General features: G+C 57.5%; 106 protein-coding genes and 3 tRNA genes (2 of these 109 cut by a window edge). 73 read left to right on the top strand and 36 right to left on the bottom strand.

Going from position 1 to position 114,394, the window contains the following annotated elements:
- Positions 1-685, top strand: the 3' portion of a protein-coding gene (locus AC6I8I_RS11910; protein ID WP_312760183.1) for a Gfo/Idh/MocA family protein. 437 nt of this gene lie to the left of the window's left edge; 685 of the gene's 1,122 nt are visible here — the last part of the coding sequence; its start codon lies off the left edge, out of view; it ends in the stop codon at positions 683-685.
- Positions 686-741: 56 nt separating this feature from the next.
- On the opposite strand, the gene AC6I8I_RS11905 is transcribed toward AC6I8I_RS11910, so the two are convergent.
- From AC6I8I_RS11905 to AC6I8I_RS11895, 3 genes are all read right to left on the bottom strand, one after another.
- Positions 742-1,572, bottom strand: a complete 831-nt coding sequence (locus tag AC6I8I_RS11905) for a glycosyltransferase family 8 protein (protein ID WP_312056095.1) — start codon at positions 1,570-1,572, stop codon at positions 742-744.
- A gap of 16 nt (positions 1,573-1,588) precedes the next feature.
- Positions 1,589-2,971 (bottom strand): D-arabinono-1,4-lactone oxidase, encoded by a 1,383-nt coding sequence (locus AC6I8I_RS11900; protein ID WP_497827881.1) that lies wholly within the window; start codon positions 2,969-2,971, stop codon positions 1,589-1,591.
- A gap of 83 nt (positions 2,972-3,054) precedes the next feature.
- Positions 3,055-3,687, bottom strand: coding sequence for a TetR/AcrR family transcriptional regulator (locus AC6I8I_RS11895; protein ID WP_312760177.1), 633 nt, complete (start codon positions 3,685-3,687; stop codon positions 3,055-3,057).
- 186 nt (positions 3,688-3,873) lie between these two features.
- Between AC6I8I_RS11895 and AC6I8I_RS11890 the strand changes: the two genes are divergently transcribed.
- On the top strand, positions 3,874-4,413 hold the full coding sequence (locus AC6I8I_RS11890; protein WP_312760175.1) for a DUF2058 domain-containing protein: 540 nt from the start codon (positions 3,874-3,876) through the stop codon (positions 4,411-4,413).
- 68 nt (positions 4,414-4,481) lie between these two features.
- Here the strand turns inward: AC6I8I_RS11890 and AC6I8I_RS11885 are convergent, their stop codons facing one another.
- Positions 4,482-5,180 carry an RluA family pseudouridine synthase gene (locus tag AC6I8I_RS11885; protein WP_312056099.1) on the bottom strand — a complete coding sequence of 233 codons (699 nt, stop codon included), beginning with the start codon at positions 5,178-5,180 and terminating at the stop codon, positions 4,482-4,484.
- 331 nt (positions 5,181-5,511) lie between these two features.
- On the opposite strand from AC6I8I_RS11885, the gene AC6I8I_RS11880 reads away from it, so the two are divergent.
- The 5 genes from AC6I8I_RS11880 (at position 5,512) to AC6I8I_RS11860 (ending at position 12,083) form a co-directional block, all read left to right on the top strand.
- Positions 5,512-6,522 carry a LacI family DNA-binding transcriptional regulator gene (locus tag AC6I8I_RS11880; protein ID WP_046288232.1) on the top strand — a complete coding sequence of 337 codons (1,011 nt, stop codon included), beginning with the start codon at positions 5,512-5,514 and terminating at the stop codon, positions 6,520-6,522.
- A 124-nt stretch (positions 6,523-6,646) separates the two neighbouring features.
- The gene (locus AC6I8I_RS11875; protein ID WP_497827880.1) at positions 6,647-8,068 is read left to right on the top strand and encodes a glycoside-pentoside-hexuronide (GPH):cation symporter; all 1,422 of its coding nucleotides are present in this window, start codon (positions 6,647-6,649) and stop codon (positions 8,066-8,068) included.
- Positions 8,052-9,740 carry a glycoside hydrolase family 32 protein gene (locus AC6I8I_RS11870; protein WP_497827879.1) on the top strand — a complete coding sequence of 563 codons (1,689 nt, stop codon included), beginning with the start codon at positions 8,052-8,054 and terminating at the stop codon, positions 9,738-9,740. The genes AC6I8I_RS11875 and AC6I8I_RS11870 overlap by 17 nt, the downstream gene beginning before the upstream one ends.
- 48 nt (positions 9,741-9,788) lie before the next feature.
- Positions 9,789-11,150: a NosD domain-containing protein gene (locus tag AC6I8I_RS11865; RefSeq protein WP_497827878.1), complete on the top strand. Its 1,362-nt coding sequence runs from the start codon at positions 9,789-9,791 to the stop codon at positions 11,148-11,150.
- Positions 11,151-11,537: 387 nt separating this feature from the next.
- On the top strand, positions 11,538-12,083 hold the full coding sequence (locus AC6I8I_RS11860) for a hypothetical protein (RefSeq protein WP_497827877.1): 546 nt from the start codon (positions 11,538-11,540) through the stop codon (positions 12,081-12,083).
- A 127-nt stretch (positions 12,084-12,210) separates the two neighbouring features.
- Here the strand turns inward: AC6I8I_RS11860 and AC6I8I_RS11855 are convergent.
- Positions 12,211-12,286, bottom strand: a tRNA-Asn gene (locus tag AC6I8I_RS11855).
- A 229-nt stretch (positions 12,287-12,515) separates the two neighbouring features.
- Here AC6I8I_RS11855 and AC6I8I_RS11850 point away from each other — a divergent pair.
- Entirely contained in the window at positions 12,516-12,830 is a 315-nt protein-coding gene (locus AC6I8I_RS11850; protein ID WP_497828657.1) for an SDR family oxidoreductase, read from the top strand.
- A 16-nt stretch (positions 12,831-12,846) separates the two neighbouring features.
- Positions 12,847-13,920 (top strand): class I mannose-6-phosphate isomerase, encoded by a 1,074-nt coding sequence (locus AC6I8I_RS11845; RefSeq protein WP_497827876.1) that lies wholly within the window; start codon positions 12,847-12,849, stop codon positions 13,918-13,920.
- Positions 13,921-14,121: 201 nt separating this feature from the next.
- Here AC6I8I_RS11845 and fhuE read toward each other — a convergent pair whose 3' ends face one another.
- Entirely contained in the window at positions 14,122-16,290 is a 2,169-nt protein-coding gene (gene fhuE, locus AC6I8I_RS11840; RefSeq protein ID WP_497827875.1) for a ferric-rhodotorulic acid/ferric-coprogen receptor FhuE, read from the bottom strand.
- Between the two features lie 425 nt (positions 16,291-16,715).
- On the opposite strand from fhuE, the gene AC6I8I_RS11835 reads away from it, so the two are divergent.
- A complete protein-coding gene (locus tag AC6I8I_RS11835) occupies positions 16,716-17,807 on the top strand; it encodes a YncE family protein (RefSeq protein ID WP_312760144.1) in 1,092 nt (363 codons plus the stop codon).
- 127 nt (positions 17,808-17,934) lie between these two features.
- On the opposite strand, the gene AC6I8I_RS11830 is transcribed toward AC6I8I_RS11835, so the two are convergent.
- Positions 17,935-18,010 (bottom strand) — tRNA-Asn (locus AC6I8I_RS11830).
- A 505-nt stretch (positions 18,011-18,515) separates the two neighbouring features.
- On the opposite strand from AC6I8I_RS11830, the gene AC6I8I_RS11825 reads away from it, so the two are divergent.
- From AC6I8I_RS11825 to AC6I8I_RS11710, 24 genes are all read left to right on the top strand, one after another.
- Complete coding sequence (locus AC6I8I_RS11825) at positions 18,516-19,439, top strand: sugar ABC transporter substrate-binding protein (RefSeq protein ID WP_069729732.1); 924 nt, start codon at positions 18,516-18,518, stop codon at positions 19,437-19,439.
- Positions 19,440-19,471: 32 nt separating this feature from the next.
- Positions 19,472-20,956 carry a sugar ABC transporter ATP-binding protein gene (locus tag AC6I8I_RS11820; protein ID WP_312056106.1) on the top strand — a complete coding sequence of 495 codons (1,485 nt, stop codon included), beginning with the start codon at positions 19,472-19,474 and terminating at the stop codon, positions 20,954-20,956.
- A gap of 23 nt (positions 20,957-20,979) precedes the next feature.
- Positions 20,980-22,005 carry an ABC transporter permease gene (locus tag AC6I8I_RS11815; RefSeq protein ID WP_312056111.1) on the top strand — a complete coding sequence of 342 codons (1,026 nt, stop codon included), beginning with the start codon at positions 20,980-20,982 and terminating at the stop codon, positions 22,003-22,005.
- A 478-nt stretch (positions 22,006-22,483) separates the two neighbouring features.
- On the top strand, positions 22,484-23,401 hold the full coding sequence (nac, locus tag AC6I8I_RS11810; protein ID WP_031376306.1) for a nitrogen assimilation transcriptional regulator NAC: 918 nt from the start codon (positions 22,484-22,486) through the stop codon (positions 23,399-23,401).
- 1,061 nt (positions 23,402-24,462) lie between these two features.
- A complete protein-coding gene (gene cbl / locus AC6I8I_RS11805) occupies positions 24,463-25,422 on the top strand; it encodes an HTH-type transcriptional regulator Cbl (RefSeq protein ID WP_312056624.1) in 960 nt (319 codons plus the stop codon).
- Between the two features lie 158 nt (positions 25,423-25,580).
- Positions 25,581-27,038, top strand: a complete 1,458-nt coding sequence (locus tag AC6I8I_RS11800; RefSeq protein ID WP_312056626.1) for an NAD-dependent succinate-semialdehyde dehydrogenase — start codon at positions 25,581-25,583, stop codon at positions 27,036-27,038.
- 448 nt (positions 27,039-27,486) lie between these two features.
- Positions 27,487-28,956, top strand: a complete 1,470-nt coding sequence (locus tag AC6I8I_RS11795; protein WP_312056628.1) for an aldehyde dehydrogenase family protein — start codon at positions 27,487-27,489, stop codon at positions 28,954-28,956.
- A 28-nt stretch (positions 28,957-28,984) separates the two neighbouring features.
- Positions 28,985-29,653 (top strand): haloacid dehalogenase type II, encoded by a 669-nt coding sequence (locus AC6I8I_RS11790; protein ID WP_312056629.1) that lies wholly within the window; start codon positions 28,985-28,987, stop codon positions 29,651-29,653.
- A gap of 10 nt (positions 29,654-29,663) precedes the next feature.
- Entirely contained in the window at positions 29,664-30,941 is a 1,278-nt protein-coding gene (locus AC6I8I_RS11785) for an NAD(P)/FAD-dependent oxidoreductase (RefSeq protein WP_312056630.1), read from the top strand.
- A gap of 80 nt (positions 30,942-31,021) precedes the next feature.
- Positions 31,022-32,629, top strand: coding sequence for an ABC transporter substrate-binding protein (locus tag AC6I8I_RS11780; protein WP_312760676.1), 1,608 nt, complete (start codon positions 31,022-31,024; stop codon positions 32,627-32,629).
- Positions 32,630-32,753: 124 nt separating this feature from the next.
- A complete protein-coding gene (locus tag AC6I8I_RS11775) occupies positions 32,754-33,710 on the top strand; it encodes an ABC transporter permease (RefSeq protein ID WP_312056634.1) in 957 nt (318 codons plus the stop codon).
- Complete coding sequence (locus AC6I8I_RS11770; RefSeq protein ID WP_031377057.1) at positions 33,707-34,558, top strand: ABC transporter permease; 852 nt, start codon at positions 33,707-33,709, stop codon at positions 34,556-34,558. The genes AC6I8I_RS11775 and AC6I8I_RS11770 overlap by 4 nt, the downstream gene beginning before the upstream one ends.
- A complete protein-coding gene (locus tag AC6I8I_RS11765) occupies positions 34,555-36,219 on the top strand; it encodes an ABC transporter ATP-binding protein (protein WP_497827874.1) in 1,665 nt (554 codons plus the stop codon). The genes AC6I8I_RS11770 and AC6I8I_RS11765 overlap by 4 nt, the downstream gene beginning before the upstream one ends.
- 153 nt (positions 36,220-36,372) lie before the next feature.
- Entirely contained in the window at positions 36,373-37,704 is a 1,332-nt protein-coding gene (locus AC6I8I_RS11760) for an NAD(P)/FAD-dependent oxidoreductase (protein ID WP_312056640.1), read from the top strand.
- 9 nt (positions 37,705-37,713) lie between these two features.
- Positions 37,714-38,556, top strand: a complete 843-nt coding sequence (locus AC6I8I_RS11755; protein ID WP_497827873.1) for a GNAT family N-acetyltransferase — start codon at positions 37,714-37,716, stop codon at positions 38,554-38,556.
- Positions 38,556-39,482 (top strand): 2-hydroxyacid dehydrogenase, encoded by a 927-nt coding sequence (locus AC6I8I_RS11750; RefSeq protein WP_312056643.1) that lies wholly within the window; start codon positions 38,556-38,558, stop codon positions 39,480-39,482. The genes AC6I8I_RS11755 and AC6I8I_RS11750 overlap by 1 nt, the downstream gene beginning before the upstream one ends.
- 1 nt (position 39,483) lies before the next feature.
- Positions 39,484-40,617, top strand: coding sequence for a M20 aminoacylase family protein (locus tag AC6I8I_RS11745; RefSeq protein WP_312056645.1), 1,134 nt, complete (start codon positions 39,484-39,486; stop codon positions 40,615-40,617).
- A gap of 113 nt (positions 40,618-40,730) precedes the next feature.
- The gene (gene gabT, locus AC6I8I_RS11740) at positions 40,731-42,047 is read left to right on the top strand and encodes a 4-aminobutyrate--2-oxoglutarate transaminase (protein WP_031377061.1); all 1,317 of its coding nucleotides are present in this window, start codon (positions 40,731-40,733) and stop codon (positions 42,045-42,047) included.
- 287 nt (positions 42,048-42,334) lie between these two features.
- The gene (locus tag AC6I8I_RS11735) at positions 42,335-42,847 is read left to right on the top strand and encodes an Lrp/AsnC family transcriptional regulator (protein WP_031377062.1); all 513 of its coding nucleotides are present in this window, start codon (positions 42,335-42,337) and stop codon (positions 42,845-42,847) included.
- Positions 42,848-43,269: 422 nt separating this feature from the next.
- Complete coding sequence (locus AC6I8I_RS11730; protein ID WP_031377063.1) at positions 43,270-43,716, top strand: GNAT family N-acetyltransferase; 447 nt, start codon at positions 43,270-43,272, stop codon at positions 43,714-43,716.
- An 18-nt stretch (positions 43,717-43,734) separates the two neighbouring features.
- Complete coding sequence (locus AC6I8I_RS11725; RefSeq protein ID WP_497827872.1) at positions 43,735-45,780, top strand: hydantoinase/oxoprolinase family protein; 2,046 nt, start codon at positions 43,735-43,737, stop codon at positions 45,778-45,780.
- Position 45,781: 1 nt separating this feature from the next.
- Positions 45,782-47,740: a hydantoinase B/oxoprolinase family protein gene (locus tag AC6I8I_RS11720; RefSeq protein WP_497827871.1), complete on the top strand. Its 1,959-nt coding sequence runs from the start codon at positions 45,782-45,784 to the stop codon at positions 47,738-47,740.
- Positions 47,741-47,802: 62 nt separating this feature from the next.
- Positions 47,803-49,584, top strand: a complete 1,782-nt coding sequence (locus AC6I8I_RS11715) for a thiamine pyrophosphate-requiring protein (RefSeq protein WP_031377800.1) — start codon at positions 47,803-47,805, stop codon at positions 49,582-49,584.
- A 106-nt stretch (positions 49,585-49,690) separates the two neighbouring features.
- On the top strand, positions 49,691-50,533 hold the full coding sequence (locus AC6I8I_RS11710; RefSeq protein ID WP_089562004.1) for an oxidoreductase: 843 nt from the start codon (positions 49,691-49,693) through the stop codon (positions 50,531-50,533).
- Between the two features lie 106 nt (positions 50,534-50,639).
- Here AC6I8I_RS11710 and AC6I8I_RS11705 read toward each other — a convergent pair whose 3' ends face one another.
- Positions 50,640-50,855: a hypothetical protein gene (locus tag AC6I8I_RS11705; protein WP_312056653.1), complete on the bottom strand. Its 216-nt coding sequence runs from the start codon at positions 50,853-50,855 to the stop codon at positions 50,640-50,642.
- Positions 50,839-51,408, bottom strand: coding sequence for a hypothetical protein (locus AC6I8I_RS11700; protein ID WP_497827870.1), 570 nt, complete (start codon positions 51,406-51,408; stop codon positions 50,839-50,841). Before AC6I8I_RS11700 ends, AC6I8I_RS11705 begins: the two co-directional genes overlap by 17 nt.
- 378 nt (positions 51,409-51,786) lie before the next feature.
- On the opposite strand from AC6I8I_RS11700, the gene AC6I8I_RS11695 reads away from it, so the two are divergent.
- The 3 genes from AC6I8I_RS11695 to biuH are packed head-to-tail and all read left to right on the top strand — an operon-like array spanning position 51,787 to position 55,203.
- Entirely contained in the window at positions 51,787-53,223 is a 1,437-nt protein-coding gene (locus tag AC6I8I_RS11695) for an amidase (protein ID WP_497827869.1), read from the top strand.
- Complete coding sequence (locus AC6I8I_RS11690; protein ID WP_497827868.1) at positions 53,220-54,524, top strand: purine-cytosine permease family protein; 1,305 nt, start codon at positions 53,220-53,222, stop codon at positions 54,522-54,524. The genes AC6I8I_RS11695 and AC6I8I_RS11690 overlap by 4 nt, the downstream gene beginning before the upstream one ends.
- A complete protein-coding gene (gene biuH, locus AC6I8I_RS11685) occupies positions 54,517-55,203 on the top strand; it encodes a biuret amidohydrolase (RefSeq protein WP_312056657.1) in 687 nt (228 codons plus the stop codon). Before AC6I8I_RS11690 ends, biuH begins: the two co-directional genes overlap by 8 nt.
- Positions 55,204-55,224: 21 nt before the next feature.
- Here biuH and AC6I8I_RS11680 read toward each other — a convergent pair whose 3' ends face one another.
- On the bottom strand, positions 55,225-57,414 hold the full coding sequence (locus AC6I8I_RS11680) for a putative bifunctional diguanylate cyclase/phosphodiesterase (protein ID WP_497827867.1): 2,190 nt from the start codon (positions 57,412-57,414) through the stop codon (positions 55,225-55,227).
- A gap of 345 nt (positions 57,415-57,759) precedes the next feature.
- Here AC6I8I_RS11680 and phnF point away from each other — a divergent pair, with 345 nt between their 5' ends.
- The 14 genes from phnF (at position 57,760) to phnE (AC6I8I_RS11610) (ending at position 69,087) form a co-directional block, all read left to right on the top strand.
- Entirely contained in the window at positions 57,760-58,473 is a 714-nt protein-coding gene (gene phnF, locus AC6I8I_RS11675; protein ID WP_159223972.1) for a phosphonate metabolism transcriptional regulator PhnF, read from the top strand.
- A complete protein-coding gene (gene phnG, locus AC6I8I_RS11670) occupies positions 58,473-58,919 on the top strand; it encodes a phosphonate C-P lyase system protein PhnG (RefSeq protein ID WP_031377905.1) in 447 nt (148 codons plus the stop codon). The genes phnF and phnG overlap by 1 nt, the downstream gene beginning before the upstream one ends.
- On the top strand, positions 58,919-59,494 hold the full coding sequence (gene phnH, locus AC6I8I_RS11665; RefSeq protein WP_031377906.1) for a phosphonate C-P lyase system protein PhnH: 576 nt from the start codon (positions 58,919-58,921) through the stop codon (positions 59,492-59,494). Before phnG ends, phnH begins: the two co-directional genes overlap by 1 nt.
- Complete coding sequence (locus tag AC6I8I_RS11660; protein ID WP_497820276.1) at positions 59,494-60,570, top strand: carbon-phosphorus lyase complex subunit; 1,077 nt, start codon at positions 59,494-59,496, stop codon at positions 60,568-60,570. Before phnH ends, AC6I8I_RS11660 begins: the two co-directional genes overlap by 1 nt.
- Positions 60,563-61,411 (top strand): alpha-D-ribose 1-methylphosphonate 5-phosphate C-P-lyase PhnJ, encoded by an 849-nt coding sequence (locus AC6I8I_RS11655; RefSeq protein WP_497827866.1) that lies wholly within the window; start codon positions 60,563-60,565, stop codon positions 61,409-61,411. The genes AC6I8I_RS11660 and AC6I8I_RS11655 overlap by 8 nt, the downstream gene beginning before the upstream one ends.
- Positions 61,401-62,162 carry a phosphonate C-P lyase system protein PhnK gene (gene phnK, locus AC6I8I_RS11650; protein WP_497820274.1) on the top strand — a complete coding sequence of 254 codons (762 nt, stop codon included), beginning with the start codon at positions 61,401-61,403 and terminating at the stop codon, positions 62,160-62,162. Before AC6I8I_RS11655 ends, phnK begins: the two co-directional genes overlap by 11 nt.
- Entirely contained in the window at positions 62,163-62,876 is a 714-nt protein-coding gene (gene phnL, locus AC6I8I_RS11645) for a phosphonate C-P lyase system protein PhnL (protein WP_497827865.1), read from the top strand.
- Positions 62,873-64,009, top strand: coding sequence for an alpha-D-ribose 1-methylphosphonate 5-triphosphate diphosphatase (phnM, locus tag AC6I8I_RS11640; RefSeq protein ID WP_312760708.1), 1,137 nt, complete (start codon positions 62,873-62,875; stop codon positions 64,007-64,009). The genes phnL and phnM overlap by 4 nt, the downstream gene beginning before the upstream one ends.
- On the top strand, positions 64,009-64,545 hold the full coding sequence (gene phnN, locus AC6I8I_RS11635; RefSeq protein ID WP_312056664.1) for a ribose 1,5-bisphosphokinase: 537 nt from the start codon (positions 64,009-64,011) through the stop codon (positions 64,543-64,545). Before phnM ends, phnN begins: the two co-directional genes overlap by 1 nt.
- Positions 64,546-64,609: 64 nt before the next feature.
- Entirely contained in the window at positions 64,610-65,380 is a 771-nt protein-coding gene (gene phnP / locus AC6I8I_RS11630; protein WP_497827864.1) for a phosphonate metabolism protein PhnP, read from the top strand.
- A 79-nt stretch (positions 65,381-65,459) separates the two neighbouring features.
- Positions 65,460-66,290 (top strand): phosphonate ABC transporter ATP-binding protein, encoded by an 831-nt coding sequence (gene phnC, locus AC6I8I_RS11625; RefSeq protein WP_497820271.1) that lies wholly within the window; start codon positions 65,460-65,462, stop codon positions 66,288-66,290.
- A 26-nt stretch (positions 66,291-66,316) separates the two neighbouring features.
- Positions 66,317-67,243 (top strand): phosphonate ABC transporter substrate-binding protein, encoded by a 927-nt coding sequence (phnD, locus tag AC6I8I_RS11620; protein WP_312056669.1) that lies wholly within the window; start codon positions 66,317-66,319, stop codon positions 67,241-67,243.
- Positions 67,244-67,345: 102 nt separating this feature from the next.
- Positions 67,346-68,206 carry a phosphonate ABC transporter, permease protein PhnE gene (gene phnE / locus AC6I8I_RS11615; RefSeq protein ID WP_312056671.1) on the top strand — a complete coding sequence of 287 codons (861 nt, stop codon included), beginning with the start codon at positions 67,346-67,348 and terminating at the stop codon, positions 68,204-68,206.
- Entirely contained in the window at positions 68,203-69,087 is an 885-nt protein-coding gene (gene phnE, locus AC6I8I_RS11610; RefSeq protein WP_312056673.1) for a phosphonate ABC transporter, permease protein PhnE, read from the top strand. The genes phnE (AC6I8I_RS11615) and phnE (AC6I8I_RS11610) overlap by 4 nt, the downstream gene beginning before the upstream one ends.
- Here phnE (AC6I8I_RS11610) and AC6I8I_RS11605 read toward each other — a convergent pair.
- Positions 69,041-71,644, bottom strand: coding sequence for an ATP-binding protein (locus tag AC6I8I_RS11605; RefSeq protein WP_312056674.1), 2,604 nt, complete (start codon positions 71,642-71,644; stop codon positions 69,041-69,043). The genes phnE (AC6I8I_RS11610) and AC6I8I_RS11605 overlap by 47 nt on opposite strands.
- Before the next feature lie 147 nt (positions 71,645-71,791).
- On the opposite strand from AC6I8I_RS11605, the gene AC6I8I_RS11600 reads away from it, so the two are divergent.
- From AC6I8I_RS11600 to AC6I8I_RS11585, 4 genes are all read left to right on the top strand, one after another.
- Entirely contained in the window at positions 71,792-73,306 is a 1,515-nt protein-coding gene (locus AC6I8I_RS11600; protein WP_312056675.1) for a sugar ABC transporter ATP-binding protein, read from the top strand.
- A 10-nt stretch (positions 73,307-73,316) separates the two neighbouring features.
- A complete protein-coding gene (locus AC6I8I_RS11595) occupies positions 73,317-74,297 on the top strand; it encodes an ABC transporter permease subunit (RefSeq protein WP_031378037.1) in 981 nt (326 codons plus the stop codon).
- Positions 74,298-74,386: 89 nt separating this feature from the next.
- Positions 74,387-75,325, top strand: coding sequence for an ABC transporter substrate-binding protein (locus tag AC6I8I_RS11590; RefSeq protein ID WP_031378038.1), 939 nt, complete (start codon positions 74,387-74,389; stop codon positions 75,323-75,325).
- A gap of 42 nt (positions 75,326-75,367) precedes the next feature.
- Positions 75,368-76,051: a D-lyxose/D-mannose isomerase gene (locus AC6I8I_RS11585; RefSeq protein WP_312056677.1), complete on the top strand. Its 684-nt coding sequence runs from the start codon at positions 75,368-75,370 to the stop codon at positions 76,049-76,051.
- Positions 76,052-76,075: 24 nt separating this feature from the next.
- On the opposite strand, the gene AC6I8I_RS11580 is transcribed toward AC6I8I_RS11585, so the two are convergent.
- On the bottom strand, positions 76,076-76,819 hold the full coding sequence (locus AC6I8I_RS11580) for a response regulator (protein WP_312056678.1): 744 nt from the start codon (positions 76,817-76,819) through the stop codon (positions 76,076-76,078).
- Positions 76,820-77,252: 433 nt separating this feature from the next.
- On the opposite strand from AC6I8I_RS11580, the gene AC6I8I_RS11575 reads away from it, so the two are divergent.
- Positions 77,253-78,551, top strand: coding sequence for an NCS2 family permease (locus AC6I8I_RS11575; protein WP_497828656.1), 1,299 nt, complete (start codon positions 77,253-77,255; stop codon positions 78,549-78,551).
- A 1,559-nt stretch (positions 78,552-80,110) separates the two neighbouring features.
- On the opposite strand, the gene AC6I8I_RS11570 is transcribed toward AC6I8I_RS11575, so the two are convergent.
- Both AC6I8I_RS11570 and AC6I8I_RS11565 read right to left on the bottom strand, forming a co-directional pair.
- Entirely contained in the window at positions 80,111-81,565 is a 1,455-nt protein-coding gene (locus tag AC6I8I_RS11570; RefSeq protein WP_312056549.1) for an AMP nucleosidase, read from the bottom strand.
- A 132-nt stretch (positions 81,566-81,697) separates the two neighbouring features.
- On the bottom strand, positions 81,698-81,877 hold the full coding sequence (locus tag AC6I8I_RS11565) for a hypothetical protein (protein WP_312056547.1): 180 nt from the start codon (positions 81,875-81,877) through the stop codon (positions 81,698-81,700).
- A 29-nt stretch (positions 81,878-81,906) separates the two neighbouring features.
- Between AC6I8I_RS11565 and AC6I8I_RS11560 the strand changes: the two genes are divergently transcribed.
- The 8 genes from AC6I8I_RS11560 (at position 81,907) to AC6I8I_RS11525 (ending at position 90,111) form a co-directional block, all read left to right on the top strand.
- Complete coding sequence (locus AC6I8I_RS11560) at positions 81,907-83,022, top strand: branched-chain amino acid ABC transporter substrate-binding protein (RefSeq protein WP_497827863.1); 1,116 nt, start codon at positions 81,907-81,909, stop codon at positions 83,020-83,022.
- 135 nt (positions 83,023-83,157) lie between these two features.
- Positions 83,158-84,072, top strand: a complete 915-nt coding sequence (locus AC6I8I_RS11555; RefSeq protein ID WP_312056543.1) for an ABC transporter permease subunit — start codon at positions 83,158-83,160, stop codon at positions 84,070-84,072.
- A 10-nt stretch (positions 84,073-84,082) separates the two neighbouring features.
- The gene (gene livM, locus AC6I8I_RS11550) at positions 84,083-85,366 is read left to right on the top strand and encodes a high-affinity branched-chain amino acid ABC transporter permease LivM (protein WP_497827862.1); all 1,284 of its coding nucleotides are present in this window, start codon (positions 84,083-84,085) and stop codon (positions 85,364-85,366) included.
- On the top strand, positions 85,359-86,225 hold the full coding sequence (locus AC6I8I_RS11545; RefSeq protein WP_312056539.1) for an ABC transporter ATP-binding protein: 867 nt from the start codon (positions 85,359-85,361) through the stop codon (positions 86,223-86,225). The genes livM and AC6I8I_RS11545 overlap by 8 nt, the downstream gene beginning before the upstream one ends.
- A gap of 3 nt (positions 86,226-86,228) precedes the next feature.
- The gene (locus AC6I8I_RS11540) at positions 86,229-86,978 is read left to right on the top strand and encodes an ABC transporter ATP-binding protein (protein WP_497827861.1); all 750 of its coding nucleotides are present in this window, start codon (positions 86,229-86,231) and stop codon (positions 86,976-86,978) included.
- A gap of 118 nt (positions 86,979-87,096) precedes the next feature.
- Complete coding sequence (locus tag AC6I8I_RS11535) at positions 87,097-88,506, top strand: EmmdR/YeeO family multidrug/toxin efflux MATE transporter (protein ID WP_312056535.1); 1,410 nt, start codon at positions 87,097-87,099, stop codon at positions 88,504-88,506.
- Between the two features lie 199 nt (positions 88,507-88,705).
- Positions 88,706-89,818: a lactonase family protein gene (locus AC6I8I_RS11530; protein ID WP_312056534.1), complete on the top strand. Its 1,113-nt coding sequence runs from the start codon at positions 88,706-88,708 to the stop codon at positions 89,816-89,818.
- Between the two features lie 137 nt (positions 89,819-89,955).
- The gene (locus tag AC6I8I_RS11525) at positions 89,956-90,111 is read left to right on the top strand and encodes a hypothetical protein (protein WP_162836813.1); all 156 of its coding nucleotides are present in this window, start codon (positions 89,956-89,958) and stop codon (positions 90,109-90,111) included.
- 301 nt (positions 90,112-90,412) lie between these two features.
- On the opposite strand, the gene AC6I8I_RS11520 is transcribed toward AC6I8I_RS11525, so the two are convergent.
- The 5 genes from AC6I8I_RS11520 to AC6I8I_RS11500 all read right to left on the bottom strand — a co-directional run bounded on the left by AC6I8I_RS11520 (position 90,413) and on the right by AC6I8I_RS11500 (position 93,544).
- Positions 90,413-90,793: a YidB family protein gene (locus tag AC6I8I_RS11520; RefSeq protein ID WP_497827860.1), complete on the bottom strand. Its 381-nt coding sequence runs from the start codon at positions 90,791-90,793 to the stop codon at positions 90,413-90,415.
- 26 nt (positions 90,794-90,819) lie between these two features.
- On the bottom strand, positions 90,820-91,080 hold the full coding sequence (locus AC6I8I_RS11515; RefSeq protein ID WP_312056531.1) for a GlsB/YeaQ/YmgE family stress response membrane protein: 261 nt from the start codon (positions 91,078-91,080) through the stop codon (positions 90,820-90,822).
- Positions 91,081-91,731: 651 nt separating this feature from the next.
- Positions 91,732-91,807: transfer RNA gene (locus AC6I8I_RS11510), tRNA-Asn, on the bottom strand.
- 103 nt (positions 91,808-91,910) lie between these two features.
- On the bottom strand, positions 91,911-92,687 hold the full coding sequence (gene mtfA, locus AC6I8I_RS11505) for a DgsA anti-repressor MtfA (protein ID WP_312056530.1): 777 nt from the start codon (positions 92,685-92,687) through the stop codon (positions 91,911-91,913).
- A 179-nt stretch (positions 92,688-92,866) separates the two neighbouring features.
- Positions 92,867-93,544 carry a hypothetical protein gene (locus tag AC6I8I_RS11500; protein WP_312056529.1) on the bottom strand — a complete coding sequence of 226 codons (678 nt, stop codon included), beginning with the start codon at positions 93,542-93,544 and terminating at the stop codon, positions 92,867-92,869.
- Positions 93,545-94,154: 610 nt separating this feature from the next.
- Here AC6I8I_RS11500 and AC6I8I_RS11495 point away from each other — a divergent pair.
- A complete protein-coding gene (locus AC6I8I_RS11495; protein ID WP_312056528.1) occupies positions 94,155-94,859 on the top strand; it encodes a phosphohydrolase in 705 nt (234 codons plus the stop codon).
- Between the two features lie 72 nt (positions 94,860-94,931).
- The gene (locus AC6I8I_RS11490; protein WP_312056526.1) at positions 94,932-95,183 is read left to right on the top strand and encodes an Arc family DNA-binding protein; all 252 of its coding nucleotides are present in this window, start codon (positions 94,932-94,934) and stop codon (positions 95,181-95,183) included.
- 32 nt (positions 95,184-95,215) lie between these two features.
- On the opposite strand, the gene AC6I8I_RS11485 is transcribed toward AC6I8I_RS11490, so the two are convergent.
- Positions 95,216-96,820 carry a methyl-accepting chemotaxis protein gene (locus AC6I8I_RS11485; protein ID WP_497827859.1) on the bottom strand — a complete coding sequence of 535 codons (1,605 nt, stop codon included), beginning with the start codon at positions 96,818-96,820 and terminating at the stop codon, positions 95,216-95,218.
- Positions 96,821-96,938: 118 nt separating this feature from the next.
- Positions 96,939-98,321 carry a DNA (cytosine-5-)-methyltransferase gene (dcm, locus tag AC6I8I_RS11480; RefSeq protein WP_497827858.1) on the bottom strand — a complete coding sequence of 461 codons (1,383 nt, stop codon included), beginning with the start codon at positions 98,319-98,321 and terminating at the stop codon, positions 96,939-96,941.
- 189 nt (positions 98,322-98,510) lie between these two features.
- Between dcm and AC6I8I_RS11475 the strand changes: the two genes are divergently transcribed.
- From AC6I8I_RS11475 to AC6I8I_RS11455, 5 genes are all read left to right on the top strand, one after another.
- Entirely contained in the window at positions 98,511-98,987 is a 477-nt protein-coding gene (locus AC6I8I_RS11475; protein WP_312056522.1) for a very short patch repair endonuclease, read from the top strand.
- 62 nt (positions 98,988-99,049) lie between these two features.
- A complete protein-coding gene (locus AC6I8I_RS11470) occupies positions 99,050-99,325 on the top strand; it encodes a hypothetical protein (RefSeq protein ID WP_031377105.1) in 276 nt (91 codons plus the stop codon).
- Between the two features lie 10 nt (positions 99,326-99,335).
- Positions 99,336-100,247, top strand: a complete 912-nt coding sequence (locus AC6I8I_RS11465; RefSeq protein WP_312056521.1) for a DUF808 domain-containing protein — start codon at positions 99,336-99,338, stop codon at positions 100,245-100,247.
- 26 nt (positions 100,248-100,273) lie between these two features.
- The gene (locus AC6I8I_RS11460; protein WP_233988246.1) at positions 100,274-100,411 is read left to right on the top strand and encodes a hypothetical protein; all 138 of its coding nucleotides are present in this window, start codon (positions 100,274-100,276) and stop codon (positions 100,409-100,411) included.
- Between the two features lie 179 nt (positions 100,412-100,590).
- A complete protein-coding gene (locus tag AC6I8I_RS11455; RefSeq protein WP_312056520.1) occupies positions 100,591-100,770 on the top strand; it encodes a YodC family protein in 180 nt (59 codons plus the stop codon).
- 99 nt (positions 100,771-100,869) lie between these two features.
- On the opposite strand, the gene AC6I8I_RS11450 is transcribed toward AC6I8I_RS11455, so the two are convergent.
- The 3 genes from AC6I8I_RS11450 to AC6I8I_RS11440 all read right to left on the bottom strand — a co-directional run bounded on the left by AC6I8I_RS11450 (position 100,870) and on the right by AC6I8I_RS11440 (position 103,492).
- A complete protein-coding gene (locus AC6I8I_RS11450) occupies positions 100,870-102,090 on the bottom strand; it encodes a glycosyltransferase family protein (protein WP_312056519.1) in 1,221 nt (406 codons plus the stop codon).
- A 30-nt stretch (positions 102,091-102,120) separates the two neighbouring features.
- Entirely contained in the window at positions 102,121-102,909 is a 789-nt protein-coding gene (locus tag AC6I8I_RS11445) for a mannosyl-3-phosphoglycerate phosphatase-related protein (RefSeq protein WP_312760618.1), read from the bottom strand.
- A gap of 349 nt (positions 102,910-103,258) precedes the next feature.
- Positions 103,259-103,492 (bottom strand): DUF2525 domain-containing protein, encoded by a 234-nt coding sequence (locus tag AC6I8I_RS11440; protein ID WP_312056517.1) that lies wholly within the window; start codon positions 103,490-103,492, stop codon positions 103,259-103,261.
- 314 nt (positions 103,493-103,806) lie between these two features.
- Between AC6I8I_RS11440 and AC6I8I_RS11435 the strand changes: the two genes are divergently transcribed.
- Together AC6I8I_RS11435 and dsrB are read left to right on the top strand one after the other, a co-directional pair.
- Complete coding sequence (locus AC6I8I_RS11435; RefSeq protein ID WP_046288250.1) at positions 103,807-103,965, top strand: YqaE/Pmp3 family membrane protein; 159 nt, start codon at positions 103,807-103,809, stop codon at positions 103,963-103,965.
- 63 nt (positions 103,966-104,028) lie between these two features.
- Positions 104,029-104,223 carry a protein DsrB gene (gene dsrB, locus AC6I8I_RS11430; protein ID WP_031377099.1) on the top strand — a complete coding sequence of 65 codons (195 nt, stop codon included), beginning with the start codon at positions 104,029-104,031 and terminating at the stop codon, positions 104,221-104,223.
- Between the two features lie 247 nt (positions 104,224-104,470).
- Here dsrB and AC6I8I_RS11425 read toward each other — a convergent pair whose 3' ends face one another.
- From AC6I8I_RS11425 to fliI, 12 genes are all read right to left on the bottom strand, one after another.
- Complete coding sequence (locus AC6I8I_RS11425) at positions 104,471-106,177, bottom strand: methyl-accepting chemotaxis protein (RefSeq protein ID WP_312056516.1); 1,707 nt, start codon at positions 106,175-106,177, stop codon at positions 104,471-104,473.
- A gap of 140 nt (positions 106,178-106,317) precedes the next feature.
- Positions 106,318-106,953 carry a transcriptional regulator RcsA gene (gene rcsA / locus AC6I8I_RS11420; protein WP_312056515.1) on the bottom strand — a complete coding sequence of 212 codons (636 nt, stop codon included), beginning with the start codon at positions 106,951-106,953 and terminating at the stop codon, positions 106,318-106,320.
- A 628-nt stretch (positions 106,954-107,581) separates the two neighbouring features.
- Positions 107,582-108,367, bottom strand: coding sequence for a flagellar biosynthetic protein FliR (fliR, locus tag AC6I8I_RS11415; protein ID WP_031377096.1), 786 nt, complete (start codon positions 108,365-108,367; stop codon positions 107,582-107,584).
- Positions 108,367-108,636: a flagellar biosynthesis protein FliQ gene (gene fliQ, locus AC6I8I_RS11410; protein WP_031377095.1), complete on the bottom strand. Its 270-nt coding sequence runs from the start codon at positions 108,634-108,636 to the stop codon at positions 108,367-108,369. The genes fliR and fliQ overlap by 1 nt, the downstream gene beginning before the upstream one ends.
- 25 nt (positions 108,637-108,661) lie before the next feature.
- Positions 108,662-109,393 carry a flagellar type III secretion system pore protein FliP gene (fliP, locus tag AC6I8I_RS11405; RefSeq protein WP_046288520.1) on the bottom strand — a complete coding sequence of 244 codons (732 nt, stop codon included), beginning with the start codon at positions 109,391-109,393 and terminating at the stop codon, positions 108,662-108,664.
- Positions 109,393-109,791 carry a flagellar biosynthetic protein FliO gene (gene fliO, locus AC6I8I_RS11400; RefSeq protein ID WP_497827857.1) on the bottom strand — a complete coding sequence of 133 codons (399 nt, stop codon included), beginning with the start codon at positions 109,789-109,791 and terminating at the stop codon, positions 109,393-109,395. The genes fliP and fliO overlap by 1 nt, the downstream gene beginning before the upstream one ends.
- Before the next feature lie 2 nt (positions 109,792-109,793).
- Entirely contained in the window at positions 109,794-110,201 is a 408-nt protein-coding gene (gene fliN / locus AC6I8I_RS11395) for a flagellar motor switch protein FliN (protein WP_312056512.1), read from the bottom strand.
- Complete coding sequence (fliM, locus tag AC6I8I_RS11390; protein ID WP_031377092.1) at positions 110,194-111,201, bottom strand: flagellar motor switch protein FliM; 1,008 nt, start codon at positions 111,199-111,201, stop codon at positions 110,194-110,196. The genes fliN and fliM overlap by 8 nt, the downstream gene beginning before the upstream one ends.
- Positions 111,202-111,205: 4 nt before the next feature.
- A complete protein-coding gene (gene fliL / locus AC6I8I_RS11385) occupies positions 111,206-111,691 on the bottom strand; it encodes a flagellar basal body-associated protein FliL (RefSeq protein ID WP_031377091.1) in 486 nt (161 codons plus the stop codon).
- 129 nt (positions 111,692-111,820) lie between these two features.
- Positions 111,821-113,101, bottom strand: coding sequence for a flagellar hook-length control protein FliK (locus AC6I8I_RS11380; RefSeq protein WP_497827856.1), 1,281 nt, complete (start codon positions 113,099-113,101; stop codon positions 111,821-111,823).
- Positions 113,098-113,541, bottom strand: a complete 444-nt coding sequence (gene fliJ / locus AC6I8I_RS11375; protein ID WP_031377089.1) for a flagellar export protein FliJ — start codon at positions 113,539-113,541, stop codon at positions 113,098-113,100. Before fliJ ends, AC6I8I_RS11380 begins: the two co-directional genes overlap by 4 nt.
- Positions 113,542-113,569: 28 nt before the next feature.
- Positions 113,570-114,394, bottom strand: partial view of a flagellar protein export ATPase FliI gene (gene fliI / locus AC6I8I_RS11370; protein WP_312760629.1) — the 3' portion only. It continues 537 nt past the right edge of the window; the window shows 825 of its 1,362 coding nt (coding positions 538-1,362); its start codon lies beyond the right edge, outside the window; its stop codon occupies positions 113,570-113,572.

Genomic DNA, 114,394 nt, shown 5'->3' with positions numbered 1-114,394 from the left:
CAATGGCGAGATTGGTGAGGTGGTGCATTTCTACGGCACCCACAACGAAGATTATCTGGCAAAACCGGAGACGCCGCTCGACTGGCACTGCCAGAAAGCGCTGGCCGGTCTCGGTGCGCTCGGCGATCTGGCGGCGCATATCGTCAACATGGCGCACTATCTGGTGGGGGATATCGCCGAGGTCAGTGGCGACATGATGACGGTCATCACTTCACGCCCGGACCCAAAAGATCTCAGCCGTCAGCTGCCGGTGGAAAACGAAGATCAGGCCAGTGCGCTGCTGCGTTTCCACAACGGGGCGCATGGCGTAATTGAAACCTCCCGCATCGCCTGTGGTGCCAAGATGGGGCTGACCTATGTGGTGACCGGCACCAAAGGCACGCTGCGCTACACCCAGGAGCGCATGGCGGAGCTGGAACTCTATATTCACGATGAACCGGCCGGACGGCAGGGCTTTAAAACCCTGCTGACCGGGCCAGCGCACCCCGATTATGCCAACTTTTGCGTGTCGGCCGGACATGGCATCGGCTTCAACGATCAGAAGACGGTTGAGATCCGCGATTTAATTAACGGCATTGCGGCAGGCGATCGTATGTGGCCCGATTTTGCGGAAGGATTACAGGTGCAGAAGGTGCTGGAGGCGATTGCGCTGTCTGCGCTGGAGCGTCGCTGGATGACGGTGTAGCGCTGGCGGTGGGGGACTAAGCGGACAGGAAGCGGTGACTTCCTGCCCGGAGGGGATCAGGCGAGGCCGCTTTTTTCCCACCACAGCTTATCCAGCGCGTAGTAGCGGTCGCGCTGGCTTTCCGGCTGATTCAGGTCGCGTTTCCACGGCTTCGCCAGGATGAAGTGCAGATTCTTCACCTCGTCGTCACGCCAGATCGCGCTGTGCTGGAACGGTAAGGTTTTCAGCGCATTATAAACGTAAGAAAGCGGTTTCCAGCGGCCGGCAAACGCCTCATTCAGCAGGTCTTGCTCGGAGAAGGGATACGCACTCAGGTCATCAATCGCCGCAATCCGCTGTTCCAGTGCCTCGTAAACCGCATTATCCGGCGTCAGCACCAGAAAACCGCCGTTCAGGTAATAGTCCAGGCTGGCAGGCGCGGCTTCACCCCGCGCCTGCCAGGTATAATGGCACTGCCCGGGCTGCCAGTCCGCCGGATAAGAGGCAATCTGGTTCGGATTGCAGCGACAGGCGTGACACGCCGCCATCAGGTTATCCCCGAGATCGAGCGTGAACAGCTCATCCATATTCTGCAGCACCAGCATATCGGCATCGAGAAACACCACGCGCTGATAATCAGTCAGCTGCCAGGCACGCAGCTTGGTCCACACTTCACCAAATTGCGCCGAAGCATAATGCTGATCCAGATCGGCGCGCGGGTAGATCGGCTCAACCGACGCTATTACGCAGCCTTCGGCCTGCAAAGCCTGGCAATCTTCGGCGGAAATCGCTGGGGTGGTCATAACCACCAGCGGCCACTGGCTGTTGCTCTGCTTCAGTGAATGGTGCAGCGCTTTCACGCCCACCAGATAGTCGGGTTGAGTTAACAGCGTTACCCAGGCAAACATATTTTCCCTTATTAATTCAGTCAAAAAGTGGGGCGATGTAGTCATTGCCTAATCGGCCTTGCGGATCGAGCTGGCTGCGCAGGGCGCGGAACGCCTCCCACTGCGGGTAGATCTCACGCCAGCGATAGCGTTCTTCGTCGTAATATTTGCCCCAGTGCGGGCGTCCGCCCTCATCGGCCAGCAGTTTTTCTACTTCGGTCAGAAAATGCAGACCGTCGGGCGATAGCGAGCCGTCATCCGCGTAGTACACCACGAAGCCGAAGAAGCAGGTTGGCTGGTCAAACGCCGGACTCAGCCAGGCTGAGGAGGCACCGGTACAGCGCAGGATGATCGGGTAGTGCATATGCGGACGGTTTTCCGCATACCACTGCTTGATCCGGCTGATGATGGCAGGCGTTTTCGCCAGCGGTACGCCGATTTCGACATTGATCTGCGGCACCGCGATGCCGCGGCAAAATAGCTGGTAGATGTCACCGGTAACATCGGTAAAATCGCGAAAACGGGTCACGGTGCGGAACTGCTTGCCGCCTTTGCCCTGAATCTGGGTATCACGATGCATGTGCGCCAGCGTCTGATCGATGGTGTCGTTCAGGCTGTCATCAGCCTGACCTTCATGCTCAACCACCTGACGATCCTGCTGTTCATAGCGCAGACGTTCATCGTCATTCGCTTCATGCGCGTTCCAGACGTGTACCCGGTTGTCATCGACAAACCACCAGGCTTTGCTCAGCGGATATTCATCATTCCAGCGCAGCAAATCCTGCTCCAGCGTATCGGCAGAAACTGCATTTTTGTGGCAGGTAAAGATGCGAAACGGTTCGGTTCGCAGCGTCACGGCAGTCACGATACCCAGCGCGCCAAGTGAAACCTGCGCCGCCGGGAAGTCCGGTTCGCCGCGCCTGAACTCCCGCACGCTGCCATCGGTCAGCACCATGCGAATCGACAGCGCTTCATCGGCAATCGAACTCTGCTGCAGGCCCTGGCCGTGCGTACCGGTCGCCATGGCACCGGCCAGCGTCTGGATGGCGATCACCCCTGGCGACGATGCCAGCATCCGGTTCATTCCGGTCAGGGTGCGGTAAACCTGATCGAGCGGCGTCGCTCCACCAAAGGTCACACTCTGTTCATCGCTGGCGGTCTGGCCACTGAACGCGCTGAGATCCAGTAACAGATCCTGCTCGCTGACGTGCAGCATACGGCCGGGGGAGAGCTTGCTGCCAATCACCCGGATCTGACCCTGTGACTGGCGCAGCAATGCCTGAAGTTCTGCTTCGCTGGCGGGACGCTGAACCTGATGGCGACTACCGATCTGCGCGTTTTGCGCCCAGTTCCATAGCACGTCATCTTTAGGATCAACGTCGGTGTGACGAAGCGGATAAAGGTGGGCGTCTCTGCTCACAACAGCATTCCTTTTATGGCGGTTTTATGACGGATATTCAGTAAGCGTAGACCATGAGTAAGCCAGGCCGCAGCACGGTCAAATTATTTGCGGATATAACGTAACGTTGCGGTTACAGCCAGCTGACGATTACGGCGAATGCTCTCTTCTTCACTGTTATCCGGGCTGAACAGCGCATTAAAGGTGTAGCGGTTGGAGACGTGATGCACACAGATACTGCTGATCAGGCGGTGCACGTCAATCGTCTGCACCTCTTCGATAAACAGCCCCTGCTGCTGACCACGGATCAGAATGTCATCCAGCACGTCCAGCGCGCTGCGATTAAGGGTTTTAATCTGGGTTGACTGGCTGATATAGCGGCCGCGTAACAGGTTTTCGCTACACACCAGCCGCATAAAATCGGGGTGGGCGACATGGTAATCAAAGCTGGCTTCGACCAGCCGCGTCATCGCTATTTCCGGTTCCATCGCTGCCAGGTTGAGGCCGGTTTCGTGCTGGCGGATCTGCTGATAGACCTGCTCAAGAACATCGATATAGAGCTGCTCTTTGCTGCCGAAGTGATACACCACCATCCGTTTAGTGGTCTGCGCATGTTCGGCAATCTGCTCCAGCCGTGCGCCCTGCATGCCAAACTCGGCAAAGGTTTTCAGTGCGCCCGCGATAATACGTTTCTTCAGCCCTTCAGGGTCATTTTTACGTTTGGTTAATTCCGACATAGTGCTCAACAGGGTGGTTTTGACCGGAGAATGGTAGCACAGCGGCGCCAGGATGCGTTTAACCGACAGCGCGGCGCGGCAGGCAGCGCCGGAGATTGTGCCCTGCGATCAACGCCCGCAACCTGACACAGACCGGGAATTTACAGGTATAATCGCAGAAATTTCGTAACAGGCTCAGAAACCAAAATGACCAAACTCACCTTACAAGAGCAGATGCTGAAAGCGGGATTAGTCAGCAGCAAGAAGATGGACAAAGTGCAGCGTACCGCCAAGAAATCACGGGTTCAGGCGCGTGAAGCCAGAGCGGCGGTCGAAGAAAATAAAAAAGCGCAGCTTGAGCGCGACAGGCAGTTGAATGAGCAGCAGAAACAAGCCGTTTTATCCAAAGAGTATAAAGCGCAGGTCAAGCAACTGATTGAAATGAATAAAATTGATGTGTCAAAAGGCAATATCGGCTTTAACTTCACCGATAACAACCTGATTAAAAAAATCAACGTCGATAAGCTGACTCAGGCGCAGCTGATCAGCGGCCGTCTTGCTATTGCCCGTCTGGTGGCGGAGAACGGTGGCGAGAATCAGTATGCGATTATCCCGGCCAGCGTGGCGGATAAAATTGCACAGCGCGATGCCAGCAGCATCGTACTGAACAGCGCGTTGAGTCAGGAAGCGCAGGATGAAGACGATCCGTATGCAGACTTCAAAGTGCCGGACGATCTGATGTGGTAAGTCCGGGTTAAGGCGGATGCAGCGCAGCGCCAGCCGGGCGAGGCTGATGCTGCTGCGTCTCAGCCGAATCAGAACGGGCTGGGGTGCCGGGCGTGAATCGCTTCGCCACTGACCGGATGAACAAAATGCAGTTCGCCGGCATGCAGCATCAGTCGCGGCGTTTTTTCGCTGCCCGGCAGCAGCAGCCCGCCATACAGGTCGCAGCCCAGAATCGGATGACCGCGCAGCTGGCAGTGGATCCGCAGCTGATGCGTGCGCCCGGTTTCCGGGGTCAGCACCACCCGCGTAACCGGCACCGTGCTGCCATCCTGCTGCGCATAATCAACGCGCTCAACCACCCGATAATGTGAACGTGCAGGCTTGCCGTGGCGATCGCAAATCGTCATCCGCGGAAAGCGCGCCGGATCTTTGGCAATCGCCGCCTCAATCACTCCTTCGTCATCAGCCAGATGGCCACACAACAGCGCGCTATAGAGTTTACGCACGTTGCGCTGGCTGAACTGCTGGCAGAGCGCCGCATTGATCGCCTTGTTGCGGGCAATCACCATCAACCCGGAAGTACCGAAATCCAGTCGATGGACCAGCGTGCAGCCGGGGAAGCTTTTCACCAGCCGGTGATGCACCGAATCAAGATTCAGCGGATTTTTGCCGGACAGGCTCAGCAGCCCGCTGGGCTTATTGATCAGCAGCAGATGCTCATCCTGATAGAGAATCTCAATCGGGTCATGACACGGCGGCGCAACAAAACTATCGACTATCTCAGACATCGGACTACCGGCAGGTGAGGGGAGGCGGATAATAACCAATTTTGCCTGATGTGACGAATGGTGGATGGCGGGCGATCAGAACCCCAGCCGGTTATGCTCGCCGTCTAACCAGCCCGCTGTGGGGCTGCGTGTTGCCTGGCCGCCAGCTAATGCGGAACGGGCTAACCATGACATACTCTGTTGTCTCTCTTTTAGGGTAAAGCGTGATTCAGACTGAATTGAGTGGATAAGCAGGGATTTATGTAACGCAGCAACATGTGAACTGGCTTACATTTTTGACCTTCATCACACTTTATAGTGACCGCCTGATTAAACGACGCATCTCATTATCATGGCATCCATTAAAGACGTAGCAAAAAAAGCGGGAGTGTCTACGGCGACCGTATCGCGTGTGCTGAACCATCATCCCAGCGTGACGCCGGAAACACGCCAGGCAGTACGTGATGCAATGGATTACCTTTGCTATGTCCCCAGCAAAAGTGCGTTTCAGCTGAGTGGTAAATGTTCCGGGCTGATTGGCGTGGTGCTACCAAACCTGGTGAATCCTCACTTTTCTGAGTTACTGGCAACCTTTGAAGAGGAAGCAAGATACATCGGGAAATCGGTAATTATTAAGACCCATCAGAATCAGCCTCAACAGGATAAGCAGATTATTCACAGCCTAATCGGAATGGGGATCGACAGTCTGCTATGGGTGCCGACAGAGGCCGAAAGCGAACTTGCGGAATGGTTGACCGCAACCCGCATTCCGGTTGCAGTGGTAACGCAGGTTTCTCGTTTTTTTAATTCTGTCTCTATCAATCAAAGGAAAGGTGCAGAGGCTATTGCGGAGCATTTTATCCAGACCGGGCATACCACCTTTGGTTTTATTGCTCAGGAGGGCGTCGATAATCGAAAGGTCTCTGCCTGGAGTAAGAAAATCACCAGTCAGGGTTTAACACTCGCTAAAGAGAATCAATTCTGGATAGCGAAAGGCGAAGGTGAAAAAATATCCGGCCATATTCGGATACTGGACGATATTATCGGGATATTAGCTGACCGGAAAAAAGCATGCTCTTCTCTTTGGATCTATAACGATGTTGCTGCCAGTTATGTTATCGATGGCTTAAAGGAAAGAGGGGTGGCTGTCCCGCAGGATATTGCTATCGCCAGTTTTGACAATACCTTGTTGGCGCAGACCAAAAAAATAACCAGCGTGGCTCAACCGATTGGCGAGATTGCCCACCTGGCATTCCAGATGGTGAATAATACCCATAAGCAGGAGAGTATCGAAATGTATGAAATTGTCTCACGGTTAATTATACGTGAGAGCAGTATCGCGCTTAATATCACGGCTGTCTGATTTCTGCTTTTCCCACTTAATCCTTTTTAAACGAGTCGAAAATTTTTATTCAGTCATCCGCACAGGGGCTGGCGATAATGCTCTGTGTTTAATTTTTAGAGCTGTGCATTATTGAGGTGATTTTATGTCCGCAACGGTAATGGAAAAACAAAGCGCTTATGGAAAGCTGCGTCTGAAAGAGAAGATCGGTTACGGGATGGGGGATGCGGGATCCTGTATGATCTGGAGTGTACTGGCGCTCTATCTGACGTGGTTTTATACCGATGTATATGGATTAGCGCCTGGCGTCGTTGGAACACTATTTCTGGTCATCCGTATTTTTGACGCCTTCAGCGATCCGATCATGGGCGCAATCTGCGATCGTACGCAAAGTCGATGGGGTAAGTTCCGCCCGTGGTTGTTATGGATGGCGGTACCCTTTGGCCTGGGCGCCATCGTGATGTTTACCACACCTGACCTGAGCATGAACGGAAAAATTATTTATGCCTGGGTGACCTATCTGGTGATGTCACTGATCTATACCGCGATCAACATTCCCTATTGCTCAGTCGCGGGGGTGATCACCCTGAATCAAAAAGAGCGACTGGGCTGTTTATCATGGCGGTTCTTCCTGAATGGCCTGGCGACGCTGATTGTCTCTTCCTCCATTTTACCGTTAACCGACTGGTTGGGTAACGGTAACCGCGCTTCAGGCTTTCAGTTGACCATGGTGATCATGGGGTGCGCCGCGACGCTGATGTTCCTGTTCTGTTTTGCCAGTATTAAAGAGCGCGTTGTTTCAATTAAGTCTAATGATTCGTTAATGAAAGATTTGAAAGACATTGCTAAAAATGACCAATGGCTGCTGATGATTACGATTACCTTTCTTAATGTCTTCCCGGCCTTTATTCGGGGGGCTGTAACTATTTATTATGCCACCTATGTAATGCAGGCCTCCGTTGGATTTATTACCTTTTTTATGGCGCTTGGTGTCGCCTGTAATATGCTGGGAAGCGTAATAGCTAAGCCACTGACTGACCGGTTTGATAAAATTAAGCTCTTCCGCATTATTAATATTATCCTTGGTGTTCTCTCTTTCGCGCTGTGGTTTGTTGACCCAAAATCGCTGACGCCACTGCTTACGCTATTTGTGATCATTAATATTCTGCATTTAATTCAGTCCGGACCTATCCTGTGGGCAATGATGTCAGACGTCGATGACTACGGTGACTGGAAATTTGGCAAACGGCTCACCGGTATTTCGTTTGCCGGTAATCTGTTTATGCTGAAAATGGGACTGGCGGTCGCTGGAGCAATCGTCGCCTGGATTCTGTCCTATACCGGCTATGTCGCTAACAAACCGCAACAAAATGCGCAGACCCTTGAGGGCATTATTATCATGTTCTCACTACTGCCGATGGTGAGTTATTTCATCAGCGCATTTATGGTGCGCTACTTCAAACTGGATAACCTCTTCCTGGAAAAAATTAAAGTCGATCTCGCAAAACGCGAGCTTGAAAAAGGTTCGGTTCAATCGCAGGAGTTTAAAAATGTCCCTGTCCATTAATGTTAAGCAAGGTCAGCGGCTTGATTTATGGCTAAAGCAAACAAAGCCGGCCGGTCAGCCCCTATTTGCTATCCACATGGAAAATGCGGTGCTTTTCAAAATAGAAACAGCTCCGCCGTATTATCAATACTTTACCTGGACCGCATGGCAGCAGGGTATTGTCTCTCTGGAGTGGTTACCGGAGCACAGTGAAATTTCGTTGTGTTACAGCTGGCACCCTGACACGCTCCCTCAGCAGGGCGTCAGCTTTATTGATATCGAAAATAACGACCTTTGCCTGCGAGATGACCGCGCAGTTGCAGAGCACTATCAGCAGGAAGACTTACGCCCGGCATTACATTTTTCTCCACGTACCGGCTGGATGAATGACCCTAATGGTCTGCATCGGAAAGGTGATGAGTGGCATCTGTTTTACCAATACCATCCGCATAGTACTCAATGGGGGCCGATGCACTGGAACCACGCGGTGAGTCAGGACCTTTACCACTGGCGTCACTATCCGGTTTTCCTTCAGCCAGAGCAGAATTTATCCGCGCTTGAGGCAACGGGCGGCGCATTTTCTGGCAGCGCTTTCATCGATGCCGAGGGGCAAACGCGTTTCTGGTATACCGAAAGGCTTCCGGCTTACGATCTCTATCGCGGTTATCGAGAAATCCAGAAAATGGCGGTCCCGCAGCCTGCTTACGACAAGCCTGCTTTGATAAAAACAGTATTAACAGCGCTGCCAGCAGGCGTCGATTGTGATTTCCGCGATCCGAAAGTCTGGTATGAGGAAGCGGACGCGACCTTTTATATGATCCTGGGCGCGTCGGTGAACGGCGATCCAGCCATGCTGCTGTTTCACTCCGAAGACAGTGACAGCTGGCAATTCCATCATGTGCTCTACACCGCTCCCCCTTATTTTCGGGAAAATGGGGGCCGCTGCGTCGAATGCCCGGACTTTTTCTGCCTTGACGGCATCTGGGTATTGATTATCGGTATTGTGGGTTACACCGAGCCGACAACCGGACGACATAATCTGTTATTTGCACAAACGGGTGATTTTCGGCACGGTTATTTCACTCCCTCAGCGCAACCGCTGCAGATACTGGATTTCGGCACCGATTTCTATGCCCTGCAGACCTGGGGTGAAAGCGACAGTCGCACAGGGTTTGCCTGGTTATACAACTGGGCGACACAAAAGAGTGTTCATTCTGCCTATTCCGGCGAAATGTCTCTGCCGCGTCGTTTTCATCTTAATGCCCGGCAACAACTCTGTATGACACCGGTATTGCCGCCAGCATCGCTGATCATCAGTGAAGAACGGCTGGATGCGTGGAGTCATTGGTCAGGCAGTACTGCCTGTAAGTCCTGCATAATTACCTTTACCCCAACCTCGCATTTTTGCCTGACCCTGACCGGTCAAACCGGGCAGCAGATTATTCTGGCGCACGATGGACACACTCTGAGTCTGCTGGAAAAAGATCGGGATGACGGCCGTTATCAGGCTCCGCTGGCCAAGGTGGGCGATGTGACATTATGTTTTGATGCCGGAATAGTGGAAGTTTTCGCTCAGCAGGGGAGTGTGTGTGGAACCCGACGTTATTATTCATGCAGCTCACTGACTGAAATAACGCTCTCTGGCGCACAGGCAAAAATAACCCGCTATCACTCCCCTTACGCACAGCCATAACTCAAATTACTGCTGATTTTTTTATTACTGTCACCGAAGGAATTAGTCATGACAAGCCAAAACTATTACGATGTTACAGAATGGAAGGAAGGTAACCCTTATCAGGATATTGGTGAGGTTATAAACAGTATTATTTCTGATATTAAAAAAAGACAAACCGAAACGGATCTCAATCAAGGCGGGAAGCCCGGCGCGGTTATCTATATTCCACCCGGCGATTATCCGCTTCTTACCCAGGTGTTAATTGATATTAGCTATCTGAAGATTATTGGTTCGGGGCATGGTTTCACCTCTTCAAGTATTCGATTTAATACCCCCGAAAGTGAGTGGGCGAACTGGCATGAAGTGTGGCCGGGGGGAAGCCGACTATGCGTTAATCTCTCTCCCGCAGCCGGTGCTGACCCCTCTGCCGGTGCTGCCTTTTATGTCGAACGTAGCGGTGAGCCACGCATAAGTTCGGTCGAGTTTGCTGATTTTTGTATTGATGGCTTACATTTTGTCGATGATGGATCAGGCAATGATGATCCCGAAAATAGTTATCTGAACGGTAAAACGGGTATCTATATCGCGAGCGCGCAAGACTCTTTCCGTATCAGCGGCATGGGTCTGGTCTATTTAGAGCATGGGGTGACAATTTTTAACGCTGATGCGCTGGCGATACACAATAATTTCATCGCTGAATGTGGGAACTGTATTGAGTTGCGCGGTTCGGGACAGGCATCAAAAATTACCGATAATCTGATAGGTGCGGGTTACAGAGGCTATTCCATTTATGCAGAAAATTTTGGCGGCCTGCTGATTACGGCCAATAATATTTTCCCGCGCGGCAAAAGCAGCGTACATTTTTCTGGGGTAGTTCGCTCTTCGATATCCAGCAACAGACTTCATTCATTTTATCCGGGAGTGCTGGTTCTGGAAGGCAATAGTTCAGAAAACCTGATCACGGCTAACCATTTTTTCCGTGAGCGTGAACCCTGGGGACCGATGCAGGCTTATAATAATGGATTGGATGATTTGTATGGTCTGCTTTATATCAGCGGTAACAATAACTCCATTATTGCTAATCATATTTCGGAAACGATTGATTCTCAGCATATCATCCCGCAGGGCGCAAAACCGGTGATAATCCGGCTGGTGTCGGGTGAGAGGAATTATATTTCTGATAACCATATTGTCGCGACCACCGAAGCTTCACCGGCGGAGAGTGCGGCCACCGGATCCTGTTTCTCAACTCAGGTGAGTGCACTGCTGGCAACAAAAGGGCTGGTCGCTCTGGAGGTTATCGCAGTACAGATCGAAAAAGCCTCTTTGCAAAATACCGTACTGGATTCAGGCAGTGAGAGTCAGGTTTTGCTGGATAAGAAAGTGAATGCGTTCAGGGCTACGCCCGTACCTGGCTTGCGAAGCTGAGAGCGCTTAACGGGCTCACGCAGACAGTTTATGAATGATTTTATGCTGAGCTGACTGGCGGCAACCGATGCGGCACCCCCTTTCTCTACACAGGTGGCGCATGTGAAAGGTGACCACCGCTACGGTTGATAGCGGTGGTCAGGGGAAACATAGGCACCGGCGGGGCAGTAATCATCTGTTGATCAGCAGCAGACGCGCATTTGTATGGCATGAGCCATGCCGGGAATCGACTGTGGGTGGTGATGTGACTCAATGACGCTGGCATGCCGATACTACACAGACAAACCGGGGTCGGTATATCTGGATCACTATCGGGACGGTTAAATTTTGAGTAACCTGATCCGCTGATTATGCTGTTTTATTGCAGGCTATTTTAAAGGAGTAAAAATGCCGCTACCTGAACGTATGAAACCCGCCAGCGTAAGTCGAAAAAAAATCGCACAGCTGGCCAGCCAGGCTCAGCAGATACTCGCGAAAATTGATGCCGGAACAGACACGCAGGAGAGTGAATTAACGATGATGATCGCTGACTGGAACGCTCAGGTAACCCATCCTTATGGCTATTCAGACTTCAGAGATTTTTCTTCATCGATGGATGCCAGCGACTTTACCCGTATCGCGATTAACCCGGTAAAATTTTACGCGGATTTCAGCTGGGATGAGCTGGTGCAAACAATCAATTTTATCTGTAACGCAGAAGGTAAGGATGCTGAACAGCATTTCGCCATTTCACTGTTGGAAAAGAATTTTGACGCTAATCCCTCCGATCTCATCTACTGGCCTGATGAATGGTTCCGCAACCCGGATATGATGGCTATCGACCTGAGTCCGGAACAGATCGGAGGCTATTTGATGGCCCGGTCAGGCCGGCATTTAGCGGATGCTCCTGAAATCGAATTGATCTATCCGCTGCCCGATAGCGAAACAGACTAAGAAAGCAGTAGCCTTCCTGTTTATGGCAAAGCATAACGTCAGCTGAGAGCCGAGGCAGATGCCGAATCCGATTCAGACACCAAAGCAAAAAGCCCGCTCGGGTTTCCCTGAGCGGGCTTTTCTAATTTGGCTCCTCTGACTGGACTCGAACCAGTGACATACGGATTAACAGTCCGCCGTTCTACCGACTGAACTACAGAGGAATCGGTTGATGGCGCGCAGTTTACTGATTTTTGCCGCAGGCGCAATGGCCTTTTTCACCCGTTGCGCGCGATTGCAGAAAGCGTAATCAGTTTGGCACTCAAGCCGTTCAATTTTGCCGGGCGCATTCACGCATAGCACTAAAATAGTTGGCCACTCAAACTGTTACACCACGTCATCGTCCTTGCGCTTTAGTGAGGGCTGCTAGACTTACTGAGGTAAACAGTAACGATTCAGCTAAAGCCGAAGCTCATCGCCTATTCCGCGACCAAGGCAGCCATTATTAACTTCTCCGGTAGCCTGGCTGCGCTGCTGGCGGATAAAGGCATTCGTGCCAACGCCGTGGCGCCTGGCCCCATCTGGACGCCGTTAATTCCGGCCACCATGCCACCCGAGCAGGTGGAAAGCTTTGGCGGTGAAGTGCCGTTGCAGCGCATGGGCCAGCCGGCGGAGCTGGCCTCATCCTGGGTGATGCTGGCCAGTGACGAAGCGAGCTATATCTCCGGCGCGACCATTGCGGTTACCGGTGGTGTCGCAGTGATCTGATTAAGGCTAAGGGGGAATGATGAAAGCGTATCCATTGAAGCTGACCACGCCAATCGCCAGCCATATTTTTGGCGGTCAGCGCATCAGGCAGCAACTGGGTAAGGCCGGACTGCCAGACTCACGGGTGGCCGAAACCTGGGAGATCAGCGATGTCGACGGCATGATCGCCTCAGTCACTAACGGCGAGCTGGCGGGCACCAGCCTGCGCGAATTGATCACCCGTTATCCCGATGACATCGTCGCACCCGGCTGGCGCGGTCCGCACTTCCCGCTGCTGAGCAAATTTATTGATGGCAGCGGAATGCTGCCGGTGCATCTGCACGCCAATGATGAAGCGGCGCAGCGGCTGGAGCAGCAGCCGAATGGCAAAACCGAAGCCTGGCATATTCTGTCGGCGGCACCGGATGCCACCTGCCTGTTGGGGGTGCGCGCGGGTGTGGACAATGATCGGCTCAAAGCGGCGCTGCTGGCAGAGGATTACGATGCGGTGATGCATCGGGTAGCGGTAAAAGCCGGTGATACTTTTTACGTTCCCGGCGGGATGCTGCACAGCTTTGGTCCCGACACGCTGATCTATGAAATCGAACAGACCTCCGACATTCAGCAGCACGCCATGCCGTGGAAAATGGAAGACGGCTCGCGTCTGAGCCAGGCGGAGTGGGAGAAGAATATTGATGCGCTGTTACAGGAGCTGCGGCCGGAACTGCGCTGTGAACCTCAGCCCGGTCTGACGTTGAATAGCGCGGATCTGACCCGGCTGTTTTGCTGTGCCGGGCCCTATTTTGCGCTGGAACGCTGGCAGTTTAGCCAGCCACAACGCCTGAGTTTCAATCGCGCGCGCATTCTCTCTAACCTCGGTGAGCCGCTAACGGTAACGGCTAATGGCGTCACGGTGGAAATCGGGCGGGCGGAGTCAGTGTTGTTACCCGCCGCGTTAGAGGAAGTGACCCTGCAGCCTGCGGGCGAGGTATTGATTGGCTACGTGCCGGATCTGGCTGCTGAAGTTGTGCAGCCGCTCCAGCAGGCCGGTTATAGCGATCGGGCAATTGCCGCGCTGGGTGATATTCCGCAGTTAACCCAGCAGAGATAATGCTTCCCTGCAGCAGTCAGGGGCAGGGAAAGACCGCGCTGGAATGATGCGCATTGCAGCGGGTTTTACCCCTTAACGTGATCTTTTGTGAATTTTTGACGCTGTAAACAGCAACCCTGATGCCACAACGGCCGCAGCCTGATGCGCTGCGGCCGTTTTTAAACCTGCAAACCAGGCAACGCACGTATCTACCCCGGCGGATCAGAACTGCCAGGAAACGCTGACGTTGATATTGCGCGGCTCACCGTAAACGTAGCTGTTCATATAGCTGTAGTACTCGCGGTCGAACAGATTATCGACGTTAGCCTGTAGCGCAACCTGCCGGTTAATCTGATAACGGGCAAACAGCGAGGCCAGCGGATAGCTGCCCTGGTAAACGCGCACGCTATCGCCGCTGGCGTTGGTGGAATCTTCGAACACCCGGTTCTGCCAGTTAAGGCCGCCGCCGAGCGTCAGATCGGGCAGCATTGGCAACTGGTAGCGGGTGAAGAATTTAAAGGAGGTTTGCGGCTGATAGCTGTTGAAGCGGCCACTCTTGTCCCGCGCGACATAGCGGGTTGCGCCCAAGGTCAGCTGCAGATTTTCGGTCAACGCTCCGTTCAGTTCGAACTCGGCACCTTTACTCACTGCGCCTTTCGCCGGCGCATAAGCCTGTTCGCTGCCGCTGAGATACACCCCGTCAAGCGCCTGACCCACGTTGTCCTGCTCAATGCGGAAGATCGCGACGGTTGCAGTCAGCCGGCCGTCGTACCACGCCGATTTCAGTCCGGTCTCGTAGCTTTTACCGGTGACCGGTGCCAGATATTTCCCGCGGGTATCGCGATAGGTTTGCGGCAGGAAGATTGCGGTATAGCTGCCATAAGCGGACCAGGTATCGTTGATGTCGTACACCAGGCCGGCATAAGGCGTGGTGTTGTTTTTGGTCATATCTCCGCTGCTGCCCTCGGTGCTCCATTGGGTATAACGCGCGCCAATAATCAACGACAGCGGATCGGTTAGCGAAAAGCGTGCTGCACTATAAGCCGATTTCTGACGGATGGTGTCGTTGGCATTGAGATACCAGCCCTGCCATTCAGGTTCGGCAATATTGCCACTCCAGTGGTTGTTGAAGATGCCCATATCCTCAGCGGTGATTTCGCCTGCTTCGGCATTGCTGACCCCATCCTGACTCCAGGTCGCGTTATGCTGGCGACTGTAGCTGATGCCGGCCATCAACAGGTGCTGACGGCCCAACAGCGCAAACGGACCGCTGGCGAAACCATCGAAGGAATCCACCTTACGCTTTCCGCGGTCCATGCTGCCGAAACCGGTAGTGCCTTCGCCGCTTTCCTGATCGGCACTGCCCATTACGTAGAGCAGCTTATCGCTGAAGGTATTCTCGGCGTGGGTCCCGTTAAAGTGAACGTTCCAGCCGTTATCAAAGTTGTGATCGATATCGGCGAAAACTTTGCGGGCATTGGTGTTGTAACGCGCCCAGTTGGCGGCTGAATTCAGGCTGCGAGGGTAGTGGGTGGTGGCGTTGTTGCTGTAAAACATCGGCAGACCGCCCCAGGTGGGATTGCCGGTGTTGTTATCTTCATAATCGTAACCCAGCGACAGGGTAGTGTGTTCGCTCAGATCGGCATCGATAACGCCATAAACAAACTTTTTGGTTTTATGATAGCGGTCCAGCCAGCTGTCCTGATCGGTATAGCCGGTGACGACCCGGCCGCGCAGGCTGCCATCACTGTTTAGCGGAGCCGCGAGATCCGCCACATAACGCTGCTTATTCCAGCTGCCGTAGCTGGCATTAAGCGTACCGCTGAAGGTTTTACTGTCGGCATGTTTGCGCACCATATTAATCGAGGCGGCAGGGCTGCCTGCTCCGCTCATCAGCCCGGTAGCGCCACGGACAATTTCGATGCGATCGTAAATCGCCGTATCAGAGGCCGCATCACCGTAGTTCCACGCATCGTTGACCGAAGTGGGGATGCCGTCGTAGGTGAAATTACTCACCTTAAAGCCACGCGAATAGTATTCAGAACGTTCACTGTCGATCAGATTAGTCGAGATACCGGTGGCATTGGTCAGCACATCGTTAACCGATTGCAGATCCTGATCTTTCATCCGCTGCTGGGTGACTACGCTGACCGATTGCGGGACGTCACGCGGTGTTAACAGCAGTTTTGTGCCCGCCCGGGTGGTCTGAACAGCATAGTCCTGCTCTGAATTGCGGCTGTCATCGCCGGGAGCGGCATTCACCACCAGATCCTGCTGTGCCTCCTCAGCCGCCTGTGCCAGCCGGGGAGTGAACAGCGCGGGTACCGCCACTGCCAGCAACGAAACGCGAAAGGTTTTCCTGATGCCTGATTCCATGCCGTTGAAAGACATAATAGTTTCCGTAAGAAATGATTATTATTTTAAGCCGTTACGCTTTTTCAGTGAGCTTCGCGCGCTTTTACCCTGGTGTAATCAGCAGGGGTTGATGATTTGCGAATGCCAATGATAATCATTTGCTTTATATTTTTTAGCAATGATTCGACGCCAAGTGTAAGAAGATGTAAAGGTTATGATAATCAACCAGATAACAGCATTTTAATCCGGATAGTAACTAACGTTTACAGGTTTCCCGGGCTGTAAAAAGGGGCGGCTGACGCTAAATAGCGGCAATAAAAGCCGAATCGGACATCAATCAAGCGGGAAATAGGGGCCGCAATCTGCCGGCTAAGTTGATTACCGGTTGTTAATGCGTATGATTCTCATTCTTCCGCGCGGTCACACGGACCGGCGCGATTCATCCCTTGATGGAGTTCAGCATGAAATCGTTGTTAAGTCCGCGCAAAGCCGCTGTTGCCCTGGCCGTTGCCGCTGCCTTTGGCCTGACCGCCTGTCAGGCCCCGGCCAAAAAAGTCGACGCGCCTGCTGCTGAAGCAGCAAAACCGATTGATACGTCGGTAACGCAACGCGCGCTGGGAGATGGACTGTACGAGATGGCCTATTCACCGGCGTCCAAAGCACTGTTTGTTGCCAGCGCTCAGGGGTTTAAGGATGTCAATGGCGGCATGATCTATCGCCTCGATCCGGCCACGCTGGACACCAAAGGTGAAACCCATACCGACCTGAAAAACTTCGGTACCGCTATCGATCAGCAGGGCAGCGTGTTTTACACCACCAACTCGCTGGATGGCGCGCTGTCTAAAGTGGATGCGCAGAGCGGCAAAGTGCTGCAGCGGCTGGTCTTCCCCGGCAAGATCAGCAAAGAGGGTTATCCTGCCGGTGCGCGTGAAGTGCTGTGGCACGGCAATGAATTATACGTCGGCCGGGTCGCCGATCCTGGCTATATCTCGGTGGTAGATACCAAAACCTTTAAGCTGAAAACCGAGATTAAAAACGCCGGTAAATGGGTCACCGGCATCATCTATTCCCCGCTGACTGAACGCATTTATGCCGCCAACGGTTCCGGCGAAATTCTGGTGATCAATCCGCGCAGTCACAAAATCGAAAAACGCCTGACCGCGGGTGATGGCAAAGAATACCTGTTCCTTAACATGGCCGAAGATCCGGCTACCGGCCGTCTGTTTGTCACTGACGATTCCAAAGCCAAAACCACGCTGGTGTTCGACGAACGCAGCGGGAAGGTGATCAAACGTATCGAAGGCGATGCGCTGGGCATTAAGTTCAACCCGCAGCGTAATGAACTCTACATCAGCCAGCGTGAATCGAAAAAAGTGCTGCAGCTGGACGCCACCACCTACGCGGTGAAAAAGAGCTGGTCGTTTGATAAAAACCCTAACAGCCTGCTGATTGGACCGGATAACGCCACGCTGTACGTCACCCTGAAGGCCGGGTTTAACAAGGACTCGTCGACCAAAGGCACTGACGAAATCGTGCGAATTGCGCTGAAGTAATCGCCTCAGCGCCTGCCCGGTTACGCCGCGCAGGCGCTGCAGAAGCAGTACGATGCGGTAGGCTGGCGTATTAAAAGCCAACAGCAAAAAGCCCGCTCAGGTTTCCCTGAGCGGGCTTTTCTAATTCTGGCTCCTCTGACTGGACTCGAACCAGTGACATACGGATTAACAGTCCGCCGTTCTACCGACTGAACTACAGAGGAATTGCTGGAACGGGGCGAATATTAGCGGCGCAGGTTCAGCTTGTCAAAGCCCTCTTTGAGGAATTGCGTTCAGATGCTCGTAAAAGCAGCGGAATGGCGTTTTTTTAAGTTTTTCGGTGACTTTTCAAACTGCCAACAGGATCTCAATTTGAAGGCATTTCTCCATAGATGTTAGAGGCGTGTCAAAGTTTTGTTATTTGACGATGTTAAAACAATCATTTCAGTGCTTTTATGATAAAAATTTCAAAACGTGATTATATGGAATAAATAAACTGCTTATCATCACGGACGCAACTGTTATGAAAAAGTAAAACAACATTTTGAAATTAACTACTTGGGAATCAAGTGATTGTGAAAAGGAGTGGTCGGTCACAAAAATAGCCAGAACCGAAAGTCTTACCTCAAATTTACCGAAACAGACGCCAGTCCGGTTGGATGAATGTAAAAGATATTTTTCATTCGCAGTGTCAGCCACTGAGCAAGTTAACAAATAAGAAGGGTCCCTATGAACATCAAAAAAACGATTGTCGCCTCACTGTTAGCCTGCATGTTGCCTGCCGCCGTGATGGCAAAAGATCTCTCTGTCGGTGTCTCTATGGCACTGTTTGACGACAACTTTCTGACTATTCTCCGCACCTCAATGCAGAAAGAGATGCAGAAAGATGGCGTCAAAGGTCAGGTAGAAGATGCCAAAGGTGACGTTTCACAGCAGCTGCAACAGGTTCAGACCTTCATCGGCCAGGGCGTTGACGCCATTATCGTCAACCCGGTCGACACCAACGCGGTGAAGCCGATTATGGATCAGGCCAGTAAAGCCGGTATTCCGCTGATCTTCGTTAACCGTCGTCCGCAGGCTGAACTGACTGACAAAATGGCCTACGTCGGTTCCGATTCCGAACTGGCCGGACGTTTACAAATGGAAGCACTCGCCAAAGCGATGAACGGCAAAGGCAACGTCGCCATTCTGATGGGCGACCTGGCGAATGAGTCGACCCGTGACCGCACCAAAGGCGTAGAAGAAGTCGCCGCAAAATTCCCCGGCATCAAAATCGTGCAGAAGCAGACCGCAAAATTCATGCGTAACGACGCGGTGGATGTGGTCAGCAACTGGATGACCGCTGGCAACGACATCAATGCCATCGCCTCGAACAACGATGAAATGGCAATCGGTGCCTTACAGGCGCTGGGCAAGAATCCCGACAAAATCCTGATTGCTGGCGTCGACGGCACGCCAGATGCGTTACAGATGCTGAAGCAAGGCAAGATGATCGCCACCGTCTTCCAGGATGCGCAGGGCCAGGGTGAAGGCGCGGTTCAGGCTGCGGTGAAGCTGGCGAAGGGCGAAAAAGTACAGAAAGTTATCAATATCCCTTACCAGTTGATTACTAAAGAAAATATGGACCAGTTTACCCAGCGTAACCTGAAATAATCGTTCCCGACCCAGCTGTACGGAGGTGATGTATGACCGCTTTTGCGCTTGAAGCCGAAGGCATCAGCAAGTTCTTCCCCGGGGTGAAGGCACTCGACAACGTCTCGTTGCGGGTGCGTCCGGGAACGGTACATGCCTTGATGGGCGAAAATGGCGCGGGCAAATCCACTTTAATGAAGTGCCTTATCGGGATGTATCGTCCCGATAAGGGCACCATTCGCATTAAAGGGGAGCCGGTGCAGTTTCAGGACACGATGGATGCCTTGCGTTCCGGTGTCTCGATGATCCACCAGGAGCTGAATCTGGTGCCGTACATGACGGTGGCCGAGAACATCTGGCTGGGTCGTGAACCGATGAAGTTTGGCTTTGTCGATCACGCCCGCCTGAATCAGATGACGCAGACGCTGCTGAACCGACTGAACATCCGCCTGAAAGCCGATCGTATGGTCGGCGATTTGAGTATCGCCTCGCAGCAAATGGTGGAAATTGCCAAAGCCGTCTCGTGGGATTCTGACATCGTCATCATGGATGAGCCCACCTCTGCGTTAACTGAAACTGAAGTTGCGCATCTGTTTACCATCATCCGTGACCTGCGGGAGCAGGGCAAAGCCATCATCTATATCAGTCACAAGATGGATGAAATTTTCACCATTACCGACGAAGTGAGTATTTTCCGCGACGGCAGCTGGATTGGCAGCGACCAGACGGCGAAATATACCCGCCAGTCCTTGATCACCCAGATGGTCGGACGTGAACTGACCCAGCTGTTCCCGAAATTTAATAATGCGATTGGTGAAGAGGTACTAACGGTTCGCAATCTGAGCTGCAAAGACCGCTTCACCGACATCAACTTCAGCGTTCGCCGTGGCGAAATCCTCGGCGTAGCCGGGCTGGTGGGCGCGGGCCGCAGCGAGGTAATGGAAAGCCTGTTCGGGATGGAAAGTTTCGATAGCGGTGAAATTTTGATTGATGGCGTGCCGGTCAATATCGACTCGCCGTCCACCGCGATTGACAAGGGAATGGCGTTTCTCACCGAAGATCGCAAAAAGTCCGGGCTGTTTCTGGTGCTGTCAGTGATGGAAAACATGAGCATCGTCAACATGCCGGAGTACAGCGGAAAAAGCGGTTTTGTCAGCCATGTGAAGATGGCGCAGGACTGCATGGATCAAATCCGACGGCTCAACATCAAAACCCCGACCATGGATCAGATCATCAACAACCTCAGCGGCGGCAACCAGCAAAAAGTACTGATTGCCCGCTGGCTGCTGGCGCAACCCAAGATCCTGATTCTGGATGAACCGACGCGCGGTATCGACGTCGGGGCAAAAGCGGAGATTTACCGCTTAATCAGTGAACTCGCCAACCGTGGCGTAGCCATCATCATGGTGTCGTCTGAATTGCCGGAAATTCTCGGCATGAGCGACCGGGTAATGGTCATGCACGGCGGGCGTATAACCGGCATCCTCGATAAAGAAGAAGCCGATCAGGAAACCATTCTGTCGTTGGCATCCGAGTGAGGCGCGAGACAACTATGAGCAACATGAAAGCCACTGCCACCCCGGCAACTCCGCAGCAACCCTCCTTTTTCGCCAGTCTGCGTCACAAATTGCCGAAAGATACCGGCATTTTTGTGGTGATGGTGGGGATAGCGTTAATTTTTGAAATGTTCGGCTGGTACGTGCGTGACCAGTCTTTCCTGCTCAACACCAACCGTCTGATCCTGATTGTGTTGCAGGTGGCGATTATCGGGATTATCGCGGTAGGCGTGACCCAGGTGATCATTACCACCGGTATCGACCTTTCGTCCGGGTCGGTCATCGCCCTGACCGCCGTAGTCGCCGCCAGCCTGGCGCAAACCTCGGACAGCCTGTCGCCGATGTATCCGTCGCTGGTGAATATGCCGGCGGTGATCCCGATCGCCGCCGGCATCGGGGTCGGCTTGCTATGTGGTCTGGTGAATGGCGTATTGATCACCCGCACCGGTATCCCGCCGTTTATTGCCACCCTCGGCATGATGGTGTCGGCGCGCGGTCTGGCACAGTATTACACCCAGGGTAACCCGATCAGCTTCCTCTCCGATGGCTTTACCTCTATCGGACAGGGCGCGATGCCGGTGGTGATCTTCCTGGTGGTGGCGCTGCTGTTCCATATCGCCCTGAAGCACACCCGCTACGGTAAATATGTTTACGCCATCGGCGGTAACATGACCTCCGCCAAAGTCTCGGGTATCAAGGTTAATAAGTACCTGATCATCGTCTATACCATTGCCGGTGCGCTCTCTGGCCTGGCAGGTGTGGTGCTGGCGGCCCGTGTCAGCAGCGGACAGTCAAGCATGGGGATGTCTTATGAGCTGGATGCGATTGCCGCAGCCGTAATCGGCGGCAGCAGCCTGATGGGCGGCGTCGGCCGCATCACCGGTACGCTGATCGGTGCAGTGATCCTCGGCCTGATTAAGAGCGGATTCACCTTTGTCGGTGTCGATGCCTATATTCAGGACATCATCAAAGGGATCATCATCGTTGCCGCGGTCTCAATTGATATGCATCGCAACCGTAAAAAACGCTGATTTGCCACCGGTAGTGCGCCGCCGCAACCCGGTGCATGCATTGCCCTCTCTGTTGTATAGCGGAGAGGGCAATGTTCAGTCTGATCCCATCAAATTCCCGCCAGCGATAAGAAATCCCACTGATAACGTTTACATGACAGCCCACCTCACCAACGCCTGGAGCCAGGCGCTGCGCGCCTTATCTGGTTACCGCTGCACTAAAACTGATCTGCAGGTCATCACTTTTATGCACGCCTGACTCGCAGCCGCTGCACTATTGCGGTGCGTGGCCGGCAGTTTTGTCTTTGGGTAGCCTATCGCTACCGCTTATTAACTCTTAAGAGGTAATCAGAAACGCTTATTTTCCGGCGCGTTAGGAAAATTCTGGTTGAACTGACCGCCGCCCGGATGAAACCTGGCCTGCATCTTGCAATTTCCTTATCAACAACGCGGTTGGCTCAGACCAATTTAGCTATTCGGGGTTAGTGACGGAGGCAAGATGAATTTAAGACGACTGAAGTACTTTGTTAAAATCGTCGATATCGGCAGTCTGACTCAGGCGGCAGAAGTGCTGCACATCGCCCAGCCTGCGCTGAGTCAGCAGGTTGCGACGCTGGAGAACGAACTGGATCAACAGCTGTTGATTCGCACCAAGCGCGGCGTCACACCGACTGAAGCCGGTAAGATTCTCTACTCGCATGCACGGACCATCCTGCGCCAGTGTGAGCAGGCACAAACCGCAGTGATTAATGCCGGCCAGGTGTTAAGCGGTCAGGTTTCGATTGGGCTGGCTCCGGGTACGGCGGCGTCATCGCTGACCATGCCGTTGTTGCAGACGGTGCGCGATCAGTTCCCGGAGGTGCTGGTTTATCTGCATGAAAACAGCGGCAGCTCGCTGAATGAGAAAGTGATGAACGGTCAGCTGGATATGGCGGTGCTGTACGATCGTGCGCCGACCGCTGGCATTAACAGCATGCCGCTGATGAAAGAGGAGCTGTATCTGGTTGGTGCTACCGACTGTCCGGGTGCCAGTGTCGATCTGGCTGATGTGGCGCAGATGAGCCTGTTTCTGCCGCGCGACTACAGTGCAGTGCGCAAACGTGTTGATGAAGCGTTTTCACTGCGTCGCCTGAGCGCACGTATTATCGGCGAAATCGAATCGATCTCTACGCTGACGGCGGCAATTTCCAGCGGTATGGGCGTCACGGTGCTGCCGGAATCCGCCGCACGTTCACTGGTTGGCTCGACTAATGCCTGGATGGCGCGGATCAACAGCCCGTCGCTGAGCCTGCCGTTGTCATTAAATATCTCCGCCCGTTTACCGTTGTCGCCGTCGGCGCAGGCGGTAAAAAACATTTTGCTGTCGCTGCTGAATAAGCCGATGAGCGAAGAACGTGAGTTGATGTTGGTGAGTTAAGGGGGCGGGTTAGGTTACGCTTGCTGCGGGCTGGTATTGAGTGGGTTACGCTTGCTGCGGGCTGACATAGAGCAGGTTACGCCCGCCAGGCGGTGGGGAGTTTCAGCCTGCCTGAGCAGGCGGACGCGTCAAGGGGCGGACGCCCGCCCCTTAACAATCCCGGCGTCCGGCGGCCTGCGCGCCACGCTGCGCGCGGTGCCTTCGTCACTCTCTGCGGCCGACGGACCGGCCGGACGCGCCATCCGTGGCGCGATCCGTCCTTTCGCCGACCTCCTGTCGGCTCTCCTGGCCTCCGTTCATTCCTCAGCGCTGCGGACGCCTCTGGTAAAACCCCCGTCTGTAAATCTTCTTTCTTGTATAAGGTCTGGTGTTGCCTGATGCCTGATGGCTGGGATTACGCCTGGCGGCGGTAATGGATACTTTCCTTATCTGACGACTAACGGTCCTGAACGCAGAAAAAGCGCTAACAGTGATAGTGCTCACTCATTACAGCGACAAAGCACCAAACAAAGGAAAAAGAAATAACAGCGAGGGGTTAGGGAGGCCATCTGAAGCGCTGAGCGGATGAGAGATTTCAGGACGAGCGACAGGGATGTCGCGAAGAGGCGGGATCGCGCCAGGGATGGCGCGTCCCGGTGTTCCGTAAGAAATCCGGAAGAGGCGAAGGGACCGCGAAGCGGCGGTGAAGCAGGCCGGAGCCCGGGGTCAAGGGGGCGCGGCGACTGGCGGCCCCTTGTCGGTCGCCGGCAGCGGCGAAACTGAAACTGCCGCAGCCGGCAGGCGAACGAAACCTGCTCATAGCCAATTCGCGCAGCGAACCCCTGTCCGCTACCGGCCAGCAAACGAAACCTTCTCTCAGCCCCGTTCGCGCAGCGAACCCCAGCCCACAGCCAGCCGGCAAACGAAACCCACTCAGCCCCGTTCGCGCAGCGAACACGCTCCCCCCTCAATCCCACCTCTTTATTCCCTATTGTCATATAAGTAACTTTTTTAGTATTTCCGGTTATCAATAATTGTTCTTACCATCAACACATCAGATTACGTAAAGGGAGGTAAATACCGTGAATTTCCAGCAACTTAAAATCATCCGCGAGGCGGCACGCTGTGAATTTAATTTAACGGAAGTCGCCAATACGCTATTTACGTCCCAGTCGGGTGTGAGCAGGCATATTCGTGACCTTGAAGATGAACTGGGGGTCGAAATTTTTATCCGGCGGGGCAAACGCCTGCTGGGCATGACTGAGCCAGGAAAAGCATTGCTGACTATCGCCGAACGCATTCTCGATGAGGCCGGCAAAGTGCGTCGGCTGGCCGATGTTTTTACCAATGAAACCAGTGGCATCCTGACAATCGCCACCACCCATACTCAGGCGCGCTACAGCCTGCCGAAGATCATTAAAGCGTTTCGTCAGCTCTATCCCAACGTCCGGCTGGAACTGAATCAGGGGTCGCCGCAGGAAATTGTCAGCATGCTGCTGGCAGGCGAGGCGGATATCGGCATTGCCAGTGAAATGCTGGTCAATAACAGCAGCCTGGCGGCTTTCCCATGGTTCAGCTGGCATCACGCTTTACTGGTGCCGAAAGAGCATGAGCTGGTGCAGAATCAGCCGGTGTCGCTCAGTACCCTCAGTCGCTATCCGCTGATCACCTATCGTCAGGGGATCACCGGACGGTCACGCGTTGACCGGGCTTTCCAGTCAGCCGGACTGAAACCCGACATTGTGCTCAGCGCGCAGGACTCCGACGTAGTGAAAACCTACGTTAAACTCGGTTTAGGCGTCGGGATACTGGCCGATCAGGCATGCGAAACGGAAGAGAACGAAGATCTGGTCCGGGTCGAGGCGACGCACCTGTTTGATGCCAGCACCGTCTGGCTCGGCCTCAAGCGCGGACAGCTACAGCGTAACTACGTCTGGCAATTCCTCGAATTGTGCAACGCTAATCTGTCGCTGGAAGAGATCAAACGTCAGGCACTCTCCTACGGTAATGAAGATGAGCCGGTAATCGACTTCCAGATTTAAAGTGGATGCGCATCCGCCAGGGTGCGCTTCTCGCCGCACGGCATAAAATTTCTTTTCGCGACGAAAAATTCCTTTCCGCTTCTTTCTCCTCTCTGACAACAACATCCTGCGCTGAGCCACCGCGATAAAGTGGAATCAGCCGATCACAAGGGGATGTTATGTCGCGACTACAACTGAAAGATAGCGATCTACTGCGCCAGCAGGCGTTGTTCGCCGGACGCTGGCAGGGCGCACAGCAGGGCGCCACGCTGCCGGTTACCGATCCTGCCACTGGCGAAACCATCGCCACCATTCCGGCGCTGGGGAAAACCGAGACCGGGCAGGCGATTGCGCATGCCGAATCGGTCCGCGTTGCCTGGGGAAAAACGCCCAATGCCACGCGCGCGGCGCTGCTGGAGAAATGGCACCAGCTGATTATTGACCATGCCGACGATCTGGCGATCATCATGACCGCCGAGCAGGGCAAACCGCTGGCAGAAGCCAAAGGTGAGGTGCTGTACGGTGCCAGCTTTGTTAAATGGTTCGCTGAAGAGGCGCGCCGCATCTATGGCGACACCATCCCGGCCCCCAGCGATGACCGCCGTATTCTGGTGCTGAAACAGCCGGTCGGCGTGGCAGCCGCCATCACGCCGTGGAATTTTCCGATTGCGATGATCACCCGCAAAGTCGCCCCCGCGCTGGCCGCTGGCTGCCCGATCATAGTCAAACCGTCTGAACTGACGCCGCTCTCAGCGCTGGCGCTGGCGGTACTGGCGGAGCGTGCCGGCTTCCCGTCTGGCGTGCTGCAGGTGCTTACCGGTCTGCCGACCGAAATCGGTGAAGCGCTGACTGCCAGCCGCACGGTGCGCAAAATCTCCTTTACCGGCTCTACCCGGGTCGGACAACTGCTGATGCAGCAAAGCGCTGACAGCATCAAACGCCTCAGCCTTGAGCTGGGCGGCAATGCCCCGTTGATCGTATTTGACGATGCCGATATTGAGATAGCGGTGGCCGGGGTGATGGTCAGCAAGTTCCGCAATGCCGGCCAGACCTGCGTCTGCGCCAACCGGATTCTGGTGCAGCGCGACATCTATCCACGCTTTAGCGCCAGACTGCTGGAGGCGGTCGCCACCCTGAAAGTCGGTGATGGCTTTACGCCAGGCACCACCATTGGCCCGCTGATCAACAACCGGGCAGTAGAGAAAGTGAACGGACACATCGACGATGCTCTGAGTCAGGGTGCCACGCTGCTGACCGGCGGGATCAGCCGCAACAACGGTACCTTTGTTGAACCGACGGTGCTGGGTAACGTGACCAGTAGCATGCGTATCGCCCATGAAGAAACCTTCGGCCCGGTCGCGCCGCTGTTTATTTTTGATGATGAAGAGCAGGCAATTGCGATGGCTAATGACACGCCGTATGGGCTGGGAGCCTACTTCTTCACTGAAAATATCCGCCGGGCGTGGCGGGTGGCGGAAGCGCTGGAGTTCGGCATGGTCGGCTTCAATACCGGGGCAATTTCATTAGAAGTGGCACCGTTTGGCGGGGTGAAATTATCCGGCATTGGCCGGGAAGGTTCGCGATATGGAATTGATGAGTACCTGGAACAAAAAACATTTCATATCGGCAGCCTCTGAATAAGCAGTGAATAAAAACGCGTCAGCCTGCATTTCGGGCTGGCGTTTTTTTTACAGAAAATTTCCTAAACCGTTTTTTATTTATCTGCACCCTGAAAAAGCTGGAAATTTATCAACGATGTGAACTGCGTCGATAAATTGGCGGTGAATTTCTGTCGTCCGGTGCAACGCTGACCGATGGATGTCCGTAATGGTGCAATTTCCGTGCGCGTTGCACCCGTGGAGTGCATAAATTTTGTGAAGTAAATCATCTGTTTAATTGTTCGGCAATTCCGCAAAAATTCCTCCGTCAATACGGCAGAAAATTTTTTTGCGCTGTTTTAAACGCATTTTTATTTTTTGCCCGGCTGGCATACTTTCTGCATTAGCTTATTAACGCGATGACTAAGCGACGGTTAAAAGGCTAATAAGCCAGTGAATGACGGGTGTAACAAATAAGGATTCTTCCATGTTAAGTTTCGACCCTGAAAAAGTTTCTCTTCCGGTTGGCCATTATATTGGCGGCCAGCATCTGCAGAGCCAGGGCGCGCCCTTTGCGGTAAAGCGTCCCTCCGACGGCAAGGTGTACGCCACGCTGCATGACGCCACGCCGCAGGATGTCGACCATGCCGTGACCGTGGCTCATCAGGCGCTGAAAATCAGCGGCTGGTCCGGCTGCGCACCGCGTGAGCGCGGTCGGGTATTGCGGCGCTGGGCCGATCTGATCGAGCAGGACCCGCTGCTGGCTCAGCTTGAAGCGCTCGGGTCGACCCGGCCAATCAGTGATGTGGTGCTGCACGAAATCCCGTTCACCGCCGAGGCAATTCGCTTTTATGCCGAATGCGCCGACAAATACAGCGGTGACCTGTTTCCGACCCGCGACAGCAGTCTCGGTATGCTGGTGGCCGAACCTTACGGGGTGATCGGGGCCATCACCCCGTGGAATTTCCCGCTGTCGATGGCGTCATGGAAGTGCGGACCAGCGCTGGCAGCCGGTAATGCCGTGGTGCTCAAACCTTCTGAACTGACCCCGTTTTCTACCGTGCGACTGGCCGAACTGGCGATTCAGGCTGGCTTACCGGCCGGGATCCTCAACATCGTGCAGGGCAGTGGCGCGGTGACCGGCAGTGCGCTGGTGAAACATCCTCTGGTGCGCAAAGTCTCATTCACCGGCTCCACTCTGACTGGCGCACGCATCATGAGCGATGCGGCGCAGTTCGGCATGAAACCAGTCACGCTGGAACTCGGCGGTAAAAGTCCACAGCTGGTATTTGATGATGCCGGTGACCCGGACATCCTGGCGCAGCGCATTTTGCGGGGTTTCACCGCCAACGGCGGCCAGGCCTGCGTGGCGGGCACCCGCTTAATCGTCCAGCGCGGCATTGCCGATGCGCTGACTGAACGGCTGGCGCGGCTGTGCCGTGAAGTGACTCCGGGCGTCACCTGGCACGAAGGCAGTCGCTATGCGCCGCTGATCGATGAACGTCAGGGCAACAAGGTCTGTTCAGTGATTGAAGCCGCCAAAGCGCAGGGTGCCGAGGTGCTGGTGGGCGGTGAACGCTTCGCGGATACCGACGGCGGCTGGTTCTGGCAACCCACCTTGCTAAGCCACGTCAGCCAGGACAATCCGGCAGTGCAGCAGGAAATTTTTGGTCCGGTGCTGACCATCCAGCCGTTCGACGATGAAGAGCAGGGTCTGGCGCTGGCGGCACACGACACTTACGGCCTGTGCGCGGGGGTTCACACCCTCAGCCTGCCACGTGCGATGCGGGCGATGCGCGCCATCGACGCCGGCACCGTCTGGATCAACCGCTATGGCCGCTCCGGCGATTTCATTATTCCAACCGGTGGCTTCCTGGGATCGGGCATCGGCAAAGATTTAGGGCGTCAGGCATTTCAGGCCTGCCAGCGCCAGAAAAGCGTACTCATCGATTTCTAAGCGCAACTGACAATGACGAGGTTGTTACATGGCACTGTTTAAACCGAAATACATCACGTTCGACTGTTACGGCACGCTGATTCTGTTCGACATGGCCGGTGCCGCGCAGCGTCGCTTCAGCGACCGCATCGCCCCGCAGCAGATGCACGCGTTCACTACCGATTTCTCCAGCTATCGGCTGGATGAGGTACTGGGCGCCTGGAAACCCTATTACGACGTGGTCAGCAACGCCCTGCAGCGTACCTGTAAAAAGTGGGGCGTCAGCTGGGACAAAACCGACAGCGACTTTATTTATACCGACTGCGCCAGCTGGGGACCGCATCCCGACGTGCCGGCCGGGCTGGCAAAGGTAGCGAAAGAGTTTCCGCTGGTGCTGCTGACTAACTCGATGAACGACCTGATCCCGCATCACGTGCCGCGTCTCGGTGCGCCGATCCATATGACCATCACCGCAGAAGAGGCGGGGGCTTACAAGCCGCAGATGAAAGGCTTCGAATACATGCTGGAGAAGCTCGACTGCCGCCCGGATGAGATCCTTCATGTCTCTTCCAGTTTCCGCTACGACCTGATGACCGCGCACGATCTTGGCATCAAAAACAAAGTGTGGGTCAACCGCGGTCACGAACCGGCTAATCCGTACTACCAGTACACCGAAATTAAAGACATCGGCGGCCTGCCAGGCGTCGTTGGACTCTGAGGATAGCGCCATGAAACTGGAATCGTTCTGGCAAGCCACCGCACCGGCCTTTAGCGGGGCCGCCACCGACCCGCTGCCGTCACAGGCAGATGTGGTGGTGATTGGCGGAGGCTTTACCGGCGTCTCGGCGGCGCTCAGCCTGGCGCGCAGCGGCCTCAGCGTGGTGCTGCTGGAGAGCGGCGAAGTGATGAGTCAGGCCTCGTCGCGTAACGGCGGCCACTGCAATACCGGGGTGGCGCATAACTTTGCCGCGCTGGTGGCGAGTCAGGGACTGGAACAGGCCAGTCGCTTCTATCGGGCCTTTGATGACGCGGTCAGCTACGTCGAACAGCTGGTGCGGGACGAACAGATCGACTGCGATTTTCGCCTGTGCGGCAAACTCAAGCTGGCCAGCAAAGCGACCCACCTCGCCGGGCTGCGTGAAGCCGCCGAGCTGATGCGCCGTACGGTGGACCCGGAGATTGAGCTGCTCGACAAAGCAGAGGTCCGGCAGGAGATCGGCAGCGATGATTTTCACGGTGGCCTGCTGCAAAAACGCGGCGGACAGATGCACATGGGCAAGTTTGGCGTCGGACTGGCCAACGCCGCGGCCCGAAGCGGGGCGAAAATTTACCCGCATCATGCGGTGACCCGGCTGGAGCGACTTAGTGGCTATCAGCATCGGGTGCATACCGATCAGGGCGTGATTCAGGCCGATAAAGTGCTGATGGCGACCGGCTGCTCCAACGTCGGACCTTTTGCGTGGTTTCAGCGCCGCATCGTGCCGGTCGGCAGCTTTATCGTGGTGACCGAGGCGCTGGATGAAAACTTGCTGCGCCAGGTGTTGCCGCACGATCGCACCTACGTCACGTCACTCAACATCGGTAACTATTTTCGCAGCACCGCCGATCGTCGACTGGTGTTTGGCGGCCGGGCGCGTTTTGCGGTCAGCAACCCAACCTCCGATTCGCGCAGCGGCGAGATCCTGCGCCGCGCCATGACGCAGATGTTTCCTCAACTCAGCAATACGTCACTGGCCTACTGCTGGGGCGGCATGGTCGATATGACAGCCGATCGTTTGCCGCATGCCGGTGAGCAGGATGGCCTGTTCTATTCGCTGGGTTACAGCGGCCACGGCACCCAGATGTCGGTGTGGATGGGGCGGGTGATGGCCGATCTGCTGGCCGAAAAACAGACTGAAAATCCCTGGCAGCGTGCGTCATGGCCAGCGCTGCCCGGTTATCACGGCAAGCCATGGTTTTTGCCCCTCGCCGGGCTCTATTACAAAGCAAAGGATCGCCTGTCATAAATTCCCGCCGGGTTCAGGCCACCTCCGGCCACCGGAAGAGTCACTTCACGTTCGCTTGATGGTTTATTGAGGGTGTACAGATGAGCAAATTTGATAATAAAGAGCCTGACGCGGTCAATCCGGCACTGACGCGCATGATCACCGAAGGATCGCTGTCACGCCGTAGCCTGATGAAAATTCTCTCGGCTGGCGCAGTGATGAGCAGCGGCCTGATCGGCTTCTCCGGCGCGGCACTGGCCGATGATAAGCCGGTCAAAGGCGGCAAGCTGCGGGCGGCGATGTCGAACGCCTCCGCCACGGACACCCTTGATCCGGCAAAAAGTAACAACAGCGGCGACTACACCCGCCAGTACATGTTTTACAGCGGCCTGACCGAGCTGGATAAGAGCCTGATGGCGCAGCCGGCGCTGGCCGAATCGCTGGAGTCCAGCGACGGCATCAGCTGGCATATCAAACTGCGCCAGGGCGTTACCTTCCACGACGGCAAACCGTTCACCGCTAAAGATGTGGTCTACTCGCTCAGCCGCCATAAAGATCCGGCCGTCGCCTCCAATGCTTTCAAGCTGGCCGATCAGTTCAAAACCATCAGCGCAGCTGGCGATCATGAGGTGCTGCTGGAGCTGAATAGCGCCAACTTCGATGTGCCTTACATGCTGGCGACGCCGCCGTTCCTGATCGTGCAGGATGGCACCAAAGATTTCAGCAAGGGCATCGGTACCGGCCCGTTCATCTGCAAAGCCTTTATGCCGGGCGTGCGCTCGATTGGCAGCAAAAACCCCAACTACTACAAGCCCGGCTTACCGCATCTGGATGAGGTTGAGCTGATTGGTGTTACCGATAATGCGGCGCGGGTCAATGCGCTGATGTCGGGCGATCTGCATATGGTCTCCACCCTGTCGGCGGCCGATTGCAAACGCATCAAGGCCACCGCTGACTTCGGCGTGCTGGAGAGTAAATCGGGCATGTACACCAACCTGATTGTGCGCACCGACGTCAAGCCGGGCAGCAACGAAGATTTCGTGCTGGCAATGAAATACCTGCAGCCACGTGAAATGCTGGTCAAAACCGTGCTGCAGGGCTACGGCGACGTCAGCAACGACACACCGGTTCCGCCGTGGCACCCGCTCTACAACGCCGATCTCAAACCGCGGCCACTCGACGTCGAAAAGGCGAAGTTCCACATCAAAAAAGCCGGCATGACCGGTTCGACGGTGGAGATCATTACCACCCCGAATATTGAAGGCGCCAACGAAGGCGGCCAGCTGATTCAGCAGGTGGCGCGCGGGGCGGGTATCAACTTCAAAGTGCGACGCGTGCCGTATGACGGTTACTGGTCTTCGCACTGGACTAAAGATCCGGTGGGATACGGCTCGATAAACCCGCGTCCGACGCTCGACATGCTGTTCTCACAGTTTTATCTCTCTAGCGCACCGAATAACGAATCAGGCTGGAAGAATGCACAGTTCGATCAGCTGGTGATTGCCGCACGTGGCGAGCGCGATCAGGCGAAGCGCAAGCAGATGTATGGCGATATGCAGGCGCTGATTTATGACCATTGCGGCACCATTATCCCGACCTTTATCAGCTCGACCGACGGTTACAACAAAAAGGTAAAAGGGGTGGAAGCCTGGCCGTCGGGCATGATGATGGGTTATCGCTTCCATGAGTTTGCCTGGCTGACCGCCTGATCCGGCACAGTGCTGACCATCCTCACGTACCAGGTGTACGTTCCGGTTGTTCCGCGCTGTCCGCGTCCGGACTGCCTGTAAACATTACGCCTGGTGGACCAGGCTCGTCATAAGGAGTACGCCGATGAACCGATACATGATGATGCTGATTGCCCGGCGGGTGGGAGCCGGCATCCTGACTTTACTTATCGTCTCGGCGGTGGTGTTTTTTATCACCAGCCTGCTGCCGGGCGATGCGGCGCAGATGATCCTTGGGCAGAACGCCACGCCAGAAACGGTCGCAGCGTTACGTCAGCAGCTGGGCTTAGATCAGCCGCTGCTGATGCGCTACTTCAGCTGGCTGGCCGGGATGCTGCAGGGTGATTTCGGCACTTCGTTTGCCAGTCATTTGCCGGTCTCGCAGCTGGTGGCGCAGCGTATTCCGGCCACCTTTGAACTGGCGGCCATCACCACCCTGATCTGCGTGCCGCTGGCGTTGATTATCGGCATCATCGCGGCGATGAACCGTGGTTCACGGCTTGATCGGGTGCTGGTGATCGGCACCATGGCGACGGTCGCAGTGCCGGAGTTTCTGGTGGCGACGGTGGCAGTACTGATTTTTGCCGTCAAGCTGCACTGGGTGTCGGCGATGTCGTTCGGCAGCCCGGACAGCGATCTGCTGAGCTACCTCAAAGCTTACGCACTGCCGGTGCTGACCTTGTGCTGCGTGCTGGTGGCGCAGATGGCGCGTATGACGCGGGCGGCAATCATCAATCAGCTCGACAGCCCCTATCTGGAGATGGCGCTGCTGAAAGGCGTATCGCCTCTGCGGGCGGTGCTCCGTCACGCACTGCCCAATGCGGTCGGGCCGATTGCCAACGCCATTTCACTCAGTCTCTCCTATCTGTTTGGCGGCGTAATCATTATCGAAACCATCTTCAGCTATCCCGGCCTCGCCAGTCAGCTGGTGGATGCGGTCAGCAACCGCGATCTGCCGGTGGTGCAGCTCTGCGTCATGCTGTTTGCTGCCTGTTATCTGGTGCTGCTGCTGGCGGCTGATGTCCTGACCATCGCGTTTAACCCAAAATGGAGAAGCGCATGAATACCCTCCTGCTTCCCGTACGTTTTTTTCAGTCGCTCTCCTGGTCGGGACGACTGGGATTGCTGATGTCACTGTTCTGGCTGCTGATGGCGGCATTCGGTACTCAGCTGGCACCGCACAACATTGATGATATCGGCGGTGGACCGCTGATGGGCGGCCTGACGCCGGATAACCTGCTGGGCACCGACTACCTCGGGCGCGACATGCTGAGCCGCATTCTGTACGGCGCGAAGTTCTCCATCGGTCTGGCGCTCAGCGCCGCGCTGCTGGCCAGCCTGATTGGCACGCTGCTGGCGCTGCTGGCGGCGGTGGCTGGCCGCTGGCTGGAGGAGCTGCTGGGACGCGTCAACGATGCGCTGCTGGTGCTGCCAGGCAAAGTGCTGTCGCTGATGATTGTCGCGGTGTTCGGTTCGTCGCTGCCGATGCTGATCCTGACTGCGGTCTTCACCTACTGGCCGGGCGCATTCCGCATCGCATTCGCCATGGCCAGCACGCTGCGCAGTATGGATTACGTCCGCGCCTCGCGGCTGCGCGGTGAAAGCCGCTGGTACATCGCGATTCATGACATTCTGCCTAACATGGTGCACCCGATGCTGACCGATTTTGGCCTGCGCTTCGTCTACATCGTGCTGTTGTTAAGCGGCCTGAGTTTTCTTGGCCTCGGCGTTCAGCCCCCCTATGCCGACTGGGGGACGCTGGTGCGCGAAAATATCCAGGGACTGTTTGATGGCTCACCCGCGGTACTGATGCCGGCGCTGGCGATTGCCAGCCTGACCATCGGGGCCAACCTGTTTATCGACAGCCTGCAGGCGATGCGTCCGATGACGCTGGCGAAGGAGGGAGCATGAACGTGATGCCACATACTGCAATGCCGGTGATTTCGGTAGATAAGCTGCGCGTTACCGCGCAGACCGATCGCGGCGAAGAGATCGATCTGGTCTCCGACATTCACTTTACCGTTCAGAAAGGCGAAGTGCTGGCGCTGATAGGTGAATCCGGCTCGGGAAAAACCACCATCGCCATGGCGCTGATGGGCTATGCCCGCAGCGGCTGCCGCATCGCCGAAGGCAATATTCACGTGGCGGGCACCGACGTCAACAGCCTGTCGCCGGGCCAGCTGCGCGCCTTTCGCGGTAATAAAGTCTCGTATATTGCCCAGAGCGCCGCCGCATCTTTTAACCCCGGCATGAAGATTCTTGATCAGGTCATTGAGCCGGTGGTGATCCACGGCACCATGACCCGTAAAGCGGCCAGGGCCAAGGCGATTGGCCTGTTTCGCGAACTGGCGCTGCCCGACCCGGACACCATTGGCGACCGCTTTCCGCATCAGGTTTCCGGTGGGCAACTGCAACGCCTGATGACGGCGATGGCGCTGATTGGCGATCCGGACGTGGTGATCCTCGACGAACCCACCACCGCGCTGGACGTCACCACTCAGGTGGAGGTGCTTAAAGCGTTCCGCCGCGTGGTGGCACAGCGTGGCGTCACCGCCATTTACGTCAGCCACGACCTGGCGGTGGTGGCGCAGATGGCCGATCGGATTCTGGTGCTGCTGCGCGGCCAGATGGCGGAGTACGGCACTACCGCCCATCTGATTGGCGCGCCGCAGGCAGAGTACACCCGGTTACTGATGGATGCGGCACGACAGAAAGAGCGCCCCAGCAACTGGTGCCCGGCGGCGGCTGATGTCCAGCCACTGCTGGAGGTGCGCGATCTGAATGCAGGTTACGGTCCGCGCGGCAGTGACGGCCACCCGAAAGTACGCATCCTGGAAGAGATCAACCTCAAGCTGTGGAAGGGGCAGGCAATCGGCATCATTGGTGAATCGGGTTCAGGTAAAACCACGCTGGCGCACGCCATCGCCGGGCTGAACGCGCCGAGTCACGGCCATATTCTGTTCAACGGCCACTACATTGCCGGGGATATGCAAAAACGTCCTGACAACGAGCTGCGTCGCATTCAGTATGTGTTTCAGATGGCGGACACCGCACTCAATCCAGCGCACAGCGTCGAACGCATTCTGTCGCGGCCGTTGACCCTGTTTCACGGTCTGAGTGGTGCGGCGCGGCAACAGCGGCTCTGGCAGCTGCTGGATCTGGTCAAATTGCCGCGCAGCGTGTTGTGGCGTCGCCCATGGGCGCTGTCCGGCGGGCAGAAACAGCGGGTGAATCTGGCGCGCGCACTGGCAGCTGAGCCGGATTTGATCCTGTGTGATGAGGTGACCTCGGCACTGGATACCGTGGTGGCCGCAGCGGTGCTGGACTTAATCAGCGAGCTGCGCCGCGAACTGGGTCTCTCAGTGATCTTTATCAGCCATGATATGCATGCGGTACGTGCGGTGTGCGATGAAATCGTGGTGATGAAGAGCGGACGTATCGTCACTCAGCTGGCGCGCAATGATTACGATAAGCCGACCAGCGAGCTTTACTTCGAGCGCCTGAAGCGGGCGGTGCCGGAACTGCGTCAGGGCTGGCTGGATGAGCATGAAGAGATACTGAAAGCAGAGTAGTCCCGTTGCGTTATTCGCCGGACAGCGGCGGGGCGCAGCGAAGCACATCTGACAGACGCCTCTGCCCACGATGGCAGAGGCGCGGAGCTGGGCCGGCGGCCGGTTTACCGGATCGCGTTCGGCCTGATAACTAATAACAGAGGTAGCAATGCTATGCCTGCACCGATTCGTTATGTACAGGACAGTGCAAACTTTCCCGAGGCCGCCGATGTGGTGGTGATTGGCGCCGGCATCGCCGGGGCTGCCGCCACCTGGGAGCTGGCAAAACAGGGCCTGAAGGTGGTGTTAATTGAAAAAGGACTGGTGGGGGCAGAGCAATCGAGCCGCAACTGGGGCTGGTGTCGCCAGCAAAACCGTGATGAGCGTGAATTGCCGCTGATTATCTATGCCCTGCAACGCTGGGGGGAACTCAACGCCGAAACCGGTGAAGAGCTGGGTTTTCGCCGCAGCGGTCTGGTCTACGCCACTCAAATTGAAGCGGATATCGCCGCATGGGAGAAGTGGGGTCAGATGGCGAAAAGCTATGGTGTTCGCAGCGACATCCTGACTGCCGAACAGGCGAAAGCAATGACGCCTGGCAGCACCACCGCCTGGCGTGGGGGCGTTTCATCGCCGACCGATGGCCATGCCGAACCGCGTCTTGCCGCACCAGGCCTGGTGATGGGGGCGCAGAAGCAAGGCGCGCTGGTGTTCCAGCAATGCGCGGTGCGTGGACTGGATATTGCCGCAGGCCGGGTCAGCGGCGTCTGGACCGAGCGCGGCCTGATCAAAACCAGTCGGGTAATCTGTGCCGCGGGTGCCTGGACCTCGATGTTCTGCCGTCGTCACGGTATCGATCTGCCGCTCGGCAACGTGATTGGCACCGCCTTCCGCACCCAGCCGATTGAGCAGGCGATTGCCATGCCGCTCTACACGCCGGGCTTCGCCTGTCGGCCACAGCTGGATGGCAGCTACACCGTGTCAGTTTCCGGACGGGGACGGCTGGAGCCGGGAGCTCAGGGGCTGCGCTATGCCCGTCAGTTCTATCCGACCTTTAAAAGCCGGCGTAAAAATCTCACCCTCAACCTCGGCATTACCGCGTTCTTCCGCGGCCCGGAAGCGATGGGCCGCTGGGAATTTGACCGCATGTCGCCCTTTGAACGAATGCGCATTCTCGATCCGGCGGCGGATGCGCATATCGTCGAAGAGGGGCTGGCGGCGATGCGTCGGGAATATCCGGCGCTGGCTAACCTGCGGCTGGCACAGTCGTGGGGCGGCATGATCGACAGCACTCCGGACGCGATTCCGGTGATTTCAACGGTGGCAAAACTGCCTGGGCTGGTGTTATCAGCTGGCTATAGCGCGCACGGCTTCGGCATCGGGCCGGGTGCCGGACGGCTGGCCGCCGATCTCGCCACTGACGCCACCCCGATCGTCGATCCCAGACCTTATCGCTACAGCCGTCTGGTTGACGGCAGCGGCTTAGAAACCCCCGGCATGATGTAAGGAGACCCGATGAGCATAACGCTACGCGCAATGACGCCAGATGACCTCGATAACTGCTACGCGATGACCCAGGCGCTGAAATGGCCGCATCGCCGCGAAGACTGGCAGCTGGCGTTGCAATTAGGCGAGGGCACAGTAATTGAGGAGCAGGGCAAACTGATTGCCAGTGCCGTGCTGTGGCGCTGGGGCGAACAGGCGGCCACCGTCGGTCTGGTGATCGTCGACAGTCAGCAGCAGGGACGGGGGCTCGGCAAACAGCTGATGCTGGCACAGCTGGAAAAACTGCCCGGCTACAACGTGCGTCTGCACGCCACGGAAATGGGCAAAGGACTGTATGAAAAACTCGGCTTTGTCAGCTGCGGTGAGATCCGCCAGCATCAGACTCGCGCCTTACTCAGCGTACCGCAGGTCTCCCTGCCTGCCGGACTGGAACTGCGCCGCGCCAGCGCAGCCGACAAATCGTCGCTGGTGGCGCTGGATTATCAGGCGCACGGGATGCACCGTCCGGCGCTGTTTGATCATCTGCTCAGTGACACGCAGACCGTACTGTTACAGGATGCCGATCGGCAGATCCACGGTTTCGCCAGCCTGCGCCGCTTTGGTCACGGCTGGGCGATTGGACCGGTGATTGCCAATGATTTCCCGCAGGCGCAGGCGCTGGTCGCCGCGCTGATGCAGGGCGTGCAGGGGGAGTTTCTGCGCATTGATACCGATGCCAGCCTGCCGCTGGCTGCCTGGCTCAGCACTCTGGGAGTGGAGCAGGTTGATGCACCGACCACCATGGTACGCGGCACGCCGTGGACGCCGCAGGGAATGCAGGCGTTTGGCCTGATGACGCAGGCGATGGCCTGATGCAGATAGTTTATAAATCGGAGCCGGAACGCGGCCGGCTGTGGCAGCGCTGGCTGGCGCAACATGCGCCAGACCTTACGCTGCATATCTGGCCCGAAACCGGTGAACCGGATCGGGTTGATGCGCTGATCGCCTGGCAGCCACCCGACGATATAGCCGCCTGTTTCCCCAATCTGAAACTGCTGTTTTCGGTTGGTGCCGGGGCCGATCAGTTTGACCTGACCGCCTTGCCGCCCGATTTACCGGTCATCCGGATGATTGAACCGGGCCTGACGCAGGGCATGGTCGAATATGTCACCTTCTCGGTGCTGGGTCTGCATCGGGATATGCCGCGCTATTTCCAGCAGCAACGCCAGCAACAGTGGCAGGCGCACAGTGTGCTGCCAGCCGCCCAGCGTCGGGTTGGAGTAATGGGAATGGGCGAACTGGGCCAGGCGGTATTGCGACAGTTGGTGGCGCTGGGTTTTGACTGCGCCGGCTGGAGTCGGACCCCACGCCAGTGTAGCGGCGTGCGCTGCTGGCACGGCGACAATCAACTGGCCAATTTTCTGGCACACAGCGACATCCTGGTCTGCCTGCTGCCGCTGACCGCCACCACTCACGGCCTGCTCAATAGCGCGCTGTTTAACCAGCTCCCGCACGGTGCCGCGCTGGTGCAGGCTGGCCGCGGTCCGCAGCTCAATCATGACGATCTGCTGCTGGCGCTGGAGAGCGGTCAGCTTCGTGCGGCGGTGATTGACGTCACCGATCCGGAACCGTTGCCGCCGTCGCATCCCTTCTGGCGTCATCCGGCGATATGGCTGACGCCGCACATCGCCAGCCAGACTCAAAACGAAAGTGCGATTGTCGCTCTGCTGGATAACCTGCGTCGCTATCAGCGCGGGGAGCCGCTGCACGGGCTGATTGACCGCTTGCGAGGATATTAAAATGGATGCTTTAGTCGCACTGCGCCGTGATTTGCACGCTTATCCCGAGATCGGTTTTCAGGAGCAACGCACCAGCGATATCGTGGCCGCCTTTCTTGAGCAGCGGGGCATTGAAGTCTATCGCGGCATCGGTAAAACCGGCGTGGTCGGGGTGCTGAAAAAGGGCACCAGCTCCCGCATGATCGGGCTGCGCGCCGATATGGATGCGCTGCCGATGCAGGATCAGGGTGAGGCGGCGTGGAAAAGTCAGGTGGAGCAGGTCAGTCACGCCTGCGGTCACGATGGTCACACTGTGATGCTGCTGGGGGCTGCTGAAGTACTGGCACGCGATATCGCCTTTGATGGCAGCGTCTGCTTTATTTTCCAGCCAGCCGAGGAGGGACTGGCCGGGGCAAAGGCGATGATCGACGATGGGCTGTTCAGTCGTTTTCCCTGTGACGCCGTCTATGCCATTCATAACTGGCCGCAACTGCCGCTGGGCACGGTGCAAACCCGGCCGGGCCCGATTATGGCGGCGGCCGATCGCTTTGATATCCGGGTGATTGGCGGTGGCGGCCATGCAGCACAACCGCACCTGACGCACGATACCCTGCTGGCGACCAGTGAACTGGTGGTGCAGCTCAATACCCTGGTATCGCGTGCGCTCGATCCCTGCGAAACCGGGCTGTTGACCGTCACCCGGATGCAGGGCGGCTTTTCGCACAATATGATCCCGGCCGAAGCCAGCCTGACCGGCACGGTTCGCACCTTCAACCCGGCAGCACAGGCGACGCTGGAAGCGCGGCTGCGCCAGATGGCAGAACACATCACCGCCGCCCACGGCCTGCGTGCCGAGGTCAGCTATCACCGCTATTACCCGGCGACCATCAACAGTGCCGCCGAAGCGCAGTTCTGTCTGCAGGCGCTGAGTCAGGCGGGCATCCCGGCTGAGATCGCACCGCAGCCGGCGCTCACCTCCGAAGATTTCGCTTTCATGCTGCAGGCGCGTCCCGGCGCGTATCTGTGGCTGGGATCGGCCCCCAGTAAGCCACTGCATCATGCTGCCTATGATTTTAATGATGCGCTGATTCCGCATGGCATTCAGGTATTTGTCGCGCTGATCCGTCAGGCGCTGGCAGAGAAATTTCCCTGCTGAATGCAGCAGGATTTTGACAGGAAATGCCGCTGCCTGCGGAATTACGGCAGCGTAAGAAACCAACGGGTTGCGATACTTGAGCCAACCGAACGTTACGTGGATGAGGGTTTAAAATGCAGAATGTCATGGCAGAGCAGCAAGCATACTCCGATAACAGCCTGTTACTGGATGCACGCGAGCAGAACGTGCCGCGTGGCGTGGTCACCGCACATCCGTTGGTGATTGAACGCGCCAAAGGCAGCGAAGTGTGGGATGTAGAGGGCAATCGCTATCTCGATTTTGTTGGCGGCATCGGCGTGCTGAATGTCGGTCATAATCACCCGGCGGTGGTCAACGCCGTCACCCGGCAGCTGGGCATGGTCTCCCACGCCTGTTTTCAGGTGGTCGCCTATCCGGGCTACATTACGCTGGCCCAGCGGCTGAACAAGCTGGTGGGCGGTGACGATGCCTACAAAAGTGTCTTTTTCACCAGCGGTGCCGAAGCGGTAGAAAATGCGGTAAAAATCGCCCGCGCCCATACCCAGCGCCCCGGTATTATCGCCTTTGATGGCGCCTTTCACGGCCGCACGCTGCTGGGTGTCACCCTGACCGGCATGTCTGCACCGTATAAACAGAATTTTGGTCCGTTCCCCGGCGATATTTATCGCCTGCCGTTTCCTAATCCGCTGCATGGCATCAGTGAAGTCGACTGTCTGAAAGCGCTGGATCAGCTGTTTGCGGTACAGATCCTGCCGGAGCGGGTGGCGGCGATTATTATCGAGCCGGTGCAGGGTGACGGCGGCTTCCTGCCGGCCGGTCCGGCGTTTATGCAGGCGCTGCGTCGCATCACCGCTCAGCACGGCATTTTGTTGATTTGTGATGAAGTGCAGACCGGTTTTGGCCGTACCGGCAAGATGTTCGCCTTCCAGCATCTCGACATCAAACCCGATCTGGTCACCCTGGCGAAAAGTCTGGGCGGCGGCCTGCCGATTTCCGGCGTGGTGGGTAAAGCAGAAATCATGGATGCGCCGACTCCCGGCGGGCTGGGCGGCACCTATGGCGGCAATGCGCTGGCCTGTGCCGCGGCTCTGGCGGTACTGGACCTGTTTGAGCAGGACAACCTGCTACAGCGATCCTGCCAGCTTGGTGAACAGCTCAATGCGCGTCTACGGCAGCTGGCGGATAAATATGCCTGCATCGGTGACGTGCGCGGCGTCGGCTTTATGCAGGCGGTAGAGATTCTGGACTTTGAAACCGGCCGGCCCGACGCAGCGCTGACCCAGAAGATCCTTGATAGCGCCTGCCAGGAAGGTTTGCTGCTGATTAAGTGCGGGCTGCATCGTAATACTATTCGCTTCCTGGCACCGCTGGTCACTACCGACTCGCAACTGGAAGAAGCGCTGCACATTTTCGATATTGCCCTGGCTCGTGCCACGGGCCGGTTAGGATAAGACTGGCTTCCTCATTGATATTGTTAGATTAATTTGAAAACCTCACCGCTGGTATAACCACTGCTTAGCGCTGGCGCGTTGACCGTAAAGCATGTTATACCTTCGGAAGGTTCTGCACATTTGATTAAGAGCCTATCCCATTAGGCTATTTCATTTGTCAGTCTGAACCTGGGCAGTGCTCACAATCCTCGCGTTACCTGCACGCGCCGGTTGTTCCGCGCTGTCCGTGTCCGGACTGCCTGCAACAATTACGCCTACTGGGATAGGCTCTGACAATGAGGGGTGCTATGAACGGCTTAATGAAACTTGACCGCATCGACATCAATATCCTGGTGCAACTCCAGAAAGATGGCCGTATCAGCAACGTTAACCTCGCCGATGCGGTAGGCCTTTCCCCCAGCCCCTGTCTGCAACGGGTCAAGCGTCTGGAACAGGCGGGCTTTATCACCGGCTATGAAGCGCATATTAACCTGACGCGGATCACCGATTCGGTGACGGTATTTACCGAAGTGACCCTCTCCGGTCATCGTCGCGAAGACTTTATGAAATTCGAAAGTGCGATGCGCGACGTTGATGAACTGATGGAGTGCCATCTGATCACCGGCGGTTACGACTATTTGCTGCGCTTTATTACCCGCAGCATTGAACATTACCAGGAAGTGATTGAGAAGATGCTCGACGCACAGATCGGCATCGATAAGTACTTCAGCTATATCGTTATTAAGTCACCGATTATGAAAAGCAGCGTGCCGTTACGATCGCTGATCGGTAAACAAAATTCGGTCGAGTTTGGTGTGTAGCGGGCGGTCTGTGGTCGCTCATCCCCGCCTTCCCTCATCATCGGGGAAGGGGGTGGTCAGCTACACTGTCAGCGCTAATCCCGCCGCTGAACATGGCTGAGGCTTAACGCTATATTCTCCGCATTGCCCGTTCTGATTGATTACCGTTAACGCACAACTCGCCTGATAATTTATCCCGAAATTCACCTTCTGATTCACCATTGTTAATGCACATCTTCCCCGATCGGTCGGCCGCATTTCCTGCGCCTTTACGCCGCAGTGAAAGCGCTGGCCGGTCACGCCAGCATCACGAATCCGGCGCACAGCATAAAATTTCTTTCCCGGCTGAAATTCAGGCGCTACAACATCTTCTGATGCGCGCTACGGTCTTAACCGTTTCGCAAACCCTTTTACACTGTTTTTAACCGATACAAGGAGTTGTCATGAGCTCATTAATCATTGCTGACCAGCACTGGCAGCGTGATGCGTTCACCGTATCCACTGCGCGCCAGCAGCTTGACCTTGACTGGATCCATCGCCAGCTGGCGGAAAAGTCCTACTGGGCGCAGGGCCAGCCGCGGGCCAAAACCGAGCGGGCGATTGCCGGGTCATTGCCGTTTGGCCTCTATCACCAGCAGGCGCAGATCGGCTTCGCCCGGCTGATTACTGACTACACCCGTTTTGGCTGGCTGTGTGATGTGATGATCGATGAAAACTGGCGCGGGCACGGACTGGGCAGCTGGCTGGCCGCATGCGTCCGTGAACATCCCGAACTGCAAACGGTGCACCGCTGGATGCTGTCAACCCGTGATGCCCATCAGGTCTACCAGCGACTCGGCTGGCGTGTGGTGCAAGATCCGCAGACGCTGATGGAATTTCCTCCCTCCTGACTCCGGAGTTAACCTGAGATGCGATACCGCGTTGGCGTGGATATTGGCGGATCTTTTACCGATTTCGCCGTGCTCGATCAGCAAACCAATCAGATTCATACCCTCAAAGTCCTGTCGCGCCCGGATCGGCCCGGCAGCGAAATCGTCACCGGGCTGACCCGGTTCCAGCAGCGTGATGGCATTGAACCGGCAGAGATTGGCTATTTCACCCACGGCACCACGGTCGGAATCAACGCGGTGATCCAGCGGCGCGGCGTGCGGCTGGCGCTGTTTGCCACCGAAGGCTTCTGCGATGTACTGGAGCTGGCGCGGCTGAAAATTCCGCATATCCACGATCTCTTCTCGCGACGTCCCGCACCGCTGATTAGCCGCGATCGGGTGTTTGCTATCCGCGAACGCAGCGACTGTCACGGCAACGTGCTGCAACCGGTCGATCGCCAGAGCGTGCTGGATGCGATCGCGCAGGCGCGGGCGGCAGGCTGTCAGGGTATTGTGGTCTCGCTGCTGCACAGCTACCGCAACCGGCACAATGAAGCCGCCGTTAAAGCGATTATTGACGAAGTGGCACCCGAGCTGCTGACCTCCTGTTCGGCCGATATCTGGCCGATCATTCGTGAATACGAACGCACCATCACCGCCACCATCAACGCCTATGTCCAGCCGATGGTGATCAACTACCTCGAATCGTTTGAGCAGGCGCTGCAGCGTATCGGGGTGAAGCCCCCGCCGCGCATTACCAAATCGAATGGCGGCGTGATGGGCATTGAGCAGGCGAAACGCGAATGCGTACAGATGGTACTCTCGGGGACCGCATCCGGAGTGATCGGGGCCAGTTATCTCGCCAGCGCCTGCGGTTTCGACAAAATTCTCAGCCTCGATATCGGCGGCACCAGTGCCGACGTGGCGGTGATTGTGGATGGCAAGGTGGCGCAGGGCAACGGCGAAATCATTGGTGATTTCCCGATCTTTATTCCGTCGGTTGCCGTGACCTCGGTCGGGCAGGGCGGCGGTTCACTGGCATGGATCGACGGCCAGGGCGTGCTGCAGATGGGACCGGACAGCGCCGGTTCGCTGCCGGGACCGGTCTGCTTCCAGCGCGGCGGGACGCAGCCTACCGCCACCGATGCCTTTGCCGCCTGCGGCATGATGGGCCACGGCGCGCTCGGCTATAACGCCGTGAGCGTAGATGTAGCCGCCGCCTGCGCGGCCTGGCAGCCACTGGCCGATGCGCTCAAGGTGACGGTGCATGAAACGGCAGAGACCGCCATCCAGCTGGCGATCTCCAGCATGTACAGCGATACCAGCGGTTTGCTGTCACGGTTTGGCCTCGACCCGCGCGAATTCTGGTTCCTCGCCTTTGGCGGCGCAGGGCCGATGATGGGCTGCTTCCTGGCACGCGAGCTGAACATGAAAGGGGTGATCGTGCCGCCCACGCCTGGTGTCCTTTCGGCGCTCGGCGGGCTGGTGGCCGACATCCGCAATGACTTTATCCGCACTCTCTACAGCGACCTGACGCCAGCGCTGGCCGACACCTTAGCCAGCGAAGCGCAGGCGTTACAGCAACGTGCCTGTGGCTGGCTGGCGCAGGAGCACGGCAGCGAGACGCCGTACCTGCTGCAATTCAGCGCCGATATGCGCTATCGCGGCCAGTCGTTTGAAATTGAAGTGCCGCTGGAGGCGACCTGGCTGACGACAGCTGACGTCACGGCGCTGCATCAGGCGTTTGATCGTCAGCATCAGCAGCTGTTCGGCCACTGTGACGCGGATGCGCCGGTGCAGCTGATCAATCTGCGGCTGGTGATCGCCTCGCCGGTGCCAAAACCAGCAATTAATCGCCTGCCAGCCGCTACCGAACCGGTCACGGTGCTGAAGCAGGTGACGGCGTGGATTGATGGCGCATGGCATCAGGTGGATGTGGTGCTGCGTATGGAACTGCGCGCCGGGCATCAGCTGACCGGCCCGGTGATCGTCGCCCAGGATGATTGCACCACCTGCGTGCCGCCCGGCATGTGGGTCAATGTCGACCCGTTTGGTAACCTGCTGATCACTGCGAGCGAGGCGTAATATGGCAATTGATGGACGTAACCTGCAAATCCTCGCCAACTACTGCGCGGCCGCCGCCGATGCGATGGCGTTTACCCTGATGCGCACCGCGCACTCGACTTTCGTCAAAGAGACCGAAGATTTCTCCTGCCAGATCGTCAGCCGCACTGGCCTGGCGTTCGCCTCACCGCGCAGCTTTGGCGCACCCTGGTACAGCGGCATCGACTATGCGCCGGTGCTGGCGCTGATTGAGGATTACGCCGAGGGCGACATCTGCATCACCAACGATGCCTACGCCGGTAACGTCGCCACTCATTCTCCCGACATCCATATCTGGAAACCGGTGTTTCATCAGGGCGAAATTGTCTGCTTCGTGGTCGGCCACATTCATAACACCGATGTCGGGGGCGCAGTACCGGCTTCGCTGTCGCGTTCGCTGACCGATATCGTGCAGGAGGGGATCCGCATTCCGCCGCTCAAAATCGTCAGCAACGGCGAACTGAACGACGATGTCGCCAGCATTATGCGGCTCAACGTGCGGGCACCGGAGCAGAACTGGGGCGATTTCAAAGCGCAGCTGGCGTCGGTTAACGTGGGGGAGCGCAAAATTCACGACATTATCGCCCGCTTTGGCGTTGATGATTTCCTGCAGGGCATTGAAGGGATTCTCGATTACGCCGAAGCGCAGGCGCGCAGCATTATCGCCACCATTCCTGACGGCGACTATTTTTATGCCGACTACGCAGATGAAGATGGCGAAGGCGGCTATCCCTGTCGCATCGCCATTACGCTGCGGGTAGAGGGCGATCGGCTGGAGCTGGACTACACCGGCAGCGATCCCCAGCTGGCCTCCTCGCTGAACATGCCGACCGGCGGTCGTGAGCGGCATCCGCTGGCGCTGGTCGGCGTGACCTATGTGCTCTCGACGCTCGATCGTTCGCTGCTGCTCAACGCCGGTACGCTGCGGCCGACCCGGGCGATACTGCCGCCGGGCACGGTGATGAACTGTGAGGCACCGGCGGCGGTGGGCATGCGCTCACTGACCTGCGCGCTGTCGCAGATTGCTACCGTCGGCGTCTTCTCGCTGGCAATGCCGGACCGTCTGCCGGCTAACTCGCCCGGCGGCAACTCGATCATGAATATCCGCACCCAGACTCAAAACCGCAGCGTGGTTGCCTCGCTCGGTCCGGTCGGCGGTGGCGCAGGCGGCACGCCGCGTCATGACGGACCAGACGGCTCGGGTGGCCTCTCCGCCTTCCTGAAAAATACCCCGATTGAGATTAATGAAGCGGAAGTACCGATTCGTTTTCACCGCTATGGACTGGCCCAGGACAGCGCCGGTGCAGGCCAGTATCGCGGCGGATTAGCCACCGAAATGGCATTCGAAGTTTTCTCGCCCAATACCACTATTACCGCACGTAACCGCAACCGGTCGGTATTTGCCTCCGCCGGCGTGGTCGGCGGGCAGAGCGGGGCGCTGTCGCACTTCCGCACTCTGCGTGACGGCAGAGTGATTAACCACGGCAATACCGATGTGATCAGCGCAGAGCCGGGCGACGTGGTGGAAGTGCGCGGACCGGGCGCAGGCGGCTATGGCTTGCCGTCGCAGCGCGACCCGCAAGCGGTGCTGCAGGATGTGCGCTGCGGCTTTCTCAGCCTGAACGCGGCCCGGCAGCAGTATGGCGTGGCAATAGTCGATAACCAGCTGGATCAGCAGGCGACCGCCCGGTTGCGCGCCGCGATGCCACAGCAGGCGAGCCAGCATTTTGAGCACGGCGCGGCGCGTCAGTGCTTTGAATCGCTCTGGACAGCGCAGCGGTATCACTTGCTTACGGTTTTTCTTGCCGCAGCGCCGGTCAGCTGGCGGCACTTTCTGAAAACCCAGGTATTCCGCGCGGTGGAAGAAATAGGCGAAACGGCGGAAATGGCGCAAATATTCAGTGATTTGCGTCAGCGATACCCGGCAATAGCGAACAACTAACGGCAATGCGGCATCGTCTACTACGCTTTAAGTCTGCAAGGACAACCAAGGGAAACGCGACGATGAGCATGAAAACCAGTGATTTTTTTGTCCAGCGCCTGAAAGAGTGGGGCGTCACCCGGATTTACGGCTACCCTGGCGACGGTATTAACGGCGTGCTGGGGGCGATTCAGCGCGCCAATGAGAAGGGTGATGGCATCGAGTTTATTCAGGTGCGCCACGAGGAAATGGCCGCATTTATGGCGGCCGGTCACGCTAAGTTCACCGGTGAAATGGGTGTCTGCCTGTCAACCGGCGGGCCTGGCGCTACCCATCTGCTGACCGGTCTGTATGACGCCAAAATGGACCATGCGCCGGTGCTGGCGATTGCCGGTCAGGCGGAAGCCACGGCCCGCGGAGCCAGCTATCAGCAGGAGATGAATCTGGATCGCATCTTCTCGGACGTGGCGAATTTCGTCCAGGAAGCGGCCGCGCCTGCTCAGGTTCGTCACCTGATCGATCGCGGCGTGCGTATTGCGAAGGCCCAGAACGGCGTCGCGGTGGTGATCATCCCCAAAGATATCCAGGATGAAGAGTGGCAGGCGCCGCAGCATCTGCACGGCTTCACCCATTCGGGCAGCGGCTATCAGCGGCCAAAAGTGGTTCCGTATGAAGCGGATCTGCAACGGGCTGCCGACATACTGAACGCCGGTAAAAAAGTGGCGATTCTGATTGGCGCCGGCGCGCGTAACGCTGCGGTTGAGGTGGTGCAGGCCGCCAACGTGCTGGGTGCCGGCGTGGCGAAAGCGCTGCTGGGCAAAGATGTGCTGCCGGACGACGCGCCGTTTGTTACCGGATCGATTGGCCTGCTCGGCACCAAACCCTCGTCAGATTTAATGAAAAACTGCGATACCCTGTTGATGATTGGCAGCGGCTTCCCGTGGACCGAATTTTTGCCGGAAGAGGGCAAGGCGCGGGCGGTACAGATCGATATCGATCCGGCGATGCTCGGCCTGCGCTATCCCTGTGAAGTCAACCTGCACGGCGATGCCGCAGAAACCCTGCGCGCGCTGTTGCCGTTGCTGGAGCATAAGCAGGATCGCAGCTGGCAGGAAGATATTGCGGTTCAGGTCCGTGACTGGTGGACGCTGATGGAAGAGCGGGCCATGGCACCGGCGAATCCGGTCAATCCGCAGCGCGTCGTGTGGGAGATGTCACCCCAGCTGCCGGACAACGCAATTGTCACCTCTGACTCCGGCTCGTGCGCCAACTGGTTTGCCCGCGATTATCGGGTCAAACAGGGACAGCGCGCCTCGCTCTCCGGCGGACTGGCCTGCATGGGTGCCGCTGTACCTTACGCCATCGCGGCTAAGTTTGCTCACCCGGAAAAACCGGTGGTGGCGCTGGTCGGTGATGGCGCAATGCAGATGAATAACATGGCGGAGCTGATCACCATTCAGAAATACTGGCAACAGTGGGCCGACCCGCGTCTGATCGTCTGCGTGTTCAACAATCAGGATCTTAATCAGGTGACCTGGGAACAGCGGGTGATGGAAGGCAATCCGCGCTTTGACGCTTCGCAGCAGCTGCCGGATGTAAAATACGCCGAGTTTGCTGAGTCGCTGGGATTAACTGGCATTTTTGTCGACAACCCTGACGATCTGGCTGCCGCCTGGCAGCGTGCGTTGAGCGCCGACCGCCCGGTGTTGCTGGAGGTGAAAACCGATCCGGAAGTCGCTCCGCTGCCGCCGCACATCACCTTTAAGCAGGCAAAAGCCTTTATGGCGTCGATGGCGAAAGGTGACCGTGGCGCGGCGCAAATCATCAGTGATACCGCCAGTCAGCTGTTGCATAAAAAGCATTAAGGGTTAAGCCGGGCCATGTTGCGCCGCTACCCTTACGCTTTTCTCCCCGGGCGCACTCGCGTCCGGGTATTCCCCCTTCTTCAGCATAACTAACGGGAGTCTTACCATGGCTACTGATACAAGCCCTGTCTGGTTTATTTCGGGATGCTCTACCGGTTTTGGTCGCGAACTGGCGCAGCAGACTATCGCGCGCGGTTTCCGGGTGGTGGTCACGGCACGTGACACCGCGAAAGTCGCCGATCTGGTTGAAGGGCATGACAATGCGCTGGCGGTGGCGCTGGATGTCACTCAGCAATCCAGCATCGATCAGGCGGTGCAGGCAGCGCTGAATGCGTTCGGCACCATTGATGTTCTGGTGAATAATGCCGGTTATGGCTACCAGAGTTCGGTGGAAGAGGGTGAGGAGCAGGAGATCCGCGCTCAGTTCGATGCCAACGTATTCGGTCTGTTTGCCCTGACCCGGGCAGTGCTGCCAGCGATGCGCAAGGCGCGCAGCGGGCACATCATTAACATCACCTCAGTGGCGGGCTTTATCGGCTTTGCCAGCTCCGGTTACTACTCGGCCAGCAAGCATGCGGTGGAAGGCTGGTCCGACTCGCTGGCACAGGAAGCGGGTCCGCTGGGTATTCACGTCACCTGCGTCGAGCCAGGCCCATTCCGCACCGACTGGGCTGGCCGCTCGCTGCATCAGACTCCGAGCACCTTGCCGGAATATGCTGATACCGCTGCCGCCCGGATGAAAGCCACCGCCGAATACAGCGGCACCCAGAAAGGCGATCCAGCCCGTGCCGCTCAGGCGATGATTGCGATTACCGAACATGATAATCCGCCACGTCATCTGGTAATGGGCGCATGGGGCTATGAGGCGGTCACCAGCAAGCTCAAAGAACGTCTGGCGCAGATTGAAGCGTGGAAACAGACGTCGGTGGATACCGATTTTCCTGAGTAGGTGACTGTACTGCGGATGGCGGGAAGTCGTCAGAATGTGGAATTGAATCCGAAGCCGGTAAAACAGAAAGGCCCGGATAACGGGCCTTTCACCGCGAAGCGCGAGCCTAAATTTCCTGCGTTTCGCGCACCTGCAGCTCTTGCAACTTGCGGCGCACCAGGGCAGAGGAGGAGCGTTTTTTCGCCTGAGCTAACTGGGCTTTAATGGCGGGCAGATCGGGTCTGGCCATCCACTCAGCAATCAACAGTGCCTTTAACTCCCGGTTCCCGACCTCAGTCGGATCCAAAGCGGTGGTATCATCGTGTTTACCGTAATACGACATAACAAGCTCTCCCTGTAGTCACTATTTTATAAGCCTGGAAAAATTCCGGGATTAAAGGTTGCGGTGCTTTCTTCGGCAACCCTGTCCGGCGATTGTAGCGTAGTTCATTTTTTAACCCAAGCATGGCATCGTAAATCTCCTCCAGGGGTGTCGGACGATTGCGGTCAACGATCTCTCCGGACGCGGCCTGGAAAACAAAACCGCCAATACAGCAGCTTTCATAGTGTGCAATTAACGCCAGTACTACGTTCTTTAAAACGACAGCACTGCCCAATCCGGCAAGGCTAATGTGGCGAAAATCACCCAGGCACTCCAGACCATCGAACACGTCAAAACAGACCTCAGCCAGGCCGTTAACCGGAAAGGAGATGCCTTGTGGCATCCGGTATCCGATACGGCTAAAGATATGTTCATCAATCAGGTTGGCAGCGATAACAGTGTAAGACTTATTACCGGCAACAAACACGTAGCTGTGATGAACCCGCCGGTCGTAAATGAATCTTTTTCGCCTGATGTCGTAGTGTTCGAGAAAAACCTCTTCGTCTATGCGCACTTATCATCCCTGCATGCAGCCTGTAAATCCTTAAGCCGCGATTTTTCAGTAGCTGCCCGGACTCGTCAAACACCCATATGAAAATTAGGGTTATCCATTCCAGAGTGATAGTCGCTGTTGCTGCGCATCGACCTTATTTTGCGACCCTTGCCGCACTTCATCTCAGCAATGCGCCCCGTTATCGCGCATCCGTGCGCTATCGCCGTGCTGAAAAAATCCGCCCCCGCATCCGTTAGTGGTCTCAGGCCATCATAAGAATTCGATCTTGTATCCCAGTCCGTATCCCGTCTGGCATCCCCGTTTCAGACCGGTCCGTTCACCGCTTTCTGGCACGCTTCCTGCACTTACTCATCAGCGATGTTACTGGCGAGGTAGACCATGTTTGACTCCTTATTAGATGAAGATGCGACCACCCTGGCGGCGATGATCCGCAGCGGTGACGTTTCGGCCAGCGAACTGACTCAGGCCGCGCTGGCGCGTATGGCGCGGCGGGAGCCTGACATTCAGGCGTTTTGTACGCCGACGCCGGATCGGGCGCTGGCACAGGCAAAAGCGCTGGATGCCCGCAGGGCACGCGGTGAAACGCTGGGTGCGCTGGCAGGCGTGCCGCTGGCGGTAAAGGATTTGATCTGCACCGCCAGCGTACGCACCACCTCCGGCTCGGCGGCCTATCAGAATTTCATTCCTGACGACGACGACATTACGGTCGAGCGACTGCTGGCAGGCGATGCCATTCTGCTGGGCAAAACCACCGCGCCGGAGTTTGGTTATAGCGGCGTCGGACACAATCCTCTGTTCCCGTCGCCCCGCAATCCGTGGGATCTGACGAAGACACCCGGCGGCTCCAGTGCCGGATCGGGCGCGGCAGTGGCGGCGCGACTCTGTCCGATCGCCCTTGGCAGTGATGGCGGCGGCTCGGTGCGCATTCCGGCGGCTCACTGCGGCATTTATGGCTTCAAAGCCTCAATGGGACGCGTCCCGCTGTGGCCCGGCTGTCGCGATGAACGTTATCCGGGCGTCTCGAGCTGGGAATCGCTGGAGCACATTGGCCCGATGACGCGCACGGTACGCGACGCCGCCTTGATGATGTCGCTGATGGCTGGCCCGGATATGCGCGACCGCCACTCGATTCCCTGTAGCGACGTTGACTGGCTGGGCGCGCCCAATCAGCCGGTCGAAAAACTGCGCATCGCCTTTAGCGCCGATTTTGGCTACGTGGCGGTCGATCCTGAGGTCCGCGCCGTGGTCAGTGCCGCCGCGCAGCGTTTTGCAGCGGAAATCGGCGCGGAGCTGGAGCTGGCCGACCCTGGTTTCAGCGATCCCTCGGCGGCATTTGGTGCGCTGGTGGCGATGGAAAGCGATCTCAGTGGGATGCGCAGGCTGATGGAACAGCAGGGCGATCGGATGTCGCCGCACCTGGTCGCCATGCTGCAGCGCGACTGGCGGGCCGAAACCTTTACCGACGCCATCGCCACCCGCAAAGCGGTCAGCAATAGCCTGTGGCGTTTTATGCAGCGCTACGATCTGCTGATCACCCCGACGCTGGCGGTGCCGCCGTTCGCGCTCGGTATGCAGGGGCCGGAAATCATCGATGGCCGCATGGTGCGCAGCGATCACTGGCTGTCGTTCTGCTTCCCGTTCAACTTCACCGGCCAGCCAGCGGCTTCGCTGCCGGCCGGTTTCACCGCCAGCGGCCTGCCGGTGGGACTGCAAATTGTCGGACGGCATCTTGATGATGCTTTAGTGCTGGCTGCCAGTGCGGCTTTCGAGCGCATTCAGCCGTGGAACCACCTCCAGCCTGGAATCGCCCAATGAAAAACGCCTCTGCACCTGCGTTAGAACAGGAATTTGAACATCAGCCGGTGCCGCTAACGCACCGTCACTCCACCCGTTCCGTCTCGGCGGTGTGGTTCGGCTTTCCGATGATCCTGACCAATGCGCTGTTCGGCGGCATCATCACCTGGCACCTGGGCTTCTGGCCGGCGCTGATCGCCATTCTGCTCGGTAATCTGGTGCTGTTCGCCTACGTCGGCGCGCTGAGCTGGTACGCCGGTAACAGCGGGATGAACTTTGCCTTACAGGCGCGCCGCACCTTTGGCAGTAAAGGTTACATTCTGGTCTCCGGCTTTCTTTCGACCGTGGTGATTGGCTGGTACGCGTTCCAGACCGGGCTGACCGGCACGGTAATTAATCAGACCTTTGGCTGGAATGCGCTGGCGGTTACCGCCTTTGCCATGGTGCTTTATACCGCCATTACCTTTCTCGGCGTGCGAGCGCTGTCGGTACTGGGGATGATCGCCGCGCCGCTGTTTGTGGTACTGGGCGGGGTGGCGCTCTGGCTGATTGGCCAGCAGCATGACTTCACTACCGTTACCCACTGGCAGGGCAGCGCCAGCGCGGCAGGCGCGATGAGTATGGGCACCGCCGTCACCATGGTGGTAGCTGGCTTTGCCGACTCCGGCACCATGACCGCCGACTTTACCCGCTGGACGAAAAATGGCCGTTCGGCGGTGATCGCCGCATTCTCAGCCTTTCCGGTGGCGAATGTCATCTCCTATCTGTTTGGCGTGGTGATCGTCGCGGTCGGCGCGGCGGTCGATCCGCTGACCAACGGCGGCAACTTTCTGCCGATGCTGATGGGACACAGCGCCTTTTTATCGGTAGTGGCCTGCCTGTTCGTGTTTATCAACCTCGGCTCGGTCTGCACCCACTGCCTGTATAACGGCGCAGTCGGCTTCAGCCATCTGTTCAGCAGTAAAATGCGCCTCTGGACGCTGATTCTGGGGGCGATCGGCGGGGTGCTGGCGCTGGCTGGCGTCTGGTCTTACTTCCTTGAATGGCTCAGCCTGCTGGGCATTGTGGTGCCGCCATTTGGCGCAGTGATGATTGTTGATCTGATTTTTATGGCGAAAATCAGTGAGCAGCGGCCAGCGCAGCGTTTTCGCGCCACCGCCTTTGCAGCCTGGGCGATCGGCAGCCTGTGTGCGGTTATCGCCCATCTGGCCTTTCCGCAATTTGGTGAAGCGGTGATTGGCCTGGTAACCGCCGCGCTCAGTTACAGCCTGATTAGCCGGGGGCGTGCGCCGCAGCCGGTGATGGAGAATAAAAATGCCTGATTACAGCGTCAACTCTGTGCCCTACGCCTGGCCGTTTGACGGCGGCTTCAGCCCGGCCGACACCGCGCTGGTGGTGATTGATATGCAAACTGACTTCTGCGGCGTCGGCGGCTACGTCGATACCATGGGCTACGATGTGGCGCTGACCCGTGCCCCGATTGCGCCGTTGCAGCAGGTGCTGGCGGCGATGCGTGCCCGGCAGTTTCCGATTATTCACACCCGTGAAGGGCATCGGCCGGACCTCAGCGACTTGCCGGCCAATAAGCACTGGCGATCGCGACGGATGAAAGCGGGCATCGGTGATGTCGGGCCGTGCGGCCGTATTCTGGTACGCGGCGAACCCGGCTGGGAGATTATCCCGGAGCTGGCGCCGCTACCGGGCGAGGTGGTGATTGATAAACCGGGCAAAGGCTCGTTTTACGCCACCGATCTGGAGTTGATCCTGCGCAGCCGCAATATCCGCAATCTGATCCTCAGCGGCATCACCACTGATGTTTGCGTGCATACCACGCTGCGTGAAGCTAACGATCGCGGATTTGAATGCCTGGTGTTATCCGACTGCTGCGCCGCCACCGAGCGGCGACATCATGAGGCGGCGCTCAGCATGATCCAGATGCAGGGCGGGATTTTTGGCGCGGTTGCCAGTTCGGCTGCCTTGCTGGATAGCCTCGGTGGATAACCCACAGCGGCCCGCAGTCGGTCAGCTCTGCCGCGCATCGCGCTGTGGGCTGGCCTCAACCAGACTGGCAAGCTGATCGACCGGAACCGCGTGACTGAACAGATAACCCTGTAGCTGATTACAGCCCGCATCTGCCAGCGCTGACATCTGGCCTGGCGTCTCAACGCCTTCGGCGGTCACCATCAGGCCCATCGCATGTCCCAGCTTAACCACTGACTCAATAATGGCGACCGAATTATCCGCTACGCCCAGCGACTGCGTAAACGAGCGGTCAATTTTGATCTTATCGACCGGGAAGTGGCTGAGATAGTTCAGGCTGGAGTAGCCGGTACCAAAATCATCCAGCGCGATGCGGAAACCCGCCTCGCGTAGCGCGACAATAATGGCGCGCGCCTCTTGCTCATCTTCGATCAACACTCCTTCGGTGATCTCCAGCTCAATCCACATCGGATCGCCGCCGTGCTGCCGGACAATTTCAGTCATCCGTTCAACAAAGCCGGTGGCACGAAACTGCACCGGCGAGACGTTGACCGCCACCATCAGGCCAGGAAAACGCTGCTGGGTGGCGCAGGCTTCCGCCAGCACCCACTCTCCGAGCGGAATAATCAGCCCGGTCTCTTCGGCAATGGCAATAAATTCGCCGGGAGCAATCAGCCCACGGGTTGGATGATGCCAGCGCAGCAGCGCCTCAACGCCGACCATCTGCTGGCCGCCAATGTCCATCAGCGGCTGGTACCAGACTTCCAGCCCCTGCTGGTTTTGCAGCGCACTGCGCAAATCGGCGGCGATGGTCTGGCGGGTGCGCACCGACTCATCCATCGCCCGTTCAAACTGTCGATATTTGCCGCGTCCGCCGCTTTTGGCTTCGTACAGCGCAATGTCCGCTTTGCGCATTAATTCCAGCCGATCAACGCCATCTTTGGGGGCCAGCGCCAGACCGATGCTGGCACCGCTCCAGACCTCACTGCCAAACAGCGTAAACGGCTGGCTGAGCTGGTCGATGATGCGCTGCGCCAACCCCTGCGCCTGAGAAAGCGTCTCTACTTCTGGCATCACCACGATAAACTCATCGCCGCCGATCCGCCCGACGGTATCGCTGGCGCGCACCATCCGGCTCAGGCGCTGCGCCACGGCAATGATCAGCTCGTCACCGGCATGATGGCCATGGGTATCGTTGATCGCTTTAAAACGATCCAGATCGATCAGCAGCAGCGCCACCCGCTGATCGTGACGCGTGGCCAGCGCCAGTGCCTGAGTCAGACGATCTTCTACCAGCGCACGATTGGGCAGACCGGTCAGCACATCGTGAAATGCCAGATGCTGCGCCTGCGCCTCAGACGCGCCCAGCTTCAGCATCGACTGCGACAGATTGATCGACGAGGTCCAGAGACGGCGCACCATATACAGGCAGAGCAGGGAGATCGCCAGCACCGCCAGACCGGTTGACGGGCCGATAGTGCGGAGCATCTGCGCGCCGGGGCGGGCTGGCACCCAGTTGAGGTAGCCGACCGCATCACCGGATTGCGCGATCAGCAGGTAGCGCGCCTCGGTTCCGGGCTGCGGATTCCCGTCTGAGAAGTGCAGTCCCTCCAGCTGGTTGCGCTCGGCCAGGCTGGCCAGATAGCCATCGTCGAGAAATTTCAGGCTGACCAGCCGGAAACGCGGCAGGGCGTCACTGTCGCGCTGAATATTACCGACCGCCAGTGCGGCAGTCCGGCCAGCGATCCGGGCATAGTCGACCTTATCCTCGCGGCCCTGATTGCGGATCAGCGGGCTTAGCAGGATATCGTCGATCTGCGTGGCTTGCTGCTGTGGCGAGACCGGCTGACCGTCACGCCAAACCCTGACGATCTGATTTTGCTGATCCATTACCAGGATCAGCTGATGGCCGAACATCTCAAACAGCCAGTTGCCAATGTTCTCATCCAGCCAGCCTGAGGCCACGTCCTGATCCAGCAGATGCTGCTGAAGCGGCTGCCAGCGCGACAGACTACGCAGCTGACGCAGATGTTCGTTCAGGCTCTGGGTGAATGAGGCTTCAATCATCCGCTGCTGCTGTTGCCGGGCCTCGGCGTTGGTCAGGGAGGTGCCAATGTACAGCGCCGTGCCCGCGCCGCCAAAGGTCAGCAGCAGAATCGCCACCAGCGGCACCAGCACTTCACGCAGAAAACTACGGCGAAAATCACCAGAAAGTTTAAGGCTGTTTATCATTTTTATTTTTTCTCTGCAGCAGGATTACAGCTTAAAAACTAGCAGACGGTAACGGGTCTTCCACACAAACCTTCACGCACAGTGAAGCCGGCGATGGTTTTTTGCGGTGAAGGTGAGGGAAGCAGGAACAGGAGCAGGTGTGACAGAAAGGAAAGATGGCTTGAGGGGATTTAATCCAGTCAGGCTTATGGGTGATGGGTTTTTTGATGTGCCCCACATCACCCAAATTCACCTCTCCTTCACTCCCCCGTCACGGTTCTGTCATCTGATCCGGTCAAGGTAATGCCATCCCGCAGTGACTTTTCGCTGCGTCCCCACTCTGTAACCCGTGAGGATTTCATCGTGATGGAGTTATCCAGACATCCGACCACTGTCTATCAGGCCGTCGCTGCACAACTCGAACAGGCGCTACAGCAACGCTACCGCTGTGGCGACTATCTTCCCTCCGAGCAACAACTGGCCGATCACTATGAAGTTAACCGCCACACCTTACGCCGGGCGGTGGATGAACTGGTGAACAAAGGGCTGCTGCAACGCCGTCATGGCGTCGGCATTCTGGTGCTGATGCGGCCTTATGACTATCCGCTGCACGCTCAGGCGCGTTTTAGCCAGAACCTGATGGAGCAGGGCAGCCACCCGACCAGCGAGCGGCTGCTGGCGGTGTTGCGTCCGGCCAGCCAGGACGTCGCCAGCGCGCTGGGCGTCAAAGAGGGCGACAACGTCATTCACCTGCGCACCCTGCGGCGTGCCAACGGCGTGCCGTTGTGTGTCATCAACCACTTCCTCGCCGATCTCAGCTGGTGGCCGCAGTTGCAGCATTTTAACAGCGGTTCGCTGCACGATTACCTCGATAAGCACACCGGCAAACAGCTGGTGCGCACCCAGACCCGCATCAGCACCCGGCGGGCGCAGGCGAAAGAGTGTAAGCAGCTGGAAATCGCGCTGCATTCGCCGCTGCTCTGCGTGCGGACGCTGAATAAAACCCGTGACGGTGCGATGGCCGAATACTCGGTCAGCCTGACGCGCGGCGACATGATTGAACTGACACTGGAGCATTAATGGAACAGCAAACGGCCCGCCAGCGCTGGCTTTCAGTGCTGGCACATAGCAGCGCGGCACAGCTTAACGCGCACTGGCAGGCGCTTAACCTCCAGCCAGCGTTCACCCTGATTCGTCCGGCAGAGATCGGCCTGACCCGGCTGCAGGCGCGGATGGGCGCGACCGGTAAACGCTTTGTGATGGGGGATGCGACGGTGACGCGCGCGGTGGTGCAGCTCAGCGACGGCACGCTGGGCTACAGCTACATCCTCGGACGTGACAAAGCCCATGCCGAGCGCTGCGCCTTACTCGATGCCCTGTTACAGCAGCCGGAAACCCGGACGCTGCTGGAAGAGAAAATTATTACCCCGCTGGCGGCATGGCGTGATGAGCAGCGTCAGCTGCGCGCGCGTGAAATTGCCAGCAGCAAAGTGGACTTCTTTACGCTGGTACGCGGAGATAACTGATGACTTTACTGGCAAGTTTTAACCATCCGGTGGCGGATGCACAGCGCGCATTTCGTCGCATCCTTAAGGCGATGAGCGAACCAGGCGTAATGGTGTCGCTGCCGCTGCAACAGGGCTGGGGCGCACTGTCGCCTGCCGCCACCGCGTTGCTGCTGACGCTGGTCGATCAGGAAAGCCCGGTCTGGCTGGATGCGCAGATCGACAACGAACAGCTGCGCAATAACCTGCGCTTCCATACTGGTGCGCCGATTACTGCGCAACAGGATGCGCCTTTCGCGCTCAGTCACGCCAGCTCACATCCCGATCCGGCCCATTTTGCCGCCGGTGACAATCTTGCGCCGGAAAAGAGCACCACCCTGATTATTGAAGTGCCGTCGCTGAATGGCGGCCTGACGCTGCGCCTCTCCGGACCGGGCCTGCGTGAAACCCGCGCCATTGCGCCTCAGCTGCCGGAAAGCGTGCTGGCCTATCTGCGCAGCCGGCCTCATCCGTTCCCGCAGGGCGTCGATCTGATTTTTACCTGTGGCGAAGCGATGATGGCGGTACCGCGCACCACGCTTGTGGAGGTGTGCTGATGTACGTTGCGGTGAAAGGGGGCGAAAAGGCGATTGCCCACGCCCATCAGCTGCAGGCCGATCTGCGGCGCGGCGATCGGGATGTCGCCGAACTGGGCTGCGATCAGGTGGCACAGCAGCTCGGTCTGGCGGTCGATCGGGTGATGACTGAAGGTGGAATTTACGATCCGGAACTGGCGGCGCTGGCGATCAAACAGGCCAGCGGCGATCTGGTGGAGGCGATCTTCCTGCTGCGCGCCTATCGCACCACGCTGCCACGACTGGCGGAGAGCCAACCGCTGGCGACCGGATCGATGCGTATCGAGCGGCGTATCTCGGCGGTTTACAAAGATCTGCCGGGCGGCCAGGTGCTGGGACCGACCTATGACTACAGCCACCGTCTGCTCGACTTTACGCTGCTGGCCAACGGTGACACGCCGGCATCGCCACGCGACGATCGGGCGCTGGATGCTCAGTGTCCGCACATGTTCAGCATGATGAGCGACGAAGGGCTGGCGATGCGCGAAGAAGACGACGGCAGCGAACCGACCGATATCACCCGCGAGCCGATGAGCTTTCCCGCCTCACGCGCCGCCCGATTACAGCAGCTGGTGCGCGGTGATGAGGGGTTTTTGCTGGCGCTCGGTTATTCAACCCAGCGCGGCTATGGTCGCACCCACCCGTTTGCCGGTGAGATCCGTACCGGCTATCTCAGCGTCAGCATCTGCCCGGAAGAGCTGGGGTTTGAACTGGAGATCGGTGAACTGCTGCTGACCGAGTGTGAAATGGTCAACGGCTTCGCCCACCGTGACGACAGCGCGCCGCATTTCACCCGCGGTTACGGTCTGGTGTTTGGTCGCGCCGAACGTAAAGCGATGGCGATGGCGCTGGTTGACCGGGCGCTGCAGAGCGGTGAGCAGCAGGAACGCATCACCAGCCCGGCGCAGGATGAAGAGTTTGTGCTGTCGCACGCCGATAACGTCGAAGCGGCGGGCTTCGTTTCCCACCTTAAACTGCCGCACTACGTCGATTTCCAGGCCGAGCTGGAACTGCTGAAACGGCTGCGACAGGATCATCAGGAGCGCAACCATGGCTGAACTCCACGGTTATAACAACGGCTATCTGGATGAGCAAACCAAACGCACCATCCGCCGCGCGATCCTCAAAGCGGTGGCGATCCCTGGCTATCAGGTGCCGTTTGCCGGACGGGAAATGCCGATGCCTTACGGCTGGGGCACCGGCGGCATTCAGCTCACCGCCAGCGTGATTGGCGATCAGGATGTGCTGAAGGTGATCGATCAGGGCGCGGATGACACCACCAATGCAGTGTCGATTCGTCGCTTCTTTCAGCGGGTCAGCGGGGCGGCGACCACCGAACGCACCGCCGATGCCACGCTGATCCAGACCCGGCATCGCATTCCGGAAACGCCGCTGGAAGAGGACCAGATTCTGATCTTCCAGGTGCCGATCCCGGAGCCGCTGCGCTTTATTGAGCCGCGTGAAACCGAAACCCGGACCATGCACGCGCTGGAGGAGTACGGCATCATGCAGGTGAAACTGTATGAAGATATTGCCCGCTACGGCCATATTGCCACCACCTATGCCTATCCGGTCAGGGTCAACGATCGCTATGTGATGGACCCATCGCCGATCCCCAAATTCGATAACCCGAAAATGCACATGATACCGGCCCTGCAACTGTTCGGTGCCGGCCGCGAAAAGCGCATTTACGCCTTACCGCCCTATACCAAAGTGGAAAGTCTCGACTTCGATGACCATCCGTTCACCGTTCAGCAGTGGGAAGAACCCTGTGCGCTGTGCGGCTCGCGTCACAGCTATCTCGATGAGGTGGTGATGGACGATCAGGGAACGCGGATGTTTGTCTGCTCCGACACCGACTTTTGCCATCAGCAGCAGGAACAGCAACATGCACAGTGATCAGCCGCTGCTTGCGGTCAGCCAGCTCACCCATCTTTATGCGCCGGGCAAAGGGTTCGAACAGGTCAGTTTCGATCTTTATCCGGGCGAAGTGCTGGGCATTGTCGGCGAGTCCGGCTCCGGCAAAACCACACTGCTGCACAGCCTGTCGGCGCGTCTGACGCCGCAGCAGGGCAGCATTCTTTATCAGGGACGCAACCTCTATCAGATGAGTGAAAGCGATCGCCGTCGTCTGCTGCGCACCGAATGGGGCGTGGTGCATCAGCATCCGCTGGACGGATTGCGGCCACAGGTCAGCGCCGGCGGCAATATCGGCGAACGGCTGATGGCGGTCGGCCAGCGCCACTATGGCGATATCCGCGCCGAAGCCAGCCGCTGGCTGCAGGCGGTAGAGATTGCCGCTAACCGTATCGACGATCTGCCGACCACTTTTTCCGGCGGGATGCAGCAGCGTCTGCAGATCGCCCGTAACCTGGTGACCCAGCCGCGCCTGATGTTTATGGATGAGCCAACCGGCGGGCTGGATGTGTCGGTACAGGCGCGACTGTTGGATCTGCTACGCACGCTGGTGCGGGAACTCAATCTGGCGGTGGTGATTGTCACCCACGATCTCGGAGTAGCGCGACTGCTGGCGCACCGGCTGCTGGTGATGAAGCAGGGGCGGGTGGTGGAGAGCGGATTAACCGACCGGGTGCTTGACGATCCCCATCATCCTTACACGCAATTGCTGGTCTCTTCGGTGCTCAATTAAATGATGACTCACACCCCCATGTTGCAGGTTGAGAATCTGTGTAAAACCTTTGTGCTGCATAACCAGAACGGCGCTGCGCTGCCGGTATTGCAGAACGCCAGCCTGACGGTCAGTCAGGGCGAATGTGTGGTGCTGCAGGGCCACTCCGGCAGCGGTAAATCGACTCTGCTGCGGGCGCTGTACGGCAACTATCAGCCCAACAGCGGCCATATCCGGCTGCAGCATCAGGGCGAATTGATCGATATGGCGCAGGCGACGGCGCGGCAGATCATCGCCATCCGGCGGGATACGGTCGGCTGGGTCAGCCAGTTCCTGCGGGTTATTCCGCGGGTGCCGACGCTGGAGATTGTGATGCAGCCGCTGCTGGAGCGCGGCGTCGAGCGCGCCTTCTGTGAAAAGCGCGCCCGTGAGCTGCTGAGCCGGCTTAACGTGCCGGAGCGTCTCTGGTCGCTGGCCCCGTCGACCTTTTCCGGCGGTGAGCAGCAGCGGGTTAACATCGCGCGCGGCTTTATCGCCGACTATCCGGTGCTGCTGCTGGATGAACCGACTGCCTCACTCGACAGTGTTAACCGTGACGCGGTGGTCGGACTGATTGAACAGGCGCGCGCCCGCGGTGCCGCCATTGTCGGCATTTTCCACGATGAAGCGGTGCGCGACCGGGTGGCCGATCGGCTGCACCTGATGCAATCGATCGCCACAGGAGCACAAGCATGATCATTAATAACGTCCGACTGGTGCTGGAAAACGAGGTGGTCGCCGGATCGCTGGAGTTCCGTGACGACCGCATCAGCAGCTTCAGCGAAACCGCCAGTCAGCAACCGGGCGCGCTGGACGGCGAGGGTGCCTGGCTGCTGCCGGGGCTGGTGGAGCTGCACACCGATAACCTCGACAAGTTTTTCACTCCCCGGCCCAAAGTGGACTGGCCGGCCCATTCGGCGATGAGCAGCCACGATGCGCTGATGGTTTCCAGCGGGATTACCACCGTGCTGGATGCGATTGGCGTCGGAGACGTGCGCGACGGCGGCCACCGGCTGGAGAATCTCAGCAAGATGATCGACGCCATCCGCGACAGCAACCGTAAAGGGCTGAATCGCGCCGAGCATCTGCTGCACCTGCGCTGTGAGTTGCCGCATCCGACCACCGTGCCGCTGTTTGAGGCGCTGATGGGGACGCCGGAACTGGCGCTGGTTTCGCTGATGGATCACTCACCGGGGCAGCGTCAGTACGCCTCGCTGGAAAAATATCGCGAATACTATCAGGGCAAATATCAGCTCAACGATCGGGAGATGAACCTGTTCGAGCATGACCAGCTCACGCTGGCGGCTGCCTGGTCTCAGCCTAACCGCCAGGCGATTGCTGCGCTGTGCCGTGAGCATGGCATCGCCATCGCCAGCCACGACGATGCCACCGCGGCGCACGTTGAGGAGTCACATGCGGCGGGCAGCCGTATCGCCGAGTTCCCGACCACGCTGGAGGCGGCCCGCGCCTCGCGTTATCGCAATATGCAGGTGCTGATGGGCGCGCCAAACATCGTGCGCGGCGGCTCGCACTCCGGCAACGTCGCCGCCTGGGAGCTGGCGTCACACGGGTTGCTGAATATCCTGTCGTCAGATTACTACCCGGCCAGCCTGCTGGATGCGGCGTTCCGGCTGGCGGCGGATGAGCGCAACAGCCTTGGCATGGCGCAGGCTATCGCGCTGGTGACCTGTAATCCGGCGCGGGCGCTGGGGCTGGAAGATCGCGGTGTGATTGCGGAAGGCTGCCGCGCCGATCTGGTGCTGGCGCATACCGCCCACGGTCACCCGCACGTGCGCCACGTCTGGAGCAAAGGCCGGCAGGTCTATTAATGGCGCGCCTTATCTGGTTAATCGGGCCGTCCGGATCGGGCAAGGATAGTCTGCTGAATGCGCTGCGCGCTGCCCCGCCGGCACGGCTGCTGATTGCCCATCGCTACATCACCCGCGCCGCCGATGCCGGTGGTGAAAACCATGTGGCGCTGAGCGAGGCGGAGTTCGCCCGGCGCGCCGCGCTGGGGCTGTTCGCGGTCAGCTGGCAGGCGCACGGGTTTTATTACGGCATCGGCACTGAAGTGGAGAGCTGGCTGCAGCGCGGTCAGAACGTGGTGGTTAACGGATCGCGGCTGCATCTGGCGCAGGCACAGGCGCGATTCGGGCCGCAGCTGCTGCCGCTCTGTCTGCAGGTGACGCCGTCGGTGCTGGCGGCGCGGCTGCGTCAGCGGGGACGGGAAGATGACGCGGAGATCGCCCGGCGGCTGGCGCGTGCTGCCCAGCCCCAGCCGGATGGGTGTCTGCTGCTCAATAATGACGGGGCGCTGGACCGCACGGTACAGCAACTTCGACAGCTGCTGGAGGCGTATCAATGAAACTCACTTTTTCCGGTAGCGCGGCGACAGTCCGGCATCGACTTCAGCGACCGGAGGCACATCAATGAAACTCACTTTTCTCGGCACCGGTGGCGTCACCGCCGCGCCACTGTTTGGCTGTGACTGCCGTGCCTGTCAGCGCGCGCAGCAGGACCGGCGTTATCATCGTGCGCCGTGCAGTGCGCTGATAGAGGCGGGCAACGAGCGGATTCTGCTCGACGCCGGTCTGCCGCTGCTGGCCACGCGTTTCCAGCCCGGTGAGCTGACCCGCATTCTGCTGACGCACTACCATATGGATCACGTGCAGGGGCTGTTTGCGCTGCGCTGGGGTAAAGGTGCCTCTATTCCGGTGTGGGGGCCGCCCGACACCCGCGGCAGCGATGACCTGTTTAAGCATCCTGGCCTGCTCGATTTCCGGCCCTCATTAACCCCGTTTGTCGCCCAGTCGTTTGGTGAACTGCGGGTCACGCCGCTGCCGTTGCAGCATTCACGACTGACCCATGGCTACCTGTTCGACTGGCAGGGTAGCTGGCTGGCCTGGCTGTGCGACACCTGTGGCCTGCCGCCCGATACCGAAGATTTTCTGCGTGGTCAGCCGCTCGATCGGCTGGTGATCGACTGTAACGATCCGCCGCAGACCGCGCCGCGCAATCACAACGATCTCAACCTGGCGCTGGCGATTATAGACCGGCTTCAGCCGCGTCAGGCCTGGCTAACCCACCTCAGCCACGAGATGGACAACTGGTTAGCCGATCACCCGCTGCCAGAGGCGGTTCAGCCGGCGCGCGATGGTCTGATCCTGTCATCGGGTTCCGGCTGGCCTGTCACAGTTTGATCATCTGGCTGTCATGCCGCCTTCATGCCGCCACGCCTTAATAACCGGCAGAACGTAATCAGTGAGGACGGAGAACAATATGGCACAGGCACTTCTGAAAACGGTGGTCGATAACGACCTGCCACCGGCCAGTCTCGGCGGACAAAAAGTGTTGTCGGTGCAGAGTCTGAGCAAAGCGTACGGCGACAGCAAGGTGCTGGATAAGGTCAGCTTCGATCTGCACGCCGGGGAACTGGTGGCGGTGATTGGCCGTTCCGGCGCAGGAAAATCGACCCTGCTGCACATGCTCAACGGCACCATTGCCGCCAGCTCCGGCGCGATTATCAGCCTGCATCAGGGCGAAGTGGACCGCAACGTGGTCGCACTCAGCAGCCGCCAGCTGCGGGAGTGGCGCAGTCAGTGCGGCATGATCTTTCAGGATTTCTGTCTGGTGCCGCGTCTCGATGTGCTGACCAACGTGCTGCTGGGCCGGCTGAGCCAGACCAGTACGCTGAAATCGTTGTTTAAAATTTTTTCTGACCACGACCGCGCCCACGCAATTGAACTGCTGCAGTGGATGAACATGCTGCCGCAGGCGCTGCAACGGGCGGAAAACCTGTCGGGCGGTCAGATGCAGCGCGTGGCGATCTGCCGGGCGCTGATGCAGAACCCCAAAATCCTGCTGGCCGATGAGCCGGTGGCGTCACTCGACCCGAAAAACACCAAACGCATCATGGATGTGCTGCGTCAGGTGAGCGAGCAGGGCATCAGCGTGATGGTGAACCTGCACTCAATCGAACTGGTAAAAAGTTACTGCACTCGGGTGATTGGTATTCAGCGCGGGGTGGTGCTGTTCGATGGCCATCCGTCGCAGCTTACCGACAGCCTGCTGCATCAGTTGTACGGCGATGAACTTAATCAGATCCACTAACTTCCACGGCAAGAGAACAACCTCGAATGAAACTGACTTCTTTAGCGCTACTGACGGGTGTAATGGCTTTTGGTGTTAACGCAGCGGATGCGCCGAAACAACTTAACCTCGGTATTATGGGCGGACAAAACGCCACCCAGCAGATTGGTGATAACCAGTGTGTGAAGACCTTCTTTGATAAAGAGCTGGGCGTGGATACGCAGATGCGTAACGCCTCTGACTACTCCGGGGTGATCCAGGGATTGCTGGGCGGCAAAATTGATATGGTGCTGAGCATGTCACCGGCCTCGTTTGCCTCGGTTTACCTGCAGGACCCGAAAGCGGTCGATGTGGTCGGCATTGTGGTGGATGACAAAGATCAGTCACGCGGCTATCACTCGGTAGTGATCGTCAAAGCTGACAGCCCGTATAAAAAACTGGAAGACCTGAAAGGCAAATCGTTTGGTATGGCCGATCCCGATTCGACCTCCGGCTTTCTGATGCCGAACCAGGCGTTTAAGAAACAGTTTGGCGGCACGGTAGACGATAAATACAACAATTTCTTCTCCAGCGTGACCTTCTCCGGCGGTCATGAGCAGGACATTCTCGGCGTGCTGAATAACCAGTTCGACGGCGCAGTGACCTGGACCTCACTGGTCGGTGATTATAACAGCGGCTATACCTCTGGCGCATTTGTCCGGCTGATCCGTATGGACCATCCGGATCTGATGAAGCAGATCCGTATTATCTGGCAGTCGCCGCTGATCCCCAACGGTCCGGTGCTGGTCAGCAACAAACTGCCGGCGGATTTTAAAGCCAAAGTGGTGGCGGCGATTAAGAAGCTGGATAAAGAAGATCACGCCTGTTTCGTCAAAGCGGTCGGCGGTGAGCAGCATATCGGTAATGCCACCGTGGCAGATTATCAGAACATCATTGATATGAAGCGCGACCTGATGAAAGGCAGCCGCGGCTAACGCTGCGACGGCAATCTCATCACCTCCTTCCCTGGCTATCCGGGGAAGGGGGACGCGGCAAACCCGCCGGCGTCCCGCTGCTTCAGCTCCGGAGATCCCCTCTTGACCGAATTCGAACGTTATTACCAACGCATCCGACGCCAGCAGAAGCGCGACACGCTGCTCTGGTCACTGCTGCTGGTCGCCCTTTATCTGGCGGCGGGCAACGTGGCGGAATTCAATCTGCTGACCGTCTGGCAGTCGCTGCCTCACTTCTTCGACTATCTGCATGAAATTATGCCGGTGCTGCATCTGCCGCTGCTGTTCGCGGATGGCAAAACCGAAGGGTCGCTGGCTTACTGGGGCTACCGTCTGCCGATCCAGCTGCCGCTGATCTGGGAAACGCTGCAGCTGGCGCTGGCCTCCACCCTGCTGGCGGTGGCGCTGGCGGCGGTGCTGGCCTTTTTTGCTGCGGACAATACCCGCACCCCCGCCAGCCTGCGACTGGCGATCCGCGCCTTTGTCGCCTTTCTGCGCACCATGCCGGAGCTGGCGTGGGCGGTGATGTTCGTGATGGCGTTTGGCATCGGCGCAATCCCCGGCTTTCTGGCGCTGGCGCTGCACACGATAGGTAGCCTGACCAAACTGTTTTACGAGGCGATTGAATCGGCGTCTGATAAGCCGGTGCGCGGCCTGGCGGCCTGTGGTGCCACCACCCTGCAGCGGATGCGCTTCGCCTTCTGGCCGCAGGTGAAACCGATCTTTCTCTCCTACAGCTTTATGCGGCTGGAGATCAACTTCCGCTCCTCAACCATCCTCGGGCTGGTGGGCGCGGGCGGCATCGGCCAGGAGCTGATGACCAATATCAAACTTGATCGCTATGACCAGGTGAGCATCACCTTGCTGCTGATCCTGATTGTGGTGTCGCTGCTGGATACGCTCTCCGGCCAGTTGCGCCGTCGCGTCGTGGGAGAAACCGCATGATCAGCGTCGTAGCGGATATTACGCATCTCAAAGCGCAGCACCGCGCGCTGTTTGCCGCGCAACCGCGCTATCTGCGCCGCCTTGGGCTGCTGGCGCTGGCGGTGCTGCTCTACTATCTGTTCTTCTTTTCGGTCTATGGCATTGAGTGGTCGCGCCTGCTGAACGGCTGTCAGCAGCTGGGGCGCTACTTTCTGCGGATGTTTGTCTGGCAGGATTTTGCCAACTGGCCGTTTGGCTATTACTTCTCGCAGGTCGGGATTACGCTGGGCATCGTGTTTGCCGGCACCCTGACCGCCACGCTGCTGGCGCTGCCGCTGTCATTTCTGGCGGCGCGTAACGTGATGCACAGCCGGGCAACCCGACCGGTTGCCATTCTGATGCGTCGGCTGTTTGACCTGCTGCGCGGCATCGATATGGCGATCTGGGGGCTGATTTTCGTCCGGGCGGTCGGCATGGGGCCACTGGCCGGGGTTCTGGCGATTATCCTGCAGGATGTCGGGTTGCTGGGCAAACTGTATGCTGAAGGGCACGAATCGGTTGAGCGCTCGCCGAGCCGCGGCTTGGGGGCCGTCGGTGCCAACAGCCTGCAGAAGCACCGTTTCGGCATCTTTACCCAGTCGTTCCCGCAGTTTCTGGCGCTCAGCCTCTATCAGATTGAGTCCAATACCCGCTCAGCGGCGGTGCTGGGCTTTGTCGGTGCCGGTGGCGTCGGCCTGGTGTATGCCGAGAACATGCGGCTGTGGAACTGGGACGTGGTGATGTTCCTGACGCTGATTCTGGTGGTGGTGGTGATGGCGATGGATGCGCTCTCCAGTCGTCTGCGTAAGCGCTACATCAGCGGGACCCCGGTGCCGCTGTGGCAGCCTGCTGGGCGCGATTAAGCCGTTCGCTGCGCTGCCAGGCGCGCTGCAGCGCCTGCACCAGCTGCGCCTGCTGCCAGGGCTTCGCCAGCCGTTCGCACAGCGGTAAGGTGACCGGCTGGTGGCGCAGGTCCTGACCACTGATCAACAGGGTCGCCAGCTGCGGCCAGTTTTGCTGCGCCTGGCGGATCACCTCAGCGCCGTTGATCTCGCCCGGCAGCATCAGATCGCTGATCAGCAGATCGATATCGGGCGTCTGACGCAGCAGCGCCAGCGCCTGTTCGCCGTCGCCGCACTCCAGCGTCAGGTAGCCTAGCTGGTGCAGATGCTCACACAGCGTCTGGCGCACCGCCGGTTCATCATCCAGCACCAGCACCAGCCGATCGTTGGCCGCGTTGGGTGGGGTTGGCTGGACCTGCGGGAGCGGGGCGGTGGCCGCCATCTCGGGCGCGCGCGGCAACAGCAGCCGCACCGTGGTTCCCTGTTCCGGAGCCGTCTCCAGTTCAATCTGACCGCCGGACTGGCGGACAAAGCCATACACCATCGACAGCCCCAGCCCGCTGCCACTGCCGGTGGCTTTGGTGGTGAAGAACGGCTCAAATACCTGCTCGCGCACCGCGGCCGACATGCCGCAACCGTGGTCAATTACCTCGATTGTGACGCGGTCACGTTTTTCATCCTGCTCCAGCCGCCGCTGATTCCAGATGCGGATGCGGATTTCTCCGCTCTGCTGCTGCATCGCATCCCGGGCGTTGACCACCAGATTCATCAGCGCGTTTTCCAGCTGGCTGGCATCGATCCAGGCGGGCCAGCCGGGACGCTGCGCATCAATCACCAGTTGCTGACCGGGCAGCAGCGAGTGCTGCAACAGCCCCTGCAGATTATCCACCAGCGTCACCACCGAGACCGCGCGTGGAAACAGCGCCTGTTTGCGTGAGAAGGCCAGCAAACGCTGAGTCAGCTGGGCAGCGCGATCGGCCGCCTGGCGCGCCCGCTCAATCCGGCTGGCGAGGGGGCCAGGCGTCAGCTGGCCTTCGGTCAGCGCCAGGCTGCCGATGATCACCGCCAGCAGATTATTAAAGTCGTGCGCCAGGCCGCCGGTCAGCTGACCGACCGCTTTCATCTTCTGGCTGTGCAGCAGCGCTTCTTCCAGCGCTTTGCGGGTGGTGCGTTCCAGCACCGTATTGACCATGCCGCGTCGGGGGATCGGGCTGAAGCGCAGTTCCAGCGTCCGCCCATCCGCCAGCCGGATCTCCTGCGGTTCACCGGGTCCATGCAGATCAACCGCCAGCGGTTGCAGCAGCTGCTGCCACGGCACGCCCCGGTGCAGTTCACGTGGCGGGATGCCCAGCAGCTCGGCATATTGTGCATTCCACACCACCAGCTGACCGTCATTATCAAACAGCGCAAACCCGTCGCGCATCGCCAGAAAAGTCGATTCCAGCTGGTTGCTCTTCTCTTTCAGCAGCCGTGAAGTGTGGGCCAGCGAGGCGGTATTGCGGGCGAAGACGTTGAAGGCGCGCGCCAGCTCGCCCAGCTCATCCCGCCGTTGCAGCCCCGGCACGCTGACGTTTTGTTCACCCTGCGCCAGCCGGGTCATCGCCCCGGCAATCGCCGTCAGGCTGGAACCGAGATTGCGGTAGATATAGATGCCGGCGTAACCGGTGATCGCCAGCGCCAGCAGCGCAAACAGCGTAATAAAGCCGATTATCGAATCCAGCTCGCGGTGGGTGGCGAGTGTCCGCGCCTCACTCTGCAACGCCACCTGCTGCACTGAGGCACTGATGTCCTCATTGAGCATTGCCACCAGTGCTTTGATGCGATAGGTGGCGTAGGCAATCGCCAGATCGCTCTGTTCCAGCGCATCGGCCAGCGGCAGCAGGCGCTGCTGAGTCGCCAGCAGGCGCTGCACTTTCTCGCCGGTGACGCCCTGCAACGGCACCGCGCGCCACTGCAGCATCACCTGCTGTAACTGATCGATCACCGCAACGGGCGAGGGGGTACGAATGGCGATTCCGATCAGCCGCTCGGTCTGCTGGCGCAGCGCGGCGTCCGGTTGGGTCTGCTGTTCACGCCGCACCAGCTGGTCGATATGGCTGAGCAACAGCTGCGCCTGCCACAGGTCGCTCAGCATGTTGTTACGCTGCAGGTGGCGCTGATGGCCGGTCAGCAGTAACTGGTTAATTGACTGCTCCAGCATCAGGCTGCGGGCGCGGATGCGGGCGATGCGTTCCGGCTGGCGCGCTGCCAGCGGCGCACTGGCCAGCAGCGTCAGCGAATGCTGCAGCGCCTGCTGATTCTGTTTCAGGCGTTGTGATTCGCTCTGGTACTCCAGCGCCCCGACCACCTGCGACAGCCGCACCGCCGCAGTGGCCACGTTGGCGGTATCGCGCGCCAGCGCCAGGCTGCCGTTCATGTCGGCCAGCGTCTGCGCCTGGGCCTGTTCCTGAATAGCGCCAGCATGACGAAAGCCAAAGATCGCCACCACGCTCACCATCAGCGTGACCAGCACCACCAGCAGATTGAACAGTAACAGGCGGCCTCGCGCCCCGGCCTGCCACGGATAACTGCGCTGCATCCCACGACCTCATCATCATTGCAACGATGGGCCGAGTATAGGAGCGCGCAGGCGGACCAATATGACAAATATGAACGGACCCTGACATTTTCCATTTATCTGGCGTTGCTTAACTGGCGGCTCTTCATAATCAGCAGGAGCCGGCCGATGACAGCCACACCGATACTGGAAATGCGGGAGATCACCCGGCGCTTCGGCAGTTTTTATGCCCTCAAAGGGGTCGATCTCACCGTCTATCCCGGCGAAGTTCACGCCCTGATGGGCGAGAACGGTGCCGGTAAAAGTACGCTGATGAAGATTCTGGCCGGTGCCTATACCGCCAGCAGCGGGGAAATTTTAATCGAAGGTAAACCCTATGCGCTTAAGGGGCCCAAAGAGGCGCTGGCCGCAGGGATTACCCTGATCTATCAGGAGATCAATCTGGCACCCAATCTGACGGTGGCGGAGAACATCTTCCTCGGCAGCGAAATCGCGCCTGGTGGGCTGGTGAAGCGGCGGCAGATGGCGGAGCAGGCGCAGCGGGTTATCGACCGGCTGGGCGCGCAGTTCAGCGCCTGGGATTTGGTCAGCCGGCTGAGCATTGCCGAGCAGCAGCAGGTGGAGATTGCCCGTGCGCTGCAGCGTAACAGCCGCATTCTGGTGATGGATGAGCCCACTGCGGCGCTATCCAACCGCGAGACCGAACAGCTGTTTGCGCTGATTAAACGGCTGCGCAGTGAAGGGATGGCGATCATCTACATCAGTCATCGGATGGCCGAAGTCTATGAGCTGTCCGACCGGGTCAGCGTGCTGCGCGACGGCCAGTATGTCGGCAGCCTGACCCGCGAACAGCTCAACGCCAGCGAACTGGTGCGGATGATGGTCGGGCGACCGCTTAGCGATCTGTTCAATAAGGACCGCGCCATTCCGCTCGGCGATATCCGACTGGCGGTGAATCACCTCACCGACGGCGGCAAAATTCATCCCTGCAGTCTGGCGGTGCGGGCCGGTGAAATCGTGGCGCTGGCCGGGCTGGTCGGTGCAGGACGCAGCGAACTGGCGCAGCTGATTTTTGGCGTACATTCACCGAAAGATGGCGAAATCTGGATCGATGGCGAAAAAGTCACGATCCGCTCACCCCGTGAGGCGATTGCGCGCGGCATCGGTTTTCTGACCGAGAACCGCAAAGAGCAGGGGCTGTTTCTGGAGATGGCGGCGCAGGAAAACATCGTGATGGCCACGCTGGAGCGTGATGCCAGCTACGGCATGCTCGACCGTCGCAAAGGGCAGTCGATTGCCAATGAGGCGATCGCTTCACTCAATATCCGGGTGCCGCATGCCCAGGTTCGGGCTGGCGGACTCTCCGGCGGTAATCAGCAGAAGCTGCTGATATCGCGCTGGGTGGCGATTGGCCCGCGCATTCTGATCCTTGACGAGCCGACGCGTGGCGTCGATGTCGGCGCGAAGAGCGAAATTTATCGCATGATGCAGCAGATGGCGCGGCAGGGCGTGGCGATTTTAATGATCTCCAGCGAACTGCCGGAGGTGGTCGGGATGAGCGACCGCGTTTACGTGATGCACGAAGGCACCATTGTCGGTGAGCTGGAAGGCAGCAACATCAGTCAGGAAAATATTATGACGCTGGCAACCGGTGCGCACAGCGCGTCACCGCTCGAGGTATAAGGATACCATCATGACACAACTGGCCCGGACCAAAGCCCCAACGCTGAAACGCGCGCTGATGGGCGATCTGCTGCAAACCGTCGGTATCCTGCCGATTCTGATCCTGATCGTGGCGGTGTTTGGCTTTGTTACGCCGAACTTTTTCACCGAAGCGAACCTGCTGAACATTACCCGCCAGGCCTCAATCAATATCGTGCTGGCGGCGGGCATGACCTTTGTCATCCTGACCGGCGGCATCGACTTGTCGGTCGGATCGATGCTGGGCACCACCGCGGTGGTGGCGCTGGTGGCGTCGCTCGATCCGATGCTGGCCTCAATGACCATTCCGATGGCGCTGGGGGCCGGACTGGTGATGGGGCTGTTCAACGGGGTGCTGGTGGCGTGGGCCGGACTGCCGCCGTTTATCGTCACGCTCGGCACCTATACCGCGCTGCGCGGAGCGGCCTATCTGCTGGCGGACGGCACCACGGTAATCAACTCCGATATTAATTTTGAATGGATCGGCAACGGCTATCTCGGCCCGGTGCCGTGGCTGATTGTGATCGCATTCGCCGTCATCGCTATCTGCTGGTTTATCCTGCGCCGTACCACGCTTGGGGTGCATATCTACGCGGTGGGCGGCAACATGCAGGCGGCCCGCCTGACCGGCATCAAGGTCGGCATGGTGCTGATTTTTGTCTACGGCATGAGCGGCCTGCTGTCGGGGCTGGGCGGACTGATGAGCGCCTCGCGGCTCTACAGCGCCAACGGTAACCTCGGCGTCGGCTATGAGCTGGATGCCATTGCTGCGGTGATCCTCGGCGGCACCAGTTTCGTCGGCGGCATTGGCACCATTACCGGTACGCTGATTGGCGCGCTGATTATCGCCACCCTGAATAACGGCATGACGCTGATGGGCGTCTCCTATTTCTGGCAGCTGGTGATCAAGGGCGCGGTGATCATTATTGCGGTGCTGATCGACAAATATCGCACCCGCCATCACGTGAGTTAAGGCTGGAAGGGGGGATGCGCAGTGGCGCGTCCGCCGCCATAAAAACGCCATTTAGTCGTTGGCACTTTGATAACCGCAGGAGAAGGTCTATGCGTTTTAATCCGATTGTAACCGGACTGCTGGCGGCGACGCTGTTCAGTACCGGCATGGCTCAGGCAAAAGAACTCAAATCTATCGGCGTGACGGTCGGCGATCTGGCGAACCCGTTTTTCGTGCAGATTACCAAAGGTGCGGAGATGAAAGCGCGGGAACTGGCGGGGGATAAGGTTAACGTGACGCTGGTCTCCAGCGGCTACGATCTCGGTCAGCAGGTCGGCCAGATCGATAACTTTATCGCGGCGAAAGTCGATATGATCATCCTCAACGCCGCCGATTCCAAAGGCATCGCCCCGGCGGTGAAACGGGCGCGGGACGCCGGCATCGTGGTGGTGGCGGTTGACGTGGCGGCCGATGGTGCCAACGCCACCATCACCTCGGATAACACCGAGGCCGGGGTGATGGCGTGTAAATATATTTCTGACCGTCTGAAAGCCAAAGGCAACGTGGTGATCATCAACGGGCCGCCGGTCTCAGCGGTACAGAACCGCGTTGAGGGCTGTATGACCGAGCTGAAGCGCCATCCGGATATCAAGCTGCTCTCTTACAACCAGAACGCCAAAGGCAGCCGCGAAGGGGGGCTGGAAGTGATGACCGGTCTGCTGTCAGCTAATCCGAAGATCGATGCGGTATTCGCCATCAACGATCCAACGGCGATTGGAGCCGATCTGGCGGCCAAACAGGCGCAGCGTAACGAATTCTTTATTGTCGGCGTCGATGGATCGCCGGACGGTGAAGAGGCGCTGAAACGTAAGAACTCGCTGTTCGTCGCTACGCCGGCGCAGGACCCGCAGGTGATGGCGGCCAAAGCGGTGGAGATCGGCTATGACATTCTGCAGGGCAAACCGGCACCCGATAAGCCGGTGCTGATTCCGGTGAAGCTGATCGATCGTAACAACATCGGCAGCTATCAGGGCTGGACGGTGAAATAAGCCACCGGCGGCACCGTCGGGTGCCGCCCACAGGAGGCCACAATGCAACGTTCAGAGGTGAATCACTACCTGCAACTGACCCGCGAATTTCTGATGCGTCAGGATGTGCATTTGCCGCCGTGGGCCGATTTCAGCCTCAGCCAGTGGCGCGCTCAGGATCGCCAGCAGGCGCAGGAAATTCTGGCGCTGCGGCTGGGCTGGGATCTGACCAGTTTTGGCGCGGCTGACTTTCTGCACACCGGTCTGACGCTGTTTACCCTGCGTAACGGTTCACCGGGCGGGCATCCGTGGCACAAACCCTATGCCGAAAAGGTGATGCACGTGCGTGAAGGTCAGCGGACGCCAATGCACTATCATCCGCAGAAAATGGAAGACATTATCAATCGCGGCGGCGGCAATCTGATTATCGAAATACATAACCGTGACGGCGACGGACTGGCGCATTCGGCGGTCGCGGTGACGCTCGACGGCATGCGTCAGTTGCACGCTGCCGGCTCGCAGCTGCGGCTGTCGCCGGGTGAAAGCGTGACGCTGGACGCGGGCATCTGGCACAGTTTCTGGGGCGAGAACGGCTTCGGCGACGTGCTGGTGGGCGAAGTGTCGATGCCGAATGATGACGAAAATGACAACGTGTTTCTAACGCCGCTGGCACGTTTCAATCCACTGCAGGAGGATGAGACGCCGCGCTGGCTGCTGTGCAACGATTATGCGCACTGGCTACCGTGAGCAGGGCAGGCGCGGCGCGGTCAGTCAGGCAATCTGGCTGGTGCGCGCCAGCGTATCGGGTTTGGCCACATCGGCGGAAAAAACATAGCCGAGGCCGCGAATGGTGCGGATCAGATTGGGCTGATGCGGATTGGTTTCGATCTTACGCCGCAGCCGCATGATCAGCACGTCGATAGTGCGATCGAATACATCGAGCGTTTCGCTGTGGGTCAGCTCCAGCAGCTGATCGCGGGTCAGCACCTTGCGGGCATGACGCACCAGCGCGCGCAACAGGCTATATTCGCCCTGCGTCAGCGGCACCAGTTCGCGTTGCGGATTAAATAGCTGGCAGCGGCTCTCGTCGAGTTGCCAGCCGTTAAAGCGCCAGCCCTCCTGATGCTGTTCGGCCGACAGCAGGCGTCCTCCCCGGCGCAGGGCAGCCCGTGCCCGTGCTACCACCACCCGTGGATTAAACGGTTTGGCAATATAATCATCCGCGCCCATCTCCAGCCCGACCACCATTTCCGCTTCCGATCCCATTCCGGTCAGCATAATCACCAGCACGTCAGGCCGCTGGCGCTGTAACTGCTGCAACACCAGCAGGCCATTGGTATCCGGCAGCATCATATCCAGCATCACCAGCCCAATCTCCGGGTGCTGATGGAGCATCGTCAGGGCCTCTTTGCCCTGATGACAGCTGAAGACATTGAACACATGTTCACTTAGCGCGTCCTGCAACACGTCGCAGACGGCCAGATCATCATCCACCACCAAAATCGCTGGCTTCATTGCGCGGCCCCAATGTTACGAAAGAGTTAATTCTGGAGTGTACACAGGCTAACAACGGTTGCTGTCTGAGCCTGCTGAAACGTGACCAGCTTCGCCTGGCAGAGTGCGGAATCGTGCGCTGGCGCAGAGTTTTTCCGCCCCTCAATGTCGCCGCAGGAAAACGATTGCGCACAATCAGTGCATTGCACCATAATCGCGCCTTGTTTTGGTTCGGAATTGTCTTAGCCGTCGTGCGGCCCGCCAGGTAATCGATTGCGTCAGCTTGTGGCATGGCAATTGCTTTGGGCTGTGGGTCAATAGACGTTTTTCACCGAATTCAGGCTAGCGAGTATGCAGCAGCCCGTTTCGCTGTACCGGAAACAGAATAATCAGCATGCAAACCCCTTTGGCAAGTGAGAACGCACATTCGTGACGTCTCCTGTATCGAGAGATGATGATGTTAGAAAAATTATTCAAACTCAAAGCACACAACACTACGGTTCGCACCGAGATTATCGCCGGGATCACCACCTTCCTGGCGATGGCTTACATTCTGTTTGTCAACCCGAGCATTCTGGGTGCCACCGGCATGGATAAAGGCGCGGTGTTTGTGGCCACCTGTCTGGCGGCGGCGATTGGCTGCGTGCTGATGGGGCTGATCGCTAACTATCCGATTGCACTGGCACCGGGCATGGGGCTGAACGCCTTCTTTACCTATACCGTGGTGCTGCACATGGGCTACACCTGGCAGGTGGCGCTGGGCGCGGTATTCCTGTCAGCGGTGATCTTCTTTGCGCTGTCGATTTTTAAAATCCGCGAATGGATCATTGCCAGCATTCCGCTGCCGCTGCGCGCCGGTATTGGTGCCGGTATCGGGCTGTTTCTGGCGCTGATTGCGCTGGAAGGGGCGGGCATTGTGGTTGATAACCCGGCCACCCTGGTGGGGATTGGCGATCTGACCAAGCCGGGGCCGCTGCTGGCGATGCTTGGGTTTATCGTGATTGTGGTGCTGGAAGCGCGTCGTGTAACTGGCGCGGTACTGATTGGCATCTTACTGGTGACCTTTATTTCGATGGGTATCGGCCTGTCGCCGTTTGCTGGCGTGTTCTCTGCACCGCCGTCGATCGCGCCGACCTTTATGCAGCTGGACATTGCCGGTGCCTTTAACGTTGGTCTGGTGAGCGTGATTTTCGCCTTCCTGTTTGTTGATGTGTTCGACAATACCGGTACGCTGCTGGGCGTGACCAAACGTGCCGGCCTGGCGGATGAGCAGGGCAACGTTCCGAAGATGGGCCGGGCGCTGATCGCTGACAGCGCGGCTGCGCTGTTTGGTTCGCTGCTGGGCACCTCGACCACCACCAGCTATGTGGAATCTGCGGCTGGCGTCAGCGCGGGCGGCCGTACCGGTCTGACGGCGATTGTGGTCGCAGTGCTGTTCCTGCTGGCGCTGTTCTTCTCGCCGCTCGCCTCCAGCGTGCCGGTCTATGCGACTGCGCCTGCCTTACTGTTTGTCGCCGTGCTGATGGCCTCGGGTCTGGCAGAGATTGACTGGAAAAATATCACCACCGCCGCACCGGTCACCGTTACAGCGCTGGCGATGCCGCTGACTTATTCGATCGCCAACGGTATCGCGTTTGGTTTTATTACCTGGACGCTGGTGAAGCTGCTGAGTGGCCGCACCAAAGAGGTCAACGCGGCGCTGGTGATCCTGTCGATTCTGTTTGTGATTAAGTTGGGGTGGCTGAGCGCCTGAATGCGCAGCGGCCGGCTGGCAGTGGTTTAACGCTGTGCAGCGTGTGCTGTGGGCTGACATTCAGCGGGTTACGCCTGGCGGCGGGCTGGTATGGAGCGGGTTACGTCTGGCGTCGGGCTGGCATTGAGAGGGTTACGTCTGGCGTCGGGCTGACATTGAGCGGGTTACGTCCGCCAGGCGGTGGGGAGTTTCAGCATGTCCTAACAGGCGGACGCGTCAAGGGGCGGACGCCCGCCCCTTAACAATCCCGGCGTCCGGCGGCCTGCGCGCCACGCTTCGCGCGGTGCCTTCGTCACTCCCTGCGGCCGACGGACCGGCCGGACGCGCCTTCCCTGGCGCGATCCATCATTTCGCCGACCTCCTGTCGGCTCTCCTGGCCTCCGCTCACTCCTCAGCGCTGCGGACGCCTCTGGTAAAACCTCGTCTGTAAGCTTTCTTTCTTGTTACAGGGCTTAGTGTCGTCTGGTGGCTGGTGGAGTACGCCTGGCGGAGGTGCGCTTTGCACTGGGTATACACTGTGCAGCGGTACGCCTGCTGTGGTCTTGCAAATGGAGCGGGTTACGTCTGGCGGCGGGCTGACATTGAGTGGGTTCCGTCCGCCAGGCGGTGGGGAGTTTCAGCCTGCCTGAGCAGGCGGACGCGTCAAGGGGCGGACGCCCGCCCCTTAACAATCCCGGCGTCCGGCGGCCTGCGCGCCACGCTACGCGCGGTGCCTTCGTCACTCCCTGCGGCCGACGGACCGGCCGGACGCGCCTTCCCTGGCGCGATCCGTCCTTTCGCCGACCTCCTGTCGGCTCTCCTGGCCTCCGCTCACTCCTCAGCGCTGCGGACGCCTCTGGTAAAACCTCGTCTGTAAACTTTCTTTCTTGTATATGGACTGGTTTTGCCTGATGGCTGGTGGCAGGGATACTTTCTTTTTTCTGGCGGCTAACGTCCCTGAACGTAACAGCAACGCTGAAAGTAATATTGCTCACGCCCCACAGCAACGCAGCACCAAACAAAGAAAAAAAGAAATCACAGCGAGGGTTTTGTAAGGCCATCTGAAGCGCTGAGCGGATGAGGGATTTCAGGACGAGCGACAGGGATGTCGCGAAGAGGCGGGATCGCGCCAGGGATGGCGCGTCCCGGTGTTCCGTAAGAAATCCGGAAGAGGCGAAGGGACCGCGAAGCGGCGGTGAAGCAGGCCGGAGCCCGGGGTCAAGGGGGCGCGGCGACTGGCGGCCCCTTGTCGGTCGCCGGCAGCGGCGAAACTGAAACTGCCGCTGCCGGCCAGCGAACGAAACCTGCTCATAGCCAATTCGCGCAGCGAACCCCAGCCCGCTGCCAGCCAGCGAACGAAACCTGCTCATAGCCAATTCGCGCAGCGAACCGCAGCCCGCTACCGGCAGGCGAACGAAACCTGCTCATAGCCCGTTCGCGCAGCGAACCAACCCGCTGCCGGCCAGCGAACGAAACCTGCTTATAGCCCGTTCGCGCAGCGAACCTAAAAACGCCGCACGCTGGCTCTCAAGCGAAAGCCCGTTCGCGCCGCGAACCCTCCCGCCGACAGGCGTCGAATCTTACCGGAAAGGCGGCTCATTAAACGTCCGCAACTTACGCGAATGCAGCTTATCGCCTTCGGCACGCAGCAACTCAACCGCATGAATGCCGATCTGCAGATGCTCCGAGATGGCCCCTTCATAAAAACGGTTCGCCTGGCCCGGCAGCTTAATTTCACCGTGCAGCGGCTTATCCGAGACGCAGAGCAGAGTGCCGTAAGGAACGCGGAAGCGATAACCCTGCGCCGCGATGGTGGCGCTCTCCATATCGACCGCCACCGCGCGGCTCAGGTTGAAACGCAGTGCCGAGGCTGAATAGCGCAACTCCCAGTTTCGGTCATCGGTGGTGACGACGGTGCCGGTACGCAGGCGCTGTTTCACCTCTTCGCCCGGCATGCCGCTCACCGTCTTGGTGGCGTCATACAAGGCACGCTGCACTTCCGCAATGCTCGGCACCGGGATGTCCGGCGGCAGCACGCTGTCGAGAACGTGATCGTCGCGCAGATACGCGTGCGCCAGCACGTAGTCGCCAATCCGCTGACTTTCGCGCAGGCCGCCACAGTGACCAATCATCAGCCAGGCGTGTGGGCGCATTACCGCCAGATGATCGCAGATGGTTTTAGCATTCGACGGGCCGACGCCAATATTGATCAGCGTAATACCGCGGCGGTTGGGCGAGGTGAGATGCCAGGCGGGCATCTGATGTTTTTTCCAGGCGAGGTCGGAAAGCATCGATTCGCTGTTGGCGGTATCGGCCGTCAGCACCACGTCTCCGGCACAGGCCAGGCTGTCATACGGCGTGTTGGGATCGCGGACCTGCTCAATCGCCCAGCGCACGAACTCGTCAACATAACGGGTGTAGTTGGTGAACAGCACAAACGGCTGGAAATGATCGACGGCGGTGCCGGTGTAGTGGCGCAGACGGGCCAGTGAGAAGTCGGTTCTCAGCGCGTCGAAGTGCGACAGTGGAAAGCGGGCGTCGGCATGGAACAGGCCATCGGCGGTCTCATCGCCAATCTGCGACAGTTCGGTGGTCGGAAAGTGGCGGGCAATCCCGGCGCTCATGGTGCGATCCAGCGACAGGTCGGAACCGTCAATCACGTAAGGATAAGGGATCTCCTGAGTGGAAGGCCCGACATCAATCTCCAGCCGATACTCTTTCTCCAGCATCGCCAGCTGTTCAGCAATATAGTGCCGCAGCAGCGCAGGGCGGGTGATGGTGGTGCTGTAGCTGCCGGTGTGGGTAAAACGTCCCCATGCGCGGGTGCGGTTCTGCTGCGGTCCTTCGCCGTGCCAGGTAATGCGCAACTCGGGGTAAACGAATAACCCCTGGGCGCGTTCTGCCGCATCCGGCAACGTGCCATCCTCGGTGAAGGCTTTGATTGCCGTGCGCAGCGCATCGACCGCGCCCTCATACAAGCGCTCAAGTTCATCCAGCGCTTGCTGGCTGGTCAGGTTTTTCCGTTGTGTCGGCATGGTTTCTCCTTCCATTTGTTACCGTGTTTTGCCCAAGCTTAGCGGGTTTGTTGCAGAGATTGGTGAAGAATCTGTGATCGACCGCATTTTGCACCAACCTGGTGCTGGTGTGTTGGCCGCGCCGCTCTATTGTTAGTGATCGGTGACCCGACATTCAGGTGCCAGGTCGCCTTCATCCGCCGTGCGGATTATTTTCACCGCCGCAGCTTTTATGGCGAGATTATTGCTTAGATCTTCCGTGGTGCGGCTGGCCGCATCCGGTAATACCGCTTTCCACACTCTGTTCAGAAACTGATTTCTCCTGATTTGCATTGGCTCTTAACCCTGTTGAGGATGACCGCATGTCTGTGAAAGTGATCAAGTTCCCTATCAAGTTCGTCATGGCCGGATGTTTAATGACCGCGTTATCGGCGCACGCCGATATTAAAATTGGCGTCGCCGGACCTTTCTCCGGTCCGAACGCCACCTATGGTGCACAGTACTGGAAAGGTGCCTCGCAGGCTGCGGCCGATATCAACGCGGCGGGCGGCATTAACGGCGAGAAAATCGTGCTGGTTCAGGGCGATGATGCCTGTGAACCGAAGCAGGCGGTGTCCGTCGCCAACCGTCTGGTGGATCAGGACAAAGTGAATGCGGTAGTCGGCCACTTCTGTTCTTCTTCCACCATGCCTGCCTCCGAGGTGTATGACGAAGCGGGCGTGCTGGCGATTACGCCCGGCTCCACCAATCCGAAAATCACCGAACGGGGCATGAAAACCATGTTCCGCATGTGTGGACGTGACGACCAGCAGGGTGCAATCGCGGCGAATTTCATCCTCGACAAACTGAAGGCGAAGAAAGTCGTGGTGATCCACGATAAAGATACCTACGGCCAGGGGCTGGCGGATGCCACTAAAGCCGCACTGGAGAAACGCGGCGTCAAAGAGGCGATGTATGAAGGTTTATCGCGCGGCGAGAAAGATTTTAACGCGCTGGTGACCAAAATCGGCCAGTTAAAACCTGACGTGGTCTACTTTGGCGGTTGTCACCCGGAAGCGGGGCCGCTGGTGCGTCAGATGCGTGAGCAGGGAGTGAAAGCCGACTTCTTCTCCGGTGACTGTATCGTAACCGAAGAGATGGTGACCGCCGCCGGTGGGCCGCAATACACCAAAGGGGTCTATATGACCTTTGGCAACGATCCACGCCAGATTGCCGATGGCAAAGCGGTGATTGAAAAATTCCGTGCCGGCGGTTTCGAACCTGAAGGCTATACCCTTTATGCCTATGCCTCGATTCAGGCGATTGCTGCGGCCTACAAAGGCGCCGGCAAGGATAACGAAAAAGCCAGCGAATGGCTCAAAGCCAATAGCGTTGATACCGTGATGGGCAAAAAGTCCTGGGATAGCAAAGGGGATTTAAAAGTCTCTGACTACGTGGTGTATCAGTGGGATGACAAAGGAAAATATCATCAGCTCTGAGTAAACCGCCAGGCTGTAATCCCCGCGATTACAGCCTGAAACAGTCGGGCGACAGCCGGAGGGCGCGGCAACGCGTCACTCAGGCATACCTTTTCCGGAGCCGGTGCGACGGGCTCCCGCAGTGAGACTTTTGCTATGGATGCCTTCTTTTTACAGCAAATGGTGAATGGCCTGACGCTGGGCGCAGTTTATGGCCTGATTGCCATTGGCTATACCATGGTTTACGGCATTATCGGCATGATCAACTTCGCCCACGGCGAGGTCTACATGCTGTCCGCTTATCTGTGCGCCATCGGTCTGGCGCTGCTCTCGGCATTCGGTATTCACTCGTTTCCGCTGCTGATCTTCGGGACGCTGCTGTTCACCATCGTCATCACCGCCGTCTATGGCTGGACCATCGAACGCATCGCCTATCGTCCGCTGCGCAACTCCACCCGGCTGGCCCCGTTGATCTCCGCCATCGGCATGTCGCTGATCCTGCAAAACTATGTGCAGCTCAGCCAGGGACCTAATCAGCAGGGCGTACCCACGCTGTTGAGCGGCGTATTGCGGCTGGAGCTGGCGAGCGGCGTGGTGCAGATCACCTGGACCAAGATATTTATTCTGCTGGCGGCGGCCTGCGGCATGGCGCTGCTGACCTGGATCATCCAGTACACCCGGCTGGGACGCATTTGCCGGGCGGTGCAGCAGGATCGGCGGATGGCGGCGATCCTCGGGATTAATACCGATCGGGTGATTTCCCTGGTGTTTATGATTGGCGCGTCGATGGCCGGTCTGGCCGGGGTGCTGGTGACGATGAACTACGGCACCTTCGATTTTTACGCCGGCTTCATTATTGGCATCAAAGCGTTCACCGCGGCGGTACTCGGCGGTATCGGTTCGCTGCCGGGCGCGATGCTGGGCGGCCTGCTGCTCGGCGTGGCGGAGGCACAGTTCGCCGGGCTGGTGAATTCTGATTACAAAGATGTGTTCTCCTTTGCGTTACTGGTGGTGATCTTAATCTTCCGCCCGCAGGGATTACTGGGTCGCCCGCTGGTGGCAAAAGTGTGAGGACGCTGAGATGAATCAAACCAATCAGGGAGTGAATCTGGGCCAAACGCTGCGGGAAACGGTGCTGGCCGGGTTAATCGCACTGGTGGTATTTGGCCCAATTGTCGGCATCGTGCTGGAGGGCTACCAGTTCCGGCCTGAGCCGCTGCGGGTGGCGGTGCTGGTCGCTATCGTGATGGCGGGACGCCTGCTGTTCAGCCTGTTTCTGCAAACCCGCAGCGGTAAGGCGCTACTGCGTAAATTTGACGGCGAGGGCGGCGGGGTATACGTGCGTGAACCCGGTTACCGTTCGCGGCTGCGCTGGATCATCCCGCTGCTGCTGATCGCCGCTTGTCTGTTCCCGCTGTTTTCAACCAAATACCTGCTGACAGTGGCCATTCTCGGGCTGATTTATGTGCTGCTCGGCCTCGGACTGAACATTGTGGTGGGACTGGCCGGATTGCTGGACCTCGGTTACGTGGCGTTCTATGCCATCGGGGCTTATGGGCTGGCGTTGGGTTATCAATATCTGGGGCTGGGATTCTGGAGCATGCTGCCGATTGCGGCGCTGATGGCGGCCGGCGCCGGGGCGCTGCTGGGATTTCCGGTATTGCGAATGCACGGCGACTATCTGGCGATTGTGACGCTCGGCTTTGGTGAAATTATCCGGCTGGTGCTGAATAACTGGCTGTCGTTTACCGGTGGACCGAATGGCGTCTCGGTGCCGGCACCAACCTTTCTCGGGCTGGAGTTTGGCCGCCGTGCGCGCGAAGGCGGCGTGCCGTTCCATGAGTTTTTCCACCTCAGCTATAACCCCAACATGAAGTTTATCTTTATCTTCACGGTGCTGATGTTGGTGGTGCTGCTGGTGCTGTTTATCAAGCATCGCCTGACGCGCATGCCGGTCGGACGCGCCTGGGAAGCGTTACGTGAAGATGAAATCGCCTGTCGGGCGATGGGGCTGAATCACGTGCTGGTCAAGCTGTCGGCCTTTATGCTGGGGGCGTCGACGGCCGGTATCGCCGGCGTCTTCTTCGCCAGCTATCAAGGATTTGTTAATCCCACCTCGTTCACCTTTTTTGAGTCGGCGCTGATCCTGGCGATTGTGGTGCTGGGCGGCATGGGATCAACGCTGGGCGTGGTTCTGGCAGCCTTTGTGCTGACCGTGGCACCGGAACTGCTGCGCAGTTTTGCCGAATATCGCGTGCTGCTGTTTGGCATGCTGATGGTGCTGATGATGATTTGGCGACCGCGTGGACTGGTGCGCACCAGCCGGGTCGGTGTCCCGCTGCGCCAGGGAGCCCGCCATGAGTGATGCCATCTTGCAGGTCGAAAAGCTGATGATGCGCTTCGGCGGTATTCGGGCGCTAAACGAGGTCAGCCTCAAGGTTGAACGCGGATCGGTCACCGCCTTAATCGGCCCGAACGGTGCCGGTAAAACCACCGTGTTTAACTGTCTGACCGGCTTTTATCGCGCCAGCGGCGGGCGCATACAGCTCAACGCCAACCAGCGCTCGACCGATGTGATTCAGGTGCTGGGCGAAAAAATCCACGCCGCTGACTGGCTTCATCCGGCTCAGCTCGGGTCCCGTCTCTGGTACAAAATGTTTGGCGGCGCGCATCTGGTTAACCGCGCCGGGCTGGCGCGCACCTTCCAGAATATCCGGCTGTTTCGTGAGATGTCGGTGATTGAGAACCTGCTGGTGGCGCAGCACATGCTGGTGAACCGTAACCTGCTGGCGGGGGTGTTCAATACCCGCAGCTACCGGGCGGCGGAAAACCGCGCGCTCGATCGCGCTTTCTACTGGCTGGAAACGGTGGATCTGGCGAGCAGCGCTAACCGGCTGGCCGGGACGCTCTCTTACGGTCAGCAGCGGCGACTGGAAATTGCGCGAGCCATGTGTACCCAGCCGGAACTGATCTGTCTGGATGAGCCCGCCGCCGGGCTGAACCCGGTGGAAACCGAGGCGCTGAGCGCCATTCTGCATCGTCTGCGCGCCGATCACCGCATCAGCGTACTGCTGATTGAGCACGATATGCCGATGGTGATGAGTATCTCCGATCAGATTGTGGTGCTGGACCACGGCGAAGTTATTGCCGAGGGCACGCCGCAGCAAATTCGCCACGACCCGCGGGTGATTGCTGCGTATCTCGGCAGTGACGAAGAGGAGTAAACCATGGCTGAACCGCTGTTGCAGTTTGACGCAGTCGATCTATTTTATGGCCCGTTACAGGCGCTGAAAAGCGTCTCGCTGACGGTCAGTGCCGGTGAGACGGTGGCGCTAATTGGTGCCAACGGTGCCGGTAAATCGAGCCTGCTGATGTCGATTTTTGGTCAGCCACGCATTGCCAGCGGGGAGATCTATTTTCGCGGGCAGCCGATCAGCCAGAAGTCGACCCATTTCATTGCCGCCAGCGGCATCGCTCAGGCACCGGAGGGACGCCGTATCTTCGCCGACATGACGGTGGAAGAGAATTTGCAGATGGGCACCATCGCCATTGGCAATCGTTATCAGCAAGAGGATCTGGCGCGAATGTACAGCCTGTTTCCCCGCCTGCTGGAGCGGCGTCGGCAGCGTGCGATGACGCTCTCCGGCGGTGAGCAGCAGATGCTGGCGATTGCCCGGGCGCTGATGAGCCGGCCAGCACTGCTGTTGCTGGATGAACCCAGCCTCGGTCTCGCCCCGCTGGTGGTTAAGCAAATCTTCACTATTCTGCGCGAGCTGACGACCCAGGGGATGACGCTGTTTCTGGTGGAGCAGAATGCGCGGCATGCGCTGAAGCTGGCCGACCGCGGTTATGTGATGGTGAATGGCGAAATTCGCTTAAGCGGCAGCGGGGCAGAAATGCTGAACAATGAAGAGGTTCGTAGTGCGTATCTGGGCGGCGCAGCAGCCCCTGCCGTCGGCGGAATAAAAAGTTTGTAACGATGATTAATTTGGGCAGGAAAGACTTTGCATATTTCTCTGCCCACTATCATCATTAGATCTCCTGTCCCGACCCTTCTGATTTGGTAATCCTTTGCAAAATCCTGGCGTAGCAGTGATGCAGGCGATCAAGCGCACGGCGTGGTATCCGAAACGTCGCGCTTACCGCACGCTCTACTGGCGTGAGATATCGCCATTAGCCGTGCCTATCTTTTTCGAGAACGCCTGTGTGTTACTGATGGGCGTGTTGAGCACCTTCCTGGTCAGCTGGCTGGGAAAAGAGGCGATGGCGGGCGTAGGCCTGGCAGACAGCTTCAATATGGTGATCATCTCCTTCTTTGCCGCCATCGACCTCGGCACCACGGTGGTGGTGGCGTTCAGCCTGGCAAAACGCAACGGCAAACGCGCCCGCGCCGCCACGCGACAGTCGCTGGGGATGATGACGGTGCTGTCGTTTGTGCTGGTGATCGCCATTGAGTTCTGGGGCCATCTGATCATTGATGCGATAGCCGGGGCCGCCGATCCCAAAGTGAAAGAGCTGGCGCTGAGCTATCTGCAAACCTCGGCGTGGAGCTATCCGGCGGCGGCCATTACCCTGATCGGCAGCGGCGCGCTGCGGGGCGCGGGCAATACCAAAATTCCGATGCTGATTAACGGCGGGATGAACATCCTCAACATCATCATCAGTAGCGTATTGATTTACGGCTGCTTCTCCTGGGATGGTTTAGGCTTTATCGGGGCCGGACTGGGGCTGACCATCACCCGCTATATCGGGGCGATCGCGGTGATTTACGTGCTGATGATTGGCTTTAACGCCTCGCTGAAGATCACCCTGTCGAGCTATTTCCGGCGCTGGAACAGCAGCATTTTGCTGGAGGTACTCAGTATCGGCGTGCCTGCCAGCATCGAGTCGGTGCTGTTCAACGGCGGGAAATTACTGACCCAGGTGTTCGTCGCCGGGATGGGAACCAGTGAGATCGCCGGTAACTTCATCGCCTTTTCCATCGCCTCACTGATTAACCTGCCGGGCAACGCGCTCGGTTCGGCGTCGACCATCATTACCGGCACCCGACTGGGTAAGAATCAGGTGTTTCAGGCGGAGCGGCAGGTGCGGCACGTGTTCTGGCTGGCGACGATTTGTCTGACCGCGATGGCGTTGCTGACGGTGCCGCTGGCCGGTTTGCTGGCGCGCTTTTACACCAGCGATCCGGAGGTGATTAACGTGACGAAACAGCTGATCTGGCTTAACGCGCTGTTTATGCCGCTGTGGGCCGCCTCGTGGGTGCTGCCTGCCGGTCTGAAGGGCGCGCGCGATGCACGCTACACCATGTACGTTTCGATGTTCAGCATGTGGGGCGCGCGCGTGGTGGCCGGTTATCTGCTCGGCATTGAGCTGGGAATGGGCGTCATCGGCGTCTGGCTGGGGATGTTCCTCGACTGGACGGTGCGCGGCGTCTTTTTCTGGTGGCGACTCAACAGCGGTAAATGGCTGAATAACTACCGCCGGATGATCGCCAAATCCGGTTAGCAGCGAATAACGCCTTCCCTCAGCCGGGGGAAGGTGTCACGGCGAGTTGCGCCACCGTCAAAAATCCTATCCTCGTCACATCTCCAGGCTTCAGGGGCAATCTTCAGTCAATTGCACAAAGCCAGCCGGCATTTCTGCCGTTAGCGTTACTCTCCTGCCGACTGAAGCAGATAATAATAACGATGCTGAAGGTGACCCTATGATCCGTCTCAAACCGACGCTGGCCTTGCTGCCGCTGCTGTGCAGTAGTCCGCTGTGGGCGACAAGCTATGTTTATGTCTCTAACGCCGACTCCGGCACCGTTTCCCGCTATCACCTCAACGACACCACCGGCAGCCTGCAGTGGCGCGGCGATACGCCAGCCGGTAAAAAGATTATGCCGCTGGCCGCCAGCCCGGATGGCAAGCGGCTGTACGGCGCGCTGCGCAGCCCGCCTTATTCGATCATCAGCTGGCGGGTTACGGCACGGCAGGGCGACCTGCAGCGGCTGGCGGTCACCCCGGTAGAAGCCAGCTTTCCGTGGATCACCACCGACAAAAGCGGCCGCTATCTGCTCGCCGCTTCGTATGACAGCGATATCGTTACCAGCAACCGAATCGATGCGCAGGGCGTGGTGACACCGCAGGTGACCGGCCGGATTAAGACCGGGCCGCATGCCCATTCGGTGATCACCGATGTCAGCAACCAGTCGCTTTACGTTGGCAACCTCGGCGCCGATCGGGTGCTGCAATATCGCTTCGCCGACAACGGCGCTATCACCCCAATCGGCACCGGCTATGTGCAGGGCGAGAAAAACAGCGGCGCGCGCCACTCGGTGATCTCGCCGGATAATCGCTTCCTGTATAACCTGGCGGAGATGAGCGGCACCATTACCCAGTTCCGGCGCGCGGCCGATGGATCTCTGAGCGAGCTGAAGCGCTGGCCGAATGCGGTGGCCGGCAAATATGGCCTGCAGCATGGCGAGCAGCGTCCGGCCGGCTACAGCGATCCGACGCCGCGCATCTGGGCAGCGGACATTAAAATCACGCCCGACGGCCGGTTTCTGTATGTCACCGAGCGGACCTCCAGTACGGTGAGCGGCTATCGGGTCGATCCGTCGTCCGGGGCGCTGACGCTGATCGGCAGCTGGCGGGTTGAAAAGCAGCCGCGCAGTATTGCGATTGATGCCAGCGGAAAATGGCTGATTGCCAGCGGCGAGAAGAGCGCGGTGATCGGCAGTTATGCCATCGATGCGGCCAGTGGTGAACTTAAGCGGGTGGCGGAAGCGCCCGTCGGCAAGGGTGCTAACTGGGTCACCTTGATTGCCGGCTAAGGCGGCGTGGCGATGCTGAAACCATGGCCGGGCGGATCGCATAGATAATTTCTGGCATAGCAGCGCAGAAATTTTTGGTTCAGTTTACGCGCCAGAGCGGGTTTACTCGTCTCATCAACCCCGACGGAGCGCGTAACATGAAACAGAAACTGAAAGCCTGGTTTGAACAACTGCTGAGTGGATCTGCGCCGGTTGCGGCGGAACGCGATATCAATATTGAATTGCTGTTTCCTCTCAGCCAGCTTTACGGCATGGAGTATTATCCGGCGCTGCATCGCTACCATGAAAAATAGCAGCTGTTGTGCTTTAACCGGCGGCTGTATTTTAACTGATGAAAGGCGATTGCCGCGCTGTTCAGCGCTAAAGAACGACAGACGCTATTGCTACCCAGCCATTTTAATTATAGGGAGCAGCGGGAAATCCCGGGTAACAACAGAATGCTTCAGCACGCGGCTACGGTGAAGTGAGAAGTTATACTGTCGCTCAATGATCGATAACCGGGAGAATACCCTGCTGCGACAACAGTCGTTGCTTTATTAAAAGATAAAAGCCTTGCGGAAAGTTATCAGGCTTTTATCTTTTTACTGCGGCGATTTAGCGCGTTAACTGGTTCAGTATTGATGTGAGATCGGCTTTTGTATCCACCGAGCCAGCAGAAGAGGCTTTATCTACCAGTTGCGGTAAATATTTTACCAGCAGATTCATCGCGTCCTGAGTATTGAGACCCATGCGGTTAGCCAGTTGTTGAATCGCCTCTGAACTCATCATTTTTTCAACCATATCTATATTGAGAGCAATATTTGCTTCGTCACTCAGCCATGAGTTAACTACCTGACCGAACTCACCGCTCCTGAGACGGTTAACCAACGCGAGTAGGCCTCCTTGCTGCTCAATCCAGGCCAGAATACCCTGGATTTCCTGGCCGACATTGTCATTAAAGCCAAACATTCCCAACAATTTTTTTAGCAAACTCATAAAACTACCCTTTTAATGTCATTATTTCAGAACTGCTTACAGGCTCTGATTTTGTAGAAAGCGAACAACACAGCAACTGCACCTGCAGTAGCAATGGCAACGCTGTAAATATTGAAGCCAGTGACTTTTCCAAAGCCTAAAGCTGTGCTGATGGCACCCCCCACCAGAGCGCCAGCGACGCCAGTGATGATGGTCATAAACATCCCCATATTTTGTTTGCCAGGCATAATTCCTCTGGCAATAACGCCCGCCAGCAAACCAAATAACACCCATGACAATATGCCCATCTATAACAGTCCTCTTGCTGGTTTTATAACGAAAGCCAATAAAAATTTCTTAATTTATGCAATAAAATCAGGCGTATCGTACGCTGAATAATATCGCTCTGGCAATTAGCTGAAGTTAAAAACACACTGACTAAAGCGTATCAATGATGAGCATTTTGGAAAGCATAAAAATATTAATAAAGAAATGTTAAAGGAAATAAAGAATAATGTTGCACATTAATGTTTTTCAGCGGCGGGTGGTTAATTTGCCTGGGCGGAAAAGAGAGGAAAATTATTCGTTTTTTTAACCAGCGATTTGATAATCACAGGCGCAAGTACCGGCGGATAAATCAGTTTAATAAAACAGGAAGCCTGTCGTTTTAATATAAAATCTGTGGCAGTGCGTGATGTTTTTTGAAGTCTGACGAGCAGTTGACGGGTTGTCGCTATTTACCCGGCTGGTTTTACAGGGCTATTTCTATCAGCTGTCGCGGCGCACAAGCTGATGAACAGGGTAAGAGCCAGGGAGTCAGGACAAGTAAAAATGCCATGACCTGGTGCAGCGATACCCTCAGGAGAGCGTATTCGTCCTGCTGGGGCAGGAGACATAAAGGCGGTGGGACTGAATGCAAAAAGCCCGCTCAGGTTTCCCTGAGCGGGCTTCTCTAAATTTGGCTCCTCTGACTGGACTCGAACCAGTGACATACGGATTAACAGTCCGCCGTTCTACCGACTGAACTACAGAGGAATCGTTTGAACGAGGCGAATATTAACGGCGTCGCCCGAAGGTGTCAACAGCAAAAAATACATTATCATTCAACTGGCTAGCTTTAGCGCAAAGCGATCGCGATTTAAGCAGTTTGCGCGGAGAGTGCGGCGATCCTTGTCAGCGGGTCCTGCTGGTAAAACTGGCGCAGATGCTGGTACATCGCCGGGAAGCGTTCAGCCAGCAGGTCCGGCGCGGTAAAGAAATATTCCGACAGCACGGCAAAGCACTCGGCCGGGTCGCTGGCTGCGTAGGGATCGATACTCGCCGCCTGTTCACCCACCAGTTCTACCTCGCTTTCAATCGCCGCCATCGCTGCCCGCAGATCTTTCTCCCACAGCGCCACCTCACGCAGCGGTATCACCGGGATCCCGCTGGTGTAGCCGCCGCCGCGCGCATCCAGTTTATGCGCCACTTCGTGGATCACCAGGTTGTAGCCAGAGAGATCGAACGAGTCCTGAATATCCAGCCAGTTGAGTACCACCGGGCCCTGGGTCCAGCTCTGACCGGCATGCACCGCGGGAGCGTTGTGCACCAGGCCCGCTTCGTCCTGCCACAGGTCGTCAACTTCAAACGGCTCCGGATAGATCAGCACATCGTGAAAGCCGTCCAGCCACTCCAGCCCCAGTTTCAGCACCGGCAGACAGAACAGCAGGGCGATGCGCACGCTGCGCAGTTCATCCAGCTGAACGCCTCCGAGCGGCACCAGCTTTTTCTGTTGCAGAAAACGTTGCGCCAGTTGCACCAGCGCCTGCTGCTCCTCGTCGCTGAGCAGCGTAAAAATTGGCTGCGCCAGACCCGGCTGCCACGGCAGCGCGGCCAGTGCAGAGTCGTTATGCGTTTTCCACGGCCATTTAAACATCGTCACTCCCGCGCAGAACCGGACTATCTCGCTATCCTGGCGCGCCAGATATAAAAATGCCAGCATCGAAAACAGCATGCTGGCACCATCGATCTGGCTGCAGGGCTTAAGGCTGTCTATTCAACCCGTTAGCGCAGCCGTTGTCTGTGATTCAACCCGCAAAGCGCAGGCCTGAGGTGTTACTTACGCTCAATACGCTGGAACTCAATCACCCAGACCCACGGGTTAACTTCCCAGCTGGTGGCTCCGTACTGCTTTTGCCACGCTTTGCGATACGCCTCTTTAGGCGATTCCGAATTAACGTTCATGGTGAAGAAGTTATTGAGGAAGTGCGAATCGGTCTGCACCCCTTCGGCCATAATGTCATCTTCACTGATGTCCTGAATCTTCTCGGCCCGCACCCCGGTTATTTCCAGGTTGATGCGGCTGGCCCAGCGCGGCATGTGGATGGCGGTCTGCCAGCCAAACTGCTCGGCTTCCGGAGTGCTCATCACATGCTGTCCCAGCTCGTTACTGTCCGCACGATACTGGCAGTAGGCCGGCTGGCGGAATGGCGTCGGATCACGCTCATAGTCGGCCAGCGCATCTTCGGGCACCAGCGGACCACGCCAGGTTTCACGCACCCACAGCACATCGCCGGGTTTGCCATACGGACAGTGATAACTGATATCGGTCATCGACATCATTTTGTAGCCATGCAGATGGTTAGCACTCACATCGAAAGCATGCACACCTTCGTGATGATCCTGCCCCGGGCCGAAAGCCTGAGTTTTCATAATGCGCCGGGTTTGCGTTTGCTGGCCAACCAACAGGGCACGAACACGCTGTTCGGAAAAAAGAATCGGCCGTTCTTTCATGGATTACCTCTTTTTATTAGTAGAACCCGGTTACTGCTGTAAACATCTCTTTGCTTCACTTCAGGGATTATCATAAAGGGTATAAATCATTTTGCTTAATAATTTGTCGACGGGTCTGCAGGCGATAATGGCCGCTTTTGGTGTTAAAAACCGCTAAAATGCAAAAACCGCACCAAAGCTTATCATGCAACGTCGATAAAGCGCTGAATAGCCCGGATACAGTACGTTATAACGGTAAAAATAGGAACCTTTTAGGAATTGTGCACCTGTGATTATTGACAGTTTTACGTTTTTTTAAGGAATTTGATCGCGCGCAATGCGGCCAGCCATATTTTTTTCTGCTGGAACAAACATTACACCCATTAAACTAATTCGCTTAGCTGCGATTTGATAAGGAAAGCCCGAAAAACACTGAAATTGCGGTTATTTTGTATCAGAGGTGCTATAAAAATGATCCAGATCTCATTTTCCTGCCGAAAAACCCTGGCAGCGCCGCTCTTTTCCTCAGCACTGAAAGAAAAGTGTCATTAGCCATTCGCTATGATGGCTTGCCGTTTGCGCACCGATCGCGACCCAGGTTTGCGCATCGATTACTACAGGGAGATAAATTATGTCACTCACACTCTGGCAATCTCGCTATGAAAGCTGGTTTCAGGCCAACTGGATCCATGATGACGGCGCCCACGATATTGCGCATTTACGTCGCGTATGGATGAGCGCACAACGCATCATGGCCGGCAGCGCCGCCAATCCACTGGTGGTGTTAACCGCCTGCTATTTTCACGATGTGGTCAATCTGCCGAAAAATCACCCTGAACGCCATCTGGCCTCAACCTATGCCGCCACGGAAACGCAGCGGATCCTGCTGCAGGATTTTACCGACTTCCCGGCAGAGCTGATTGAGGCGGTGATGCATGCCGTCAAAACTCACAGTTTCAGTGCCGGCATCCCGCCGCAGACGCTGGAAGCCAAAATCGTTCAGGATGCCGACCGGCTGGAGTCGCTCGGAGCCATTGGCCTGGCGCGGGTGTTCTACACCGCCGGGGCATTGAATCGTCCGCTGTTCGACAGCGCCGATCCGCTGGGAAAAGATCGCGAGCTAAATGATGTGAAGTGGACGCTGGATCACTTCCAGAAGAAGCTGCTGCGGCTGCCGGAAACCATGCACACCGAGACCGGCCGCCTGCTGGCTGAGCATAATGCTGACTTCCTGGTGCGTTATATGGCCAAGCTGTATGCGGAGTTACAGGGCAACCTGACCGGGATGGACGAAGGCGTGCTGCGGGACTTCACGCCATTACGGACCGAATATTAAATTTTTGTGACAGTCTGTTAATCGAAACGGTCATCCGGTAGCGTGGAAGCAATAACAAAAAGGAGCAGCACGATGACCGAAACCGTTAATTTGACGATTAAAATTGATCCTGCACTGAAAGAACAGATTAAACAGTTAGCGCTGGAGAACCAGATTTCGATGAGCCAGGAAATTGTGCAGCGTTTGCAGGCCAGTCTGGAAACGCATCCGCATCCGGCAATTGATAATCAGGATCTGACTGAAGCGTCACCCGACGGGCTGACCAGTGCTGAAGTGAAACAGATTCGCCTGCTGCTGAAGAAGCAGGGCAAGAAGAAGAAATAAAGCTAAACCCGTCGCCTGACGGGTTTTTTATTTTAACCCGCCTGACCGCCATGGCGGAACTGCTGCACCGCCTGCGCCAGCCGGCTGGCCTGCTGGTGCAGCGCATCTGCCGCGTTGCTCTGCTGCACACTTAACCCTTCATTGGTCTGCAACTGCTGATTAAGCGCCACCACCTCGGCGGCAATGTGCGACACCCGTGCGCTCTGCGCGCTGGCGTTGTGTTGCAGCTCATTCAGGCGCGTCACTACTGCGCTGACTGCCTGACTAATCTGCCCGAACAACGCTTCGAGTGATTTCACTTTGCTAAAGCCGCTATCAACATGGTGGCGGGTATGCTGGATCAGCTGATCAATCTGGCGCGTCGAGTGGCCGCTTTTAGTGGAGAGTAAGCCAATCTCTTTCGCCACCACCGAGAAGCTGCGGCCATAGACCCCCGCATGCGCCGATTCAATGGCGGCGTTCAGGGCCAGCAGGCGGGTCTGCAGCGACAGGCTGTCCAGCAAATCGACGATGCCGGCGATGTCACCCGACGCCTGCACGATGTGCCGCATCTGACTTTCCATCTGATCGACCTGGCCGGCGCACTGCTGCATTAAGCGGTCGGCGGACTGCGCCTGATCGGTGGCCTGCAGCGAGAAGCGGGTGCTGTTCTCCACCTCTTCAGAGACCCGATGCAGGCGCTGTGACAGATGACTGAAGCTGGCATTCTGCGCCTGATGCTGCTCGCGCGCCTGCTGGTTAGCGTGCTGCATCTCACCCGCGGCGGCGGCCACGCTGACGGCCACCACGTCAATCTCATGAATAATGTGGCGCAGGCCCTGGCGCATCTCATCCATTGCATTGAACAGCTGTAACGTCTCACGCGACTGCAGGCGGAGTGGGGCGGCAGACGCCACCAGATCGCCGGTGGCGATAGCCTGTAGCTGGCGGCTGGCATGCTGTAACGGCGTAATCACCCCGCGCAGCAGCAGCAGGCCGCCCGCCACCAGCAACCCGAACAGCAGTCCGGTGACCAGCAGCGACACATTGCGGGTGCCGGTTAAGCTCGCCAGCGAACTGCGATTGACGGCGGCCAGCTGGCGATTCGCCTGGCCGATTTCCCCGAACCAGGCCTCGTTAAACTGCTGTTGATAGGCTTGCATCGGCACCATAAAAAAGGCGTCGATACTGCCGGCGGCCAGACCTTTCAGCTGCTCGGTCAGCCCCTGGCTCAGCAGGATGAAGCTTTGTTGCAGCGCGCTGTCAGGGGCCGCCTGATAGCGGCTGAACAGCCGTTCGGCTTCGCTCAGCGACGCGCTGGCGCTCTCCGCCAGGCTTTTCCAGCTGTCGACCGATCCGCTCTGCTGGTCCTGCATCAGATAAATGCCGGCGCGGTGACTGTTGTCGCTGGCGGTCAGCAGTTCAATGCGGGCGCGATCGAGCAGCGTCAGCCGCTCACGCAGGGCGTGGGTCTGCGCCAGGCTGTGCTGGGCCTGACTGACCTGGGCGGTCAGCAGCACAATACCGGCCGATTGCAGCAGGCAGAACAGCACCACGAACAGAATAAAATGGCCGCGCAGGCTGGTCAGCCAGCCCGGCAGCGTAGGGGAAAACCGGCGATTACGACCGCGCAGTGGCAATAAAGTAAGCAGTGACATCAGGCAACCCGAAATAAGAAAAGCCGCAGTATTAAGGGGTTACATGACATCTTTGTGACAGTCCCGCCTGATGACGGCAGAACAGCAGAATCGGTTTTCTTAACGGAAACCGCGCACTTTAATCAGTGCGTAACCGACGAATATGAGGCAGCAAAAGCTGAGCGACCGCCGCAAATACCGGCACCACCACCGAATTACCAAATTGCTTATACGCCTGAGTATCCGACACCGGGATACGGAACGGTTCGCTGCCCGGCACGTCGAAGCCCATCAGGCGGGCGCACTCGCGCGGTGACAGACGGCGCGGACGGCGCGCCATATTGTCCGGATGATGAAACTCCTTTTCGCCCAGTGCGCTGTCCCAGCCGCGATCGATCAGAATTTCCGAACCATCCTTGTAGTAACGCGCCGACAGGGTACGCACGCAGCAGTCGGGATTGCGCGGGTCGTTTAGCCCGAAGCCAAAGCCATTGCCTTTAGCCTTGTGCTTTTTGGCGTACTGATAGAGATAGCGCCACAGCACCGGTGACAGGATATATTTCTCGTCCGGCTGCGGTTCCAGCAGGCTTTGCAGGCTCGGTACCTGCGGCGGAAAGAACTTTTTGATATCGCGCAGGGTGAACTCCTGACAGCCTTTGATATCGCGACGAATGCCGACCAGCACAATGCGTTCGCGATGCTGTGGCAGAAAATGGCGTGCATCAATTACTTTCGCATCCGGGCCGCTGGCGGCGGCATCGGCCACTTCATAGCCCAGCTCATCCAGCGTCTCCATGATAATGGCGAAGGTCCGGCCCTTATCGTGGCTTTTGAGGTTTTTCACATTTTCCAGCACGAAGAACGGCGGTTTTTTCGCGGCCAGAATGCGGGCGACATCAAAAAAGAGCGTGCCCTGTACCTGGCACTCAAATCCGTGCGCGCGGCCCAGCGCATTTTTCTTGCTGACGCCGGCCAGTGAAAACGGCTGGCAGGGAAAACCGGCCAGCAGCACCTGATGATCGGGGATCGCCGCATCAATCGCGCGATAAATGTCGGCGTCATCGCTGAGGCCTTCCGGCTGCGTCACCTGGCGGATATCGGTGTTGAAGTGATGTTCCAGCGGGTCGCTGTAGTGATTGGCCTTATAGGTGCGCACCGCTTCTTTATTCCACTCGCTGGTGAACACACATTTGCCACCGATAGCCTCGAAGCCTTTACGAATGCCGCCAATACCGGCGAACAGATCGACAAAGCGAAACTCAGGCGCATCATAATGGGCCGGTCGGCTGGGCAGCAGGCTTTGTAACAGCGCCAGTTCAGCGTCACACAGCGGCGGCAGAGCGCTTTTGCCCTGCCGCACCCGGTTGAGCAACGCCGGCGTCCAGCTGAGGAAGCCAGCCTGATGCAGACGGCTGGTCACATCCCGGACCGAATAGATGGTTAGCACTTGCTGTAACAGTTGCGACGCATCAGGCGTTGAAAGAGCAGCAGAGAGGGGTTCAGCAATGGCGGCGGGGTGCATGCGTTTTTCCTTAACAGTGAGCCGCCTATGCTATCACTCCTGACGCAGCGAGGAAATTGGCGGCGTGTGCCACCGCAGAGATTGGCCGCAATGACATTTTTTACGGCAGCAATCTGATAGCACGCCTCTGCTGCTTTCGCTTTTCGTGGCGCAGGCTAAAGTTGAAGGACCAGCAAAAAAGGAGAATTTATGGCTGACGTTCACTCCAGTGAAACACGCAGCAAAAATATGCGTGCCATTCGCGCGCAGGATACTGCCATTGAGCAGCGTGTGGCGCTGTTGCTGAAGGATCGCGGATTCAGCTTTCGGGTACAGGATAAAAATCTGCCGGGCCGACCCGATTTTGTACTGCTGGAGCAGCAGGCGATTATTTTTGTCCACGGCTGCTTCTGGCATCGGCATCACTGCTATCTTTTCAAACTGCCGGCCACCCGCACTGAATTCTGGACCGGCAAGATTAACAGCAATGTCGAACGGGACCGGCGTTATGTGCGCCAGCTGCAGGAGAGCGGCTGGAAGGTGCTGATCCTCTGGGAGTGCGCCCTGCGCGGCAAACTGCGGCTGGCGGATGACGATCTGCTGGAGCGGCTGGAAGAGTGGCTGCTGGCGATGACGCAGAGCGCCGAGATTGACCATCAGGGTATTCATCATTATCGCGACGAGTGAGCCTTGCTAATCAGCAACATAATTGGTTAGATCTGCGCTTTCTCCGTGGCCAGGAGCCTGACATGAGCAGCATTAAACTGACGGTTAAACGCCTCTACCAGCTGCGCGACGAGCGCATGGTGAACACCAAAGCGACCGCGCGCGTTTACCTCGGCGACAGGCTGATCGCCACGGAAGAGATTACCGGCATGACAGAAAGCCCGGTCAGTAAGTACTTACATGCTGAAGGTGCTGCGGGTGAAGCAGTGCGGGTGGAGTGGGATTGTGAGGGCATCGCCGAAATGACGGTAACGGAAATCGAGCGCTGCCCATGTTGTCAACATAACGAACCAGACTAAGGATAAAATTTTGGCGGGAACCAGCTTACTGACTTTACTTGATGATATTGCAACACTTCTGGACGATATTTCCGTTATGGGGAAACTGGCGGCAAAAAAAACCGCTGGCGTACTGGGTGACGATCTGTCGCTGAATGCCCAGCAGGTGACCGGCGTAAAAGCCAACCGCGAACTGCCGGTGGTATGGGGCGTCGCCAAAGGATCGTTTCTGAATAAACTGATCCTGGTGCCGCTGGCGCTGATTATTTCCGCCTTTGCGCCGTGGCTGATCACGCCGCTGCTGATGATCGGCGGCGCTTATCTCTGCTACGAAGGCGTGGAAAAAGTGATGCACAGCCTGCAACACGACAAGCAGCATAAATCGCCGGAAGCCCGTCAGCAGCGCCTCGAGTCGCTGGCAAAGCAGGATGCGGCGGAGTTTGAAAAGAAGAAGATTAAAGGCGCGGTCCGCACCGACTTTATTCTGTCAGCAGAGATTGTGGCCATTACGCTGGGTATCGTGTCGGAATCGCCGCTGCTCAATCAGGTGATTATTCTGGCCGGTATCGCCATTCTGGTCACCGTTGGCGTTTACGGCATTGTGGCGGCGATTGTTAAAATTGACGACCTCGGCTTCTGGCTGCGCGAAAAGCCCTCACGTATCGCTCAGGGCATCGGCAGCGTATTACTGGCGGCAGCACCGTGGCTGATGAAGATTCTGTCGGTAGTCGGCACCATCGCGATGTTCCTGGTCGGTGGCGGCATTGTGGTGCATGGCATTACGCCGCTGCATCATCTGATTGAAGAAGTCAGTAGCGGTTTCAGCGGCTGGATTGCCACGCTGTTGAGCAACGGTGCCAATCTGGTGCTTGGTTTTATCATTGGGTCGATCGTGCTGTTGGTGGTGAACCTTATTGCCAAACTGCGCGGGAAATCGGTATAAAGCGCACTGTTATTACGGTCAGGAGAATGATGATGAACGACGACATGTTTGAATTTGATATCGACGCGCAACTTGAGCAGGCTGAAGCGAAAGCAGAGAAAAAGGCCAGCGAAGTGCCGGACGATCTGAGCGACGAAGCGGATTGCGAAGGCTGCAAAATCTGATTCCAGCCTGAACCCCTTTCAAAGCGGATAATAATTATTATCCGCTTTTTTTATTTTCAACATATCCAACTGCTTAATTCTGAATTTGCCGCTTATTTGCGTGCCTTAACAGGCAGAAACCTTTTTTGACTGCTATAAAGAAAATAATCACATCACAGGGTCAACCAGGAGGGCGCAACATGGTGTTTGCAATCAGTGAAGAAGTTCAGCACAAGAAAGACGGACAGACGATGGTGGTGACCGGCTACGCCAGCGGAATGGTCGAATGTCGCTGGTACGATGGCTACGCGGTGCGCCGTGAAGCGTTTCGCAGCGAAGAGCTTAGCGCCTCAAATCCCGCCCAACAGCTTGCCAGTTAAGCGGCCTGCGATCAGGCCTGTAGGTCGCGTGATCTGACAGGCCCCGCGTTAGCGCATTCCGTTTGCTTTTTCCGGCACGCTCCCTGTGCCCGATTCTTCTCAGACGTTGCCGTCATTATCCTCTTCTACCGCCTGATAGATGCGCTGCAGAATATCCGGAAAGGCCGACTGCACCCGACTCCAGCTTGGAATAAACGGCTTATCGTTTGGTCGTTCAATAAATGCCTGACCGGCCTCCAGAATTGACTGGGTAAACATTTCCACCGCAGCCTCCTCAACGTGCTGATCAAACTTCAGTCCGTTCATCGCCGCCTCATGGTTGTAGATCTCCATCATATCCAGCGCATTACGGTAGTAGGTGGCTTTCAGCACCCGGAACGAGTCGCTGGTCAGCGGCACGCCCATGGTGGCCAGCTTTCGCAGCAGCGACTGCACAATGTCGCTACTCATGCGTTTCAGCCCGCCGGTGCCATCCTCTTCCGCCAGCGGCTGATGCTTGTGGTCATAGTTATCTGCAATCTCCACCTGACAGGATTGCCGGGTGGTGTAGTTGCGATAGATCTCTGAAAGTACGCCAATCTCCAGACCCCAGTCGCCCGGAATTTTGATGCCGTTTAGCACGTGGGTGCGCATCGCGAACTCACCCGACAGTGGATAACGGAAGCTGGAGAGGTAATCGAGATATTCTGAATGGCCATAGACTTTTTGCAGCGAGCGCAGCAGCGGACCGACCAGCAGACGCCCGACGCGGCCGTTCAGCTTGCCGTCAGCGACGCGGGCATAGAAGCCCTTACAGAATTCATACTGAAACGCCGGATTAGCCAGCGGATAGAGCAGGCGCGCCAGCATACCGCGCTCATAGGTGACGATGTCGCAGTCATGCAGCGCCACGCAGCTGGTGCGGTCAGAGGCCAGCGTATAGCCGGTGCAGAACCAGACGTTGCGCCCCTTGCCGGGATTGGTCGGCGATAAGCCTTCTTTATCCAGTTCGGCATCAATCGCTTTAAGGCGCGGGCCGTCGTTCCACAGGATGCGGTGCCGCTGCGGCAGGCGCGAGAAAAACTCGCGGGCAAACAGAAACTGATCGCGGTCAGCACGATCGAGGCCAATCACGATCTCATCGAGATAGGGCACCTTTGCCAGCTCATCGACAATTTTTGTCAGCGCCGGGCCTTCCAGTTCAGAAAACAGCGACGGCAGGATCAGCCCCATCTTGCGTTTGCGGGCAAAGCGCACCATCTCCTTTTCCAGCGATTCCACACTGCGGTGGGTGAGATTATGAAAATTGGTAATCACGCCGTTCTGAAAAAAATCACTCATCGCACCATCCTTTTAATGCCCGTGGGCTACTTACAGAGGTTGAGTCAAAAAATAGTCCAGCCCTTCACGCCAGCCTTCAGGGCCATAGTGCGCCGTATGATAGACCTGCTGCTGATCGGTCCGGCTGAGGGTGACCGGTGTTTTACTGTAGCCTTTAATCACTACGGCGTAGTCGACGGCGTCCAGCATCGGCGCGTCATTCGGTCCGTCGCCCAGACCGATGGTGGTAAAGGCGGCATCAGACTGTTGCGACAGTAGCCAGCGCACCGCCTCGCCTTTGCCGCTGCCGGCTGGCATCACGTGCCAGAAACGACCGCCCTGGGTCAGCGCCAGTCCTTCAGCGGTCAGCGCAGCCCGAAAGCTGTCGAATGCCTCGTCACTGTCACGCCACACCACCACTTCAGAGGCATCGCGCTGACGTGACAGGGCGGCATCCGCTTCACTCAGGCCGGTCATCGACGAAACTGCCTGATCGGTAAAGTCATGAAAGCCGGTAAACCGGAACCGGGTCTGTAGCACCGCCAGCCGGTTACAGATCGCCGCATAGTTCAGGCTATCGTCGGGCAGATGAATCTGCTGATCCCCGGTCTGGACCACCGCACCGTTTTCGGCAATAAACGGCGCACCCGCAATGCCAAGCCTTTTCTGTAGCGGGATAATCTCCGCTGCCGTTTTGCTGGAACAGATCACCAGCGGGATGTCATGCTGTTTCAGGGTGGTGAGCCACGGCGTAGCGGCATCCCAGCGATAGCTGTGATGGTCGAGCAGCGATCCGTCGAGATCGGTAATAATCATTAACGGCTGGTGAAGGTCGGGCATCGGTCAGCTCCTGTCAGCACGGCTAAAGCGGCGATTTTTCAATATTATAGTTGAATATGGCTCACACTTTTTTGTTATGCGACCACCGGATAAATCCAGGATTAATCTTAAATCGAAACGTTATGGATCGCGGTGATGCATGAAGTGTGCAGCCGCTAAGTGGCTGTCTGCTGCGGTGTTTTCGGTAACATACGGCGCATTATTCACCGCTACGTTGCAGAAATGTGCATATCAGAGACTTGTCTTAAAAAAGGGAAGGCGTAGTCTGCAGGGGTGTTAAGAATTCCCTAGTGTAACGAATTGAATTTTTTACCCGGCCATCCCGCCGGGTATTTTTTTGAAATCGTTTTCAGCGGTTTGCCTCACAGGAACGACAGTCACAGATATCCATTTCAAAAGCATCGGCCAGTTCAGTGCCGCGCGGCAACCGCTGCGGGGCTAGCCGTCCATCAGCCGCTGGCGGCTGCGTCATAGATTCCTGCATCTCAGCTGCATTCCCCGCCTGTATTGACTCCAGCAAACGATCAACATCAACATTCATCGCTGACTGAGACAGGCCGGTAACCTGTTTTTCGCCTGACATTTTCTGACTCCCGCGCGCGGACAGTATCATCAGTATAGTGGCTGGCGCAGAAAGGGGTGAGGGGCCGATCACGGCAAAAAAAAGCCCGCGCTGCGCGGGCAAAATCCTTGTTACTTTTAGGTTGACTGCGCCTATGGGGTTGGTGCAGTAGAGAGAGTGTAAGGCGAGCCTGCGTCAGAAGTCTTGCGGCGAAATGTTAAGGAATTGAAAAAGCGCAGGCTTACTCAGATTTACCTGACTTTTCGCTCATTGAGAGCAGAATCGGCTATAGTTCGAGATAAAGCTGATTTTTATCAATACCTAAAGGAATGGTTATGGACATCTTAAGAATTATTATCGCAATCCTGTTACCGCCACTGGGCGTCTTTATGCAGGTTGGTTTCGGAGGTGCCTTCTGGCTGAATATCCTGCTGACGCTGTGCGGCTACATTCCCGGTATCGTGCACGCCGTATGGGTAATTGCCCGTCGCTAACGCTCGGCATCACTGCGGTTCTTCGTTTAGACTGTGCAACAGGAAATAATCAGGAGAACCGAAATGAAGGTGAATGACCGCGTCAGCGTTAAAACCGATGGTGGCCCGCGCCGCGTCGGAACCATTCTGGCCATGGAGCCGTTTAATGAGGGCACTATGTTTCTGGTGGCGCTGGAAGATTACCCGTTAGGCATCTGGTTTTTTAACGAAGATGGTCATCCGGAGGGGATTTTTGTTGAACCCTACAGCACAGAGTAAACCGGCCGCAACCGCGCAACGCGGCTGACGTGATCCTCCTCCCCGTGATGGGGAGGAGGAAGTCAGACAGCCATTACTGTTCCGGCTGCGTCACTTTTTATCGCTTATTAACGTCCTGTCTGCGTTCTCAATTTGCACTCTCAATTTGCGCTGGATGTCGGCGCTATCTGTCTGCACTCTCTGTCCGCACTCTCTGTCCGCGCTCTCTACCAACCGCGCTCTCTACCCTCCGCACTACATTCAGCGCTTAGAACGTTTCCCAGTTATCATTACCGCTTGCCAGAGCCGGACGAGGCGCAAGAGCAGGGGTTTTCACCGGCGCGGTAGCGCGGCTGGCGGTAGCCGCCAGCAGCGGCGTATCCTGCAGGCGGAAAGCCGATACCGCCTGAGTCAGTTTACCGGCCTGGTCTTCGAGTGAAGCCGCCGCCGCAGAGGCTTCTTCGACCAGTGAGGCGTTCTGCTGGGTGACGTTATCCATTTCGGTAACCGCCTGGCTGACCTGCTGGATCCCTCGGCTCTGTTCGTCAGAGGCGGCGGCAATCTCTGCCATGATATCGGTAACCCGACGGACCGCTTCGACAATTTCTCCCATGGTGGTTCCGGCATCGCCGACCTGCTGTGAACCATCTTTAATCAGCGTGACCGACTCGGCAATCAGCGATTCAATCTCTTTCGCCGCCTGCGCACTGCGCTGTGCCAGGTTACGCACTTCACTCGCCACCACGGCAAATCCCCGACCCTGTTCACCGGCACGCGCGGCTTCGACCGCCGCGTTCAGGGCCAGAATGTTGGTCTGAAAAGCGATGCTGTTGATGACATTGGTGATCTCAGCAATCTTTTTCGAGCTGCCGGAAATGTTGGTCATGGTTTTCACTACGCCGCTCACCAGTTCACCGCCGCTGCGGGCTTTACCGGAGGCATCGGCGGCCAGCTGGCTGGCGTGATGGGCGTTATCAGCGTTCTGCTTCACCGTGGCGGTGAGCTGTTCCATGCTGGCAGCCGTCTGTTCCAGCGCTGCCGCCTGCTGTTCAGTACGTGAGGAGAGGTCGGTGTTGCCGGCGGAGATTTCGCTGGAGCCCTGATAGATAGCAACCGCACCTTCACGCACCGTGCCGACGGTTTTCACCAGCGACTGCTGCATTAACTGCAGATTATGGATCAGGGTGCCTATCTCGCTGCGACCATGGGGCAGCGGCGGGGCGGTCAGGTCGCCCTGGGCGATACGCTCAATGCGTGACACCGACTGACGCAGCGGATTAATCACCACCCGACGCAGGAAGACGAAGGTCAGCAGCACCAGCACCAGCGCAGCGCCAAAGGCCACCGCCATTGCAATGAAGCCAATACGCGACTGATGGTTCGCTTCTGCGGTAATTGCATTGGCGCGATCGGTACGGATTTTGATCGCCTTCAGCAGCACCGCATTGTAGTCAGCATCCAGTTTGCGGGTAACCTCGGTTTCCTGCGCGATAATACCTTCGAAGCTGCCTTGTTTACCGGCGTTAATCATCGGTATCAGGCCTTTCTCAATGTAGTCGTTAAAGCGCGCCTGCAGCGTGGCATCCAGCGCGACATCCTCGGGCGACTTCACTTTGCGGTCGGCGTAGACCTTAAACCCGTCTTTAGCCTGCTGAATACGTTTCTCAGCCGACGCGAGGTTAGCGCGAAACTCATCCATCTCACCGATACGCGCCGCGGCGCCAGCCTGAATAACCGTCAGACGGGCAGTGCGTAAGTGGTTTGAACTGTTTGAGATACCCATCCGCACCTGAATTTCATCAGTGGCGTCACTGAGCGAGTGATTCCCTGAAATAAGAAAGTAACTGGCGACACCAATACAGAGTGCAAACAGCAGCAGAATGCCGCCGAAGATCAGGCTAAACAGCGGGACAAGGCGGAGGTTCTGCCATATACCCGAGGTGTTCTGTCCATCATTAAACAATGCAGTGTTCATATCCTTGCTCTCTTGAGGCTGTTGTTATAAGGCTTAACATCGGCAGAAGAGCGGAAAGGCTTAGCGGCAGGAGTGAGATCTGGCTCTCAGTTTGAAGCAAAAAAAAACCGGCCAGGGCGGCCGGTTTTCATTGCGGGACGTTATCTTACGTTAACGTAAATACCCGACGTGACGTTATCAGTTAAACGCACCACATGATAAATAACCTGCTTATTATGGGTTTTGATTTTGCGTTTAATATTACCTTTATGTGACGAAACGGTTTTCGCCTTAATTTGCATTTTATCTGAGATCTGAATGGTGTCGTGACCTGACATCCACATCTTCAGCATATTTGACTCGGTCTGGCTCAGCGTTAATGGATGAACATCCATGCCGGAAGAGATACGCGCAGACTGGTTGAGTTTCTTCTGCAAATAGGTGCCCAGTAACGAATCCAGTGTCGATGTCTTTATCGATTTTGACGTAATAATCAGGTTCTTACGAACGTAGAGGTATTCCTCAAAATGGATGTTGCTTATCGCCATGAATATAAAGAACAGCGTATCAGGGTGCTGCATAATAATGCTGCGGATACGTTCGCTGGAGTCGGGTTCATGAATAAAGCAGTCTTCATTAATAAAGACGACACCAGGTTTTAATTGTTCACATTTTTGCTGTAGTTGCTCAATATCGGAGGCAGAAGTGATGTTTTTCTTCTTAACTCCTTTAAAAGACATGTAGTCCGATAATCCCAGGCGTGTGTAGTTGCAGGAATCCATAATAATCGTTGGCATAATAGCGACCCTCACCAATTTGTTATCCGTTTAAATCAACGATGAATTACGCGTTGCGGTACGAGAGAGATTTCTAAGGCACTTTTTTATTCTGCTCGTGCAGTGTGGTAACAGGCAACCGCCTGTAAAAGTCTTCATCCCTGACCCGTTCTGCAAAAAAGTTGTGCTGCTTTGACGTCACACATTCTCCGGTTATGGCGGGGAATGCCAGTGAAAAACCGGAGGTTAAGTAAGACTCTGTTTTTGGGAGCGCTGTCACTATCGCTGAAAACCCGGAGTTTTCTGATAGGACAAATCTTAAAAACATTTGTTTTACGAAAGTGTGATGTCTCAGCGTGTGTTGACAATGCCGGAAAATACATTTTTTAACAAGAAAAATCACTAAAGAATTTTTTTTGTTCAAATTCAATGGATTGCCTTTTTTGTCAACAAATTCACAGTCTAACCGCTGCTGTGAACCGCCCAACTAAAATACGCGAAGCCCGGTTTAATAAGAATTATTTTCAGACTATCAGCACATTTATCAGATTTTCCTTAGTTGCATTCTGGAAAATATGGTTTGAAAAATGCACGGATGGTTTTGCGTTACTTAAGTATTGGTTAGCAAAGATAGTTAGAAACTTAATGTTCAGGGACGGGATAGTTCTGTCAGGAACAGGGCGAGTAAATCAAACACTTCACCGAACAAATGCTCACAGAACGGGGCGAGCAGTGGCATCAGCATACTGATAGTCAAAATGCCTACTGATAAGGTGATCGGGAAGCCAATTGCGAAGATTGATAACTGTGGTGAAACACGGTTTAACAAACCTAGTACCAGATTTAGCATGAGGAGCAAAACGATTAACGGTAGCGCTAACATCATGCCATTAAGGAAAATTAATCCGCCCGATTTCACCAGTGCCATAAACGCATTGGCATTTAGCGGATGTCCGCCAATCGGCAAGGTGTGAAAACTGTCCGCCAGCAGCGAGATCAACCACAGGTGTCCGTTGAAGGTCAGGAACAGTAACATCGCCAGCATGTCTAAAAAACGCGCCAGAACCGGCATGTTAAGACGGCTGCCGGGATCAAAAAAGGTGGCGAACGACAGGCCCATCTGTAAGCCAATCACTTCCCCGGCGGTCCGCACCGCGGCAAAAGCAAACTGCATGGTAAAGCCGAGCGCGATGCCAATCAGCATCTGCTGGATCAGCAGCCAGAAGCCGGCGGGCGAAAACAGCGTCACGTTAACCGGCGGCAGCAGCGGCATTAACAGCCAGGTGATCATCACCGCCAGACCAATTTTGACCCGGTGACTGATAGATCGTTCATTAAGCAGCGGCGCAGAGGCCAGCAGCGCCAGAATGCGCACCAGTGGCCAGAAAAACTGGCTCACCCAATGTACCAGCTGGCTGCTGTCGAGAGTAATCATCAGCCGATGATGTAAGGCAGGTTGGAAAAGACGGTGCGGATATAGTCGAGCAGCAGATTCAGCATCCACGGGCCGGCAATAATCCCGGTGGTCGCCACCGCCAGAATTTTCGGGATGAACGACAGGGTCTGTTCATTGACCTGGGTAGCGGCCTGCAACAGGCTGATAAGCAGTCCACTCACCAGTGCGGCCAGCAGCATCGGGGCGGCCAGCATCAGTGCGACGCGCATCGCTTCCTGGCCCATTACCATTACTGATTCGGGTGTCATTGTTGTGCTCCGGGAATAGGGGGGATCAGGAGTAGAAGCTTTGCGCCAGTGAGCCGACCAGCAGTTGCCAGCCATCAACCAGTACAAACAGCATCAGCTTAAACGGCAGTGAGATTGTTGCCGGTGGCACCATCATCATCCCCAGCGCCATCAGCACGCTGGCCACCACCAGGTCAATAATCAGAAACGGGATAAACACCGTAAAGCCAATCTGGAAAGCGGTCTTCAGCTCGCTGGTGACGTAAGCGGGCAGCAGAATGCGCATCGGCACCGCTTCCGGGCCGGCAATCGGCGCGGTATTCGCCAGGCGGGCGAACAGAGCCAGATCCGCTTCACGGGTCTGACGCAGCATAAACTCACGCAGCGGCTGGGCACCTTTCTCGATTGCCACATCCATGCTGATTTTGTCCTGGCTGAACGGCAGATAGGCGTCCTGATAAATCTTGTCGAAGGTCGGCGCCATAATAAAGAAGGTCAGAAACAGCGACAGCCCGAGCAGAACCTGGTTCGGCGGCGCAGAGGGCGTACCCAATGCGTTACGCAGCAAACCAAACACAATGATGATGCGGGTAAAGCTGGTCATCATCAGCAGCACCGCCGGAATAAAGGTCAGGGCGGTGATAAACACCAGCGTCTGCACCGGCAGCGACCAGCTCTGGCCGCCGTTTGGCAGCGCATGACTCACCAGGCCCGGAAGCTGGGCATGGGCAACCGGTGCCAGCAACAGCAGGGGCAATAAAGGAAGCAGTCGACGCATCATTGGGGTTTTCCGGGACGTGTAACCAGGTTCTGTAACAGCTGACGAAAATCCTGTGGGGCAGCCTGCGCTGGCGTGGTTTCCAGCGGCGCACCCGGCGGTAGCGTATGCAGATGGGTAATCTGCTGCGCGGTCACGCCGAGCACCAGACGCGCATCGGCGGTATCGACAATCACCACCCGCTCACGCTGGCCGACCTGCACACTGGCGGTCAGTTTAAGCTCCTGGCTGCTCACCTTCTTCGGCGCGAAGCCAAAGCGGCGTGCCAGCCAGGCGCAGGCCAGAATCAATAAAATAATCACCGCTAACATGCTGCTGACCTGCACCACCATTGAGCCGGTGGAAATCGGCTGAGCGTGCGGCGCAGCGGGTTGCAGACTTTGATTCTGGCTAGTCATTTTCAGCGACTCAGACGACGCATACGTTCGGACGGGGTAATAATGTCAGTGATGCGCACGCCATATTTGTCGTTGACCACCACTACTTCACCCTGAGCAATCAGGTAACCGTTGATCAGTATATCCAGCGGTTCGCCCGCCAGACCGTCGAGTGACACCACCGAACCCTGCGCCAGACGCAGCAGCTCTTTAATGGTCATCTTAGTACGGCCCAGCTCCACGGTCAGTTTGACCGGGATATCCATGATCAGATCGATATCCTGCAGTGAGCCTGAAACGTTACTGCTCTCGAATGACTTAAACACGTCATCGGTTTGCGGGGCGCTGCTGCTGCCGACCTGTTCATTCATTGCTTCAGCCCACAGATCGTCCGCAGAGATATCGTCAGACGGCTTATTACTGTCACTCATGGGGCTGTTCCTCGTTCAGCGAATTCAAAATCGGGTTAATCAGGTGTTCGACACGCAGAGCATACTGCCCATTCATCGTGCCATATTGGCTGGTTAAGACCGGTACGCCATCGACATGGGCGATAATGCGTTCCGGTTTCTCAATCGGCAGCACGTCGCCGGGTTTCAGCTGCAAAATCCGTGACAGACGCAGCGAGGTTTCGGCAAAGTGTGCAATCAGTTCCAGCTCGGAGTGCTGCACCTGTTTTACCAGGTTGTCACGCCAGTGGTTATCTTCCTGGCGGGAGTTCTCGAGCGGCGGATTCACCAGCAGCTCGCGCAGCGGCTCAATCATTGAAAACGGAATGCAGATATTAAACTCACCCACCAGGTTACCAATCTCCACCTGGAACGGCGTGTTAACCACGATATCGTTCGGCGAAGTGGTGATGTTGGTGAACTTCACCTGCATCTCTGAACGCACATACTCGACGTCCAGCGGATAAATAGCTTTCCATGCGTCGCTGTAACCATCCAGCGCCAGCTTCAGCATGCGACGGATAACGCGCTGCTCAGTATGGGTAAACTCGCGACCTTCTACTTTGGTCGGGAAGCGACCATCGCCACCGAACAGGTTATCAACCGCGATAAACACCAGACTGGGTGAAAACACTACCAGCGCCGTACCGCGCAGCGGCTTCAGGTGGATCAGGTTCAGGTTGGTCGGCACCGGCAGGTTGCGGGCAAACTCGTGATACGGCTGAATCTTGATCGCGCCGACGCTGATATCCGGGCTACGACGCAGCAGGTTAAACAGCGCCATACGGAAACTACGGGCAAAACGCTCGTTAATAATCTCCAGCGCCTGCAAACGCTCGCGCACCACGCGGCGCTGGGTATTCGGGTCGTAAGGACGAATATCGCCTTCCGGCCCGTTTTGTTTCTTTTCTTCTTCCGCGCTGCCACTGTCGCCGTTTAATAGGGCGTCAATTTCAGCCTGGGAGAGAATGCTATCGCCCATTGATTCACCTCAAAATGAAGGCAGTAAACAGCACATCGTTCACCGCCTGCGGAGGTTGACCTTTTACCAGTGGTGGTGCCAGCGCCTGTTTGATTTGTTCAACAAGCGCTTGCTTTCCTTGCTCCGTCGCCAGCGCCGCAGCGCTCTGACGCGAGAGCAGCAGCAGCAGACGACTGCGCACCTCAGGCAGATAGTCATTTAACCGACGCCGTGTATCCTCATCGGCCAGACGCAGGGTAAAGCCTACGTACAGCACGCGGTCAGGATCGTTGTCGGGATTGACCAGGTTAACCGTAAATGTATCAAGTGCAAAAAAGACCGGGGCGGGAGGCGGTTCGACTTTCGCCACCTCCGGCTTATCGCCCTCATGTTTATTCATCATTCGCCAGACTGCATAGCCTGCCACGCTGCAAGCGGCCAGCGTCACAATGAGCAACACCGGAATTAAGAGTTTACGTTTGCGGCCTTTAGCTTTCGCGTTATCAGACATGTTTGCAGTTACTTCCTGTGAATTATGGGCAAGCCTCTCGGCTCACCTGGACAGATTATCCCGCGTCTTAAGTCAAACAATGGGAAGAAAAGACGCGGGTTTTACGCTTACCTTCAGCGTTTGTCGCTATCAGGCAAAAGTGTCGACCGCGCCATTACCGTTTATCCGCGCCTGCAGGGCGGCGGGAACGGCAATTGGCGTGATGTCGGTGTCACTATCCTGAGCGAGAGAGAAGCGGCCATGCTGTCCATCGCGGCGCGCCTCCTGCTGTTGCTGGAAGTGCTGGCCTTGCGCGGAACTGTCACTGCTGACCTGACTCTCACCCAGGTGGATTCCGCTCTCTGCCAGCGCACTGCGCAGCTGCGGAATCGCGGCTTCCAGCGCCGCTCTGACGTGGCTGTGGCCGGAAACCAGATTAATTTGTGCCTGGTCGTTATCCAGTTTCAGGCTGATCTGGATCGCCCCAAGGTCTGCCGGATGTAAGCGCAATTCAGCGTTTTGCTGACCGTTGCGGCTGAACATCACAATCTGCTGGCTTAACGCCTGCTGCCACTCATCGCTGCCCAGCTGCGCATTCAGCATTGGGGTCGAGGGCGTACTGGTGGTCGATGACGCCATCATTGGCGGCGCCAGGCTGCTGGCGCTGGAGATCGGCGTGCTGGCGATCAGCGAATTATCACTGGCACTGGCTTTGATGGCGGCCTGATCGTCCTGTCGGGTTACCGTGCTCAGCAGCTGCTGAAAATTGCTATCCAGCGTCTGTGCCGGGCTGAGGCTGTTGCTGTTTACCGCAGCGCTGCTGCTCTGGCCGGCTGCGCTGCTCACCGCCGGCGCATTCAGCGCGGCGGTTTTCACCCCAGGCGAACCCTCCGCGCCGGACTCTTTACTCGCCTGATCGCTGCCGGTGAGCATCTGTGCCAGTGAGGTCAGGCTTTTGCGTGCGCCTTCGCTTTGAACAGCCAGCTCACCCTGCGCATCGCTGACCGGGCTGACGGCGGCGCTGTTGGCAGCCGGCGTGGTCGGTAACATGGCGAACAGCGCCTGCACATTTTGCATATCGCTGGCACTTAAGGGCGCGGCTTCCGGCTTGTCTTTATCATCGGCTGATTTAGCGTCGGCTTTAATATTTTCCGGCTTAAACAGCGCGCTCAGCGCCGCCGGATTATCCAGGGCGGCGATCAGCGCATTCAGGGGCGTGGCAGGCTGCGAATCACTGTCGCTTTCCGTTTTGAGATCAGCCGATTGCGCCGCTTTTCCCTGCTGTTTCGCCAGACTCAGCAGCTGGTTTCCCAGCGCGGTCAGGAAGTCCTGCGGCAGCGCATCGGTGCCGGCAGCTGCATCGGTTGAAACTGATGTATCGGCGTCGGTTTTTACCGCCGCTTTCATGGCAATGTTTGGCAGCGTAATCATTCGCCTCTCCTCAATGCGGCCCGTTGGGCAAATTCATCCATCCGTTTCTGGTCGAGACGGTTTTCCTGTCGTAATGCGTTTTCCGCTGCCCGGGTGATCAGCGTCTGATAGGCGTTGAGCCGCTGCTGTTTCTCACGCCAGTTGATCAGCGCCTGCTCAAGACGCTGGTTCCAGTTATTGAGCTGGTTGCGATGCTGATCGATCGCTTTTTCCAGCGTCTGTATAAACTGGTGGTAGTTGGTCCAGCGGGTGCTGGCGATGCCGGTCGACATATCGTCATTCAGCTTGTTGCGATATTCATCCTGGTAGTCGAGCAGCATGGTCAGCTGCTCATTGGCAGCCTGCTGACCGCGACGCATATCGCCCAGGTAGATGGCGGCGCGTTCCAGATCCTGTTCCGCTAAGTCGCGTAGCGTGTCGATGGCATTTGCAGTTTTCATTGCCGTTACCTCGCGTTAATCGCGTCGATTAGCCGAACAGCGCATGCAGATGCAGGCAGGCGTCGTCATAATCGCTGCGTTCGAAAATGCCCTGTTGCAAAAAGGCTTCCATCTGCGGATAGAGTTTGATCGCTTTATCCAGCATCGGGTCGCTGCCTGCGGCATAAGCGCCCACGCTGACCAGATCGCGGTTACGCTGGAAGCTGGACAGCAACTGCTTAAACTGGCGCACGCGCGCATAGTGGTTTTCATCAATCAGTGAGGTCATCGCCCGGCTGATTGAGGCTTCAATGTCGATCGCCGGATAGTGACCCGCTTCAGCCAGCCGCCGCGACAGCACGATGTGGCCGTCGAGGATGGCGCGCGCTGAGTCAGCAATCGGGTCCTGCTGATCGTCGCCTTCGGTCAGCACGGTATAGAAGGCGGTAATCGAGCCGCCGCCGTCGATGCCGTTACCGGCGCGTTCCACCAGCGCCGGCAGCTTGGCGAACACCGACGGTGGATAGCCTTTGGTGGCCGGCGGCTCACCGATCGCCAGCGCGATCTCACGCTGCGCCATGGCGTAGCGGGTCAGCGAATCCATGATCAGCAGCACATGTTTGCCGCGATCGCGAAAATCTTCGGCGATGCGGGTGGCGTAGGCGGCGCCCTGCATACGCAGCAGCGGCGAAACGTCAGCCGGCGCGGCGATCACCACCGAACGGGCACGGCCTTCGGCGCCGAGAATGTTCTCGATAAAATCTTTTACTTCGCGACCACGTTCGCCGATCAGCCCGACCACGATCACGTCGGCTTCGGTGTAGCGCGCCATCATGCCGAGCAGTACGCTTTTACCGACGCCCGAACCGGCGAA

The sequence above is a fragment of the Pantoea sp. X-Soil-YNGN-775 genome (genome assembly GCF_059730575.1).
This window is presented reverse-complemented; position numbering and strand designations above follow the sequence as displayed.

Coding starts and splice junctions, on each gene's coding strand:
- AC6I8I_RS11905 (WP_312056095.1), bottom strand. CDS start 1,572: ATGTTTGCCTGGGTAACGCTGTTAACTCAACCCGACTATCTGGTGGGC.
- AC6I8I_RS11895 (WP_312760177.1), bottom strand. CDS start 3,687: ATGTCGGAATTAACCAAACGTAAAAATGACCCTGAAGGGCTGAAGAAA.
- AC6I8I_RS11890 (WP_312760175.1), top strand. CDS start 3,874: ATGACCAAACTCACCTTACAAGAGCAGATGCTGAAAGCGGGATTAGTC.
- AC6I8I_RS11885 (WP_312056099.1), bottom strand. CDS start 5,180: ATGTCTGAGATAGTCGATAGTTTTGTTGCGCCGCCGTGTCATGACCCG.
- AC6I8I_RS11880 (WP_046288232.1), top strand. CDS start 5,512: ATGGCATCCATTAAAGACGTAGCAAAAAAAGCGGGAGTGTCTACGGCG.
- AC6I8I_RS11875 (WP_497827880.1), top strand. CDS start 6,647: ATGTCCGCAACGGTAATGGAAAAACAAAGCGCTTATGGAAAGCTGCGT.
- AC6I8I_RS11870 (WP_497827879.1), top strand. CDS start 8,052: ATGTCCCTGTCCATTAATGTTAAGCAAGGTCAGCGGCTTGATTTATGG.
- AC6I8I_RS11865 (WP_497827878.1), top strand. CDS start 9,789: ATGACAAGCCAAAACTATTACGATGTTACAGAATGGAAGGAAGGTAAC.
- AC6I8I_RS11860 (WP_497827877.1), top strand. CDS start 11,538: ATGCCGCTACCTGAACGTATGAAACCCGCCAGCGTAAGTCGAAAAAAA.
- AC6I8I_RS11845 (WP_497827876.1), top strand. CDS start 12,847: ATGATGAAAGCGTATCCATTGAAGCTGACCACGCCAATCGCCAGCCAT.
- fhuE (WP_497827875.1), bottom strand. CDS start 16,290: ATGTCTTTCAACGGCATGGAATCAGGCATCAGGAAAACCTTTCGCGTT.
- AC6I8I_RS11835 (WP_312760144.1), top strand. CDS start 16,716: ATGAAATCGTTGTTAAGTCCGCGCAAAGCCGCTGTTGCCCTGGCCGTT.
- AC6I8I_RS11825 (WP_069729732.1), top strand. CDS start 18,516: ATGAACATCAAAAAAACGATTGTCGCCTCACTGTTAGCCTGCATGTTG.
- AC6I8I_RS11820 (WP_312056106.1), top strand. CDS start 19,472: ATGACCGCTTTTGCGCTTGAAGCCGAAGGCATCAGCAAGTTCTTCCCC.
- AC6I8I_RS11815 (WP_312056111.1), top strand. CDS start 20,980: ATGAAAGCCACTGCCACCCCGGCAACTCCGCAGCAACCCTCCTTTTTC.
- nac (WP_031376306.1), top strand. CDS start 22,484: ATGAATTTAAGACGACTGAAGTACTTTGTTAAAATCGTCGATATCGGC.
- AC6I8I_RS11800 (WP_312056626.1), top strand. CDS start 25,581: ATGTCGCGACTACAACTGAAAGATAGCGATCTACTGCGCCAGCAGGCG.
- AC6I8I_RS11795 (WP_312056628.1), top strand. CDS start 27,487: ATGTTAAGTTTCGACCCTGAAAAAGTTTCTCTTCCGGTTGGCCATTAT.
- AC6I8I_RS11790 (WP_312056629.1), top strand. CDS start 28,985: ATGGCACTGTTTAAACCGAAATACATCACGTTCGACTGTTACGGCACG.
- AC6I8I_RS11785 (WP_312056630.1), top strand. CDS start 29,664: ATGAAACTGGAATCGTTCTGGCAAGCCACCGCACCGGCCTTTAGCGGG.
- AC6I8I_RS11780 (WP_312760676.1), top strand. CDS start 31,022: ATGAGCAAATTTGATAATAAAGAGCCTGACGCGGTCAATCCGGCACTG.
- AC6I8I_RS11775 (WP_312056634.1), top strand. CDS start 32,754: ATGAACCGATACATGATGATGCTGATTGCCCGGCGGGTGGGAGCCGGC.
- AC6I8I_RS11770 (WP_031377057.1), top strand. CDS start 33,707: ATGAATACCCTCCTGCTTCCCGTACGTTTTTTTCAGTCGCTCTCCTGG.
- AC6I8I_RS11765 (WP_497827874.1), top strand. CDS start 34,555: ATGAACGTGATGCCACATACTGCAATGCCGGTGATTTCGGTAGATAAG.
- AC6I8I_RS11760 (WP_312056640.1), top strand. CDS start 36,373: ATGCCTGCACCGATTCGTTATGTACAGGACAGTGCAAACTTTCCCGAG.
- AC6I8I_RS11755 (WP_497827873.1), top strand. CDS start 37,714: ATGAGCATAACGCTACGCGCAATGACGCCAGATGACCTCGATAACTGC.
- AC6I8I_RS11750 (WP_312056643.1), top strand. CDS start 38,556: ATGCAGATAGTTTATAAATCGGAGCCGGAACGCGGCCGGCTGTGGCAG.
- AC6I8I_RS11745 (WP_312056645.1), top strand. CDS start 39,484: ATGGATGCTTTAGTCGCACTGCGCCGTGATTTGCACGCTTATCCCGAG.
- gabT (WP_031377061.1), top strand. CDS start 40,731: ATGCAGAATGTCATGGCAGAGCAGCAAGCATACTCCGATAACAGCCTG.
- AC6I8I_RS11735 (WP_031377062.1), top strand. CDS start 42,335: ATGAACGGCTTAATGAAACTTGACCGCATCGACATCAATATCCTGGTG.
- AC6I8I_RS11730 (WP_031377063.1), top strand. CDS start 43,270: ATGAGCTCATTAATCATTGCTGACCAGCACTGGCAGCGTGATGCGTTC.
- AC6I8I_RS11725 (WP_497827872.1), top strand. CDS start 43,735: ATGCGATACCGCGTTGGCGTGGATATTGGCGGATCTTTTACCGATTTC.
- AC6I8I_RS11720 (WP_497827871.1), top strand. CDS start 45,782: ATGGCAATTGATGGACGTAACCTGCAAATCCTCGCCAACTACTGCGCG.
- AC6I8I_RS11715 (WP_031377800.1), top strand. CDS start 47,803: ATGAGCATGAAAACCAGTGATTTTTTTGTCCAGCGCCTGAAAGAGTGG.
- AC6I8I_RS11710 (WP_089562004.1), top strand. CDS start 49,691: ATGGCTACTGATACAAGCCCTGTCTGGTTTATTTCGGGATGCTCTACC.
- AC6I8I_RS11705 (WP_312056653.1), bottom strand. CDS start 50,855: ATGTCGTATTACGGTAAACACGATGATACCACCGCTTTGGATCCGACT.
- AC6I8I_RS11695 (WP_497827869.1), top strand. CDS start 51,787: ATGTTTGACTCCTTATTAGATGAAGATGCGACCACCCTGGCGGCGATG.
- AC6I8I_RS11690 (WP_497827868.1), top strand. CDS start 53,220: ATGAAAAACGCCTCTGCACCTGCGTTAGAACAGGAATTTGAACATCAG.
- biuH (WP_312056657.1), top strand. CDS start 54,517: ATGCCTGATTACAGCGTCAACTCTGTGCCCTACGCCTGGCCGTTTGAC.
- AC6I8I_RS11680 (WP_497827867.1), bottom strand. CDS start 57,414: ATGATAAACAGCCTTAAACTTTCTGGTGATTTTCGCCGTAGTTTTCTG.
- phnF (WP_159223972.1), top strand. CDS start 57,760: ATGGAGTTATCCAGACATCCGACCACTGTCTATCAGGCCGTCGCTGCA.
- phnG (WP_031377905.1), top strand. CDS start 58,473: ATGGAACAGCAAACGGCCCGCCAGCGCTGGCTTTCAGTGCTGGCACAT.
- phnH (WP_031377906.1), top strand. CDS start 58,919: ATGACTTTACTGGCAAGTTTTAACCATCCGGTGGCGGATGCACAGCGC.
- AC6I8I_RS11660 (WP_497820276.1), top strand. CDS start 59,494: ATGTACGTTGCGGTGAAAGGGGGCGAAAAGGCGATTGCCCACGCCCAT.
- AC6I8I_RS11655 (WP_497827866.1), top strand. CDS start 60,563: ATGGCTGAACTCCACGGTTATAACAACGGCTATCTGGATGAGCAAACC.
- phnK (WP_497820274.1), top strand. CDS start 61,401: ATGCACAGTGATCAGCCGCTGCTTGCGGTCAGCCAGCTCACCCATCTT.
- phnL (WP_497827865.1), top strand. CDS start 62,163: ATGATGACTCACACCCCCATGTTGCAGGTTGAGAATCTGTGTAAAACC.
- phnM (WP_312760708.1), top strand. CDS start 62,873: ATGATCATTAATAACGTCCGACTGGTGCTGGAAAACGAGGTGGTCGCC.
- phnN (WP_312056664.1), top strand. CDS start 64,009: ATGGCGCGCCTTATCTGGTTAATCGGGCCGTCCGGATCGGGCAAGGAT.
- phnP (WP_497827864.1), top strand. CDS start 64,610: ATGAAACTCACTTTTCTCGGCACCGGTGGCGTCACCGCCGCGCCACTG.
- phnC (WP_497820271.1), top strand. CDS start 65,460: ATGGCACAGGCACTTCTGAAAACGGTGGTCGATAACGACCTGCCACCG.
- phnD (WP_312056669.1), top strand. CDS start 66,317: ATGAAACTGACTTCTTTAGCGCTACTGACGGGTGTAATGGCTTTTGGT.
- phnE (WP_312056673.1), top strand. CDS start 68,203: ATGATCAGCGTCGTAGCGGATATTACGCATCTCAAAGCGCAGCACCGC.
- AC6I8I_RS11605 (WP_312056674.1), bottom strand. CDS start 71,644: ATGCAGCGCAGTTATCCGTGGCAGGCCGGGGCGCGAGGCCGCCTGTTA.
- AC6I8I_RS11600 (WP_312056675.1), top strand. CDS start 71,792: ATGACAGCCACACCGATACTGGAAATGCGGGAGATCACCCGGCGCTTC.
- AC6I8I_RS11595 (WP_031378037.1), top strand. CDS start 73,317: ATGACACAACTGGCCCGGACCAAAGCCCCAACGCTGAAACGCGCGCTG.
- AC6I8I_RS11590 (WP_031378038.1), top strand. CDS start 74,387: ATGCGTTTTAATCCGATTGTAACCGGACTGCTGGCGGCGACGCTGTTC.
- AC6I8I_RS11585 (WP_312056677.1), top strand. CDS start 75,368: ATGCAACGTTCAGAGGTGAATCACTACCTGCAACTGACCCGCGAATTT.
- AC6I8I_RS11580 (WP_312056678.1), bottom strand. CDS start 76,819: ATGAAGCCAGCGATTTTGGTGGTGGATGATGATCTGGCCGTCTGCGAC.
- AC6I8I_RS11575 (WP_497828656.1), top strand. CDS start 77,253: ATGATGTTAGAAAAATTATTCAAACTCAAAGCACACAACACTACGGTT.
- AC6I8I_RS11570 (WP_312056549.1), bottom strand. CDS start 81,565: ATGCCGACACAACGGAAAAACCTGACCAGCCAGCAAGCGCTGGATGAA.
- AC6I8I_RS11565 (WP_312056547.1), bottom strand. CDS start 81,877: ATGCAAATCAGGAGAAATCAGTTTCTGAACAGAGTGTGGAAAGCGGTA.
- AC6I8I_RS11560 (WP_497827863.1), top strand. CDS start 81,907: ATGTCTGTGAAAGTGATCAAGTTCCCTATCAAGTTCGTCATGGCCGGA.
- AC6I8I_RS11555 (WP_312056543.1), top strand. CDS start 83,158: ATGGATGCCTTCTTTTTACAGCAAATGGTGAATGGCCTGACGCTGGGC.
- livM (WP_497827862.1), top strand. CDS start 84,083: ATGAATCAAACCAATCAGGGAGTGAATCTGGGCCAAACGCTGCGGGAA.
- AC6I8I_RS11545 (WP_312056539.1), top strand. CDS start 85,359: ATGAGTGATGCCATCTTGCAGGTCGAAAAGCTGATGATGCGCTTCGGC.
- AC6I8I_RS11540 (WP_497827861.1), top strand. CDS start 86,229: ATGGCTGAACCGCTGTTGCAGTTTGACGCAGTCGATCTATTTTATGGC.
- AC6I8I_RS11535 (WP_312056535.1), top strand. CDS start 87,097: ATGCAGGCGATCAAGCGCACGGCGTGGTATCCGAAACGTCGCGCTTAC.
- AC6I8I_RS11530 (WP_312056534.1), top strand. CDS start 88,706: ATGATCCGTCTCAAACCGACGCTGGCCTTGCTGCCGCTGCTGTGCAGT.
- AC6I8I_RS11525 (WP_162836813.1), top strand. CDS start 89,956: ATGAAACAGAAACTGAAAGCCTGGTTTGAACAACTGCTGAGTGGATCT.
- AC6I8I_RS11520 (WP_497827860.1), bottom strand. CDS start 90,793: ATGAGTTTGCTAAAAAAATTGTTGGGAATGTTTGGCTTTAATGACAAT.
- AC6I8I_RS11515 (WP_312056531.1), bottom strand. CDS start 91,080: ATGGGCATATTGTCATGGGTGTTATTTGGTTTGCTGGCGGGCGTTATT.
- mtfA (WP_312056530.1), bottom strand. CDS start 92,687: ATGTTTAAATGGCCGTGGAAAACGCATAACGACTCTGCACTGGCCGCG.
- AC6I8I_RS11500 (WP_312056529.1), bottom strand. CDS start 93,544: ATGAAAGAACGGCCGATTCTTTTTTCCGAACAGCGTGTTCGTGCCCTG.
- AC6I8I_RS11495 (WP_312056528.1), top strand. CDS start 94,155: ATGTCACTCACACTCTGGCAATCTCGCTATGAAAGCTGGTTTCAGGCC.
- AC6I8I_RS11490 (WP_312056526.1), top strand. CDS start 94,932: ATGACCGAAACCGTTAATTTGACGATTAAAATTGATCCTGCACTGAAA.
- AC6I8I_RS11485 (WP_497827859.1), bottom strand. CDS start 96,820: ATGTCACTGCTTACTTTATTGCCACTGCGCGGTCGTAATCGCCGGTTT.
- dcm (WP_497827858.1), bottom strand. CDS start 98,321: ATGCACCCCGCCGCCATTGCTGAACCCCTCTCTGCTGCTCTTTCAACG.
- AC6I8I_RS11475 (WP_312056522.1), top strand. CDS start 98,511: ATGGCTGACGTTCACTCCAGTGAAACACGCAGCAAAAATATGCGTGCC.
- AC6I8I_RS11470 (WP_031377105.1), top strand. CDS start 99,050: ATGAGCAGCATTAAACTGACGGTTAAACGCCTCTACCAGCTGCGCGAC.
- AC6I8I_RS11460 (WP_233988246.1), top strand. CDS start 100,274: ATGATGATGAACGACGACATGTTTGAATTTGATATCGACGCGCAACTT.
- AC6I8I_RS11455 (WP_312056520.1), top strand. CDS start 100,591: ATGGTGTTTGCAATCAGTGAAGAAGTTCAGCACAAGAAAGACGGACAG.
- AC6I8I_RS11450 (WP_312056519.1), bottom strand. CDS start 102,090: ATGAGTGATTTTTTTCAGAACGGCGTGATTACCAATTTTCATAATCTC.
- AC6I8I_RS11445 (WP_312760618.1), bottom strand. CDS start 102,909: ATGCCCGACCTTCACCAGCCGTTAATGATTATTACCGATCTCGACGGA.
- AC6I8I_RS11440 (WP_312056517.1), bottom strand. CDS start 103,492: ATGTCAGGCGAAAAACAGGTTACCGGCCTGTCTCAGTCAGCGATGAAT.
- AC6I8I_RS11435 (WP_046288250.1), top strand. CDS start 103,807: ATGGACATCTTAAGAATTATTATCGCAATCCTGTTACCGCCACTGGGC.
- dsrB (WP_031377099.1), top strand. CDS start 104,029: ATGAAGGTGAATGACCGCGTCAGCGTTAAAACCGATGGTGGCCCGCGC.
- AC6I8I_RS11425 (WP_312056516.1), bottom strand. CDS start 106,177: ATGAACACTGCATTGTTTAATGATGGACAGAACACCTCGGGTATATGG.
- rcsA (WP_312056515.1), bottom strand. CDS start 106,953: ATGCCAACGATTATTATGGATTCCTGCAACTACACACGCCTGGGATTA.
- fliR (WP_031377096.1), bottom strand. CDS start 108,367: ATGATTACTCTCGACAGCAGCCAGCTGGTACATTGGGTGAGCCAGTTT.
- fliQ (WP_031377095.1), bottom strand. CDS start 108,636: ATGACACCCGAATCAGTAATGGTAATGGGCCAGGAAGCGATGCGCGTC.
- fliP (WP_046288520.1), bottom strand. CDS start 109,393: ATGCGTCGACTGCTTCCTTTATTGCCCCTGCTGTTGCTGGCACCGGTT.
- fliO (WP_497827857.1), bottom strand. CDS start 109,791: ATGACTAGCCAGAATCAAAGTCTGCAACCCGCTGCGCCGCACGCTCAG.
- fliN (WP_312056512.1), bottom strand. CDS start 110,201: ATGAGTGACAGTAATAAGCCGTCTGACGATATCTCTGCGGACGATCTG.
- fliM (WP_031377092.1), bottom strand. CDS start 111,201: ATGGGCGATAGCATTCTCTCCCAGGCTGAAATTGACGCCCTATTAAAC.
- fliL (WP_031377091.1), bottom strand. CDS start 111,691: ATGTCTGATAACGCGAAAGCTAAAGGCCGCAAACGTAAACTCTTAATT.
- AC6I8I_RS11380 (WP_497827856.1), bottom strand. CDS start 113,101: ATGATTACGCTGCCAAACATTGCCATGAAAGCGGCGGTAAAAACCGAC.
- fliJ (WP_031377089.1), bottom strand. CDS start 113,541: ATGAAAACTGCAAATGCCATCGACACGCTACGCGACTTAGCGGAACAG.